This is a genomic window from Neobacillus terrae, assembly GCF_011393025.1.
GTDB classification, from domain to species: Bacteria; Bacillota; Bacilli; order Bacillales; family Cytobacillaceae; genus Neobacillus_A; species Neobacillus_A terrae.
In genome coordinates, this window is sequence record NZ_JAAOEO010000002.1 from 230,686 (window position 1) to 346,028 (window position 115,343).

General features: G+C 41.1%; 114 protein-coding genes, 1 pseudogene and 1 other annotated feature (2 of these 116 only partly in view). Of the genes and pseudogenes, 113 read left to right on the plus strand and 2 right to left on the minus strand.

What is annotated here, in order from left to right:
• The 24 genes and pseudogenes from spoIIGA to pyrE form a co-directional block, all read left to right on the plus strand.
• Positions 1 to 324 carry the 3' end of a sigma-E processing peptidase SpoIIGA gene (spoIIGA, locus tag G8761_RS03640; protein WP_166024192.1) on the plus strand. Its footprint begins 615 nt before the window's first position, so only the last 324 of its 939 coding nucleotides appear in the window; its start codon lies off the left edge, out of view; the stop codon is at positions 322 to 324.
• 127 nt (positions 325 to 451) lie between these two features.
• Entirely contained in the window at positions 452 to 1,171 is a 720-nt protein-coding gene (gene sigE, locus G8761_RS03645; RefSeq protein ID WP_027323306.1) for an RNA polymerase sporulation sigma factor SigE, read from the plus strand.
• Positions 1,172 to 1,694: 523 nt separating this feature from the next.
• Positions 1,695 to 2,474 (plus strand): RNA polymerase sporulation sigma factor SigG, encoded by a 780-nt coding sequence (gene sigG, locus G8761_RS03650; protein ID WP_166023764.1) that lies wholly within the window; start codon positions 1,695 to 1,697, stop codon positions 2,472 to 2,474.
• 93 nt (positions 2,475 to 2,567) lie between these two features.
• Positions 2,568 to 2,825 (plus strand): YlmC/YmxH family sporulation protein, encoded by a 258-nt coding sequence (locus G8761_RS03655; RefSeq protein WP_166023766.1) that lies wholly within the window; start codon positions 2,568 to 2,570, stop codon positions 2,823 to 2,825.
• Positions 2,826 to 2,890: 65 nt separating this feature from the next.
• Positions 2,891 to 3,718 (plus strand): peptidoglycan editing factor PgeF, encoded by an 828-nt coding sequence (gene pgeF / locus G8761_RS03660; RefSeq protein ID WP_166023768.1) that lies wholly within the window; start codon positions 2,891 to 2,893, stop codon positions 3,716 to 3,718.
• Positions 3,718 to 4,395: a YggS family pyridoxal phosphate-dependent enzyme gene (locus G8761_RS03665; protein WP_166023770.1), complete on the plus strand. Its 678-nt coding sequence runs from the start codon at positions 3,718 to 3,720 to the stop codon at positions 4,393 to 4,395. Before pgeF ends, G8761_RS03665 begins: the two co-directional genes overlap by 1 nt.
• A 12-nt stretch (positions 4,396 to 4,407) precedes the next feature.
• Complete coding sequence (locus tag G8761_RS03670; RefSeq protein WP_166023772.1) at positions 4,408 to 4,851, plus strand: cell division protein SepF; 444 nt, start codon at positions 4,408 to 4,410, stop codon at positions 4,849 to 4,851.
• Between the two features lie 6 nt (positions 4,852 to 4,857).
• On the plus strand, positions 4,858 to 5,121 hold the full coding sequence (locus G8761_RS03675) for a YggT family protein (protein WP_166023774.1): 264 nt from the start codon (positions 4,858 to 4,860) through the stop codon (positions 5,119 to 5,121).
• Positions 5,122 to 5,259: 138 nt separating this feature from the next.
• A complete protein-coding gene (locus G8761_RS03680; protein WP_166023776.1) occupies positions 5,260 to 6,033 on the plus strand; it encodes a YlmH family RNA-binding protein in 774 nt (257 codons plus the stop codon).
• Positions 6,034 to 6,121: 88 nt separating this feature from the next.
• Positions 6,122 to 6,637: a DivIVA domain-containing protein gene (locus tag G8761_RS03685; protein ID WP_027323314.1), complete on the plus strand. Its 516-nt coding sequence runs from the start codon at positions 6,122 to 6,124 to the stop codon at positions 6,635 to 6,637.
• Between the two features lie 47 nt (positions 6,638 to 6,684).
• Positions 6,685 to 6,921, plus strand: a binding site (T-box leader).
• 100 nt (positions 6,922 to 7,021) lie between these two features.
• The gene (ileS, locus tag G8761_RS03690) at positions 7,022 to 9,787 is read left to right on the plus strand and encodes an isoleucine--tRNA ligase (protein WP_166023778.1); all 2,766 of its coding nucleotides are present in this window, start codon (positions 7,022 to 7,024) and stop codon (positions 9,785 to 9,787) included.
• Positions 9,788 to 9,999: 212 nt separating this feature from the next.
• The gene (locus G8761_RS03695) at positions 10,000 to 10,302 is read left to right on the plus strand and encodes a hypothetical protein (RefSeq protein ID WP_166023780.1); all 303 of its coding nucleotides are present in this window, start codon (positions 10,000 to 10,002) and stop codon (positions 10,300 to 10,302) included.
• Between the two features lie 66 nt (positions 10,303 to 10,368).
• Positions 10,369 to 10,860: a signal peptidase II gene (gene lspA, locus G8761_RS03700; protein WP_166023782.1), complete on the plus strand. Its 492-nt coding sequence runs from the start codon at positions 10,369 to 10,371 to the stop codon at positions 10,858 to 10,860.
• Entirely contained in the window at positions 10,832 to 11,743 is a 912-nt protein-coding gene (locus tag G8761_RS03705) for an RluA family pseudouridine synthase (RefSeq protein ID WP_166023783.1), read from the plus strand. The genes lspA and G8761_RS03705 overlap by 29 nt, the downstream gene beginning before the upstream one ends.
• 144 nt (positions 11,744 to 11,887) lie before the next feature.
• Positions 11,888 to 12,433, plus strand: coding sequence for a bifunctional pyr operon transcriptional regulator/uracil phosphoribosyltransferase PyrR (pyrR, locus tag G8761_RS03710; RefSeq protein WP_166023785.1), 546 nt, complete (start codon positions 11,888 to 11,890; stop codon positions 12,431 to 12,433).
• Positions 12,434 to 12,660: 227 nt separating this feature from the next.
• Complete coding sequence (locus tag G8761_RS03715) at positions 12,661 to 13,947, plus strand: solute carrier family 23 protein (protein ID WP_166023788.1); 1,287 nt, start codon at positions 12,661 to 12,663, stop codon at positions 13,945 to 13,947.
• A 436-nt stretch (positions 13,948 to 14,383) separates the two neighbouring features.
• Positions 14,384 to 15,319, plus strand: a complete 936-nt coding sequence (locus G8761_RS03720) for an aspartate carbamoyltransferase catalytic subunit (protein WP_166023790.1) — start codon at positions 14,384 to 14,386, stop codon at positions 15,317 to 15,319.
• Positions 15,279 to 16,562, plus strand: coding sequence for a dihydroorotase (locus tag G8761_RS03725; protein ID WP_166023791.1), 1,284 nt, complete (start codon positions 15,279 to 15,281; stop codon positions 16,560 to 16,562). Before G8761_RS03720 ends, G8761_RS03725 begins: the two co-directional genes overlap by 41 nt.
• Positions 16,562 to 17,682 (plus strand): annotated as a pseudogene (locus tag G8761_RS03730) (carbamoyl phosphate synthase small subunit). The gene G8761_RS03725 and the pseudogene G8761_RS03730 overlap by 1 nt, the downstream one beginning before the upstream one ends.
• Positions 17,646 to 20,852 (plus strand): carbamoyl-phosphate synthase large subunit, encoded by a 3,207-nt coding sequence (gene carB / locus G8761_RS03735; RefSeq protein WP_166023796.1) that lies wholly within the window; start codon positions 17,646 to 17,648, stop codon positions 20,850 to 20,852. Before G8761_RS03730 ends, carB begins: the two are co-directional and overlap by 37 nt.
• Entirely contained in the window at positions 20,849 to 21,628 is a 780-nt protein-coding gene (locus tag G8761_RS03740) for a dihydroorotate dehydrogenase electron transfer subunit (protein ID WP_166023798.1), read from the plus strand. Before carB ends, G8761_RS03740 begins: the two co-directional genes overlap by 4 nt.
• A complete protein-coding gene (locus G8761_RS03745; RefSeq protein WP_166023800.1) occupies positions 21,625 to 22,566 on the plus strand; it encodes a dihydroorotate dehydrogenase in 942 nt (313 codons plus the stop codon). Before G8761_RS03740 ends, G8761_RS03745 begins: the two co-directional genes overlap by 4 nt.
• Complete coding sequence (gene pyrF, locus G8761_RS03750; protein WP_166023802.1) at positions 22,538 to 23,254, plus strand: orotidine-5'-phosphate decarboxylase; 717 nt, start codon at positions 22,538 to 22,540, stop codon at positions 23,252 to 23,254. Before G8761_RS03745 ends, pyrF begins: the two co-directional genes overlap by 29 nt.
• Positions 23,251 to 23,889: an orotate phosphoribosyltransferase gene (gene pyrE, locus G8761_RS03755; protein ID WP_166023804.1), complete on the plus strand. Its 639-nt coding sequence runs from the start codon at positions 23,251 to 23,253 to the stop codon at positions 23,887 to 23,889. The genes pyrF and pyrE overlap by 4 nt, the downstream gene beginning before the upstream one ends.
• 333 nt (positions 23,890 to 24,222) lie before the next feature.
• Here the strand turns inward: pyrE and G8761_RS03760 are convergent, their stop codons facing one another.
• Complete coding sequence (locus G8761_RS03760) at positions 24,223 to 25,947, minus strand: Rqc2 family fibronectin-binding protein (protein ID WP_166023806.1); 1,725 nt, start codon at positions 25,945 to 25,947, stop codon at positions 24,223 to 24,225.
• A gap of 206 nt (positions 25,948 to 26,153) precedes the next feature.
• On the opposite strand from G8761_RS03760, the gene G8761_RS03765 reads away from it, so the two are divergent.
• From G8761_RS03765 to spoVM, 17 genes are all read left to right on the plus strand, one after another.
• The gene (locus tag G8761_RS03765; protein WP_166023808.1) at positions 26,154 to 28,832 is read left to right on the plus strand and encodes a cation-translocating P-type ATPase; all 2,679 of its coding nucleotides are present in this window, start codon (positions 26,154 to 26,156) and stop codon (positions 28,830 to 28,832) included.
• A 143-nt stretch (positions 28,833 to 28,975) separates the two neighbouring features.
• Positions 28,976 to 29,851: a YicC/YloC family endoribonuclease gene (locus G8761_RS03770; RefSeq protein WP_166023810.1), complete on the plus strand. Its 876-nt coding sequence runs from the start codon at positions 28,976 to 28,978 to the stop codon at positions 29,849 to 29,851.
• Between the two features lie 57 nt (positions 29,852 to 29,908).
• A complete protein-coding gene (gene remA / locus G8761_RS03775; RefSeq protein ID WP_166023812.1) occupies positions 29,909 to 30,172 on the plus strand; it encodes an extracellular matrix/biofilm regulator RemA in 264 nt (87 codons plus the stop codon).
• A gap of 11 nt (positions 30,173 to 30,183) precedes the next feature.
• Positions 30,184 to 30,798 carry a guanylate kinase gene (gene gmk / locus G8761_RS03780; RefSeq protein WP_166023814.1) on the plus strand — a complete coding sequence of 205 codons (615 nt, stop codon included), beginning with the start codon at positions 30,184 to 30,186 and terminating at the stop codon, positions 30,796 to 30,798.
• A 2-nt stretch (positions 30,799 to 30,800) separates the two neighbouring features.
• The gene (rpoZ, locus tag G8761_RS03785) at positions 30,801 to 31,019 is read left to right on the plus strand and encodes a DNA-directed RNA polymerase subunit omega (protein WP_166023816.1); all 219 of its coding nucleotides are present in this window, start codon (positions 30,801 to 30,803) and stop codon (positions 31,017 to 31,019) included.
• Positions 31,020 to 31,177: 158 nt separating this feature from the next.
• A complete protein-coding gene (gene coaBC / locus G8761_RS03790) occupies positions 31,178 to 32,410 on the plus strand; it encodes a bifunctional phosphopantothenoylcysteine decarboxylase/phosphopantothenate--cysteine ligase CoaBC (RefSeq protein WP_166023817.1) in 1,233 nt (410 codons plus the stop codon).
• Entirely contained in the window at positions 32,385 to 34,796 is a 2,412-nt protein-coding gene (gene priA / locus G8761_RS03795; protein ID WP_166023819.1) for a primosomal protein N', read from the plus strand. Before coaBC ends, priA begins: the two co-directional genes overlap by 26 nt.
• Before the next feature lie 154 nt (positions 34,797 to 34,950).
• Positions 34,951 to 35,436 (plus strand): peptide deformylase, encoded by a 486-nt coding sequence (gene def / locus G8761_RS03800; RefSeq protein ID WP_166023821.1) that lies wholly within the window; start codon positions 34,951 to 34,953, stop codon positions 35,434 to 35,436.
• Positions 35,433 to 36,377, plus strand: coding sequence for a methionyl-tRNA formyltransferase (fmt, locus tag G8761_RS03805; protein WP_166023823.1), 945 nt, complete (start codon positions 35,433 to 35,435; stop codon positions 36,375 to 36,377). Before def ends, fmt begins: the two co-directional genes overlap by 4 nt.
• Before the next feature lies 1 nt (position 36,378).
• Positions 36,379 to 37,725 carry a 16S rRNA (cytosine(967)-C(5))-methyltransferase RsmB gene (gene rsmB / locus G8761_RS03810; RefSeq protein ID WP_166023825.1) on the plus strand — a complete coding sequence of 449 codons (1,347 nt, stop codon included), beginning with the start codon at positions 36,379 to 36,381 and terminating at the stop codon, positions 37,723 to 37,725.
• A gap of 33 nt (positions 37,726 to 37,758) precedes the next feature.
• Positions 37,759 to 38,820: a dual-specificity RNA methyltransferase RlmN gene (gene rlmN / locus G8761_RS03815; protein ID WP_166024194.1), complete on the plus strand. Its 1,062-nt coding sequence runs from the start codon at positions 37,759 to 37,761 to the stop codon at positions 38,818 to 38,820.
• Between the two features lie 4 nt (positions 38,821 to 38,824).
• Positions 38,825 to 39,577, plus strand: coding sequence for a Stp1/IreP family PP2C-type Ser/Thr phosphatase (locus G8761_RS03820; protein WP_166023827.1), 753 nt, complete (start codon positions 38,825 to 38,827; stop codon positions 39,575 to 39,577).
• On the plus strand, positions 39,578 to 41,524 hold the full coding sequence (gene pknB, locus G8761_RS03825) for a Stk1 family PASTA domain-containing Ser/Thr kinase (RefSeq protein WP_166023829.1): 1,947 nt from the start codon (positions 39,578 to 39,580) through the stop codon (positions 41,522 to 41,524).
• A gap of 63 nt (positions 41,525 to 41,587) precedes the next feature.
• A complete protein-coding gene (gene rsgA, locus G8761_RS03830; RefSeq protein ID WP_166023831.1) occupies positions 41,588 to 42,469 on the plus strand; it encodes a ribosome small subunit-dependent GTPase A in 882 nt (293 codons plus the stop codon).
• A 2-nt stretch (positions 42,470 to 42,471) separates the two neighbouring features.
• Positions 42,472 to 43,116 carry a ribulose-phosphate 3-epimerase gene (gene rpe, locus G8761_RS03835; RefSeq protein WP_166023833.1) on the plus strand — a complete coding sequence of 215 codons (645 nt, stop codon included), beginning with the start codon at positions 42,472 to 42,474 and terminating at the stop codon, positions 43,114 to 43,116.
• 80 nt (positions 43,117 to 43,196) lie between these two features.
• The gene (locus tag G8761_RS03840) at positions 43,197 to 43,835 is read left to right on the plus strand and encodes a thiamine diphosphokinase (protein WP_166023835.1); all 639 of its coding nucleotides are present in this window, start codon (positions 43,197 to 43,199) and stop codon (positions 43,833 to 43,835) included.
• A 111-nt stretch (positions 43,836 to 43,946) separates the two neighbouring features.
• Positions 43,947 to 44,030: a stage V sporulation protein SpoVM gene (gene spoVM, locus G8761_RS03845; RefSeq protein WP_066318409.1), complete on the plus strand. Its 84-nt coding sequence runs from the start codon at positions 43,947 to 43,949 to the stop codon at positions 44,028 to 44,030.
• 368 nt (positions 44,031 to 44,398) lie between these two features.
• Here the strand turns inward: spoVM and rpmB are convergent, their stop codons facing one another.
• Complete coding sequence (gene rpmB / locus G8761_RS03850) at positions 44,399 to 44,587, minus strand: 50S ribosomal protein L28 (RefSeq protein WP_027323346.1); 189 nt, start codon at positions 44,585 to 44,587, stop codon at positions 44,399 to 44,401.
• A gap of 299 nt (positions 44,588 to 44,886) precedes the next feature.
• Between rpmB and G8761_RS03855 the strand changes: the two genes are divergently transcribed.
• The 72 genes from G8761_RS03855 to pyrH all read left to right on the plus strand — a co-directional run.
• On the plus strand, positions 44,887 to 45,249 hold the full coding sequence (locus G8761_RS03855) for an Asp23/Gls24 family envelope stress response protein (protein WP_166023837.1): 363 nt from the start codon (positions 44,887 to 44,889) through the stop codon (positions 45,247 to 45,249).
• Positions 45,250 to 45,287: 38 nt separating this feature from the next.
• Positions 45,288 to 46,973 carry a DAK2 domain-containing protein gene (locus G8761_RS03860; RefSeq protein WP_166023839.1) on the plus strand — a complete coding sequence of 562 codons (1,686 nt, stop codon included), beginning with the start codon at positions 45,288 to 45,290 and terminating at the stop codon, positions 46,971 to 46,973.
• Positions 46,974 to 47,153: 180 nt separating this feature from the next.
• Positions 47,154 to 47,816 carry an L-serine ammonia-lyase, iron-sulfur-dependent subunit beta gene (gene sdaAB / locus G8761_RS03865; protein ID WP_166023841.1) on the plus strand — a complete coding sequence of 221 codons (663 nt, stop codon included), beginning with the start codon at positions 47,154 to 47,156 and terminating at the stop codon, positions 47,814 to 47,816.
• A 49-nt stretch (positions 47,817 to 47,865) separates the two neighbouring features.
• On the plus strand, positions 47,866 to 48,762 hold the full coding sequence (gene sdaAA, locus G8761_RS03870) for an L-serine ammonia-lyase, iron-sulfur-dependent, subunit alpha (protein ID WP_166023843.1): 897 nt from the start codon (positions 47,866 to 47,868) through the stop codon (positions 48,760 to 48,762).
• Positions 48,746 to 50,794, plus strand: a complete 2,049-nt coding sequence (recG, locus tag G8761_RS03875; protein ID WP_166023845.1) for an ATP-dependent DNA helicase RecG — start codon at positions 48,746 to 48,748, stop codon at positions 50,792 to 50,794. Before sdaAA ends, recG begins: the two co-directional genes overlap by 17 nt.
• A 437-nt stretch (positions 50,795 to 51,231) precedes the next feature.
• Entirely contained in the window at positions 51,232 to 51,798 is a 567-nt protein-coding gene (gene fapR, locus G8761_RS03880) for a transcription factor FapR (protein ID WP_166023848.1), read from the plus strand.
• A gap of 16 nt (positions 51,799 to 51,814) precedes the next feature.
• On the plus strand, positions 51,815 to 52,840 hold the full coding sequence (gene plsX, locus G8761_RS03885) for a phosphate acyltransferase PlsX (protein WP_166024196.1): 1,026 nt from the start codon (positions 51,815 to 51,817) through the stop codon (positions 52,838 to 52,840).
• Positions 52,841 to 52,857: 17 nt separating this feature from the next.
• Positions 52,858 to 53,805 carry an ACP S-malonyltransferase gene (gene fabD / locus G8761_RS03890; RefSeq protein ID WP_166023850.1) on the plus strand — a complete coding sequence of 316 codons (948 nt, stop codon included), beginning with the start codon at positions 52,858 to 52,860 and terminating at the stop codon, positions 53,803 to 53,805.
• A complete protein-coding gene (fabG, locus tag G8761_RS03895; protein WP_166023852.1) occupies positions 53,802 to 54,545 on the plus strand; it encodes a 3-oxoacyl-[acyl-carrier-protein] reductase in 744 nt (247 codons plus the stop codon). The genes fabD and fabG overlap by 4 nt, the downstream gene beginning before the upstream one ends.
• A 70-nt stretch (positions 54,546 to 54,615) precedes the next feature.
• The gene (gene acpP, locus G8761_RS03900) at positions 54,616 to 54,846 is read left to right on the plus strand and encodes an acyl carrier protein (protein WP_027323356.1); all 231 of its coding nucleotides are present in this window, start codon (positions 54,616 to 54,618) and stop codon (positions 54,844 to 54,846) included.
• Between the two features lie 447 nt (positions 54,847 to 55,293).
• Positions 55,294 to 56,040 carry a ribonuclease III gene (gene rnc / locus G8761_RS03905; protein ID WP_166024198.1) on the plus strand — a complete coding sequence of 249 codons (747 nt, stop codon included), beginning with the start codon at positions 55,294 to 55,296 and terminating at the stop codon, positions 56,038 to 56,040.
• A gap of 34 nt (positions 56,041 to 56,074) precedes the next feature.
• Positions 56,075 to 59,641, plus strand: a complete 3,567-nt coding sequence (gene smc, locus G8761_RS03910; protein ID WP_166023854.1) for a chromosome segregation protein SMC — start codon at positions 56,075 to 56,077, stop codon at positions 59,639 to 59,641.
• An 18-nt stretch (positions 59,642 to 59,659) separates the two neighbouring features.
• Entirely contained in the window at positions 59,660 to 60,643 is a 984-nt protein-coding gene (gene ftsY / locus G8761_RS03915) for a signal recognition particle-docking protein FtsY (RefSeq protein ID WP_166023856.1), read from the plus strand.
• A gap of 246 nt (positions 60,644 to 60,889) precedes the next feature.
• Positions 60,890 to 61,222 (plus strand): putative DNA-binding protein, encoded by a 333-nt coding sequence (locus tag G8761_RS03920; RefSeq protein ID WP_166023858.1) that lies wholly within the window; start codon positions 60,890 to 60,892, stop codon positions 61,220 to 61,222.
• A gap of 12 nt (positions 61,223 to 61,234) precedes the next feature.
• Positions 61,235 to 62,587 (plus strand): signal recognition particle protein, encoded by a 1,353-nt coding sequence (ffh, locus tag G8761_RS03925; protein ID WP_166023860.1) that lies wholly within the window; start codon positions 61,235 to 61,237, stop codon positions 62,585 to 62,587.
• A 336-nt stretch (positions 62,588 to 62,923) separates the two neighbouring features.
• Positions 62,924 to 63,196, plus strand: a complete 273-nt coding sequence (rpsP, locus tag G8761_RS03930; RefSeq protein WP_166023862.1) for a 30S ribosomal protein S16 — start codon at positions 62,924 to 62,926, stop codon at positions 63,194 to 63,196.
• Between the two features lie 11 nt (positions 63,197 to 63,207).
• Entirely contained in the window at positions 63,208 to 63,441 is a 234-nt protein-coding gene (locus G8761_RS03935; RefSeq protein ID WP_027323363.1) for a KH domain-containing protein, read from the plus strand.
• Between the two features lie 110 nt (positions 63,442 to 63,551).
• Entirely contained in the window at positions 63,552 to 63,938 is a 387-nt protein-coding gene (locus G8761_RS03940; protein ID WP_166023864.1) for a YlqD family protein, read from the plus strand.
• Positions 63,939 to 63,949: 11 nt separating this feature from the next.
• Positions 63,950 to 64,468 carry a ribosome maturation factor RimM gene (rimM, locus tag G8761_RS03945; RefSeq protein WP_166023866.1) on the plus strand — a complete coding sequence of 173 codons (519 nt, stop codon included), beginning with the start codon at positions 63,950 to 63,952 and terminating at the stop codon, positions 64,466 to 64,468.
• Positions 64,465 to 65,205 (plus strand): tRNA (guanosine(37)-N1)-methyltransferase TrmD, encoded by a 741-nt coding sequence (gene trmD, locus G8761_RS03950; protein WP_166023868.1) that lies wholly within the window; start codon positions 64,465 to 64,467, stop codon positions 65,203 to 65,205. Before rimM ends, trmD begins: the two co-directional genes overlap by 4 nt.
• A 134-nt stretch (positions 65,206 to 65,339) precedes the next feature.
• Complete coding sequence (gene rplS, locus G8761_RS03955; RefSeq protein WP_166023870.1) at positions 65,340 to 65,687, plus strand: 50S ribosomal protein L19; 348 nt, start codon at positions 65,340 to 65,342, stop codon at positions 65,685 to 65,687.
• Between the two features lie 191 nt (positions 65,688 to 65,878).
• The gene (lepB, locus tag G8761_RS03960) at positions 65,879 to 66,436 is read left to right on the plus strand and encodes a signal peptidase I (protein WP_166023872.1); all 558 of its coding nucleotides are present in this window, start codon (positions 65,879 to 65,881) and stop codon (positions 66,434 to 66,436) included.
• Between the two features lie 18 nt (positions 66,437 to 66,454).
• The gene (ylqF, locus tag G8761_RS03965) at positions 66,455 to 67,336 is read left to right on the plus strand and encodes a ribosome biogenesis GTPase YlqF (RefSeq protein ID WP_166023874.1); all 882 of its coding nucleotides are present in this window, start codon (positions 66,455 to 66,457) and stop codon (positions 67,334 to 67,336) included.
• A gap of 125 nt (positions 67,337 to 67,461) precedes the next feature.
• Positions 67,462 to 68,232 carry a ribonuclease HII gene (locus tag G8761_RS03970; protein ID WP_166023876.1) on the plus strand — a complete coding sequence of 257 codons (771 nt, stop codon included), beginning with the start codon at positions 67,462 to 67,464 and terminating at the stop codon, positions 68,230 to 68,232.
• Positions 68,233 to 68,249: 17 nt separating this feature from the next.
• The gene (locus tag G8761_RS03975) at positions 68,250 to 69,974 is read left to right on the plus strand and encodes a hypothetical protein (protein WP_166023878.1); all 1,725 of its coding nucleotides are present in this window, start codon (positions 68,250 to 68,252) and stop codon (positions 69,972 to 69,974) included.
• Positions 69,971 to 70,258 (plus strand): EscU/YscU/HrcU family type III secretion system export apparatus switch protein, encoded by a 288-nt coding sequence (locus G8761_RS03980; RefSeq protein WP_166023880.1) that lies wholly within the window; start codon positions 69,971 to 69,973, stop codon positions 70,256 to 70,258. Before G8761_RS03975 ends, G8761_RS03980 begins: the two co-directional genes overlap by 4 nt.
• Positions 70,259 to 71,052: 794 nt before the next feature.
• Positions 71,053 to 72,213, plus strand: coding sequence for an ADP-forming succinate--CoA ligase subunit beta (gene sucC, locus G8761_RS03985; protein ID WP_166023882.1), 1,161 nt, complete (start codon positions 71,053 to 71,055; stop codon positions 72,211 to 72,213).
• Between the two features lie 203 nt (positions 72,214 to 72,416).
• On the plus strand, positions 72,417 to 73,319 hold the full coding sequence (gene sucD, locus G8761_RS03990) for a succinate--CoA ligase subunit alpha (protein WP_166023884.1): 903 nt from the start codon (positions 72,417 to 72,419) through the stop codon (positions 73,317 to 73,319).
• 79 nt (positions 73,320 to 73,398) lie between these two features.
• The gene (gene dprA / locus G8761_RS03995) at positions 73,399 to 74,274 is read left to right on the plus strand and encodes a DNA-processing protein DprA (RefSeq protein ID WP_166023886.1); all 876 of its coding nucleotides are present in this window, start codon (positions 73,399 to 73,401) and stop codon (positions 74,272 to 74,274) included.
• A 500-nt stretch (positions 74,275 to 74,774) separates the two neighbouring features.
• The gene (topA, locus tag G8761_RS04000) at positions 74,775 to 76,850 is read left to right on the plus strand and encodes a type I DNA topoisomerase (RefSeq protein ID WP_166023888.1); all 2,076 of its coding nucleotides are present in this window, start codon (positions 74,775 to 74,777) and stop codon (positions 76,848 to 76,850) included.
• Between the two features lie 497 nt (positions 76,851 to 77,347).
• Positions 77,348 to 78,655 (plus strand): FADH(2)-oxidizing methylenetetrahydrofolate--tRNA-(uracil(54)-C(5))-methyltransferase TrmFO, encoded by a 1,308-nt coding sequence (gene trmFO / locus G8761_RS04005; protein ID WP_166023890.1) that lies wholly within the window; start codon positions 77,348 to 77,350, stop codon positions 78,653 to 78,655.
• 63 nt (positions 78,656 to 78,718) lie between these two features.
• A complete protein-coding gene (gene xerC / locus G8761_RS04010) occupies positions 78,719 to 79,618 on the plus strand; it encodes a tyrosine recombinase XerC (RefSeq protein WP_166023893.1) in 900 nt (299 codons plus the stop codon).
• A gap of 91 nt (positions 79,619 to 79,709) precedes the next feature.
• Positions 79,710 to 80,252, plus strand: a complete 543-nt coding sequence (gene hslV / locus G8761_RS04015) for an ATP-dependent protease subunit HslV (protein WP_166023895.1) — start codon at positions 79,710 to 79,712, stop codon at positions 80,250 to 80,252.
• 21 nt (positions 80,253 to 80,273) lie between these two features.
• Entirely contained in the window at positions 80,274 to 81,677 is a 1,404-nt protein-coding gene (gene hslU, locus G8761_RS04020; protein WP_166023897.1) for an HslU--HslV peptidase ATPase subunit, read from the plus strand.
• A gap of 197 nt (positions 81,678 to 81,874) precedes the next feature.
• Positions 81,875 to 82,654, plus strand: a complete 780-nt coding sequence (gene codY, locus G8761_RS04025) for a GTP-sensing pleiotropic transcriptional regulator CodY (RefSeq protein ID WP_166023899.1) — start codon at positions 81,875 to 81,877, stop codon at positions 82,652 to 82,654.
• A 455-nt stretch (positions 82,655 to 83,109) separates the two neighbouring features.
• Positions 83,110 to 83,502: a flagellar basal body rod protein FlgB gene (gene flgB, locus G8761_RS04030; protein ID WP_166023901.1), complete on the plus strand. Its 393-nt coding sequence runs from the start codon at positions 83,110 to 83,112 to the stop codon at positions 83,500 to 83,502.
• Between the two features lie 2 nt (positions 83,503 to 83,504).
• Entirely contained in the window at positions 83,505 to 83,963 is a 459-nt protein-coding gene (flgC, locus tag G8761_RS04035; protein WP_166023903.1) for a flagellar basal body rod protein FlgC, read from the plus strand.
• 13 nt (positions 83,964 to 83,976) lie between these two features.
• Positions 83,977 to 84,288 (plus strand): flagellar hook-basal body complex protein FliE, encoded by a 312-nt coding sequence (fliE, locus tag G8761_RS04040; RefSeq protein WP_166023905.1) that lies wholly within the window; start codon positions 83,977 to 83,979, stop codon positions 84,286 to 84,288.
• A 77-nt stretch (positions 84,289 to 84,365) separates the two neighbouring features.
• Entirely contained in the window at positions 84,366 to 85,967 is a 1,602-nt protein-coding gene (fliF, locus tag G8761_RS04045) for a flagellar basal-body MS-ring/collar protein FliF (RefSeq protein ID WP_166023907.1), read from the plus strand.
• Positions 85,968 to 85,986: 19 nt separating this feature from the next.
• Positions 85,987 to 87,000: a flagellar motor switch protein FliG gene (gene fliG, locus G8761_RS04050; protein ID WP_166023909.1), complete on the plus strand. Its 1,014-nt coding sequence runs from the start codon at positions 85,987 to 85,989 to the stop codon at positions 86,998 to 87,000.
• The gene (fliH, locus tag G8761_RS04055; RefSeq protein WP_166024200.1) at positions 86,984 to 87,754 is read left to right on the plus strand and encodes a flagellar assembly protein FliH; all 771 of its coding nucleotides are present in this window, start codon (positions 86,984 to 86,986) and stop codon (positions 87,752 to 87,754) included. Before fliG ends, fliH begins: the two co-directional genes overlap by 17 nt.
• Positions 87,751 to 89,088, plus strand: coding sequence for a flagellar protein export ATPase FliI (fliI, locus tag G8761_RS04060; protein WP_166023911.1), 1,338 nt, complete (start codon positions 87,751 to 87,753; stop codon positions 89,086 to 89,088). Before fliH ends, fliI begins: the two co-directional genes overlap by 4 nt.
• The gene (gene fliJ / locus G8761_RS04065; RefSeq protein ID WP_166023913.1) at positions 89,072 to 89,515 is read left to right on the plus strand and encodes a flagellar export protein FliJ; all 444 of its coding nucleotides are present in this window, start codon (positions 89,072 to 89,074) and stop codon (positions 89,513 to 89,515) included. Before fliI ends, fliJ begins: the two co-directional genes overlap by 17 nt.
• A gap of 8 nt (positions 89,516 to 89,523) precedes the next feature.
• On the plus strand, positions 89,524 to 90,135 hold the full coding sequence (locus G8761_RS04070; protein ID WP_166023915.1) for a MotE family protein: 612 nt from the start codon (positions 89,524 to 89,526) through the stop codon (positions 90,133 to 90,135).
• A gap of 42 nt (positions 90,136 to 90,177) precedes the next feature.
• Positions 90,178 to 91,422 (plus strand): flagellar hook-length control protein FliK, encoded by a 1,245-nt coding sequence (locus tag G8761_RS04075; protein ID WP_166023917.1) that lies wholly within the window; start codon positions 90,178 to 90,180, stop codon positions 91,420 to 91,422.
• A gap of 8 nt (positions 91,423 to 91,430) precedes the next feature.
• Entirely contained in the window at positions 91,431 to 92,060 is a 630-nt protein-coding gene (gene flgD / locus G8761_RS04080; RefSeq protein ID WP_166023919.1) for a flagellar hook assembly protein FlgD, read from the plus strand.
• A gap of 19 nt (positions 92,061 to 92,079) precedes the next feature.
• Entirely contained in the window at positions 92,080 to 92,469 is a 390-nt protein-coding gene (locus G8761_RS04085; RefSeq protein ID WP_166023921.1) for a TIGR02530 family flagellar biosynthesis protein, read from the plus strand.
• A gap of 75 nt (positions 92,470 to 92,544) precedes the next feature.
• Positions 92,545 to 93,720 (plus strand): flagellar hook protein FlgE, encoded by a 1,176-nt coding sequence (locus tag G8761_RS04090; RefSeq protein WP_166023923.1) that lies wholly within the window; start codon positions 92,545 to 92,547, stop codon positions 93,718 to 93,720.
• A 55-nt stretch (positions 93,721 to 93,775) separates the two neighbouring features.
• On the plus strand, positions 93,776 to 94,000 hold the full coding sequence (locus tag G8761_RS04095) for a flagellar FlbD family protein (RefSeq protein WP_166023925.1): 225 nt from the start codon (positions 93,776 to 93,778) through the stop codon (positions 93,998 to 94,000).
• Positions 93,987 to 94,415, plus strand: a complete 429-nt coding sequence (gene fliL / locus G8761_RS04100) for a flagellar basal body-associated protein FliL (protein ID WP_166023927.1) — start codon at positions 93,987 to 93,989, stop codon at positions 94,413 to 94,415. The genes G8761_RS04095 and fliL overlap by 14 nt, the downstream gene beginning before the upstream one ends.
• A gap of 42 nt (positions 94,416 to 94,457) precedes the next feature.
• Positions 94,458 to 95,456, plus strand: a complete 999-nt coding sequence (gene fliM / locus G8761_RS04105) for a flagellar motor switch protein FliM (RefSeq protein ID WP_166023929.1) — start codon at positions 94,458 to 94,460, stop codon at positions 95,454 to 95,456.
• Positions 95,446 to 96,678, plus strand: coding sequence for a flagellar motor switch phosphatase FliY (gene fliY, locus G8761_RS04110; protein WP_166023931.1), 1,233 nt, complete (start codon positions 95,446 to 95,448; stop codon positions 96,676 to 96,678). The genes fliM and fliY overlap by 11 nt, the downstream gene beginning before the upstream one ends.
• Before the next feature lie 30 nt (positions 96,679 to 96,708).
• Complete coding sequence (locus tag G8761_RS04115; protein ID WP_166023933.1) at positions 96,709 to 97,071, plus strand: response regulator; 363 nt, start codon at positions 96,709 to 96,711, stop codon at positions 97,069 to 97,071.
• A gap of 19 nt (positions 97,072 to 97,090) precedes the next feature.
• Positions 97,091 to 97,753 carry a flagellar biosynthetic protein FliO gene (locus G8761_RS04120; RefSeq protein ID WP_243449882.1) on the plus strand — a complete coding sequence of 221 codons (663 nt, stop codon included), beginning with the start codon at positions 97,091 to 97,093 and terminating at the stop codon, positions 97,751 to 97,753.
• The gene (fliP, locus tag G8761_RS04125) at positions 97,750 to 98,415 is read left to right on the plus strand and encodes a flagellar type III secretion system pore protein FliP (RefSeq protein ID WP_166023937.1); all 666 of its coding nucleotides are present in this window, start codon (positions 97,750 to 97,752) and stop codon (positions 98,413 to 98,415) included. Before G8761_RS04120 ends, fliP begins: the two co-directional genes overlap by 4 nt.
• 14 nt (positions 98,416 to 98,429) lie before the next feature.
• Entirely contained in the window at positions 98,430 to 98,699 is a 270-nt protein-coding gene (fliQ, locus tag G8761_RS04130; protein ID WP_027323402.1) for a flagellar biosynthesis protein FliQ, read from the plus strand.
• Between the two features lie 3 nt (positions 98,700 to 98,702).
• Positions 98,703 to 99,479 (plus strand): flagellar biosynthetic protein FliR, encoded by a 777-nt coding sequence (gene fliR / locus G8761_RS04135; RefSeq protein WP_166023939.1) that lies wholly within the window; start codon positions 98,703 to 98,705, stop codon positions 99,477 to 99,479.
• The gene (gene flhB, locus G8761_RS04140) at positions 99,480 to 100,568 is read left to right on the plus strand and encodes a flagellar biosynthesis protein FlhB (protein WP_166023941.1); all 1,089 of its coding nucleotides are present in this window, start codon (positions 99,480 to 99,482) and stop codon (positions 100,566 to 100,568) included.
• Positions 100,569 to 100,775: 207 nt separating this feature from the next.
• Positions 100,776 to 102,812: a flagellar biosynthesis protein FlhA gene (flhA, locus tag G8761_RS04145; protein WP_166023943.1), complete on the plus strand. Its 2,037-nt coding sequence runs from the start codon at positions 100,776 to 100,778 to the stop codon at positions 102,810 to 102,812.
• Positions 102,809 to 103,969 carry a flagellar biosynthesis GTPase FlhF gene (gene flhF / locus G8761_RS04150; RefSeq protein ID WP_166023945.1) on the plus strand — a complete coding sequence of 387 codons (1,161 nt, stop codon included), beginning with the start codon at positions 102,809 to 102,811 and terminating at the stop codon, positions 103,967 to 103,969. The genes flhA and flhF overlap by 4 nt, the downstream gene beginning before the upstream one ends.
• Positions 103,962 to 104,828 (plus strand): MinD/ParA family protein, encoded by an 867-nt coding sequence (locus G8761_RS04155; RefSeq protein ID WP_166023947.1) that lies wholly within the window; start codon positions 103,962 to 103,964, stop codon positions 104,826 to 104,828. The genes flhF and G8761_RS04155 overlap by 8 nt, the downstream gene beginning before the upstream one ends.
• 10 nt (positions 104,829 to 104,838) lie before the next feature.
• Positions 104,839 to 105,939 (plus strand): protein-glutamate methylesterase/protein-glutamine glutaminase, encoded by a 1,101-nt coding sequence (locus G8761_RS04160; RefSeq protein WP_166023949.1) that lies wholly within the window; start codon positions 104,839 to 104,841, stop codon positions 105,937 to 105,939.
• A 20-nt stretch (positions 105,940 to 105,959) separates the two neighbouring features.
• On the plus strand, positions 105,960 to 108,017 hold the full coding sequence (locus tag G8761_RS04165) for a chemotaxis protein CheA (RefSeq protein WP_166023951.1): 2,058 nt from the start codon (positions 105,960 to 105,962) through the stop codon (positions 108,015 to 108,017).
• A gap of 33 nt (positions 108,018 to 108,050) precedes the next feature.
• Entirely contained in the window at positions 108,051 to 108,521 is a 471-nt protein-coding gene (locus tag G8761_RS04170) for a chemotaxis protein CheW (protein WP_166023953.1), read from the plus strand.
• Between the two features lie 10 nt (positions 108,522 to 108,531).
• Entirely contained in the window at positions 108,532 to 109,170 is a 639-nt protein-coding gene (locus tag G8761_RS04175; protein ID WP_166023955.1) for a chemotaxis protein CheC, read from the plus strand.
• Complete coding sequence (locus G8761_RS04180) at positions 109,157 to 109,657, plus strand: chemotaxis protein CheD (protein WP_420800225.1); 501 nt, start codon at positions 109,157 to 109,159, stop codon at positions 109,655 to 109,657. Before G8761_RS04175 ends, G8761_RS04180 begins: the two co-directional genes overlap by 14 nt.
• A gap of 312 nt (positions 109,658 to 109,969) precedes the next feature.
• Complete coding sequence (locus tag G8761_RS04185) at positions 109,970 to 110,737, plus strand: FliA/WhiG family RNA polymerase sigma factor (RefSeq protein WP_166023960.1); 768 nt, start codon at positions 109,970 to 109,972, stop codon at positions 110,735 to 110,737.
• 368 nt (positions 110,738 to 111,105) lie between these two features.
• The gene (locus G8761_RS04190) at positions 111,106 to 111,423 is read left to right on the plus strand and encodes a hypothetical protein (protein ID WP_166023962.1); all 318 of its coding nucleotides are present in this window, start codon (positions 111,106 to 111,108) and stop codon (positions 111,421 to 111,423) included.
• 9 nt (positions 111,424 to 111,432) lie between these two features.
• The gene (locus G8761_RS04195; protein ID WP_166023964.1) at positions 111,433 to 112,065 is read left to right on the plus strand and encodes a hypothetical protein; all 633 of its coding nucleotides are present in this window, start codon (positions 111,433 to 111,435) and stop codon (positions 112,063 to 112,065) included.
• Positions 112,066 to 112,214: 149 nt separating this feature from the next.
• Positions 112,215 to 112,925: a 30S ribosomal protein S2 gene (gene rpsB, locus G8761_RS04200; protein ID WP_166023966.1), complete on the plus strand. Its 711-nt coding sequence runs from the start codon at positions 112,215 to 112,217 to the stop codon at positions 112,923 to 112,925.
• Between the two features lie 141 nt (positions 112,926 to 113,066).
• A complete protein-coding gene (tsf, locus tag G8761_RS04205; protein ID WP_166023968.1) occupies positions 113,067 to 113,951 on the plus strand; it encodes a translation elongation factor Ts in 885 nt (294 codons plus the stop codon).
• 775 nt (positions 113,952 to 114,726) lie between these two features.
• On the plus strand, positions 114,727 to 115,343 hold the 5' portion of the coding sequence (pyrH, locus tag G8761_RS04210; protein WP_166023970.1) for a UMP kinase. 109 nt of this gene lie beyond the right edge of the window; only the first 617 of its 726 coding nucleotides appear in the window; the start codon lies at positions 114,727 to 114,729; the stop codon falls past the right edge of the window.

A 115,343-nucleotide genomic window follows, 5' to 3' on the forward strand; every position in this document is an offset into this window, starting at 1 on the left:
CGCAACCAGCTTCCGAAAGAATTTATTCAATTGGCGGAAGAATCTGAGGAAATTATTATGGGTCAGACTGAAATTTCTGGAGAATGGCAAAACAGGCTGAGAATTATTCCATGTAAGGTCGTTGGCAAAGATCATCAGCTGGTAACAGCAATTAAACCAGATTTAATAATTGTTACAACTAAGGAAGAACAAATATTTTGCGAAAAGGGACTTATTTCATTCACTGCACAGCAGCTTTCCTCGGAGGATGCCTTTGAGTGCATTGTACATCCGAAAATGCTTACAGGGCACCGTCAGTCTGTAAATGAGCCTCAGGTGAGTTGAGTACCAAAGGATATATTTTTGTAAGTTTGAATACTGTCCAAATCCTGCGCCAATTGTACTTGGCGAACGGCAAGTTTTGCTAATAATACTATACTCAACTTTAAACAATTTAGAAGGAGGAACTTCCGTGAAAAAATGGAGACTTCGATTATCATATTATTGGTATAAAATTTTAATAAAGCTGGGACTTAAAACGGATGAGGTTTTTTATATTGGCGGAAGTGAGGCACTGCCGCCTCCCCTGAATAAGGATGAAGAAGAATTGCTGCTAAAAAAACTCCCTAATGGTGATAAAGCAGCCCGTTCCATCTTAATCGAAAGAAACCTCCGCCTTGTGGTATACATTGCAAGGAAATTTGAGAACACCGGGATTAACATAGAGGATCTGATTAGCATAGGCACCATTGGGTTAATAAAGGCTGTTAATACCTTCAACCCAGAAAAGAAAATTAAGCTTGCTACATATGCCTCAAGATGCATAGAAAATGAAATTCTCATGTACTTGAGAAGAAATAATAAAATTAGATCTGAAGTTTCCTTTGATGAACCTCTTAATATCGATTGGGACGGAAATGAATTATTGCTTTCAGATGTACTTGGCACTGATGAAGATATCATTACAAAGGACCTGGAGGCAAATGTAGACAGAAAACTGCTGACCAAAGCTCTTCATCAGCTGTCAGACCGCGAAAAACAAATTATGGAACTGCGGTTCGGCCTTTCAAATGGGGAAGAAAAAACACAAAAAGATGTTGCTGATATGCTCGGAATCTCCCAATCGTATATATCTAGACTGGAAAAAAGAATTATAAAAAGACTGAGGAAAGAATTTAATAAAATGGTTTAACAAAAGCAGACAGCTCCTAAAATGGGAGCTTTTTTTATTCTTGAGAAAATTAAATGGGCAGTATTGTAACCTCAAATGGTCTTAAAAGGCAAAAGGGGTAACGAAAGGAGCAGTATTGTAACCCCAAAATGGACCCAGTGGCAAAAAGGGTTAACAAAAGGGAGGGGATAGTGCCGTTAACATAAGTAACTCGAAAGGGTTGAAAAAAAGCGAGAGCGTGTCCGAATACAAGTCTCATTCGTACAAAGGGAATGAAAAAAAAGGGGCCGGAGATTTCGTCCGCAGAAGCAAATGGATTTTTTGCTGGTATCCATTTAACTTAACTGACTAATTCTCGCAAAAAACCTATATTAAAAAATCTTTTTTTTATTTCCAAAAAGAAAAATTTCCCCCAGAAATGCAAGGGAAATGGCAGCTTTTCTGATCCATTTCACTTCCTTCATGAAAAAACAGATGTGCATAATTTTCCTGCTCACGGAGATACTGTTTTTTGTACAGCAGCTCCTATGAGGAGGGAAAATGATTGACACGAAATAAAGTTGAAATATGCGGTGTGGATACATCAAAACTTCCTGTCTTAAAAAATGAAGAAATGAGACTGCTCTTCAAACAAATGCAAGATGGCGATATTACAGCGCGTGAAAAGCTTGTCAACGGGAACCTAAGGCTGGTATTAAGCGTCATCCAGAGATTTAACAATCGTGGCGAATTCGTTGATGACCTATTCCAGGTAGGCTGTATCGGTCTAATGAAATCTATCGATAACTTTGACCTAGGTCAAAACGTTAAATTTTCAACATATGCAGTGCCAATGATCATAGGAGAAATTCGGCGTTATCTGCGGGATAATAATCCTATACGTGTATCGAGATCGCTGCGTGACATTGCCTATAAAGCACTGCAGGTAAGAGAAAAATTGATGAGCGAAACATCCCGTGAACCAACTGCTGAAGAAATCGCCCGTGTACTGGAAGTGCCACATGAGGAAATCGTTTTTGCCCTCGACGCAATCCAGGATCCCGTCTCTCTATTTGAACCGATTTATAATGACGGGGGAGACCCGATTTATGTAATGGACCAGCTGAGTGATGAGAAGAACAAGGATATTCACTGGATTGAAGAGATCGCACTGAAAGAGGGAATGAGAAGGTTGAATGAAAGGGAAAAACTCATTCTCCGCAAAAGATTCTTTCAGGGAAAAACTCAAATGGAAGTTGCAGATGAAATAGGAATCTCCCAAGCTCAGGTCTCAAGGCTTGAAAAAGCAGCAATAAAACAAATGAATAAAAATATCCAGAGCTAAGCTGCCAATGGGCAGCTTTTTCATTGTTATCCAGAAATTTTTGGGCGAACCTATACATATATTTTTAAATAGCAGGAAAGAGGAGTGAGGAAGATGATAAAAATTTCAGAATTTCAAATAAAGGATGTTGTCAATGTGGCAAATGGAAAAAATCTTGGAAATATTGGGGATATAGAAATTAATCTTGATACTGGAAAAATTGAATCAGTGGTCATAAATAAAAACGGAAAAGTTTTGGGCTTATTTGGTAAAGAGGATGAAATTGTTATCCCATGGAGGAATATTTTAAAAATAGGTGAAGATGTAGTTCTTGTCAGATTTAATGGGAAAATTCCCGAATCTAATGAATGAACCTAGAAATAACACTTTTTTTGGCTCTTTATGTTAAACTATATAAAAAAAGCGCGAGGTAAGAAATGGAACCGTTTATTTTACAAAATGACTCCTTTTTTGTAATCAAAAACTGGATAGATCAATTTCCTGGGCTGACTGCAGGAATAACCACTAAGAATGGGGGAGTTAGCCGGGATCACTTCTCCAGTTTGAATTTTGGTTTTCATGTGGGGGATGAACAGAAATCGGTTTGCCAAAATAGGGACCGTTTAGCAGAATTGATCGATTTTCCTTTGGACAATTGGGTTGGAGCCGAACAAACTCATGAAGTATTTGTAAGAAAAATTTCTGCTTCAGACCGCGGGCAGGGAGCCCGTTCCTATGAGGACGCCTTTAAAAGTACGGATGGATTTTATACGTCAGAGCGGGGGATTTTGCTGACTCTTTGTTTTGCTGATTGTGTCCCCCTTTTTTTTATTGCCCCAAAAGCAGGGATGATTGGCTGTGCACATGCCGGCTGGAAAGGAACAGTCCATGGCATAGCCCGGAATATGGCAGAGGCCTGGGAGAAGGAAGGTATTAAGCCATCTGAAATCTATGCAGCAATTGGTCCATCTATTTGCGAAAAATGCTATATTGTGGATGACCGTGTTCTTACTTTTGTACAAAATACACTAGAATCTGTCGAAAAAAAGCCCTATAATCAAATAAAAGAGGGGCAGTATAGACTTGATTTACAGGAAACAAATAAATTGATTATGATGGCCGCTGGCATACCAGAACAGAATATCAGCGTTACCAGACTCTGCTCCAGCTGCGATCAGGATCATTTTTATTCCCATCGGCGTGATTCCGGCAAGACTGGAAGAATGGCTGCCTTTATCGGCTGGAAGGAGGAAGTTAAGCCATAATGGAAGTTGCAGTAAAGCTTAAGGACATTAAAAATAAACTCGAAGATGCCTGCCGCAGGGCAGGAAGAAATCCGGAAGATATAAAAATAATTGCGGTTACTAAATATGTCAGTACCGAAAGAGCCATTGAGGCTGTTGGGGCAGGTATTCTTGATTTAGGAGAAAACCGGGACGAAGGGCTATTAAAAAAGTGGGAAGTACTGAGGGACAAGCCTGTGTGGCATTTTATCGGGTCCCTTCAGACAAGGAAGGTCAAAAATATAATTGATAAGGTTCAATATATTCACTCACTTGACCGTTTGTCGCTTGCTGAAGAAATTAATAAAAGAGCTAAAAACCCCATCAAGTGCTTTGTGCAGGTTAATGTTTCCGGTGAAGAATCCAAACATGGAATGCAGCCGGAGGATGTTATTAATTTTATTGAGGAGCTGGCTCCTCTCAAAAATGTTGTCGTTGACGGGCTAATGACAATGGCCCCAAATACCGATAATGAAAATATACTGCGAAATTGTTTCAAAACACTAAAAAACCTTCAAAAAGATATACAAAAATGCCAGTTTACCCATGCTCCGTGCAGGGAACTTTCAATGGGGATGTCAAACGATTATTCCATTGCAGCTGAAGAAGGAGCAACAATGGTGAGGATCGGAACTGCATTAGTTGGAGAAGAAGATTAGGAGGTGCAATAAATGAGCATTAAATCAAAAATCAAAACATTTTTCTTTCTAGATGATGAATATGATTATACTGAAGAGGAATATGTTGAGGAAGTAGAGCCGGTAAAACCGCAAAGGCAGCAGCCGGTTGCAGCGAAAAGCCAGAATGTCGTCAGCCTTCAAAGTGTTCAAAAATCTTCCAAAGTAGTATTAGTAGAACCTAGGGTATATGCAGAGGCCCAGGATATTGCTGATCATTTAAAAAACCGCAGGGCTGTTGTTGTTAATTTGCAGCGTATTGAACATGACCAGGCAAAGCGTATTGTGGACTTTTTAAGCGGTACCGTTTATGCCATTGGCGGTGATATTCAACGAATAGGAAGCAGTATCTTCCTATGCACTCCGGACAATGTAGAAGTTTCAGGAGCAATTTCAGAAATCATGCAGGAGCATGATTTACGAGACACGAGGTGGTAGAAGTTAATGGCATTTGTATTTTATCTTCTGCAAAAGGTGCTTTACTATTATTCATGGATATTAATTATCTATATTTTAATGTCCTGGTTTCCAAATGCTCAAAACAGCTCAGTTGGCCGATTCTTAAGCAGAATCTGCGAACCGTATCTTGAGCCTTTCCGAAGATTCGTTCCGGCAATTGGTATGATTGATATTTCTCCTATTGTTGCGTTTATGGTACTGAATCTCGCTTCAAGCGGACTTAACAGATTAGCTATTTGGTTTGTCTAAGAACTGCCCTGAAACGGAGAGGCTGTTAATTTTTAAGATAATACGTTTGAAACATCAGCGCCCTTTAGCTGGTTTCCTTCAGGTTACTGTATACCAGGAACTAAAATCGGGCGCTTACTCTTTTAAAAGAGGTATGAAATGAATATATATCAGCATTTCAGGCCCGAGGAACGAGATTTCATTGACCAGGTGCTGCATTGGAAGGATTATGTTGATAATGCTTATGCACCAAGGCTGACTGATTTTCTTGATCCTAGGGAGCAGCATATTTTAAAGGTTATAATAGGTGAACATACCCCGGTAAAATGGGATTTTTTTGGCGGAGTTAAAGATGCTGAAAGAAAAAGAGCCATTATTTATCCAGAATATATGGAACCATCGGAAGAGGATTTTCAAATCAGCCTTTATGAAGTGGACTATCCTTCAAAGTTTGTTACCATCGAACATCCTCAGGTTCTTGGAAGTCTCATGTCACTTGGTCTTAAGAGAGGGAAATATGGTGACATTCTATTTGAAGGTGACAGGATTCAGTTTCTAGCTGTACGGGAGATAGGACCTTATATTACTTCACAGCTTGAAACCATAGGCAGGGCTTCCGTTACACTGAAGGAAATGGCATTCAGTGAAGCTATATCTGCTGGCGTATCTATAACAGAGCAATCCATTACTGTTTCTTCACTTCGCCTTGATACGGTTGTTTCTGGAATACATAATCTCTCCCGGCAAAAATCTCAGCTGTTGGTTCAGCAGGGACATGTAAAAGTGAACTGGACAAACATTGAAAATCCTTCCTTTGAGTGTGAAGAGGGCGACCTTATTTCCGTAAGGGGACATGGGCGGGTCAAAATCATATCACTGGAAGGTGTAACGAAAAAGGAAAAAATCAGAATAATCATTGGTAAGCAAAAATAATTTATCCTGTCCATGAAGGACTTTATGTGAAAGATGTCGAATATTTGCTTTAATACATAATGATTCTGATACATTTGGAGGTGGCGTCATGCCTTTAACACCGTTAGATATACACAATAAGGAATTTAACAAAGGATTCAGAGGTTATGATGAAGACGAAGTAAATGAATTTCTTGATCAGGTTATCAAGGACTATGAGTTGATCATTAGAGAGAAAAAAGAAATGGAAGAGCGTCTTAAAGATTTAAATGACCGTCTTGGACATTTCACAACCATTGAAGAAACCCTTAATAAATCAATTATTATAGCTCAGGAAGCAGGGGAAGAAGTAAAAAGAAATGCCCAAAAGGAAGCTAAGCTAATTATTAAGGAAGCAGAAAAAAATGCTGACAGGATTGTAAATGAATCACTTTCCAAAGCTAGAAGAATCGCATTGGAAATAGAGGACTTAAAGAAGCAATCCAAGGTTTTCCGTACACGTTTTAAAATGCTGATTGAAGCTCAGCTTGATATGCTTAACACAGATGACTGGGATCATCTGCTGGAATATGAGCTCGATGCTACTGAACTGAAAGCTACTGAGGAAGAAGATTCACTAGCTTGACGAAATGATAGCATTTCGCATATAATTTTCTAATAAAGTTGACAGGTCAAAAGACGGTGACAGGGACAGTACAGTTTTCAATTGCTTTTTTAGCGAACCGGGGATGGTGGGAGCCTGGTATAAGCAGAAAGCTGGAATATCACCCTTGAGTTCCTTGCTGAACGCCTTCACAGGTAATTAAGCAGAGGCGTTTTGTTCACGTTACGAATGTAAAAGAGGAAAATGTGCATAAGCGCATGATCTATCAGGGTGGTACCGCGGGAATAAACCTTCTCGTCCCTATTGGGATGAGAGGGTTTTTTTGTTTTCTGAAAAAATAGCGGGGCAATACCTTTTAACTTTTTGATGATTTGTCAATGATGATAGTGTCAGGAGGAAGAAAAAATGGATTATAAAGATACACTGCTCATGCCGCAGACTGAATTTCCGATGCGCGGCAATCTTCCAAAGAGAGAGCCTGAAATTCAGGAAAAATGGAAGGAAATGAATATTTATAATAAGGTGCAGGAGCGAACTAAAGAACGCCCGATGTTTATCCTTCATGATGGACCTCCGTATGCAAACGGCGATATCCATATGGGCCATGCACTAAATAAAATTTTAAAGGATTTTATTGTTCGCTTTAAATCAATGAGTGGCTATAACGCTCCTTATGTTCCAGGCTGGGATACTCATGGCCTCCCAATTGAACAGGCGCTTACAAATAAAGGGGTTAAACGCAAAGAAATGACAGTTGCTGAATTCCGTAAATTATGTGCGGAATATGCTCTTGAGCAAATTGACAACCAGAGAGTTCAATTTAAACGCCTGGGAGTCCGGGGTGACTGGGAAAATCCTTATATCACGTTAAATCCTTCATATGAAGCACAGCAAATTAAAGTATTCGGTGAAATGGCGAAAAAGGGATATATTTATAAAGGCCTTAAGCCTGTTTATTGGTCCCCATCAAGTGAATCTGCACTTGCTGAGGCTGAAATCGAATACAAAGATAAAAAATCACCATCCATTTATGTTGCTTTTAAAGTAAAAGATGGCAAAGGTGTGCTCGATACAGATACCAGCATTGTTATCTGGACAACAACACCATGGACAATTCCAGCAAACCTTGGTATTTCTGTACATCCGGAGCTAGAATATGTGGTTGTTTCAGCAAACGGAGGTAAATATCTAGTCGCAGAAGCGCTGCTTGAATCTGTTAAAAAAGAGTTTGGCTGGGAAGAAGCTGAAGTCGTTCAGAAAGTAAAAGGAAGCGAGCTTGAGAACATTTTGGCATCTCACCCGCTTTATGGCCGTGATTCCCTTGTTATGCTTGGGGAGCATGTAACTACTGATGCAGGTACAGGATGCGTCCATACCGCTCCAGGCCACGGGGAAGACGATTTCCATGTAGGTCAAAAATACGGTCTTGAAGTACTTTGTCCGGTTGATGACCGGGGTAAGATGACAAACGAAGCACCGGGATTTGAAGGACTGTTTTACGATGAAGCTAATAAGCCAATTGTTCAGGCACTTGAGGAAGCAGGAGCGCTTCTAAAGTTAACCTTTATCACACACTCATATCCGCATGACTGGAGAACCAAAAAACCGGTAATCTTCCGTGCAACTGCACAATGGTTTGCCTCCATCAAGGATTTCCGTAATGACCTTCTTGAGGCTGTTAAGGAAACTAAGTGGGTTCCAGCCTGGGGTGAGACTCGTTTGTTCAATATGGTACGGGACCGTGGTGACTGGTGTATTTCCCGTCAGCGTGCATGGGGTGTTCCAATTCCGGTATTCTATGCTGAAAACGGGGACCCAATCATTACTGATGAAACCATTAATCATATCTCTGATCTTTTTAGAGCGAACGGTTCAAATGTTTGGTTTGAAAGAGAAGCCAAAGATCTATTGCCTCAAGGATTTACACATCCTGGCAGCCCGAATGGACGTTTTACAAAGGAAACGGACATCATGGATGTCTGGTTTGACTCCGGTTCTTCTCATCAGTCTGTTTTGGAAGAAAGGGATGACCTGCAGCGTCCAGCAGACCTTTATCTTGAAGGCTCCGACCAGTACCGCGGCTGGTTTAACTCTTCCCTTTCAACTGGAGTGGCAGTTACAGGAAAAGCTCCTTATAAAGGCGTCCTGAGCCATGGCTTTGCTCTTGATGGTGAAGGAAGAAAGATGAGTAAATCAATTGGTAACGTTGTGGTACCGGCAAAAGTTATGAATCAGCTTGGTGCCGATATTCTTCGCCTTTGGGTAGCATCAGTAGATTATCAATCCGATGTTCGGGTATCTGATGCCATTCTTAAGCAAGTTGCTGAGGTTTACCGTAAAATTCGTAACACCTTCCGATTCTTGCTTGGAAACCTTTCTGATTTTAACCCTGAAACAGATACGGTAGAGTATGGAAGACTTCGAGAAGTAGATCAGTTTATGCTTGTAAAGCTGAACAAGCTAATTAAATATGTTCGTTCCGCTTATGAAAATTATGAGTTTGCAGGAATTTATCATGCAATCAATAATTTCTGTACTCTTGATTTAAGTGCATTCTATCTTGATTTTGCAAAAGATGTTTTATATATCGAATCAAAAGACAATTATGAACGTCGTTCTATCCAGACTGTTCTTTATGAATCTCTGCTTGCTCTTACAAAATTGTCTGCACCAATCCTTTCTCATACAGCGGATGAAGTATGGAGCTTCATTCCTTCTGGTAAAGAGGAAAGTGTACAGCTTACAGATATGCCTGAGTTTAAGCCATTGGAGAACGCTCTTGCACTCGAAAATAAATGGTCTGCATTCTTGAAGCTTCGTGATGATGTTCTAAAAGCTCTTGAAGAAGCCCGAAACGAAAAAGTGATCGGTAAATCTTTGACTGCAAAGGTTACATTGTATGTAAATGATAAGACTCGTGAATTACTGGATTCTATCCAGGAGAGCGTGAGCCAGCTCTTTATCGTTTCAGGTTTTGAAGTAGCCGGATCCTACGATGCTGCACCGGAAAATGCATTAAAGCTTGAAACTGCAGCTATTGTTGTAACCAAAGCGGAAGGCGAAACATGTGAAAGATGCTGGACTGTCTCAACAGAGGTAGGCAAGGCAGAAGAGTTTCCAACACTTTGCCCTCGATGCGCACAAGTAGTAAAAGAAAATTATACTGCATAACCAAAAAAACCCGTGCAAATTTTTGCATGGGTTTTTTTTTTACGGGCATTTTTCCAACTCCCGGCAAAAGGACTTTATCCATTAAAATGTTACTTATTAAAATGTTATTATTTCCACCTCCGACAATTGCTAGTGATGATGACAAATGTTTTAAAGGTTTGCTTTTAAGCCACAGGCAATAATAAGAAAAAATCTTATACGGAGGCAGGAATATGATAGCATCAACTGAAAAGCTGTATGTGGAACTCCGTAATACCGAAAAGGAATTGATAAACCGTTTAAGTAAAATGAAGGATAAAACATGGTTCACATCCATTTTGGAAGATGAACTTTTAGATGTTCAGAATGCAATGGGAAAAATCAAAAAGGGAACATTTGGTGAATGTGAATTTTCGGGCGAATTATTACCCGAGGACCTGCTTTCCATTGTTCCTATACTTAGGACTGAGAAAGACTGTGCTGTTATAAATTTCTTTTATAAAAAACCATATGAGGAATTGTTTTTTGACCGTTAGATTTACGATGAAGCCAGGTTGTGCTAAAATGCTAGGGAAGTCATCGCATAATGTGGAGGTTTTCCGGTGTTTTATTATTTGATTGCTGTTTTAATTATTTTATTAGACCAGGTTACAAAATGGCTGATTGTTGCAAAAATGCAATTTGGTGAAAGCATAACGGTAATAAAGGATTTTCTTTATATTACATCCCATCGCAATAGAGGTGCGGCATGGGGAATTTTGCAAGGGCAGATGTGGCTTTTTTATGCCATAACAGTTGTAGTAATTATTGGAATCATCTATTACATGCAAAAAGCAGCAAAAGGAAAGCCAATGCTGGGCATTTCACTTGCGTTAATGCTGGGCGGGGCGATTGGTAATTTTATTGATCGTGTCGTTCGAAAAGAAGTAGTTGATTTTATCCATACATTTATTTTCAGTTACAACTTTCCTGTTTTTAATGTTGCAGATTCGTCCCTTGTCATCGGTGTGGCATTATTGATGATTCAAATGCTGCGAGAAGAGAGAGAAACAAAGGAGAAATCATATGGAGAAAATGGAACACACGGTTCTTGAGGACCAAAAGGGAGACAGGATTGATAAAGCTGTTTCCTCAATAAATGAAGAATGGTCCAGGTCACAGGTCCAGCAATGGATTAAAGATGGATATGTTCTGGTTAACGGGCAGAAAGTTAAAACCAATTATAAATGCAGTGTTAATGATTCGATTGAAATTGTTATTCCAGATCCGGAGCCATTGGATGTAATCCCTGAAGAAATGGACCTGGATTACTATTATGAAGACAGTGATGTTCTGGTTGTAAATAAACCGCGCGGCATGGTGGTTCACCCGGCACCCGGACATTTACATGGGACACTGGTAAATGGGCTGATGGCTCATTGTAAGGATTTATCAGGAATTAATGGAGTCATGAGGCCTGGTATTGTTCACCGAATTGATAAAGATACTTCAGGTCTTTTAATGGTAGCCAAAAATGACATGGCTCATGAAAGTCTGGTTAATCAGCTCGTGGAAAAAACGGTTACAAGAAAATATAAAGCAATTGTACATGGTGTAATACCGCATGACTACGGAACGGTAGACGCTCCCCTTGGCAGAGATCCAAAAGACCGTCAGAGCATGACAGTTGTGGACCAGGGTAAGCATGCTGTTACTCATTTTCATGTGATAGAAAGGTTCAAGGACTTTACGTTTATTGAATGCCAGCTTGAGACAGGACGGACTCACCAGATCAGGGTGCATATGAAGTATATTGGATATCCTCTTGCGGGTGATCCAAAATATGGACCGAAAAAGACTCTTGATATAGATGGCCAGGCATTGCATGCGGGAGTTCTAGGGTTTGTACATCCAAGAACAAAAGAATACCTTGAGTTTGAGGCTCCTCTTCCAAAAGATTTTGAAGAGCTTCTGGGCTATTTAAGAATTAATAATTGACATGTCAAAGTTTGTAAGATAAGATAACTTTAGTTGAATAGTCCTTTAAATCAGTCCCGTGAGGCTGAGAAGGAAACGGAATGCAAGGGGCCGGTAAACTGGCCAAAACGTTACCTCTCGCCAAAACGGTGGGAGGTTTTTTTTATGGCCGAACAAAAAGCAGAAGTACTTGATGAACAAGCAATCCGCAGAGCATTAACCAGGATCGCACATCAAATAATTGAAAAGAATAAAGGAGTTCAGGACAGCATCCTTGTTGGCATTCGAACAAGAGGCATCTACCTGGCAAAACGCCTTGCCGATCGAATTGAGGAAATTGAAGGAACTCCAATTAACATTGGTGAATTGGATATCACGCTTTATCGTGATGACCTTACTAAAAAAACAGAAAACCAGGAACCACTTGTAAAAGGATCGGATATTCCTTTTGATATTACAGACAAAAAAGTGATCCTTGTAGATGATGTCCTTTACACTGGAAGAACCGTTAGAGCGGGTATGGATGCCTTAATGGATATTGGCCGTCCATCCTCTATCCAGCTTGCTGTACTGGTAGACCGCGGACACCGGGAGCTTCCAATCAGGGCAGATTATGTAGGAAAGAATATCCCTACCTCCAGTTCGGAAAAAATCGTAGTGGAGCTTTCGGAAATTGACAATGCTGATCAGGTCAGCATTTTTGAAAAATAAATAACCCTTTTAATGGCAGTCCTGTGAGGCTGACAAAGGGAGTCAGAATGGAGCTCAGATTTTTGAGCCATTTACCCTCTTTGTTTACTAATCAGGCAAAGAGGGTTTTTTTAGGCATTTTAAGGAAAGTTAAAGAGAAGCGGAAAAGACCGGCATTATTTACTACCACTAAAGCCGTTGGAATTCTTCTTGCAAAAATAAATATAATACAAGGGGAGAAAGAAATAATGAATAAACCTATCCTGAATGTAAAAGATGTTCCAAAACCCGCCCAATGGCTTACACTTAGTATTCAGCATCTGTTCGCAATGTTTGGGGCAACCATCCTTGTTCCTTACCTGGTCGGATTAAGCCCATCCATCGCATTAATCTCAAGCGGCCTTGGAACACTCGCTTTCTTGTTAATTACTCAATTTAAAGTACCTGCATATCTTGGCTCTTCCTTTGCCTTCATTGCTCCGGTAATTGCCGCAAAAGCGTCAGGCGGTCCGGGAGCAGCCATGATCGGTACCTTTATGGCAGGTCTTGTATACGGAATTGTTTCTTTAGTTATTAAAAAAGCAGGATACCGCTGGATTATGAATCTACTTCCTCCGGTAGTAGTTGGGCCTGTTATTGTTGTAATCGGACTTTCACTTTCTAGCACTGCTGTAGGCATGGCAATGAACAACCCTGCAGGGAAATACAGCCTGCTTCACTTCTCAGTTGGCCTTGTTGCACTGGCAGCAACTGTAATTTTCTCCATCTATGCTAAAGGAATGCTTAGCATGATTCCGATTCTCGGAGGAATTGTTGTAGGCTATATCTATGCACTTGCAGTTGGAGTGGTTGATTTAGCACCAGTTGGTAAAGCTCATTGGTTTGAAATGCCTGATTTTCTCTTCCCTTTTATTGACTATAAAGTAAAAGTAACCTGGAGTCTGGTTGGATTGATGGTGCCAGTAGCGATTGTGACGCTTTCTGAGCATATTGGCCACCAGCTCGTCTTAAGTAAGGTAGTAGGAAAAGATTATATTAAAGATCCTGGGCTGCACCGTTCTATCTTAGGAGATGGAACGGCGACAATGATTTCTGCGCTGATCGGGGGGCCTCCTAAAACCACTTATGGTGAAAATATTGGAGTGCTAGCCATCACTCGGGTTTACAGCGTGTACGTCCTTGCCGGCGCGGCAGTAATTGCAGTATTATTCGGCTTTATTGGAAAAATGACAGCATTAATCAGCACAATACCAACGCCTGTTATGGGCGGAGTATCCATCCTTCTGTTTGGAATCATCGCTTCCTCTGGCCTTCGTATGCTGGTAGACAGTAAAATTAATTTTGGTGATAAACGTAATCTTGTGATTGCTTCAGTAATCCTTGTTATCGGAATCGGCGGCGCGTTTATCAAGGTCGCGAACTTCCAAATCCAGGGTATGGCTCTAGCGGCGATTATCGGTGTAGTGTTAAACCTAGTACTTCCAGGCAGAGAGCCTGCAAAAGAAGATCTGTTTGAAGAACAAAAATCTGCATAAAGCGAAAGCGAACCTTTTAAATGAGTCCAGAGAGGCGAATAAGGGTGTAGCGTAACTGATGACAGGCACAAGAAGGAAAATAAAATCCTTGTTGGGCTTGCTTCAGCGCAAACACCCTGTCCTAAATGGCAGGGTGTTTTTTTGCTAATCAGAATTTATATCCATAAATTCTAAACGCATAAGAAAAACTTGGGCATCCGCCAAAAAGAACTTGGCGAATGCAAAGTTTTTCTAATATGAAGATTCTTTAAATCATGTTGCTGATTGCATGGGAATCTGCGACACTCCAGCGGAAAAACGGGCTGGAAAGACCCCCGCAGGAAGGAACGAGCGAGGAGGCTTGCCAGTTCGTCCGCGGAAAGGGAGCAGATTCACCTATTAAATAAAAGTAAAAACATAACAAAATTGTTTTAAAAATAATGAGGCGGTGGAATGGATGAAGCATTTATTGACTACTTCGGAATTAACTGCAGGTGAAATACTCGATATTCTTGGAGATGCACATGAGTTTGCCAAAGGAATGGAATGGAAACCGAAAAAGGATGTATTCACAGCTAATCTCTTTTTTGAACCAAGCACAAGGACAAAGACAAGTTTTGAGGTAGCAGAAAGGAAGCTTGGGCTGCAGGTCATCCCGTTTGAAGCAGAAAGATCCAGCATTCAAAAAGGTGAAACTCTTTATGATACGGTTAAAACCATGGAAAGCATTGGTATTAACACAGCTGTTATCCGACATCAGCAGGATTGTTATTTTAATGAACTGCTGGACGGGATCGGAATTCCAATAATCAATGCAGGCGATGGCTGCGGCCACCATCCTACTCAGTCTCTGCTCGATCTTATGACAATTCAGCAGGAATTCGGCTATTTTTCAGGATTGAAGGTTGCCATCATTGGTGATGTCCTGCACAGCCGGGTAGCACGTTCAAATGCTGAAGCTCTGACAAAGCTTGGTGCGGAGGTTTCTTTCTCAGGACCCCAAGAATGGTTTGACCAAAAAAATAAGTCCTTTTATATACCGATTGATGAAGCTGTCGCATCTTCGGATGTGGTGATGCTGCTTCGTATCCAGCATGAAAGACATGAGGAAAAAGGGGGCTTAACTGCATCCCAGTATCATGAACTCTTTGGTTTAACTGAACAGCGGGAAAAAACAATGAAATCTCACAGTATTATTATGCACCCAGCCCCTTTTAACAGGGATGTGGAGATAGCAGGAAGCCTTGTAGAGTCGAAGCGTTCCAGAATCTTTAAGCAAATGCAAAATGGAGTATTCGTTCGTATGGCAGTTTTAAAAAGATCGATTCAAAGTATAGGAGGGGGAAACAGCTATGAAAATGCTAATTCAAAATGCAACGTACTTCAATACTGAAAAAAAATTCCAAAAAGGTGATATCCTAATCGAGGATGGAATCATAACAGAAATTGGAGAGGAACTTTCTTATACAGATGCAAATGTCATTGATGGATCTAAATTCATAACAGCTCCAGGGCTAATTGACCTCCATGTTCACCTTAGAGAGCCTGGTGGCGAAAAAAAGGAGACAATAGAAACTGGAACATATGCAGCTGCCAGGGGAGGATTTACAACTCTCGCTGCCATGCCAAATACAAGGCCAGTACCTGATTCTAAAGAGCAGCTGGATTGGCTTCAGGGTCGTATTAAAGAAACTGCTCATGTCCGCGTTCTTCCTTATGCATCCATTACTGTCAGAGAGCTTGGCCAGGAGCTTACAGATTTTGAAGCACTGAAAAATTCAAGGCCTTTTGCTTTTACGGATGACGGTGTAGGCATTCAATCTGCTTCTATGATGCTTGAAGCAATGAAAAAGGCCGCTGCTGCGAGGATGGCAATTGTGGCGCACTGCGAGGAAAATACACTTATTAACAAAGGTTCGGTTCATGAAGGGATTTTTTCTGAAAAACATGGACTTAACGGCATACCTTCTGTATGTGAATCAGTACATATCGCCAGAGACGTATTGCTTGCCGAGGCAGCCGGCTGCCACTACCATGTCTGCCATATCAGTACAAAAGAATCAGTTAGGACAGTAAGAGACGCTAAGCGGGCTGGAATTAAAGTCACAGCCGAGGTAACACCTCATCACTTATTATTGAGTGAGAACGACATCCCTGGACTGGATCCGAATTACAAGATGAATCCTCCGTTAAGGGGAAAAGAAGACAGAAGGGCATTAATCGAAGGCCTCTTGGATGGCACGATTGATTTTATCGCTACTGATCATGCCCCTCATACAGAAGCAGAGAAAAGCGAAGGAATGCAGCTGGCTCCATTTGGCATTGTTGGTTTGGAAACAGCATTTCCGCTTTTATACACGAATCTGGTAGAAGAGAAGATCCTTAAGCTTGAAGAGTTGATTGATTTCCTAACAGCCAAGCCGGCAGAAGCCTTCTCACTGCCTTATGGAAAAATAGAAAAAGGGGCTATTGCGGATCTTGTACTTATCGATCTTGAGGAAGAAAAGAAAATCGATCCGGAAGAGTTTTTATCTAAAGGTAAAAATACACCATTTAAAGGCTGGAATTGCAAAGGCTGGCCAGTAATGACGATTGCCCAAGGGAAGATAGCTTGGCAGAAAGGGAGCGGACAATAATGAATAAACAGCTGATATTGGAGAATGGCACCATTTTTGTCGGAGAGGGCTTCGGCAGCCAGGAAAAAACAATTGGAGAGGTTGTTTTCAATACAGGAATGACTGGTTATCAGGAAATCCTGTCTGACCCTTCCTATTGCGGGCAAATTGTTACATTTACATATCCTCTCATAGGAAATTACGGAATTAACCGGGATGACTTTGAATCTATTAATCCTGCGGTAAAGGGATTTGTCGTTAAAGAAGCAGCAGAACTTCCTTCTAATTGGAGAAGCGAATTTACATTAGATGAATATTTACGATTTAAAAAGATTCCGGGAATAAGTGGAATTGATACAAGGAAACTGACTAGGATTATCAGGGAATATGGCACATTAAAAGGAGCGATTTGTGATATATCGGAGGATGCGCAGCAGGTTCTTTCACAGCTTCATTCATCTGTGCTTCCAATTGACCAGGTTAGCCAGGTTTCAACCATGAATCCTTATCCCAGCCCTGGCCGGGGAAAAAGAGTTGTACTTGTGGATTTCGGAATGAAGCATGGGATTCTAAGAGAGCTAAATCGCCGGGACTGTGATGTGGTGGTGGTTCCTTATAGTACAAGTGCTGAAGAAATCCTCCATTTACGCCCGGATGGAATTATGCTTTCAAACGGGCCTGGGGATCCAAAGGATGTTCCGGAAGCGATTGAAATGATTAAAGGTATATTGGGTAAGGTTCCTCTTTTCGGAATCTGCCTTGGACATCAGCTTTTTGCCCTTGCCTGCGGAGCGGATACAAGTAAAATGAAGTTTGGCCATCGCGGCTCAAACCATCCAGTTAAAAATCTTCGAACAGGAAAAATTGCCATAACCGCTCAAAACCACGGTTATGCGGTTGAAAGGGAATCTATAGGCTCTACGGAACTTGAGATTACTCATATAGCTCTGAATGACGATTCTGTTGAAGGACTTCAGCACAAGGAGTTCCCTGCCTTTACAGTGCAGTACCATCCTGAAGCATCACCAGGACCAGAGGACGCAAACGGTTTATTTGACCAGTTTATGAATTTAATAGATTCCAAGAAAGAGGAGGCTGCTGGCTATGCCAAAACGTACTGATATTAAAACCATTCTTGTGATTGGGTCGGGCCCAATCGTCATCGGTCAGGCAGCTGAATTCGATTACGCCGGAACACAGGCTTGTCTGGCATTAAAAGAAGAAGGATACCGGGTTATTCTTGTAAACTCCAATCCCGCTACTATTATGACGGACACCGAAATAGCCGATAAGGTTTATATTGAGCCACTAACACTTGAATTTGTGAGTAGGATTATCCGAAAGGAACGTCCTGATGCGCTCCTTGCAACTCTCGGTGGACAGACAGGTTTAAATATGGCTGTTGAACTACATGAGTCTGGTGTTCTTGATGAGTGCGAAGTAGAAATCCTTGGCACAAAGCTGACAGCCATTAAAAAAGCAGAAGACAGGGAATTGTTCCGTAATTTGATGAACGAACTCAACGAGCCGGTGCCGGACAGCGAAATCGTGCACCATATGGAGGAAGCGGAGCGTTTTGTTGAAAGAGCAGGATATCCGGTAATAGTAAGGCCTGCCTATACTCTTGGCGGAACAGGCGGAGGAATTTGCCGGGATCATGATGAACTGGTGGAAATCATTACCAGCGGCCTCAAAAACAGCCCGGTGAACCAGTGTCTGCTTGAAAAAAGCATCGCTGGCTTTAAGGAAATCGAATATGAAGTCATGCGTGACAGTAATGATAATGCCATCGTGGTTTGTAACATGGAAAATATTGATCCGGTTGGAGTGCATACAGGTGATTCAATTGTAGTTGCTCCGAGCCAGACTCTAAGCGACCGTGAATATCAGCTTTTAAGAAATGTCTCCCTTAAAATTATCCGCAGCCTTAAGATAGAAGGCGGCTGTAACGTACAGCTGGCACTAGATCCAGACAGCTTTGAATATTTTATCATCGAAGTTAACCCGAGGGTTAGCAGGTCCTCTGCTCTTGCTTCAAAAGCAACGGGATATCCGATTGCCAAGCTTGCTGCAAAAATAGCTGTAGGGCTTACACTTGATGAAATGCTAAATCCTGTTACAGGCAAAACCTACGCAAGCTTTGAACCTGCACTTGATTATATCGTAACCAAAATTCCTAGATGGCCTTTTGATAAATTTGAATCAGGTAACCGTTCTCTCGGGACTCAAATGAAAGCAACCGGAGAAGTAATGGCCATCGGCAGAACCTTTGAAGAGTCCCTGCTAAAAGCTATTCGTTCTCTTGAAGCCGGAGTAAGTCACTTTGAATTAAAGGACGGACAGGAAATAGATGCTGATCTGCTAGAAAAACGAATCAGAAAAGCAGGCGATGAAAGATTATTCTATATCGCGGAAGCGCTGAAACGTGGAATTACGATTGAAACGATCCACAATTGGAGCAAAATCGACCTCTTTTTCCTTAAAAAGATGGAAGGGATCATTCTCCTTGAGCAAAAGACTGAAAAGAACAAGTTTGAGGTTGAATCTGCACACAAAGCCAAGCAATCAGGATTCTCGGACAAGAAGCTTGCCGAGCTTTGGAATACTTCTGAAGAAGTGATTTATTCCTGGAGAAAAGAAAAGGGAATCCTTCCAGTCTATAAAATGGTAGATACTTGTGCGGCGGAGTTTGAATCCGAAACTCCATATTTCTTTGGGACATATGAAGAAGAGAACGAATCGGTAAGAACCGACAGAAAAAGTGTGATTGTGCTCGGATCTGGCCCTATCCGAATCGGGCAGGGAATTGAATTTGATTATGCAACCGTCCATTCTGTAAAAGCGATTAAAGAAGCCGGGTATGAATCAATCATCATCAATAATAATCCTGAAACGGTTTCAACCGATTTCAGCATTTCTGATAAATTATACTTCGAGCCTCTTACCGCGGAAGATGTTATGCATATTGTTGACCTTGAAAAGCCAGAAGGAGTTGTGGTCCAATTTGGCGGGCAAACAGCCATAAACCTTGCTGGGAAATTAGCGGAACATGGAGTGAAAATCCTGGGAACCAGCCTGGAAGACCTAGATCGGGCTGAGGACAGAAATAAGTTTGAGCACGCACTTGAAGAACTGAAAATTCCAATGCCTCCGGGCAGAACTGCCATGTCTGTTGAGGAAGCAGTTATTGTAGCGGAAGAAATCGGTTATCCAGTTCTAGTACGACCTTCGTATGTTCTGGGAGGGCGTGCAATGGAGATTATCTACCGCCAGGAAGAACTTCTTTATTACATGAAAAATGCTGTAAAAGTAAATCCGGAGCATCCTGTATTAATTGACCGTTACCTGACAGGTAAAGAAATTGAAGTAGATGCCATTTGTGATGGGAAGGATGTTCTTATTCCTGGAATCATGGAGCATATAGAGCGCGCCGGAGTCCATTCCGGAGATTCCATCGCCGTCTATCCGCCACAAACACTTTCTCCTGAAATTAAGGCAAAGCTTGCGGAATATACCAAGAAACTTGCAAAAGGACTAAACATTATCGGACTTCTGAATATCCAGTATGTACTGTGTAAAAACGAAGTGTATGTTCTTGAGGTAAATCCCCGCTCAAGCCGTACTGTTCCATTTCTCAGCAAAATTACAGAGGTGCCGATGGCTAAAATAGCAACAAAAGTGATTTTAGGAGAGTCTTTGGCAGAACAGGGATTTAGCACTGGGCTGCTTCCTGAAAAAGAAGGAGTTTATGTAAAAGTTCCCGTCTTCTCATTTGCCAAACTCAGAAGCGTTGATATAACTCTCGGACCCGAGATGAAATCTACAGGAGAAGTAATGGGCAAGGATTTAACTCTTGAAAAAGCACTTTATAAAGGCTTGATTGCATCAGGAATGAAAATCCAGAAATTTGGAACGGTCCTTTTAACAGTCGCTGATAAAGATAAAGGTGAAGCTCTAAAATTAGCGAAAAGATTTGCTGAAAACGGGTACCGCCTCATGGCGACAGAAGGAACTGCCAGGACGCTTGAAGAAGCAGGCCTCCCAGTAACAGTGGTAGGAAAAATCGGGTATGAGGGTAAGACTTTGCTTGATGTGATCCATAAAGGAGAAACACAGTTTATTATCAATACTCTTACTAAGGGTAAACAGCCTGAACGCGATGGATTCAGAATTCGCAGGGAGGCTGTGGAAAATGGTATTCCCTGCCTTACATCACTTGATACAGCAGATGCAATTTTAAAAGTAATTGAGTCAATGAACTTTTCAACAGAAGCGATGGGCACGGATAAAAAGGAGGCAATTTTCGCATGATCCGCAAAGAATTATGTGAAGTTATCCGCCAAACAGAAATAGCTGATTCCATTTTTGAAATGACTGTAAAAGGAGAAATGGTGAAGGATATCCGGACTCCTGGCCAGTTTGTGCATGTAAAGGCGGCTGGAGGTTATGATCCCCTTCTTCGCAGACCGATCAGTATTTCTTCGATTGACAGATCTAAAAATGAGCTAACGATGATTTATCGTAAAGAGGGCCGGGGAACGGGCCTTCTTTCTGAAAAAAAGACAGGAGAAGCCATTGATATACTGGGACCGCTCGGCAATGGGTTTCCCCTGGATGAAGCAAAAACGGGAGAAACGGCCCTTTTAGTAGGGGGAGGAATAGGAGTGCCTCCGCTATACGAACTATCCCGTCAGCTAAAGGCTAAAGGCGTTAAAGTAATTCATGTACTTGGCTTTCAAACAAAAGATAGTATTTTTTATGATTCAAAGTTTGAAAGTTTGGGAGAGACCTATATTGCAACCGCAGATGGAAGTTATGGAGCTATGGGATTTGTAACGGATGTGATTCGGGAGCTGAAGCTGCAGTTTGATGTTGTATATGCTTGCGGCCCAACTCCGATGCTCCGTGCGATTGAACAGAATTATCAGGATAAAAAAGTATTTTTATCACTGGAGGAGCGGATGGGATGTGGAATAGGCGCCTGCTTTGCATGTGTATGCCACACAACTGACGATCCGAAAGGTTTCTCTTATAAAAAGGTTTGCAGTGACGGTCCTGTATTCCGTGCGGGGGAGGTTGTAATATGAATAGGCTTAATATTAATTTGCCTGGATTGGATTTAAAGAACCCCATAATGCCAGCCTCAGGATGCTTTGGATTTGGGCGGGAGTACAGCCAATTTTACAATCTAGATGTGCTTGGGGCTATCATGATCAAGGCGGCGACACTTGAGCCGCGTTTTGGAAATCCAACTCCAAGAGTTGCGGAAACGTCAGCGGGCATGCTTAATGCCATTGGGCTGCAAAACCCTGGCGCACATAAGATTTTAACCGAGGAATTACCGTGGCTTGATCAGTATGATGTTCCGGTTATCGCTAATATAGCCGGTTCACAGGAAGATGATTATGTGGAGACGGCAAGGATTATCTCACAGGCAGCGAACGTTCATGCCCTTGAACTAAATATTTCATGTCCCAATGTGAAAACAGGGGGGATTGCTTTTGGTACGATTCCGGATGTGGCAAAGCAGCTGACCAGAAAAGTAAAAGAGGTATCCGCTGTTCCAGTCTACGTGAAACTGTCACCAAACGTTTCCAATATTATTGAGATGGCCAAGTCTGTTGAGGATGGGGGAGCGGATGGGCTGACAATGATCAATACACTAATTGGCATGCGGCTGGACCTCAAAACGGGAAAACCCATTTTGGCCAATAGTACCGGAGGTTTATCTGGACCAGCGATAAAGCCGGTTGCACTTCGAATGATTTACGAGGTAAGCCAGAAAACGAAGCTCCCCATAATCGGAATGGGTGGGATTCAATCCGCAGAGGACGTTGTTGAATTTTTCTACGCAGGAGCAAGTGCTGTTGCAGTCGGTACGGCAAACTTTGTTGACCCATTTGTATGTCCAACTATTATTGAGAAACTACCTTCACTGCTGGATAAGCTTGGTATAGAACATATTTCCGAATGTACAGGAAGGAGCTGGAAGAGGAATGAACAGCCCGTTAATCATCGCGCTTGATTTTTCTAACTGGACGGAAGTAGAGGGTTTCCTTGGGATGCTTGGGAAAGAGAAGCTTTTTTTAAAGGTTGGAATGGAGCTTTTTTACCAAGAAGGCCCTTCTATTATTCAGAAATTAAAGGAACAGCAACATCAGGTTTTTCTTGATTTAAAGCTTCACGACATACCAAATACTGTTAAAAATGCGATGAAGGGTCTGGCAAGACTAGAATGCGATCTTGTCAATTTGCATGCTGCAGGAGGACGGGAAATGATGGAGGCTGCTCTGGAAGGACTAGATGCAGGGACACCAGCGGGTAATGAACGTCCACAGTGTATCGCTGTTACCCAACTGACAAGCACCTCTGAAGCACAGATGCAGGAGGAACAGCTAGTTTCTGCTTCACTTGAGAAATCAGTTCTTCATTATGCATCGCTTGCAAGCCAGGCTGGCATGGATGGTGTGGTGTGTTCTGCTTGGGAAGCTAAAGAAATAAGACATCAGCTTGGAGACTCTTTTTTAACTGTAACACCTGGAATACGTCTTGCTTCCGATGAAGTACAGGATCAAAAACGAATTGCTACACCTCAATTTGCAAGAGAATCAGGAGTTTCTGCCATTGTAGTCGGACGCTCAATTACAAAAGCATTGGACCCATTAAGCAGCTATCTTAATTGGCTGGAAGAATGGAAAGGGGTAAGGAAATGAAGAGAATAATTGCTGAAAAACTTCTAGAAATTAATGCGGTGGCATTAAAGCCAAATGATCCATTTACTTGGACATCTGGTCTCCGGTCCCCCATCTATTGTGACAACAGGCTTACTCTGTCCTATCCTGATGTAAGGAGAGAGATTGCCAATGGGTTAAAGAGCTTGATTGATGAGCACTTTCCGGGAGCTGAGATTATAGCCGGAACGGCAACTGCCGGGATTCCACATGCAGCATGGGTAAGCGAAATAATGAATCTTCCTATGTGTTATGTTCGTTCTGCACCAAAAGGACATGGGAAAGGAAATCAGATTGAGGGGAAAGCAGCAGCTGGACAGAAGGTTGTTGTGGTTGAGGATTTAATATCAACAGGCGGTAGTGTTATCACTTCTGTCCAGGCATTAAGGGAATGCGGATGTGAGGTTCTGGGAGTCGTTTCCATTTTTACATACGGACTCAAAAAAGGAAGAGTGCTGTTAGAGAGTGAGAAAATAGAAAGCCACTCATTGACAAACTTCGAAACTCTTGTTGAGTTAGCAATTGAAAAAGGGTATGTGAGCGGGGATGACCAGGGAAGTCTGCTTGAATGGGCAAAGGATCCTGGCAGCTGGAGCAATCAATTTGCCGTTAAATAAGAAAAGCCCATTCAGCGAAGCAACTACCTGAGTAAACTTCCTGTAACGGCTTCTCTGAATAGACGACATGCAGCTTTGCGACGAGCTGAACATAAGCTTCTTTGAAAAAGCTATGGCGCAGGAGCACCAGTGGATGTTGACTTATCGTAGGGAGAAGCGGGATGGACACTAGGTACCAAGTTTCACCTACGGTCATACTAGATGCAAGATATTCAAAGACGCTTTTCAAGGTTGAAAACTCGCTGGGCGCTAGAGCTAGACAATTTAAAAGGTAAAACTTTATAGTTTTTTATTCATAAAAGATAAAGCCAAGCTTATGCCTGGCTTTATCTTTTAAAAATCGGGCTTATTCTTTAATCGAAGAACCGTTTCTTCGTCAGGTGTGACGAAAAGTGTTTGCTGGTTATCATAAATGACAAAACCAGGCTTAGCTCCGTTTGGTTTCTTAACATATCGGACCTTTGTAAAATCTACAGGTACAGAGCTGGAGGAGCGGGCTTTACTAAAGTAGGCCGCCAGCCTGGCTGCTTCCTCAATAGTACGTTCTGATGGCTCCTTGCTGCGGATTACAACATGGGATCCTGGTATATCCTTTGTATGAAGCCATATTTCATCTCTTGCAGCGAGCTTGTTTGTCAGATAATCATTTTGTTTATTGTTTTTTCCGACAATAATGTCTGTGCCGTCATGGGAGTAATAATGATCAAGAACAGGTTTAGCGTTAGCTGAAGCCTTTTTGCCATTTCTTTTTTGCCGCATGCGGATGTAACCGCCCTCAACCAGTTCTTCCCTGATTTCCTCTATATCTTTAGGAGAAGCTGACTGTACCTGCTGAAAAAGGCTGTCAAAATAAACGGCTTCATCATGGGCTTTTTGAATTTGTTCCTCAACAATCCGCATAGCTGTTTTAGCCTTTTGATATCTTGAAAAATATTTCTGGGCATTTTCTGAAGGAGTTTTCAACGGATTAAGAGGGATGGTGATAGTGCTCCCTGATTCATCATAATAATTTACAACCTCAATTTCCTTCATGCCTTTTTTGGCAGCATATAAATTGGCAGTCAGCAATTCGCCAAATCTTTGATATTCATCGGCTCTTTCAGCCTCTTCTAGCGTTCTTTTCAGCTTTTCAATTTTTTTCTCGTTTTTTTCCTTCTCGTTTACAATAAACCGTTCCAAATCAGAAAATTGCTGTTTTACACGATCACGCTCAGCTTTCCCAAAATAAAAACGGTCCAGCAACTCACTTAAGCTTCGGAAAGTCCGGCTTTCACCTTTTAAATGTTTTAGTGGGAAGAGGTAAAAGGCTTCTTTTCCAAAATAAGAGGTAATGGCGGGTTCTATTTTTCCGCTTTCAATCTCTTTTATCATCTTAATAAAGGTTGGCGGAAGAGTAGTCCGGTTTGACAACCCGCTATTGAAAAGCACCTCTTTCGCAAATAGAGGAGAGACACCTGAAAATTGTTCCACAAGCTGGCGATCGAGTCTGCCGCTGTTAAAGTCAAGTGTCTTTAAAACATCCTGTTCCTCCGCAGTGAAAGGATTGTGCTTATTCTGTTCAGGAGGCGCAATATATACCTGGCCAGGAAGAATTGCCCGGTGGGTATTAACCGCAAACGATACATGCTTAATACTGTCGAGAATTACATTTCGGTTCTTATCAACAAGAATGATATTGCTGTGCCGTCCCATAATCTCTACTATTAGCTGTTTATAGCTAATATCTCCAAGCTCATTTCTGCCTTTTACTTCAAAAATTAAGATTCTTTCCGTTTCCACCTGGTATAAATCCTCAATGATATACCCTTCAAGGTGCTTACGAAGGAGCATGCAGAACATTGGCGGTTCGCTCGGATTTTCATGGGATTCAGATGTGAGCTGGGCACGTGCATAGCTCGGGTGAGCAGATAAAAGCAGTTTATGATTTTTTCCGTTAGCTCTAATGGTTAAAAGAACTTCATTTTTATAAGGCTGATAAATTTTGTTGATCCTTCCGCCTTTTAGCTTCTGTGATAATTCATCAGCCATCGCTTTTGTAAATAATCCATCAAATGACATAAATAACATCCTTTTCTTTTACAGCTTTCACTATCCTTTTAGTATACCCCGTGTAATTAAGGCTGTCTCTTATTCCCTCTTAACTTTTGCGTTTCCTGACCCAAACCGATGTTTTTACTTTCCCTATATTAGCATTTTTTGGGACGAGGCCGAATATGCTTACTTAAGAGAATGTGTACTTTTTAAGGGGGAAGTGAAATGGCCGGATGAAGTTCTATGAAATGGACGTAAAACAAACGGAAAAAACACTGAATACGGACTTTTCGTCTGGATTATCAACGGAAGAGGCAAAAAATCGAATAAAGGAGCATGGATATAACGAACTGGCAGAAGGTGAAAAACAATCCGCCTTGCTATTATTTTTCAGCCAATTTAAGGACTTTATGGTCCTGGTTTTGCTGGCGGCTACTCTTATCTCTGGGCTGCTCGGTGAGTATATCGATGCTATTGCCATTATTGCTATTGTACTAATCAACGGTTTCCTGGGTTTTTTCCAGGAAAGAAGAGCTGAACGGTCACTGCAGGCCTTAAAGGAATTGTCTGCTCCACAGGTTAGCATTATGCGAGATGGAAAATGGATGAAGATTCCATCTAAAGAGATTGCAATCGGGGATGTTCTGAAGTTTACAAGCGGGGACAGAATCGGTGCAGATGTAAGGCTCATAGACGTTAGGAGCCTGGAGATTGAGGAATCTGCTTTAACAGGGGAATCAGTTCCAGTTGCTAAACATATTGAACCATTAAAAAATGATAACCCTGGAATTGGTGATATGGAAAATATCGCTTTTATGGGAACCATGGTTACCCGAGGAAGCGGCATAGGAACAGTTATAGCTACTGGAATGCAGACAGCTATGGGACAGATTGCCGACCTTCTGCAAAATGCTGAAACAGCGACAACACCACTTCAGCACAGGCTCGAACAGCTCGGGAAAATTTTAATAACGGCAGCACTTCTTTTGACGGTGCTTGTTGTATCAATTGGTGTCATGCAGGGCAACGATTTGTATACGATGTTCCTCGCCGGTGTGTCTCTAGCTGTGGCTGCCATTCCAGAGGGACTGCCAGCCATTGTTACTGTAGCTTTATCATTGGGTGTTCAGAAAATGATACGGAAAAATGCTATCGTCAGAAAACTGCCGGCCGTCGAAACACTAGGATGTGCATCAGTGATTTGTTCTGATAAAACAGGAACCATGACGCAAAATAAAATGACCGTTACCCATCTTTGGAGCGGAGGACGGCTCTGGAGTGTGGATGGGGTCGGGTATGAGCCAAAAGGCCAGTTTTACAGAAATGGAAAGCCTGTTTCTGTAAAAGACGAAAAGGCACTTCAGCAAATGCTTATTTTCGGCATGCTTTGCAATCATTCTGATTTGATCCGTAATGAGGATGAAATTACTCTTGACGGAGATCCGACAGAAGGAGCACTTCTTGTCAGTGCCATGAAAGCTGGCTATGAAAAAAATAGTCTTTTGAAAGAATTTGAGATTCTTAAGGAATTCCCTTTTGATTCAGCCAGGAAAATGATGAGTATTCTGGTTAAGGACAAGGAAGGCCGTCAATTTATCGTCACTAAGGGAGCTCCCGATGTTCTGGTGGGAATAAGCCAGTCTGTTCTGTGGGACGGTAAAACGCAGTTTATAGAAGGGCAGACAAAGGTTAAGGTCCAGGAGGCTATTGATGGACTTGCCTCAAACGCTCTAAGAAATATAGCCATTGCTTTTAAACCTGTACCAGCTAATACCTTGATTCTTAGTGAACAGGAAGCAGAAAGAGACTTAACCTTTATAGGGATACAAGGAATGATTGATCCACCGAGACCAGAGGTGAAAAAGGCAGTAAGTGAATGCCGTGAAGCCGGAATAAAGACGGTTATGATCACCGGGGATCATGTAATAACAGCAAAAGCAATTGCGGGTCAGCTGGGAATTTTAACACGCAAAAGCAAAATTGTCGATGGCAATGCGCTTTCGGGAATGTCTGTAGAGGAACTCGAGGACGTTGTTGATGATGTTTCTGTTTTTGCAAGGGTTTCTCCTGAACATAAGCTGAAAATTGTCAAAGCCTTACAAAACAGAGGGCATATTGTTGCCATGACCGGCGACGGCGTAAATGATGCTCCGGCTATTAAAGCGGCGGACATTGGTGTTGCCATGGGCATTACAGGCACCGATGTTGCAAAAGAAGCTTCAGCACTTGTACTTCTTGATGATAATTTTGCAACCATTAAAGAAGCTATTGTTGAAGGACGGAATATCTACGAAAATATCCGCAAATTTATCCGTTACCTGCTCGCCTCCAATGTGGGTGAAATATTGGTTATGCTGTTCGCGATGATCCTTGCATTGCCGCTTCCGCTCGTTCCGATTCAGATTCTATGGGTTAATCTTGTCACAGATGGTCTGCCGGCTATGGCTCTCGGCCTTGACCGTCCTGAAGAAAATGTCATGAAGAGAAAGCCGCGAAGCCCTAAAGAAGGTGTTTTTGCCAGGGGCCTGGGATGGAAAGTTGTCTCCAGAGGATTTTTAATCGGTTTAGTAACCCTGCTGGCTTTTATTATTGTTTACAAAAACCAGCCAGATCGCCTTCAATATGCCCAGACGGTGGCATTTGCGGCACTAGTAATGGCACAGCTTATACATGTGTTTGATTGCCGAAGCGAAAAATCGGTCTTATCACGGAATCCTTTCGGTAACCCATATCTTGTATGGTCAGTCATTTCCTCCCTTGCCTTAATGCTTGTCGTAATTTATTATCCTCCATTGCAGCCGATTTTTCATACCCTTCCAATTGCCGGAAGAGATTGGCTGCTGATTATAGGATTGTCAGCTATTCCTACTTTTTTACTGGCAGGTTCATTTTTGGTGAGAAAAACAAAATAAAGTATGATATAATCCAAAAGGTAATAGAGAAGTACTCTATTACCTTTTGTTGTTTACAAGAAGATCGTAAGCATCGGCTCTGCTGTTGTATTATCGCCTCAGCATTTGCCGATTTTCCTAATAGATTGGATGGTGTCAAATGGATGGCCTTTAGTATGACTGGCTTCGGCAGAAGCAAAATTGAAGCAGGCTCTTTTTCGGTAAATGCAGAAATTAAAACAGTTAATCACCGTTTTTGCGAGTTCCATATCCGGATGCCCCGCCAGCTTCTAAGTATCGAAGAAAAAATCAAGAAAAAACTTGGCGCCTTTATCAGGAGGGGAAGAGTAGAAGTTTTTATTACTCTTGAAGGTGAAGGAACTGTCTGCCGCAAAGTTCAAGCCGATTGGAATTTGATAGAGGAATATTATCAATTTATCCAGCAGGCACGTGAAAAGTTTGCAATTGAAGGATCCATTACCATTCAGGAACTCATCAGCAGGGAAGAATTTGTACATATTGAAGAATCAGAAGGTTCTAATGAAGATCTTGAAATTGCTGTCCTTTCTGCTGTAGAGGAAGCGGCCTCGCAGCTGGCCTTAATGAGGCAGACTGAAGGAGAGGAGTTATTAAAGGATATAACAGCTCACCTAGCGCAGATTGATTCTTATGTATCAGGACTGCGTAAATATGCTCCAGAGGTTGTTCAGCAATATAGGGAACGAATAACCAAGAGAATGCAGGACTTCCTGAATGGGCAAATAGACGAGGCCAGAATTCTGACAGAAGTGGCCGTTTTCTCCGAAAAGGCCGATATTAACGAGGAATTAACCCGCCTGGGAAGCCACATTCAGCAATTTTTAAAAATATTAAAAGAAAAAGAGCCCATTGGGCGAAAGCTTGATTTTTTGGTGCAGGAAATGAATCGGGAAACAAATACGATTGGTTCTAAAGCGACGGATTCTTCCATAGCAAGGGATGTAGTGGAAATCAAGAGTTTACTTGAAAAAATCAAAGAGCAGATTCAGAATATAGAATAATGTGTTTAGAAAGAATGGTATACGGCAAAAATAAATTATTGATGATGGGGGAACATCATGTCTATTAAGCTAATCAATATCGGTTTTGGTAATATTGTTTCTGCCAACCGAATTATATCGATAGTCAGCCCTGAATCAGCGCCGATTAAAAGAATTATTCAGGATGCCCGTGACCGCGGCTCATTAATTGATGCCACATATGGCCGACGGACCCGTGCTGTTATTGTAATGGACAGCGACCATGTGATTCTTTCTGCGGTACAGCCGGAAACGGTTGCACACAGGCTGGCAGACCGGTCTGATATTATTGATGAAGGGTAGGATTTTTTAAAATGACAGATAAAGGACTGCTAATCGTACTTTCTGGCCCCTCCGGTGTTGGTAAAGGAACGGTTAGAAAAGAGATTTTTTCCCAGCCTAATACGGCTTTTGAATATTCTGTTTCAGCGACAACAAGAACTCCTCGAGAGGGAGAAGTTCATGGAGTTGATTATTTCTTTAAAACAAGAGATGAGTTTGAAGAAATGATCCGAAAGGAAGCGCTCCTTGAACATGCTGAATTTGTAGGTAATTACTATGGAACTCCTGTCGATTATGTTAGAGAGACACTTGATAGAGGAAAGGACGTTTTCTTGGAGATCGAGGTAAAAGGAGCACGCCAGGTCCGTGAAAAATTCCCGGAAGGATTATTTATATTCTTGATGCCTCCAAGCCTGACCGAACTTAAAAACAGGATTGTCACAAGGGGAACTGAAACAGAGGATTTAATTAATAATCGTATGCTATCCGCACGGGAAGAGATTGAGATGATCGACCTGTATGACTATGTTGTGGTTAATGACCAGGTAGAGCTTGCTGTTGAAAGAGTTAAGGCAATTGTGACAGCGGAACATTGCCGCAGAGAACGCGTGGCATATAAATATAAAAGATTATTGGAGGCTGAATAAGTATGTTATATCCATCTATTGACTCATTGCTAGAAATAATTGATTCTAAATATTCCCTTGTATCCGTGGCAGCAAAGCGTGCACGGGTTATGCAGCAAAGTGGCGGCTACAGAATGAACAAGTATGTTTCCCACAAATATGTAGGTAAAGCATTAGAAGAAATTTATTCGGGTGAACTTACTTACCGAACTGCGAAAAAGCCTGAGACTGCTGAAGAGTAATCATAGGAAACAAAAAGTATAATTGTATTGAGGTCTGGCGCGAATATGTGTCAGACCTTTTATACTGTCAGAGTGTTTGTTCAAAAAAGATGAAAATTTGCCGTAATTGCATCATAATGAAGAAAAGATAACTGGATTAAGCATTCGGGGGTAATGAAATGATCAATGGAAAAAAAATATTACTCTGTGTTACCGGAGGTATTGCAGTTTATAAAGCTGCAGCGTTAACCAGCAAACTTACTCAAGCTGGCGCAGTGGTGAAAGTGATTTTAAGTGAATCAGCAGCCAAATTTGTTTCGCCATTAACCTTTCAGGCGCTATCCAAAAATGAAGTCTATACAGATACATTTGATGAAAAGAACCCAAAAGTAATTGCTCATATAGATTTAGCCGATTGGGCAGACCTTATTTTGGTTGCTCCCGCAACAGCTAATACCATTGCAAAAATAGCAAATGGACTTGCTGATAATATGATTACCACCACACTTCTTGCTGCCACAGCTCCAGTGTGGATTGCACCTGCGATGAACGTTCATATGTATGATCACCCTGCAGTCAAGAAAAATATAGAAACATTATATAATTATGGCTACCGTTTTATTGAGCCGGGTGAAGGATATTTGGCCTGTGGTTATGTGGGAAAAGGGCGGCTTGAGGAGCCTGAAAAAATTGTGAGTCTTGCAGAGACATTTTTTCAAAATCGCACAGGCGTGCTGGCAGGAAAAACAGTCATTGTAACGGCTGGGCCAACCAGAGAAAAAATTGATCCTGTCAGGTTTATTTCGAACCATTCAACAGGGAAAATGGGCTATGCAATAGCGGAGGAAGCTTTTAAAGCAGGTGCACGTGTCATTCTTGTTTCTGGTCCAGTTAGCATTGATGCACCACCAGGTGTGGAGCTTGTTAAGGTCGAAAGTGCCAAAGAAATGCACAAAGAAGTCTTTTCTCATTTTGAAGATTCGGATGCAGTAATCAAAACAGCAGCTGTAGCTGATTACCGTCCAAAAATACAATATGAATATAAGGTCAAAAAACAGGACGGAGATGCCCTTATTGAACTTGAGCGGACAAAGGATATACTTTTTGAGCTTGGCCAGAAAAAAACGAAACAGATTTTAGTAGGTTTTGCAGCTGAAACGGACCATATCGATGAATATGCAAAAAGAAAATTAGAGAAAAAAAATGCAGATATGATTGTTGCTAACAATGTTAGCCAGGAGGGTGCCGGTTTCGGTACTGAAACTAATATAGTAACAATTTATAAAAAGGACGGGTTTTCAGAAAGCCTGCCTTTGATGTCTAAACAAAAAGTGGCAGAGAAAATTATTAATGAGGTTTCTCTCCTAATAAAGGATATGAGTGAATATGAAGATCGCGAGTGTAATTGTTGATGTTCCTGCAAAGCAGACCGACCGATCATTTGACTACCTAATTCCTGCTAAATGGGAGAATATTATTCAGCCGGGTATAAGGGTAATAGTCCCGTTTGGCCCACGAAAAATTCAGGGTTTCGTAAAGGAAATTAAATCACAGTCCGATTTTGAGAAGCTTAAGGAAATAAGTGAACCAATGGATTTATATCCAGCCTTGAACCCAGAATTAATGAATCTGGGTGAATGGCTAGCCGATCATACTCTCAGTTTTAAAATATCAGCCTATCAGGCAATGCTTCCAGCTGCATTGAAAGCGAAGTATGTGAAAAAAATCAGGCTGGTTCCCGGAAAGGGGATCGAGGTGCTTCCTGAAGATATTCAGCAGCTATTTCACGAAACCTCAGAGCTGGATTGGGATCAGTCAGTTCAGCAGGGTTTTATCTCAGCTTTGCAAAAGGAAGCATCTAAAGGGCATGTTGAAGTTATTTATCAAGTAAAAGAAAGAGTTAAAAAGAAGAGTCTTCTCTTTGTTTATCCGGCTGTAAAAGCTGAAAAGCTGAAGGATGAAATCGGCAGTTTGCCTGCTCGTGCTTCAAAGCAAAAAGAAGTATTAGAGCATTTTCTACAGAATTCAAAGCCAGTTGAATTAAGGAAGCTAATTTCTGCACATCAGTTCTCAGCTTCTTCCATAAGGGGCCTTGTATCAAGGGGATTACTCGCTGAAAAGGAAATGGAAGTATACAGAGATCCCTATGAAAACAGAACTTTTGAACGAACAAATCCTTTTGTTTTAACAGAAGAACAGCAGAACGCAATTTTACCAATACTTGAGGCTAATCAAGCTGAAAAGCATGAAGTATTTTTGCTTTACGGGGTAACAGGAAGCGGAAAAACGGAGATTTACCTCCAATCCATTCAGGATGTAATGGAAAAAGGCAAGGAAGCTATCATGCTGGTCCCGGAAATTGCATTGACCCCTCTTATGGTTAACCGTTTTAAAGGGCGGTTTGGAGATCAGGTGGCTGTGCTTCACAGCGGTTTATCCGCTGGAGAAAAATATGATGAATGGAGAAAAATTCAGCGAAAAGAAGTAAAGGTGGTAGTTGGAGCCCGCTCGGCCGTTTTTGCCCCTTTTGAAAATCTCGGACTTATAATTATTGATGAAGAACATGAGACAAGCTATAAGCAAGAGGAAATGCCCCGTTATCATGCGAGAGATGTGGCCATTGAGAGAGCCAGAAACTATCAATGCCCGGTTATTCTTGGCAGCGCCACTCCTTCCCTCGAATCTTTTGCCCGCGCTCAAAAAGGTGTCTATCATTTATTAAATCTGCCAAACCGAATGAACCAGCAGTCCCTCCCTTCCGTGGAGATCATCGATATGCGAGAAGAACTCCGTCAAGGCAACCGTTCCATGTTTTCTAAGGTTTTACTGGAGAAATTAAGGGACCGGGTGGAAAAAGGTCAGCAAACTGTTTTGTTTCTTAATAAAAGGGGGCATTCCTCCTTTGTGATGTGCAGAGATTGCGGTTATGTCCTTAATTGCCCTCATTGTGATATTTCACTTACGTATCATAGGGCAACACAAAGAATGAAGTGCCATTATTGCGGATTTGAGGACCATGTACCATTAAACTGCCCGGACTGTTTAAGTGAGCATATCCGTTTTTTTGGCACAGGCACACAGAAGGTAGAGGATGAACTGGGTAAAATTATGCCTGAGGCAAAAGTGATAAGGATGGATGTGGATACCACTTCCCGAAAAGGTTCACATGAAAGACTGTTAAGGGACTTCCAGGATGGCAAAGCTGAAATTTTGCTTGGCACCCAAATGATCGCTAAGGGGCTTGATTTTCCGAATGTTACACTAGTTGGTGTCCTTACAGCTGATACAATGCTGCACCTTCCCGATTTCAGGTCATCTGAAAAAACATTTCAGCTGCTTACCCAGGTAAGCGGGAGGGCCGGCCGCCACACTCTGCCAGGAGAAGTAGTGATCCAGACTTATTCCCCTGAGCATTACAGTGTAGAACTTGCAGGCCAGCAGGATTTCGATTTATTTTACAAGCAGGAAATGATGGTCAGAAAGCTTCATAAGTATCCGCCCTTCTATTACATTGCTCTAGTAACAGTTAGCCATGAAAATTTGATGGCTGCTGTTTCTACAACTGAAAAAATAACGAACTATATTCGCAATCATGTATCTGAGGATGCCGTTGTCCTGGGGCCAGTGGCTTCTCCAATCCCAAGGATCAATGATAGATATAGATATCAATGTTTGATAAAATACAAGCGGGAACCGGAATTAGGTACAACACTTAAATACGTTCTCGACCGTTTTCAGACTGAAAGCAATGGCGGACTTCAGGTGTCAGTAGATGTAAATCCATATATTTTAATGTAATCTTAAGAGTCTGAAAAACCGGCTGTTTTGGCATCGGGATTTTGGGAGAAAATAAAAAGAAATGCTTTTAAAGCTGTTTTTTATACAATACAACCACTTAACAGCGAAAGCGGAAAGCTTAATAAATATAGAATTGATTAACGGAGGAACAGTTTTGGCAATTCGTAAAATAGTAACTTATCCAGCAGATATTTTAGAACAGCAATGCAAGCCTGTTACAGCTTTTGATAAGAAATTAGGCAGGCTGCTAAATGATATGTATGATACTATGATTGAATTTGATGGGGTAGGAATTGCCGCACCTCAGATTGGTATAGATCAGCAAATTGCAATTGTGGATATTGATGATGAGTCAGGAACCATTGAAATGATTAATCCGGTAATTCTCGAGACATCCGGCGAACAAACTGGGCCGGAAGGATGCTTGAGTTTCCCAGGATTATTTGGTGAAGTAACACGGCCTTATAAGGTGAAAATTGAGGCTTATGATAGAAAGGGACATAAATATACGCTTGAAGCAGAAGAATTTCTTGCCAGAGCGATCCAGCATGAAATAGATCATCTGTCAGGTGTGCTCTTCACTGAGAAAGTGGAAAAATATTTAACTGAGGAAGAGTTGGAAGGGTTGGAACAAGAATGACAAAAATCGTTTTTATGGGAACGCCTGATTTTTCAGTTCCGGTATTAAGGCAAATCCTTGAGGATGGATATGAGGTTGTTGGAGTAGTGACGCAGCCAGATCGTCCGGTAGGCAGAAAAAGAGTTTTAACACCCCCGCCTGTAAAGGCAGAGGCGCTTAAACATAACATCCCTGTACTCCAGCCGGAAAAGATCCGTATTAAGGAAGAAGTTGAAAAAGTACTTGCCCTTCAGCCAGACTTGGTTGTAACTGCTGCTTTTGGACAAATTCTGCCAAAGGAATTGCTTGAAGCGCCGAAGTATGGCTGCATCAATGTGCATGCTTCATTGCTTCCCGAATTAAGGGGAGGAGCTCCTATCCACTATGCCCTTATTCAGGGAAAGGAAAAGACAGGGATTACCATCATGTATATGGCTGAAAAGCTTGATGCAGGTGATATTTTAACTCAGGTAGAAGTTCCGATTACTGAAGATGATAATGTAGGAACCCTGCACGAAAAATTAAGCGCAGCTGGAGCCCAGCTTTTATCAGAAACCCTTCCTAAGCTTCTCGAAAATAAACTAGAGCCAATCACCCAAAATGAGGCGGAGGCGACTTTTGCCTATAATATTAAAAGAGAACAGGAAAAAATAGACTGGTCCAAATCTGGTGAAGATATTTATAACCAAATAAGAGGAATGAATCCATGGCCTGTTGCCTATACGTTAATGGACCAATTGGTTCTGAAAATATGGAAAGCCGAGAAGCTTCCATCCAAAGAAAGCCAGCAGCCTGGTACAATAACAGATATTCAGCCTAACGGACTTGTTGTCCAAACAGGTAATTCTACTGCTATAAAAATTACCGAGCTTCAGCCTTCTGGAAAAACGAAAATGTCATCAGAACAGTTTTTGAAAGGTTCAGGTGCTAAACTAACAACAGGAATTAAGCTGGGAGATTAAAATGGCCAAAACAAAAAACGTCCGTCAAACAGCATTGGAAATACTCGATGCAATTGAAAAAAATCAGTCCTATAGCAATCTGCTCCTAAACAATGCCATTGAAAAGAATCAACTGCCCTCAAAAGATATAGGGCTATTGACTGAATTGATTTACGGCACTCTTCAGAGAAAGATGACCCTGGATTTCTATTTAAAGCCTTTTGTGAAGAATAGTAAAAAAACGGAACGCTGGGTAATGAATTTATTAAGGCTAACACTTTACCAAATGGTTTATCTGGATAGAATACCTGACAGAGCTGCCATTCATGAAGCTGTTGAAATTGCAAAAAAACAGGGTCATAAAGGAATTGCCGGTATGGTTAATGGGGTAATGAGAAGTATTCAGCGTGAGGGTTTGCCGTCAATGGATACGATTTCTGATCCATTGGATAGACTGAGTATTGAAACCAGCCATCCAATTTGGCTTGTGAAACGGTGGGATAAGCAGTTCGGCTTTGAAAAAACAAAAGAAATGTGTGAACAAAATCTCATTGCCCCAATGCAGACTGCAAGGGTAAATCTTACCAGAATTTCAAGAGATGAGTGCCTGGAAACTCTCAAAGAAGAAGGCTTTGAAGTGGAAAAGAGTCCTGTCATACCTGAGGCAATCAGAGTGCTTAAAGGTAACATTGCTTCTTCAAGAGCGTTCAAATGGGGTATGCTTACCATTCAGGATGAAAGCTCGATGCTGGTTGCATATGCACTGGGTGTAACCGAAAATGAACATATTCTTGATGCTTGTGCAGCCCCTGGTGGAAAAAGCACTCATTTGGCCGAAAAAATGGATAATACTGGAGAGGTCGTTTCCCTGGACCTCCATCTTCACAAAGTAAAGCTTATCCGTGACAATGCTCAAAGGCTTGGTCTTGGTAATATTAGAGCAATTACAATGGACAGCAGGACAGCTGGTGAGCGTTTCGAGAAAGAAATGTTCGACCGAATCCTTCTTGATGCCCCATGTTCGGGGTTGGGCGTTATGAGAAGAAAGCCAGATATCAAGTATGTGAAGCAGGAAAAGGACTTGACCCAATTGTCCTCCATTCAAAAAGATCTTCTGGGAACAATGGCACCACTTGTGAAAAAAGGTGGATATTTAGTATATAGTACATGTACAGTAGATGAAGTAGAAAACCAGAATGTCGTGGAGTCGTTTCTGGCTGAACACCCCGACTTTGAGGGGGACTCCAGCTTTAAAGAACGGATGCCCGAGGCCGTACAGCCGCTGATCAATGGTTTTGACTTGCAAATTTTACCGCAGCATATAGGTTCAGACGGATTTTATATAGCATGCCTAAGAAAGAAGGTGTAGCAGTTGGAACAAATTACTGCAACTGATACAAATATGGAATTAGAAAATAAAAAGCCCTCAATATACTCTTTAGAGCTTCATGATTTAAAGGAATGGCTTACCGCAAATGGAGAAAAAGCTTTCCGTGCCGAGCAGATTTTTGATTGGCTGTACAAGAAGAGAATTACTGATTTTGAAGATATGAGTAATTTAGGGAAATCTTTAAGGGATAAGCTGACAGCTCATTTTCAGATAACCACTCTAAATACAGTAATTCGACAGCAGTCAGCTGATGGCACAATAAAGTTTTTATTTGAGCTTCATGATGGGTACTCGATCGAGACAGTTTTAATGAGGCATGATTATGGAAACTCCGTATGTGTGACAACACAGGTAGGCTGCCGGATCGGATGTACCTTCTGTGCTTCCACACTGGGCGGCTTGAAGCGCCATCTGGAAGCTGGTGAAATTGTTGCTCAGGTAGTTAAAGTGCAGCAGGCTCTTGACGAAACAAATGAGCGAGTCAGCTCAGTGGTTATAATGGGGATAGGAGAACCATTTGATAATTATGATAATATGCTTTCTTTCCTGAAAATTATTAATGATGACAAGGCTTTAAATATTGGAGCACGTCATATTACGGTTTCAACAAGCGGGATTGTTCCAAAAATCTATAAATTTGCCGATGAAAATACACAAATCAATTTTGCTATCTCACTTCATGCTCCAAATACCGAGATTCGTTCAAGATTAATGCCGATTAACCGAGCTTATAAACTTGATGACTTAATGAAGGCTGTGAGGTATTATATCGATAAGACAGGCAGAAGGATCAGCTTTGAATATGGCCTTTTCGGCGGGGTTAATGACCAGGCAGAACATGCTGAAGAGCTCGCCGATTTATTAAAAGGGATCAAATGCCATGTCAATTTAATTCCTGTTAACTACGTTCCTGAAAGAGATTATGTCCGGACACCAAGAGAGCAAATTTTCGCCTTCGAGAAAACGCTGAAAAATCGGGGGATCAATGTCACCATTCGCCGTGAACATGGCAGTGATATTGACGCAGCATGCGGACAGCTTCGTGCAAAGGAGCGTAAAGAGGAGACGAGGTGAAACAATGAAAGCTGTTTATATGACAGATCAAGGCATGGTACGCCTGAATAATGAAGACTCCGGTGGCGTTTTCATAAATTCTGACGGATACCGCCTGGCCATTGTAGCAGATGGAATGGGCGGTCACCGTGCTGGTGATGTAGCCAGCACCATGACAGTTGGCCATTTAAAAACTGAATGGGAAAAAAACTCCGGTATGAAAACGGCAGGAGAAGTAGAAAACTGGTTAAAAAATGAAATCCTAAAGGTAAATCTTTTATTGTTTGAACATGCCCTAAATAATATAGAGTGCGAGGGCATGGGAACCACTATTGTAGCTGCTGTTTGTATGGACGGATTTGCCACAGTTGCGCATATTGGAGACAGCCGCGTCTATCTGTTAAATGAATCAGGGTTTAAACAAATAACAGAGGATCATTCCTTAGTAAATGAATTGGTAAGGTCTGGTCAAATAACAAAAGAGGATGCGGAACATCATCCACATAAAAATGTAGTGCTTCGCGCTTTGGGAACTGAACGGGAAGTAGACGTCGACATAAGGACAGTCATGTTTGAAGATGGAGATAAGCTTTTACTATGCTCGGATGGACTTTCCGACAGAGTAAAAGAGTCAGAAATGCGGGATATCCTGACAAATGAAGAATCGTTAGAGGAAAAGGCATCTACCCTTGTGTCCCTCGCAAATGAGTATGGCGGAAAAGATAATATTACCTTAGTGATTGTTGAGTTTTGGGAAGGCACCGAGGGTGATAGTTAAATGCTTATAGGTAAAAGAATAAGCGGCCGTTACAAAATCCTGGATATGGTTGGCGGAGGAGGCATGGCAAATGTCTATCTCGCGCATGACATGATCCTTGATCGTGACGTCGCCGTTAAAATTCTGAGACTTGATTTTGCGAATGACGAAGAATTTATCCGCCGTTTTCACCGTGAAGCACAATCAGCTACAAGTCTCGTACACCCAAATATTGTGAATATATATGATGTCGGTGAAGAAAACGATATTTACTATATTGTAATGGAATATGTAGAGGGGCAAACCTTAAAACAATACATACAAAAAAACTCACCTTTAGATGTGGTTAAAGCCCTTAGTATAATGAAGCAGCTTACTTCAGCCATATCACATGCCCATCACAACAATATTGTTCACAGGGATATTAAGCCCCACAATATTCTCGTTGACAATAAAGGTAACGTAAAAATTACCGATTTTGGAATTGCTATGGCTCTTAGTGCAACAAGTATTACCCAAACCAACTCGGTTATGGGATCGGTCCATTATTTGTCCCCTGAACAGGCTCGGGGGGGAATGGCCAATAAAAAGTCAGACATCTATTCCCTTGGAATTGTTATGTTTGAATTGTTAACAGGAAGGCTTCCTTTTTCTGGTGAGTCTGCAGTTTCAATTGCTCTTAAACATTTACAATCTGAAACTCCTTCTGTTAGAAGATGGAATCCCAATATTCCTCAAAGCGTTGAGAATATTGTTCTAAAGGCAACTGCAAAGGATCCATTTCATCGCTATAACAGTGTAGATGAAATGGAAGAAGATCTGCAGACCTCATTATATCCCAACCGGATAAATGAACCAAAATTTTCAATTCCGGAGGACGATGAGGCAACAAAAGCTATACCTGTCATAACCAATGACCGTCCTTTTCAAAATTTGGATCACACGCTTGTTCATTCAAATGATAAAAAGAACACTGAACAGGAACCAGTCAAAAAGAAGAGGAAAAAATGGCCTCTTGTTCTCGTATCCATTTTTATTATTTTAGTGTTACTTGCTGTTGGGACTGTAACTGTTTTTCCTAAATGGTTTGCGCCAAAAGATATAACTGTGCCGGATGTCAGCGGTATGGAGCTGGACAAGGCAGTTGAAAAGCTTGCAGCCGAGGGTTTTATGATCGGAAAAACAAAAAAGATGTCCGACGACCAAATACCAGAAGGGCAAATAATTAAAACAGACCCTAATGGCGGTGATACTGCCAAGGAGGGTTCCAAAATTACTCTTTACGAAAGTATAGGTAAAGAAAAGCTGGAAATGGATGATTTTAAAAACCGGGATATTGAAGAGGTACAGGCTCTTCTCAAAGATAAAAACTTTAAAGACGTTAAGCAAAATGAGGTTTATGATGAAAGTGAACCAGGCACCATTCTTAGCCAGGATCCTGAAGCCGGAATAAAAGTTGTGCCGGAGGATACTGTTGTAACATTTGAGGTAAGTAAAGGGCCTAGAAAAATAGTTCTAAAAGATTTATCAGCCTATAACTCACAAACACTTAAGGACTATGCTGATTCAACTGGCCTTGTGATCGATATGTCACAGAAGGCTTTCAGTGATAAAATACCGGAAGATATGGTTATCTCACAGGATCCGCGGGCAGGAACAGAATTGGAAAAAGGCGATACGATTAAGGTGGTTCTGTCAAAAGGGCAGCAAGAAATCCCTCCTAGGCCAGTAACAAAAGATGTAACAATAAATTATGAACCAACGATACCTGGCCAGCCGCAGCAAGTTAAGATTTTTATAGAGGACATGGAGCACGAAAGCATGACTGTACCCGTTGAGACATTTACTATTACTAAAAATGAGCAGCGAACTTTAAGGTTTATGGTTCAATATGGGAAACAAGCAGGGTATCAAATTATAAGAGATAATGAAGTCATTGATCAGGGTACGGTAGATTATCCGAAATAATGTCAGGTATCTTTTTGGCCGATGGCAGGCATTTAAAAGAAAATTATGGCAGGGAGCGTTAGTATGCCTGAAGGAAAAATTGTTAAAGCTCTAAGCGGTTTCTATTATGTTGCTAGTGAAGACAGATTAATTCAGTGCAGGGGAAGAGGCGTATTCCGAAAAAACAAAATCAATCCCCTTGTAGGAGATTATGTGGTATTTCAGGCAGAGAATGATAAGGAAGGCTACATAATGGAGGTCAAAGAACGTAAGAATGAACTCCTAAGACCTCCAATTGCAAATGTCGATCAGGCTTTTCTTGTTTTTTCTGCAGTCGAGCCTGATTTTAGCACTACACTGCTCGACCGATTTTTAGTTCTTGTAGAGTACAATCATATTGTGCCGATTATCTGCATCAGCAAGATGGATTTGGCAAACGAGGAACAAAGAGCCGGAATTGAGCATTATGCTGAAGAATACAGGTCCGCAGGTTATGAAGTGATTCTTACTTCATCAGAAACAGAGGCAGGCGTTGAGAAATTACTGCCGCATATTGAAAATAAAATCTCAGTATTTGCAGGGCAGTCTGGGGTCGGAAAGTCCTCTCTTTTAAATTCATTAAGGCCCGATTTGAAATTGAAAACAAGCGGGATTTCCTCTCATTTGGGACGAGGTAAGCACACTACACGCCATGTAGAATTAATTGAGGTAGCAAATGGCCATGTTGCAGATACTCCAGGATTTAGCTCACTTGAATTTTTGGAAATCGATCCGGAACAATTAACTGCCTGTTTCCCTGAGTTTCAAGAAGCAAGCGAAAATTGCAAGTTCAGGGGATGCCTTCATGTTAAGGAGCCAAAATGTGCCGTAAAGGCTGGAGTTGAAAACGGTGAAATACCGGGATACCGATATGAACATTATTTGGATTTTTTACTGGAAATAAAAGATAGAAAGCCGAGGTATTAACAATGGTAAAAATTGCGCCATCCATTTTGTCTGCTGATTTCTCCAAATTGGGAGAGGAAATTAAAGACGTAGAAAGGGGCGGGGCAGATTATATCCATGTTGATGTTATGGATGGACATTTTGTTCCCAACATTACAATAGGCCCTTTAATTGTTGAAGCAATCAGGCCCGTTACCCAGCTTCCGCTGGATGTTCATTTAATGATCGAAAATCCGGATGAGTATATTGAAGCGTTTGCGAAAGCAGGAGCTGATTATCTGACAGTGCATGTTGAAGCATGCCGTCATCTCCATCGTACTATTCATTATATAAAGTCCCTAGGTGTAAAAGCCGGAGTTGTTTTAAATCCGTCTACTCCCGTAGACCTGATAAAGCATATTATCGAAGATATCGATATGGTTCTGCTGATGTCGGTTAATCCGGGATTTGGAGGCCAAAAATTTATCACTGGAGTTCTATCAAAAATCCAGGAGGTAAAGAAAATGGCAGATGAACGTGGACTTGATTTGGAAATTGAGGTTGACGGAGGAGTTAATCCTGAAACTGCTAAACTTTGCATAGAGGCTGGAGCCAATGTCCTTGTGGCAGGATCTGCCGTTTTTAATCAGGAGGATAGAGGCACAGCTATTACTGCCCTTAGAGGATAATAATAAACACATATTAAAAAGCCAGCTGTCGCTGGCTTTTTAATATGTGGGAGCAATTTTAACGGAAGGATGAATAAGGGATGAACATTAATATATTAGCAGGAGGACCGGAAGATCTCCTTCCTAATCTTACAGTTGAAGAGGGAATATGGGTCGGAGTAGACAGGGGGGTGTTCACTCTTCTTAAAAAAGGGATTATTCCTGATCATGCTTTCGGGGATTTTGATTCTGTATCAGACGCTGAACTGAAGGAAATTGAGCAAAAGGTACCCTCATTGAAAAAATTCAAGCCAGAAAAGGACGAAACAGATATGGAACTGGCCCTTAATTGGGCATTGGACCAAAACCCAGATTCTATAAAGATATTTGGATTTAGCGGAGGAAGGCTGGATCACTTATTGGCTAATATTCAGCTGCTTGTAAAACCTCTTTTAAACAATCAGAGCCATAAGGTGTCTTTAATTGATAATAGGAATGAAATTTTTTTAAAGAGCCCAGGTAGCTATATAATCGAAAAACGCCCTGACAAAAAATATATATCCTTTATCCCTGTTACACTTCAGGCTGCCGGAATTACATTAGAAGGCTTCAAATACCCACTAAACAATTGTCATATTTCACTCGGATCGACACTATGTATAAGTAATGAACTTATTGATGATTATGGTACTTTTTCATTTTCTGAAGGCATATTAATAGTGGTAAGAAGCCGGGATTAAAGATGCTTCTGCAAATTAAGTACTTATTTTGCTTCATTGAATAGGATGATAAGGGAACACAAAAGAAGGCTTACAGAAGACAGACGTGTGAGATTGGTGAGGAGGGACAATATGAAGTTTTATACGATTAAACTGCCGAGGTTTTTAGGCGGACTTGTCCGCGCTATGATTGGTGTCTTTAAGAAAAATGAATAAAAACATGGAAATCTTTGGTTGCGTATTAACAAGACAACCTTTCTAAACCGCTTAAGCACCTTCTGCCGAGGGTGCTTTTATTTTTTTGCAGATATGGAAGAATAACAGAAAGTTATAGCTGATATTTAAGGTATGTCTAAATTTTTCTTTATACTCTTTTTAAAACGATTTTGTAAAGGAAGGGAATCTGCGACACTCCTGCGGAAAAACGGGCTGGCAAGACCCCGCAGAGAGGTACGAGCGAGGAGGCTTGCCAGTTCGTCCGAGGAAAGGGAGCGGATTCCCTAGATTTTTATAAACGAATAAGTTCCTCTATTAAAGTGAAAAAAGAAAAAGACACCCTAGGAAGGATGTCTGTGTGCTCGTTATTAAACGCGTTCTACTTTACCAGATCTTAACGCTCTTGCAGAAACCCAAACACGCTTTGGCTTTCCGTCAACAAGAATGCGTACTTTTTGTAAGTTAGCACCCCAAGTGCGCTTGTTAGCGTTCATAGCGTGAGAACGTGAATTACCAGTTGTAGTCTTCTTACCTGTGATTACACATTTACGTGGCATATCTATTTCCCTCCTTAATTGCAAAAAGCTATCATGCACAATAAAAATATCAGATGTTTCCATCCGTTTCATGAAAAAAGCTGGCGGACCAGATTTTTCGTCGTAAAGATACTTTAATAATTTATCATACAACTTGTGTGAATGCAATAGTTGTGAAGCAAGCTTTCAAGAAAAAAACCTTGACATTCATTTTCTTTTCAGGCTCTATAGTAAGCAGGGCAAGTCTGGCTTTCAAAATCCTGTGGACTATAGTAAAATTAGCTTAGCCAAGGAGCAATTTTCCAAAGGGGGAACAATCAATGTCCATCGAATTAAAAACGAAATACGGACAAATAGATATTTCGAATGAAGTTATTGCAACAATTGCGGGCGGAGCAGCAATAGATTGTTATGGAATTATCGGTATGGCCTCCAAAAACCAAATTAAAGATGGCCTTACAGATATACTGCGCAGGGAAAACTTTACCCGCGGCGTAATTGTCCGTCAGGAAGACCAGGAAGTACATATTGATATGTATATTATTGTAAGCTATGGAACTAAAATTTCCGAGGTTGCCCACAACGTACAATCAAAGGTTAAATATACACTTGATAAAACTGTTGGACTGGCCGTTGACTCGGTAAATATTTACGTGCAGGGAGTTCGTGTAACGAACCCGTAGGTCGTTTTCCAGCGAGCTTTAGTGAGGAGGAAAGTTTTGTGTCAATTACAGCATTAGACGGAAAACGTTTTGCAGAAATGGTGATTCAAGGTGCTAACCACCTATCTGCAAATGCAAAAATGGTAGATGCATTAAACGTTTTTCCAGTTCCCGATGGTGATACCGGAACGAATATGAATTTATCCATGACTTCCGGTGCAAAGGAAGTAAAAAACAATGTACAAGAACATATAGGCAAGGTCGGAACGGCTCTTTCAAAAGGCTTGCTTATGGGGGCTCGCGGAAATTCGGGTGTTATCCTTTCCCAATTGTTCCGCGGCTTTTCAAAGGCAATTGAAAACAAGTCTGTTATTTCTGGCAAGGAATTTGCTGCGGCATTAAACTCAGGAGTTGAAACGGCTTATAAAGCTGTTATGAAGCCTGTGGAAGGAACTATTTTGACAGTGGCTAAGGATTCTGCAAAAAAAGGAGTACAATCCTCTCAAAATACAGATGACATCATTGTAATCATGGAAGATGTTCTGAAAGAAGCGAAGGCCTCATTGAAACGAACTCCTGATTTGCTTCCTGTTTTAAAGGAAGTTGGAGTGGTAGATAGTGGCGGCCAGGGCCTTGTATTTGTATATGAAGGTTTTCTTGCTGAATTAAAAGGAGAAAAGCTGCCAGATTCTCCAGCAGCCATTCCTTCTATGAATGATCTTGTCAGTGCAGAACATCATAAGAGCGTACAAAGCCATATCAACACTGAAGATATTGAATTTGGCTATTGCACAGAAATGATGATTAAATTTGAAGCCGATAAACTTGCCAACAATCCTTTCAAAGAGGAAAAATTCCGCCAGGATCTCAGCCAGTACGGCGACTCGCTTCTTGTGATTGCGGATGAAGAATTGGTTAAGGTTCATATTCACTCCGAACAGCCGGGTACAGTTCTAAGCTATGGCCAGCTTTATGGAAGCCTTATCAATATTAAAGTGGATAATATGCGCCAGCAGCATACCAATATTGTGGGTGAAACTCATACACCGCTGGTTTCAGAAACACCTAAACAACAGAAAAAAGAAAAGCTTGAATTCGGGATTGTTACTGTTTCAATGGGAGCAGGAATCGCAGATCTATTTAGGAGCATTGGAGCACACGCCGTGATTGAAGGCGGTCAAACCATGAACCCAAGCACAGAGGATATTGTAAAGGCAATTAAAGAGGTTAATGCCAAGAAAGTATTCATACTCCCGAATAATAAAAATATTATCATGGCTGCCGAGCAGGCTGCAGAAGTATCTGAAGAGGAAGTATCTGTTATTCCATCCAAGACTGTTCCGCAGGGGCTTTCTGCCTTGCTTGCATTTAATCCTGGAACAGATATGAAAACCAATGAATCTTCAATGAATGAAGCTCTTCAGCATGTGAAAACAGGACAAATTACATTTGCAGTCCGTGATACAAGCATTGATGGTCTTGAAATACAAAAAGATGATTTTATGGGAATCGCGGAAAGTAAAATTATCGTAAAGGACAGGGATAAATTAAAAGCAGCAGAAGCTTTGCTCTCAGAACTTATTGATAATGATTCCGAGATATTAACCATCCTTTATGGTGAAGATGTAACAGAAGATGAAGTAAGTGCGCTTCAACAATTTGTTGAGGAAAACTTTGAGGATGTTGAGGTTGAAATCCACAATGGCCAGCAGCCGCTTTATTCCTTTATCTTTGCTGTTGAATAAATAATTGAACCCAATTTTTATTACTAGACCTATACCTAAATGAAAGATAAAATAGAAGGGATGTACCCTTCTATTTTTTATGCTTAAAACTAAAGGACCTTGTTAAGGTTTTATATATAACTTAATTTATAAAACCGCTTTCATTTCGAAGCAAGTTTTTTAAAAAAGGGGAAATGTACGATGAAATATAAAAGCGTATTTGATATAATTGGCCCGGTTATGATAGGTCCATCAAGTTCTCATACTGCAGGCGCAGCGCGAATTGGGAGACTTGCCCGAACATTATATGGACGGGAGCCGAAATGGGCTAATATTTCACTTTATGGTTCGTTTGCTAAAACTTATAAAGGCCATGGTACGGACGTAGCAATCGTAGGTGGAATACTTGACTTTGACACTTATGATGAAAGGATCATTCAGGCGATTGATATTGCAAACGAGCATGGTATGAAAATAAGGTTTATCGAGGAAGACGCCCTCACAGACCATCCCAATACAGCAAGAATTCAAATTGGCGATGATAAAGGTGAGCTTGAGCTTGTCGGAATTTCGATTGGCGGAGGAAAAGTAGAGATTACTGAATTAAATGGTTTTGAGTTAAAATTATCAGGGCATCACCCGGCTATTCTGGTTGTCCATAATGACCGTTTTGGTGCTATCGCATCTGTTTCTAATATTCTTGCTAAATATGAAATTAATATCGGGCATATGGATGTTTCCCGTAAGGAAATAGGAAAAATGGCATTAATGACTATTGAAGTAGATCATAATATTGGAGATCATATCCTACATGAAATAGAACAGCTGCCAATAGTTTTGAAAGTCACTAAAATCGTAGATTAAACATAGATGTATCCTTAGGGATATTGTATTTTTAAAAGGGGGCGGACAAATGTTTCGCAATGTTGCCGAACTAGTAGAACTGGCAATCAGCCAGAATAAAAAAATATCCGAGCTTATGATTGAGCAGGAAATGAATGTAACAGGACGCACTAAAGAAGAAATCTTCTCACAGATGGACCATAATCTTAAAATTATGGAAGAAGCAGTAGAACGGGGGCTTAAAGGGGTAAAATCCCATTCAGGTCTGACGGGCGGTGACGCGGTTCTTCTTCAGCAATATATAGAAAAAGGTAATTTTTTATCAGGTGAAACCATTCTTGACGCCGTCAGCAAAGCGGTCGCGACCAATGAAGTGAATGCAGCGATGGGTACCATTTGTGCTACGCCAACTGCTGGTTCTGCAGGAGTAGTGCCAGGAACATTATTTGCTGTTCAAAAGAAATTAAACCCAACACGTGAACAAATGGTTTCATTCTTATTTACGGCAGGGGCTTTCGGCTTTGTTGTTGCCAATAATGCTTCTATTTCAGGCGCGGCAGGAGGCTGCCAGGCTGAAGTAGGGTCCGCTTCTGGTATGGCTGCTGCTGCTATTGTTGAGATGGCAGGCGGAACACCTGAACAATGTGCGGATGCTATGGCGATAACGTTAAAAAATATGCTTGGACTTGTTTGTGATCCAGTAGCTGGCCTTGTAGAGGTTCCATGTGTGAAGCGAAACGCAATGGGTGCCGCTAATGCAATGGTCGCTGCAGATATGGCGCTTGCAGGTATCACAAGCCGTATTCCTTGTGATGAGGTTATTGATGCTATGTTTAAAATAGGACAGTCCATGCCGACCGCACTTAAAGAAACAGCACAGGGAGGGTTGGCGGCTACTCCGACAGGCCGTGAATTGGAGGCCAAGATTTTCGGAATACCGCTCAATAGACGTGAATCCAAATCTTAATCAGCCGGTAACGGTTATCAAGGGAATTGGGGAGGAAACAGCTGAATCACTTGCGGAAATGAACATTTTAACAGTATATGACCTATTGGAGCATTTTCCATATAGGTACGAAGATTACCGCCTGCGTGATTTGGCAGAAGTAAAGCATGATGAAAAGGTGACGGTTGAAGGGAAGGTTCACAGTGAGCCTTCTCTCGTCTATTATGGAAGAAAAAAATCAAGGCTGACTCTCCGCCTTCTTGTTGACCGATACTTAATTCAGGTTGTGTTTTTTAACCAACCATACTTAAAAAATAAAATTTCGATTAATGACAGCATAACTGTAACTGGGAAGTGGGATCAGCATCGGCAGCTTATTACAGCGAATGAGATGCATATTGGAAGCTATACAAACAGTAGTGATTTTGAACCTGTTTATGCGTTAAAAGGGAAATTAACGATGAAGGGAATGCGTAAATATATTAAGTTAGCATTCCAGCAATTTGGTACTTTGGCGGAAGAAACTCTGCCAGTATCCATTTTAAAAAAATACAAGCTGCTAACCCGGAGAGACGCCCTTCGTGCTATCCATCTCCCGGATAATAGTGAAGATTTAAAACAGGCAAGGCGCAGGTTTGTATACGAAGAATTTTTATCATTTCAGTTGAAAATGCAGGCATTGAGAAAGTTTGAAAGAGAACATTCTCCCGGTATTGAAATGAATTATGATTTTGAAAGGCTAAAAGAGTTTATTGACAGCCTTCCTTTTCCTCTTACAGATGCACAAAAAAGAGTAGTAAATGAAATACTAACAGATATGAAATCCCCCTTTAGGATGAACAGGCTGCTTCAAGGAGATGTTGGTTCCGGAAAAACGGTCGTAGCAGCTATCTGCCTATTTGCCGGTGTAACTGCTGGTTACCAAGGCGCACTGATGGTTCCAACTGAGATTCTAGCTGAACAGCATGCATCGTCCCTTAAGGCTATGCTTAGTCCCTTTGGATTACGGTGTGAGCTCCTCACGTCTTCAGTAAAAGGCAAGGCGCGAAGAGAATTGCTGCAGGAATTGTCGGAAGGAAATATTCATATTTTGATAGGAACTCATGCTTTAATTCAAGATGAGGTTACCTTCAAAAAGCTTGGTTTTGTTATAACAGATGAACAGCATCGCTTCGGTGTTGAGCAAAGGAGAGTCCTCCGTGAAAAAGGAGAAAATCCAGACGTTCTATTTATGACAGCAACCCCTATCCCAAGGACTTTGGCCATTACCGTTTTTGGAGAAATGGATGTTTCCATCATTGATGAAATGCCAGCTGGAAGAAAAGGCATTGAGACTTACTGGGCAAAGCAGGAAATGTTGGACCGAGTGCTTGCTTTTGTTGAAAAAGAACTTCGTAAAGGGCATCAGGCTTATGTCATTTGCCCGCTCATTGAGGAGTCTGAAAAACTGGATGTCCAGAATGCAATTGATGTACACGCCACACTTACACATTATTTTCAAAATCGTTACAAGATCGGTTTAATGCATGGCCGATTGAGTTCGGACGAAAAGGACACAGTTATGAAGGCCTTCAGCGCCAATGAAGTCCAGGTGCTGGTATCGACAACAGTTGTAGAAGTAGGGGTAAACGTACCGAATGCGACAATGATGGTTATTTATGATGCAGAAAGATTCGGCCTTTCCCAGCTTCACCAGCTTCGCGGGCGTGTAGGACGGGGCAGCGATCAATCTTATTGCATACTTCTCGCTGATCCAAAAACAGAAGTCGGAAAAGAACGAATGAAAATCATGACAGAGACTAATGATGGATTTGTTCTTAGCGAAAAGGACCTGGAGCTAAGAGGGCCTGGTGACTTTTTTGGCAAAAAGCAAAGCGGAATCCCAGAGTTTAAAGTGGCCGACATGGTCCATGACTATAGGGCGCTGGAAACTGCCAGGGAAGATGCGGCCAAGCTCATTCAGTCTAGGATGTTTTGGGAAGCGCCCGAGTTTGAACAGCTTCGAAGGGAACTGAAACAAACGGGTGTACTAGATGGAGAAAAGCTTGATTAAATAAAGGTTGTCCAATTTGCTGGACAACCTTTATTCTTTATACCTCAATAAGTATATAGGCTTCATGATTCCTTACTTTTTGGAGATTATTCGAATCTTTGGTTTTAATCGTACTTCTAATACCCGAGCTAATACATATACCAAACCTTGTGAAGGTTATTCCCTGCAGTCCGGTTATGCTCAACTGAAGAGTTGGAATGACCTGCTGGGCCAGGGGATGTCTGTAAGTGTGTGGTTATGCCCATGTACAAACTTGCAACTTAAAAACTTAATCCCAAAACCTGGTTTCCTTTTGGAATTTTCGGGATATATGTTTTGTGAGCCAGCGGCATACTAATTACACGGCTTTGATAAAAAGAACTAATTCTTGCAATCTGCTTTTCTAAATTTTATACTACTATTAGTACCTAGTCATAAGAGCGCGGACGGTGTAATAGATGAAGCGAAATAAAAAAGAACGGCAGCAGTTATTGGCCTCCACTATAAAAGATAACCCTTTTATTACGGACGAAGAGCTGGCAGAAAAGTTTACTGTGAGTGTTCAAACTATCCGTCTTGACCGCCTGGAGCTCTCCATTCCTGAGCTGCGGGAACGGATTAAAACAGTGGCTGAAAAACGATTTGAGGATGAGGTGCGTTCTCTTCCTCTCGAAGAAGTAATTGGAGAAATTATTGATATTGAATTAGATAAGAATGCGATATCGATTTTCGATGTAAAAGAAGAACATGTTTTTAAAAGAAATAAGATTGCCAGGGGCCATCATGTATTTGCCCAGGCAAACTCTCTAGCCGTTGCAGTTATCAACGATGAATTGGCTTTGACGGCAAAAGCAAATATACAATTTAAACGCCAGGTCATGCAAAATGAGCGGGTAGTTGCCAAAGCAAGAGTGGCAAAAATTGATGATGAAAGCGGCCGGACTTTCGTGGAAGTAAACAGCTTTGTTAATACCGAGCTTGTTTTTTCGGGTGAATTTGAAATGTACCGCTCAAACCATAGTTAAAGGATGCGAAATGAAAATGAAACTAGCCATTGATGCAATGGGCGGCGATCATGCTCCTAAAGAGATTGTGCTGGGGGCATTAAAAGCTGTTCAGGCTTTTTCAGACATACATATTACCCTTGTAGGGGACGAAAATAAAATTAAAGAACATATGAATGGGCATGAACGCATTTCCATTCTGCATACAGACGAGGTCATTCTGGGAACGGACGAGCCTGTGAGAGCTGTTCGGCGGAAAAAGAATGCTTCTATGGTGCTGGCATCCAAGCTGGTTGCAGATGGCGAGGCAGATGCATGTATATCTGCCGGAAATACTGGCGCGCTAATGGCTTCAGGCCTTTTTGTGATAGGCAGGATTGAAGGAATTGACCGTCCCGCCTTATCACCAACAATGCCTACAATAGGCGGAGAAGGATTTCTTATGCTGGACGTAGGAGCTAATGTTGACGCGAAGCCGGAGCATCTGCTTCAATTTGCAATTATGGGATCGATTTACAGTCAGAAGGTAAGAGGAATCTCTAAACCACGTGTCGGGCTCCTGAATATAGGCACCGAAGAGAAAAAGGGAAACGACCTGACTAAGGAAACTTTTGTACTTCTGAAAAATGCGGATATCAATTTTATCGGAAATGTGGAGGCAAGAGATCTTCTTGAAGGGGCTGCTGATGTCGTAGTTACGGATGGTTTTACAGGCAACATGGTCCTAAAAACACTTGAAGGTACGGCTATGTCTGTTTTCAAAATGCTTAAAACGGCTTTAACAAGCAGCCTAAAAACCAAGCTTGCTGCTGCAGTTTTAAAGCCTGATCTTAAAGAGCTTAAAAACACAATGGATTATTCAGAGCATGGAGGAGCTGCGCTTTTCGGTTTAAAGGCTCCAGTTATAAAAGCACATGGTTCATCCAATGCCCAGGCGTTGTTTAGTGCTGTAAGACAAACAAGGGAAATGGTCGGCAGCAATGTAACTGGACTAATTAAATCAACTATTGAACAGATGGAGGCTTCTCAAAATACTGTGGAAGCCGGCAAAAAATCGGAATAAAAAAAGGAGTGTTTTTCATGGGGAAAATAGCTTTTCTTTTTCCAGGACAGGGTTCACAGACTGTTGGTATGGGAAAAAGCCTTGCCGATCAAAATACAAAGGTAACAGAAGCATTTAACCAGGCGGATGAGAAATTAGGATTTTCGCTTAGCAGGCTCATTTTTGAAGGGCCTCAGGAGGAATTGACGCTGACTGTTAATGCTCAGCCAGCACTGCTTACAACGAGTATCGCTATTCTTAATTATTTCCAGGAATCAGGAATTAAAGCCGATTATGTTGCCGGCCACAGTTTGGGTGAATATACTGCCCTTGTTGCTGCTGGTTCACTTTCTTTTCAGGAAGCGGTTTATACTGTCCGTAAAAGGGGCGAACTAATGGAGAAAGCTGTGCCTAATGGCGAAGGTACCATGGCGGCTGTTCTGGGAATGGACAAGAATCTCCTTACAGAGGTTACACAGGCTGTTACGGATGAAGGAAATCCTGTACAGTTGGCGAATTTAAACTGCCCGGGTCAAATTGTTATTTCAGGCTCCAGACGAGGAGTCGAGCTTGCAGGAGAGAAAGCAAAAGAAGCAGGCGCTAAAAGAGTTATACCTCTTGAAGTGAGCGGTCCTTTCCATTCAAGCCTGATGAAGCCTGCTGCTGAGGAACTATCCTCCGTTCTGGACAATATAAATGTCAAAAATGCTATTATTCCTGTTATTGCCAATGTAACGGCAGAGCCAATGACAGATTCTGCTGATATTAAAGAAAAATTAATTGAACAGCTCTATTCACCAGTTTTATGGGAAGATACTGTCCGTAAAATGATTGCTTTGGGTGTTGATACCTTTATTGAAATTGGTCCAGGAAAGGTACTTTCTGGCCTAGTGAAAAAAGTTGACCGTTCTGCAAAAACTTATTCCGTGTCTGATGCGGAAACCGGAAAAGCGGTCATGGAAGCCTTGAAGGAGGAAACTCGATGAAATTAGATGGAAAATCTGTACTTGTTACCGGAGCTTCCCGTGGAATTGGCAGAGAGATTGCTCTTGAATTTGCCAGAGAGGGCGCCAATGTTGCTGTGAATTTTTCAGGAAGTGAAGCAAAAGCTAACGAAACAGTGGATGAAATAAAAGCAATGGGAAGAGACGCATTTTCCGTTCAATGTGATGTTTCCAATGCTGAATCCGTTGCATCAATGGTGAAAGAAACGATTGACCGCTTTGGCAAGCTTGACGTGTTAGTGAATAATGCAGGGATTACAAAGGATAACCTTATAATGAGGATGAAGGAAGAAGAATGGGATGATGTTATTAATATCAACCTAAAAGGAGTATTCCTTTGTACGAAAGCGGTAACGCGGCAAATGATGAAGCAGCGCAGCGGAAGAATTGTTAATATTGCTTCCATTGTTGGTGTGAGCGGGAATCCTGGACAAGCTAACTATGTTGCAGCAAAAGCAGGGGTTATTGGACTTACGAAAACAACTGCGAAGGAACTGTCATCCCGAAACATTACAGTTAATGCTGTAGCTCCTGGGTTCATAACTACCGATATGACCGAAAAACTCACTGAAGAAGTAAAATCCGAAATGCTGAAGCAGATCCCTCTAGCGAGATTTGGTGAGCCGAAGGATATTGCAAAAGTGGCAGTTTTCCTTGCTTCTGACGATAGTTCTTACATGACTGGCCAGACACTTCACGTTGATGGCGGAATGGTAATGTAATATTTCTTTAATATTACTTTTATTTTTTTGATGTTATACTCTATAATAGCTTGAGGGGAGGTGAACAAGCATGGCAGATGTATTAGAACGTGTAACAAAAATCATCGTAGACCGTCTTGGTGTAGATGAATCTCAAGTTACCCTTGAGGCTTCTTTCAAAGAGGACCTGGGTGCAGATTCCCTCGATGTAGTTGAATTAGTAATGGAACTGGAAGATGAGTTCGATATGGAAATTTCTGACGATGATGCTGAAAAGATCGGCACAGTTGGCGATGCTGTTAATTACATAAATAACAAGTAATAATCGTTGGGTTTCTACTCAAAGCTCCGTTTTCAAACGGAGCTTTCTTCTGTATTATAGAGGAAATGGGTGTTTGCTAAAGGCTCTTTTCAAAGAGATTGTTGTAATTTGAAGAAACTGTAAGCAAAATAGGCGAAACCCCGCAGGTCGTAGGACCTAGGAGGCGTGCTCCTGCGCCACAGAATATTCGAAGTAGCGACCTTCAGCTCGTCGCAAAGCTGCAGGTAGCCGGATAGGATGCTTATCACGAAGTTATCTACAGGCTACAGCTTGATTGCCAGCGGAAAGCGAGTCTATTTTTGTATTTATAAACAACAAAGTTTACGAAAAGAGCCTTACTATAAAAGTAATATGAATTTCGACTTAAGACGAAATTCGCTTACACCTTTAAAATATGGGGAATCCTATTTCAATAACGGAAAACGAATTGCAGCCGTTAAATATTTCATGCGCAATTACGGAAAGGATATCGAAATGAATATGAATCGCGCAAAAGATACTCAATTTAAAGAATTTCAAAAAAGCATGAACATCTTTTTTGAAAATGAAAATTTATTAAAACAAGCATTTACGCATTCATCATATGTGAATGAGCATCGGAGAAAGCCTTTTGAAGATAATGAAAGGCTGGAGTTTTTAGGCGATGCCGTTTTGGAACTGACTGTGTCACAATTTCTTTTTAAAAAATATCCAATGATGAGCGAGGGTGAATTAACAAAACTGAGGGCCGCTATCGTTTGTGAGCCTTCCCTTGTGGAATTTGCTAATGAACTTTCATTTGGCAATTTGATCTTGCTTGGAAAAGGAGAAGAAATGACAGGCGGAAGAACAAGACCTGCCCTCCTTGCAGATGTTTTCGAAGCGTTCATTGGCGCGCTTTATTTAGACAAAGGAATTGAACACGTTATTGATTTTCTTGATAAAGTTGTTTTCCCGAAAATCAATGCAGGTGCTTTTTCTCATGTGATGGATTTTAAAAGCCAGCTGCAGGAGCTGGTTCAAAGGGATAGTATTGGAGCACTGGAATATCGTGTTCTTCAGGAAAAAGGGCCAGCCCATAACCGTGAATTCGTTTCCCGTGTTTCACTCAATGGGGACGAGCTTGGTACAGGTATGGGGAGATCAAAAAAAGAGGCAGAGCAGCATGCTGCCCAAATGGCTCTCGATAAGCTAAAGACAAAGATGGAAAAGTAAGTATGATAACCAGCCCGCCTAAGGAGGAAATTGCATGTATTTAAAAAGGTTGGATGTCATTGGTTTTAAATCTTTCGCTGAGCGGATTGAAATAGATTTTGTGAAGGGCGTAACGGCCGTTGTCGGACCAAACGGCAGTGGGAAAAGCAATGTTATTGATGCGATTCGATGGGTTCTGGGAGAACAATCAGCCAAGTCGCTGCGCGGTTCAAAAATGGAGGACATCATTTTTGCCGGCAGCGATTCACGCCGCCCATTAAACTTTGCTGAAGTTACCTTGACACTCGACAACGAAGAACACGGCCTTTCTATTGACTACAACGAGGTAAGTGTGACAAGAAGAGTTTACCGTTCCGGAGAAAGTGATTTTTTAATAAATAAACAGTCTTGCCGGCTAAAGGATATTATCGATTTATTTATGGATTCTGGGCTTGGCCGGGAAGCCTTTTCAATTATAAGCCAAGGAAAAGTAGAGGAAATCCTGAATAGCAAGCCAGAAGACCGCCGGACTATTTTTGAAGAAGCGGCCGGGGTTCTAAAATATAAAAACCGTAAGAAAAAAGCTGAATCCAAGCTTACAGAGACCCAGGAAAATCTTAACAGGGTAAATGATATTCTCTATGAGCTTGAAAGCCAGGTTGAACCTTTAAAAATACAGGCTTCCATTGCCAAGGACTTTTTAGAGAAAAAAGAGGAACTTGAAAAGATTGAAGTAGCTCTTACTGTCTACGAGATAGAAGATCTCCATCAAAAATGGGAAAACACTTCAAATCAGCTCGAACAGCACAAAAATGATGAACTAAAGCTTTCTTCAGATTTACAAAGCAAAGAAGCTGCAATTGAAGAAACGAGAGACAAGGTTACAGCTCTGGATGAATCTATCAGCGACCTGCAAAACGTTCTGCTTTATGCGAGTGAAGAACTTGAAAAGCTAGAAGGCAGAAAGGAAGTTTTGAAGGAACGTAAGAAAAATGCTGTTCACAACAGAGCTCAGCTTGAAAAAAATATTGTTGACCTTTCTGAAAGAATTGAAGCATTAAAGTCTCAAAAAGAGATCCAGGAAGCTGCAGTAAAAACTCTTAGTGAACAAACGGAGATGCTGCAGGCCGGTTTAAGGGAGAAACAGCAGCAGCTTCAATTATATAGCGAGAATATTGAAGAAAAAATCGATTCGTTAAAAAGTGAATATATTGAGCTCTTAAATGACCAGGCCGGTGCTAAAAACGAGTTAAAGTATATTGGTCAGCAGCTTGACCAGCAGGGCCGTAAAAGCTCAAGGCTTGATGAAGAAAACCAGAGATACCTTGAGGACAGGATATTGGCCGGGGCAAAGAAGGCGAAGATTCAGGCCTCCATTAAAGATATTCAGGTTCAGCTCGAAGAACAGGTCACCTTTTTCCGAGAGGCTCAGCGGAAGCTGGAGAATGCACGAAGCCAATATGATAAACAGGAAAAAACGCTTTATCAGGCATATCAATTTCTTCAGCAGGCTAAATCCAGGAAAGATATGCTCGAGGATATGGAGGAAGATTTCGCGGGATTTTTCCAGGGAGTTAAGGAAGTCCTTAAAGCCCGGGGAACTCGTCTTCAGGGTATTGAAGGGGCTGTTGCAGAGTTAATTCAAGTGCCTAAACAATTTGAAACTGCCATTGAAACAGCATTGGGCGGTGCACTTCAGCATGTGGTGACGGATAACGAGGAGAACGCTAGGAGCGCTATCCAATTTTTAAAGAAAAATAATTATGGCCGCGCAACCTTTCTGCCATTGAGTGTCATTAAGGGAAGGCCACTTTCATCTGTCCAGCTTGCATCCATTCAGGGGCACCCATCCTTTGTGGGTACAGCTGTAAGCTTATTAGATTTTGATGCTAAATATTCTGAGGTCATTCAAAACCTGCTTGGAAATGTGGTTGTAACAAAGGATTTGAAGGGTGCAAATGAATTAGCAAAAGCTCTCCAATACAGAACCAGAATGGTTACCCTTGAAGGGGACATCGTTAATCCGGGCGGCTCTATGACAGGCGGGGCTGCGAAACAGAAATCTTCATCCCTGCTTAGCCGTAAAGCGGAGTTGGATGATCTGAAAGAAAAATTGGCCAGTATGGAAGTCAAAACGGCCCAGCTTGAAAATCTAGTAAAATCCCTGAAGGAAGATTCCCAAAATCAGCAAGTAAATTTAGAGGATTTGAGAAAAAAAGGTGAAGAGTTACGGTTTAGAGAACAAGAGTTAAAAGGGGATCTCAGAGAGGCCGAGCTTGAGGAAAAAAATATAAATGAGCGTCTATCTATCTATGACCTCGAAAAGAGCCAGTATACTGAAGAAAAGTCATCTTTAACATTCCGTAAACAGGAATTGGAGAACCAGCTGGAGGAATTCACCGTCAAGATTGCCCAAATGGACGAATTGATTGTGCAGCTAACCCAACAAAAGACAAGCGACCTAAGCTCCAGGGAAACTCTATTAAATGATATCAGCGAGCTTAAAGTAGAATTTGCTGCGACAAACGAGCAATTTTCTCATGCAAAAGAACGTTTCGCCAGCATTACTGCTGATTTGGATGAAAGTGAAAAAAGGCATGCCTTATATACAGAGGACCTTCACTTACTTTCTTCGGAAATGAATCAGAGCTCTTCAGGAGAGGAACATCTGGAGGCGGCGGCAGCAAAGAAACAGAAGGACAAGGAAGAAACGATTAAGCTTATTTCCTTAAGAAGGGATGAGCGTTTAAAGCTTCAAAATACTCTTGAGGATGCAGAGCTTGAAGCAAAGGAACTCAAACGCCTGCATAAAGGAATGGTAGTGGTTTTGAAGGATGAGGAAGTAAAGCTTAACCGTCTTGATGTCGAGCTTGAAAACCGCCTTGCTCATCTAAGGGAAGAATATTTACTTACATTTGAAGGGGCAAAAGAGCAGTATCCTCTTTTGATGCCTGCAGATGAAGCGAAAAAGAAAGTAAAGTTGATTAAGCTTGCTATTGAGGAACTAGGAAGTGTCAACCTGGGTGCGATTGAAGAGTATGACCGTGTTTCCGAACGCTATGAATTTTTACTCGAACAAAAAACGGACCTGCAGGAAGCAAAAGATACCCTTACTCAGGTTATAGATGAAATGGATATTGAAATGAAAAGACGGTTTGAGGAAACCTTTTATAGCATTCGAAGTCATTTTGAACCTGTTTTCCAGGCGCTGTTTGGCGGAGGAAGAGCAGATTTAAGACTGACAGATCCTGAGGACCTCTTAAATACCGGAGTGGAAATCGTTGCTCAGCCTCCAGGGAAGAAGCTTCAAAATCTTGGACTGCTTTCTGGTGGGGAACGTGCACTGACTGCCATTGCGTTGCTATTCTCTATTTTAAAGGTTCGTCCAGTGCCTTTCTGTATTCTCGATGAAGTGGAAGCAGCCTTGGATGAAGCAAATGTTCATCGTTTTAGTCAATATTTAAAACGATACAGCACTGAAACGCAATTTATTGTTATAACCCATCGCAAAGGAACGATGGAAGAAGCCGATGTTTTATATGGAGTAACCATGCAGGAATCCGGTGTTTCCAAGCTAGTCTCAGTTAGGCTGGAAGAAACAAGGGAACTGGTTGAAACTTAATGGTAAGGAAGTGGGAAAATGAGCTTTTTTAAAAAATTAAAGGAAAAAATAACACAACAAACTGATAACGTGACCGAAAAGTTTAAGGAAGGCCTGACAAAGACCCGGACTAACTTTTCTGGTAAAATGAATGATCTTGTAGCACGGTACAGAAAAGTGGACGAGGACTTTTTTGAAGAGCTGGAGGAAATCCTTATTCAGGCTGATGTTGGCTTTGATACCGTTATGAAGCTGATTGACGAACTGAAAATGGAGGTAAAGCGCAAAAACATCCAGGATCCACAGGAGGTACAAAGCGTTATTTCCGAAAAGCTGGTCGATATCTACAATGGCGGCAAGGAGCAGTCTTGCAGTCTGAATATCCAGGAAAATGGCCTTACTGTAATTCTTTTTGTCGGAGTTAATGGTGTTGGTAAGACAACAACAATCGGAAAACTGGGCCATAAATTTAAGAGCGAGGGAAAAACTGTTCTAATGGCAGCCGGAGATACTTTCCGTGCGGGAGCTATCGAACAGCTTGAAGTATGGGGAGACAGAGTAGGTGTGGAGGTTATTAAACAGGCAGAAGGCTCCGATCCTGCTGCGGTTATGTTTGACGCTATCCAGGCTGCAAAGTCACGCAAGGCGGATATTTTATTGTGTGACACAGCTGGACGCCTTCAAAACAAAGTTAACCTAATGAAGGAACTTGAAAAGGTAAAGCGTGTCATCGAACGTGAAATACCCGGTGCTCCTCATGAGGTCCTCCTGGTCCTTGATGCAACCACAGGCCAGAATGCACTTATCCAGGCTAAAACATTCAAGGAAACGACTGATGTAACGGGAATCGTTCTATCGAAATTGGATGGGACAGCTAAAGGCGGAATTGTACTCGCCATTCGCAATGATTTGCAAATTCCTGTAAAACTGGTTGGCCTTGGTGAAAAAATGGATGATCTGCAGGAATTCGATGCTGAAAAATATGTTTACGGACTCTTTGCAGACCAGGTGGAATCAGTATAAATCTATTCTAATTATATGGCCTCTTTTCTAAGTAATCGTTGCTTTTATAAATAACAAAGTTTATGAAAAGAGCCATTAATAAACATAAACCTGCAAGCTTTGAAAACGGGGCTTGCGCTTTTTCTTAATGAAAATCATCAGTAAAAATTAACACAACCTATTGTAAAGAAAGTTTTCTTGACAGGGAAAAAACCTGTGTGTAAACTAGCAATGCAAAGGCATTTCACTTAACACGGAGGGATAGGCATGCTTGAAAAAACAACGCGAATGAATTTTCTCTATGACTTTTATCAGTCGTTGTTAACTCCAAAGCAGCAAAGCTATATGTCTCTCTATTATCTTGATGATTATTCTCTCGGGGAAATTGCTGAAGAGTATGATGTCAGCCGCCAGGCGGTCTATGACAATATTAAGCGGACAGAAGCCATGCTTGAGGAATATGAAAAAAAGCTATTGCTGCTTGAGAAATTTCAGGAGCGCAGCAGTATTATTGTAAAAGTGAAAGAATTGCTAAAAGAAGATTCACCTTCAAAGCAGGCGCTGCTTGAGGCAGTTGCTGAGCTTGAGAAATTAGATTAGGGAGGCGGCAGCATGGCATTTGAAGGGTTGGCTGACCGACTGCAAAATACGATACAGAAAATCCGCGGAAAAGGAAAAGTAAATGAAGCGGATGTTAAAGAAATGATGAGGGAAGTCCGCCTTGCTTTGCTTGAAGCGGACGTTAACTTCAAGGTTGTAAAGGACTTTGTCAAAAAGGTCAGTGAACGTTCCGTTGGCCAGGAGGTATTGAAAAGCCTGACACCAGGACAGCAGGTAATCAAAATCGTTAATGAAGAATTAACGGAGCTGATGGGCGGGGAGCAAAGCAAAATAGCTGTTTCAAACCGTCCGCCTACCGTTATCATGATGGTCGGCCTTCAGGGTGCAGGTAAAACAACTACCTCAGGGAAACTTGCTAATCTGCTTCGCAAAAAATACAACCGTAAACCATTGCTTGCAGCAGCCGATATATACCGGCCGGCTGCGATTAAACAGCTTGAAACACTTGGAAAACAGCTGAGTATGCCTGTTTTTTCACTGGGAGATCAGGTTAGCCCGGTAGAAATTGCCCGCCAGGCAATTGCCAAGGCAAAAGAAGATCATAATGATTATGTTCTGATTGATACCGCCGGACGTCTTCATGTCGATGAAGCTTTAATGGATGAACTGAAGGACATTAAAGAACTGACAAAGCCTGATGAAATTTTCCTTGTAGTTGATGCGATGACAGGTCAGGATGCTGTGAATGTTGCGCAAAGCTTCAATGAACAGCTTGGACTGACCGGTGTAGTTCTGACAAAGCTTGACGGCGATACCCGTGGAGGAGCAGCACTGTCAATCCGTGCAGTTACCCAAACACCGATTAAGTTTGTCGGTATGGGTGAAAAAATGGATGCGATTGAGCCTTTCCATCCAGAGAGGATGGCCTCTCGTATTCTTGGTATGGGTGACGTGCTTACGCTAATTGAAAAAGCCCAGGCAAATGTTGACGAGGAAAAGGCAAAAGAACTTGAGCAAAAAATGCGAACTGCGTCCTTTACTCTTGATGACTTTTTGGAACAATTGGGGCAGGTCCGGAATTTAGGACCGCTTGACGAATTGCTGAAAATGATGCCGGGTGCTAATAAGATTAAAGGCTTGAACAACCTGCAAATTGATGAAAAGCAGATTGCCCATGTAGAGGCTATTATTCAATCGATGACTACCTCAGAAAAAGCTCAGCCAGAAACCATAAACTCCAGCCGTAAAAGGCGGATTGCAAAAGGGAGCGGACGTACTGTTCCTGAAGTTAACCGATTGCTCAAGCAATTTGAAGAGATGAAGAAAATGATGAAACAAATGGCTGGGATGCAGCAAAAGGGTAAGAAAAAAGGTGGCTTTAAACTACCTTTTAAACCGTTTTAATCTAGTATCAGTATGATATGCTCCTGCGGCACAGCAAATTCGAGGATGTAGTGTTCACCTCGTCGCATGCCAGCAAGGATGATTTTTCAGTGATGTAGGCATGCAGCAAAAGGGTAAGAAAAAGGGTGGCTTTAAACTACCTTTTAAACCGTTTTAATCTAGAACTGCTGCTGTGCGGCGCAGTGAGTTGAAGGAAGTTCTGTTCATTGAGTCGCGGCCAGCAGGAATCAGTTTATCAATAAAAAAAGGTATGTAAAGAAAAAACCCTTTACAAGCTTTTATCTTTCTGGTATTATTCTATCTTGTGTGAAACATATTCGGAGGTGCTTATTTAAAATGGCAGTAAAAATTCGTTTAAAACGTATGGGAGCAAATAAATCTCCTTTCTATCGTATTGTTGTAGCAGACTCTCGTTCTCCTCGTGACGGACGTTATATTGAAGTAGTTGGAACATACAATCCAGTTGCTCAGCCTGCAGCGCTTGATATTAATGAAGAGCTTGCTCTTAAATGGCTTCAAGATGGTGCTAAGCCATCTGATACAGTTCGTAACCTGTTCTCTACTCAAGGCATCATGGAAAAATTCCATAATGCTAAACTTGGCAAGTAAATTTTGCTGAAATGAAGCAGTTAATTGAAACGATTGTTAAGCCCCTTGTTGATTTTCCGGAGGATGTCCGTGTGAATGTCACGGAAGAGGATCAACGCGTAACCTATCAGCTTTCTGTCAACAAGAGTGACATGGGTAAGGTAATTGGAAAGCAGGGGCGCGTTGCAAAGGCGATTCGTACAGTAGTCTATGCAGCAGCTGGTTCATCACAACAGAAAAAGATCTTTTTAGAGATTGGCGAATAAGAAGGAGAGGCAGATGGTTGCCGCTTCTGAAAAAGGGAGGGCTAACACCCTCTCTTTTTGCTAATCTTTTATATAGAAAATCCGTATAAAAAAATTCTGGAGGAGTGGGAATGAAAATACTGCAGACCGTTGTCGTGAAACAAATCCTGACAGAAAAAAGCCGGCAAAACTTGCTTGAGCAATATCATTCCCGTATACTGCAGCTAAAAAAAGAGATTGAGCAGCTCCGTTTTGAATGGAAGAAACTCGAAAAATCGAAAAAGTTTCAACCGGAGAGCATAAAAAAACATTTTGAAAAGGAAATGAATCTCAGACAAGAAAAAGAAAGGCTTCTTGAGTTTCAAATCAGCCAATTACATATGCTACCTTTAGAAAGTGAATTGAAAGAAAAGGAAGTACAAGCCCTTGTCGAAGTAAATATTGGGGATGCCTGGGATACAATTGAGTCAGGGAAGACCATTATAATTAGGGATGGCATTGTTGAAGATATACGCTAGAGGTGAAAATAATGGAAAAATGGTTTAATGTAGGAAAAATCGTTAATACTCATGGAATTAGAGGCGAAGTAAGGGTAATTTCAAAAACAGACTTTCCTGAAAAACGTTACAAATTGGGAAATACGCTTTATCTGTTTATGCCTAAATCCTCAGCTCCAATCGAGCTGACCGTCAAAAGCCACCGCCCACATAAGAATTTTGACCTTTTAACCTTTGAGGGCTATGAAAACATTGGGCTCGTAGAAAAATTTAGAGAAGGAATCCTAAAGGTTCCTGATTCACAGCTGGGTGAGCTTGAGGAGAATGAGTATTATTTTCATGAAATTATCGGCTGTACCGTTACAACTGTTTCCGGTGAAGAATTAGGGAAGGTTGCTGAAATCCTTACACCTGGAGCAAACGATGTTTGGGTAATTAAAGGCAAAGGCGGAAAAGAAATTCTTATTCCATATATTGAGGATGTCGTTCTCAAGGTAGACGTTAAAGAAAAACAAATTACAGTCGAACCCTTAGAAGGGCTTTTGTCATGAAAATTGACGTCCTGACACTTTTTCCCGAGATGTTTGGCGGGGTATTTGGACATTCGATTCTCAAAAAAGCGGAAGAAAAGAACGCGGTTGAATATAATGTGGTTAATTTTCGTGACTATGCCGATAACAAGCACAATACAGTGGATGATTATCCATATGGCGGCGGTGCAGGGATGGTTTTAAAACCGCAGCCCATCTTTGACGCTGTTGCTTCTTTGACTGAGGCCTCCAGTGAATCTGGAACACGAATTATCCTTATGTGTCCCCAGGGGGAACGATTTAACCAGCAAAAAGCGGAAGAACTGGCAAAAGAAGATCATCTTTTATTTGTTTGCGGCCATTATGAGGGCTATGATGAAAGAATTCGGGAACACCTAATTACTGATGAAATTTCTATCGGTGATTATGTATTAACCGGAGGAGAGCTTGGGGCAATGGTGGTCATAGACAGTGTGGTGCGCCTCCTGCCCAAAGTGTTGGGAAATGAAGAATCTCACATGAAAGATTCTTTCAGTACTGGAATGCTTGAACATCCGCATTATACCCGTCCCGCTGATTTCCGCGGAATGAAGGTTCCGGACGTTCTATTATCTGGAAACCATAAATTAATAGAAGAATGGCGCGTTAAAGAGTCTCTCCGCAGAACCCTGCTAAGGCGTCCTGACCTTTTTGAAAAAATGGTATTAACACCTGAGCAGACTAAATGGCTGGAAGAAATCAAAAAAGATTACGAGTAGTTATTGCATGGCCATTCTGTTTATGGTAAGATACATCTTGTGACTTATGCTGCTAGTCAGATATGGGTCTTAAAACGATGTTCCGCTGCAAAGGCTAGAAGTGCAAGAGCGTCTGTTGGGAGGAGTTGAAAACGATGCAACAATTAATCCAAGAAATCACAAAAGAACAGCTTCGCACTGATCTTCCTGCTTTCCGTCCTGGTGATACTGTACGTGTTCACGTAAAAGTTATCGAGGGTACTCGTGAGCGTATTCAGTTGTTTGAAGGTGTTGTGATCAAGCGTCGTGGTGGTGGAATCAGCGAAACTTTCACAGTTCGTAAGGTTTCTTACGGTGTTGGCGTTGAGCGTACATTCCCTGTACACACACCAAAAATCGCTAAGCTTGAAGTTATTCGCCATGGTAAAGTACGCCGTGCGAAACTTTACTACTTGCGTAACCTTCGTGGTAAAAAAGCTCGTATTAAAGAAATCCGCCGATAATAACAAAAGCATTTTATGCTTTGAGGAAAAAGAGCTTGCTCTGCAGGCTCTTTTTTCGTATCTTTGAAGACTTTTTGTGAATGATTTATTAAAGTTTAATTAAAAAATACGTCTCCCCGTGTTTAATATGCTTCAGTTATGTAAAATAAAGTGAAGAAAATATTTTTTTACTGGAATGGTGGGAAACACGAATGACTAAAAAGAAAAATGAAGTTTGGGAATGGACGAAAGCTCTAGTAATTGCGGTTGTGCTTGCGGCAGTAATCAGGTACTTTTTATTCGCTCCGATTGTGGTAGATGGGCTTTCCATGATGCCTACATTGCATGACCAGGACAGAATGATCGTTAATAAATTAAGCTATAAAGTTGGAGAGCCGAAACGTTTTGATATCATCGTTTTCCATGCTCCTGAACATAAAGATTACATAAAGAGGGTCATTGGCCTTCCTGGGGACAAGATTGAGTACAAGAATGATACTTTATATGTAAATGGGAAAGCTTATAAAGAGCCTTATTTGGATGAATATAAGAAAAAGGTTGTTGACGGTCCTCTTACAGACCCTTTTACTTTGAAAGAAAAGATCGGCCGCGATACAGTACCTGAAGGTGAATTATTTGTAATGGGAGATAATCGCCGATTTAGTAAGGACAGCAGGCATATTGGAACGGTTCCGATGAGCAAAGTGCTTGGTAAAACCAGCGTCATTTACTGGCCTTTATCAGATGCACGAATTGAAAAAGTGAAATAGATTTTAGGAGGTGGCGCTTTGACGATCCAATGGTTTCCGGGCCATATGGCCAAGGCTCGCAGAGAGGTCACGGAAAAACTTAAGCTAGTCGATATTGTCTTTGAACTAGTGGATGCTAGGATTCCCTATTCATCGAGAAATCCAATGATTGATGAAATAATCCAGCGAAAGCCAAGGCTGGTTTTATTGAATAAAGCGGATATGGCTGACAGAGAAATTACAAAAGAGTGGATCTCGTTCTTTTCTGAAAAAGGAATCAGAGCTATTGCCATCAATGCTCAGGCAGGCGTTGGGATGAGGGATATTGTCCAGGCCTCCCATGATATCTTAAAGGAAAAATTTGATAAGCTAAAAGCTAAAGGGGTTAATCCCAGAGCAATCAGGGCTATGATTGTCGGAATTCCAAATTCAGGCAAATCTACACTTATTAACAGACTTGCAAAAAAGAACATTGCGAGAACAGGGAACATGCCAGGTGTAACGAAGGCCCAGCAATGGATTAAAGTAGGTAAGGAACTGGAATTGCTGGATACACCGGGAATTCTGTGGCCGAAATTTGAGGATCAGGAAATTGGCCGAAAGCTGGCGGTTACAGGGGCTATCAAGGATGCATTATTGAATTTGCAGGACCTTACCCTATATGCCCTTAGGTTCCTTGAAGAACATTATCCAGAGAGATTAAAGGAACGCTACCAATTTGAAACTGTTCCAGAGGATCCAGTAGAACTTTTTGATCACATTGGCAAACTTAGAGGAAGCTTAATGGGCGGCGGCCTGGTTGACTATGATAAAACAGCGGAGCTTGTCATAAGAGAGATTAGATCAGAAAAATTTGGACCTCTATCATTTGAAAGACCGTCGGACTTTATCAAAAATGAAGAAGAAAACTCAAAAGAATAGAAAATAGCTCCCCTTATGGGGGGCTTTCATTTTTTTCCAGGACCAATCAAGGGTTTCAAAGTGTTAAACTTATCTAGGAAATAATCCGATACATACTATAGAAAAACAAACAGCAGGTGAAAGAGTTGGAAGTAAAATCAATAGCCCAGGTTGAAAGAATATTGGCTGAACTTAAGAGTGAAAAGGACCCATTTATTCTAAAATTAGAAGCGGATGAACGTAAGGGAGTCCAAAAACTTCTGGATAAATGGAAAAAGGATCTGAAACGAAAAAAACTTCTTGAAGAAAAATTTTATGAAATGAATTCCTTTGAGAGGAAATACCGCAAACAGGGATTCAAACTAATTGCGGGGATGGATGAAGCTGGACGCGGGCCGCTTGCGGGTCCAGTTTGTGCAGCAGCGGTTATTTTACCAGAAGATTTTTATTTGCCCGGTATTGATGATTCGAAAAAACTCTCCTCTAGGAAAAGGGAGGAATACGATGTGATTATCCGCCGTGAAGCAGTGGCTGTTAGTGTAATGATGATTCACACGGAGGAAATCGATCAAATCAATATTTATGAAGCTACTAAAAAAGCGATGATGTCAGCAGCGGCAACCTTGCAGCCCTGCCCTGACTTTTTGTTAATTGATGCAATGAAAATTGAGACGCCTTTTTCATCCGAATCCATTATTAAGGGGGATGCAAAAAGTATTTCAATCGCAGCTGCCTCCATAGTAGCCAAAACAGCCAGAGACCGCTTTATGCAGGATTTGGCCCAAAAGTACCCCGAGTATGGTTTTGAACAAAATATGGGCTATGGAACAAGGGAACATATTGCCGCTATTGAGGCGTATGGCATTACCCCGTATCACCGAAAAAGCTTCGCCCCTATAAAAGATTTTTTCCAGTAAAACTAGGAGTGAGTTCAGTGGATTTATCCCGTATTTTTCATACTACCATTCAAAAGAGCGTGAATTTACAAGGGAAGGCGTCTTTGCAACCCGGACAGATTGTATTTGGGAAAATTAATAGGCTTTTTCCCAACCAAACTGCAGAAGTGCAAATTGGAAACCAAAAATGGATAGCTAAGCTGGAAATTCCGCTTTCTGCAGGTGAAAAATACTGGTTTCAGGTTCAGACTGGAGAAGGGAAGTTAAACCTTAAAGTCCTCTATGAAGGAAACGGCATAGGCAGTGGAGATGCAAAATCGCTTGAGGGTGTGCTAATACAGCTTGGACTGCCGGCATCAAAGGAAAATCTTGAGATAATTGGTTACATGGTAAAAGAACAAATCCCTGTAACAAAGGAATTTGTGGCAGCTGCATCCGAATGGCTTAAAAATTTAGATGACGGCAGTAATGGATTGGAAACAATTAAAATGGCGGCCCTTAAGAATATCCCGGCCTCTGGAGAGATTTTATCGTCTCTGCATATGCTGAAGGAGGAAAAGCCGCTTCATCTCCTCATAAGCGAAACCCTTGCTTCTCTTGACTCATCAGCAGGAAAAGACTCCGCAGAGCAGCTGGAAAAGGTCTTAAAAAGCTTTATTTCTCCTTCAACAGTCGAAAAAGCGAGGGATGGACTGCCTATACTGATGCGAGAATGGCTAAATTCCGGTAAATTGGATTCCGCCTCACTTCAGGTGTTGCAGGAGACAGGATTTGTCCCTGATAAAATCCCCCTAAATAAAATGTCATTATTGGATAATCATCTTCTTTTGGGGAAATTTGAAAGTGGGGAAACAGCAGAATTATTAGACCCTAAGACATTGCCTGGAGAAATAAAAAACCTTTTAAATTCACTGCTTGGAACAGACGATGATAGTAGTGAAAGTAATAAAGAAGTTATACATAACCGTACCGTGCAGGTGCTAAAAATGCTTGGTGCAGATAGCAATACAGTTTCCGGAGCTGAAAGGAAATTGGCCGATCTTATTCAGCAGATCTCAGAAAACGGAAACGAAGAACTTGAACAAGGATTAGCGGAACTTCTATTGAAGAACAATGTGCCGGATTGGGGCAAAGGGAAAGAAGCAGCTCATCATTTAAAGCAGCTTTTGGCCCTTTTGGGTTATGGATATGAGAAGGATTTAGCGTCGCTAGGCAGCAGGCAGGAGCCCAAAATGGAAAGCGACGCCCTTAAACCATTACTGATCCAATACTTAAACGATCATAAGGGCACAGGGCAGGATGAAGCTGCTCAGCACCTTCTCCAGAGAATAACTGGCATGCAGCTGTTATCAAGTGATAACAGTCCTATGGTCCAGTATTTAACCCAGATTCCCATCCAATTTTGGAATAGAACCACAGATCTTACCATTCAATGGAGCGGCAGAAAACAGGATGACGGCAAAATTGATCCTAATTACTGCAGGGTCTTGTTTTATCTGGATTTGGAGAAGCTTGGGAATACAACTATTGATATGCAGGTACAAAACCGGGTTATGAGAATAGCGGTTTCATCGGAAAATAAAGCAATTAAAGAAGCTGCCGCGCCGTTTATCAAACCGCTCAAAAATAAATTAAAGGTGATGGAATACCACCTGTCGGCTATTTCATTTGATTACGGAGATGAACAGGTGAAGGAAAAGCAAAAAGGTATTCTATCCAGTTATAAAAGCGAATCTTACGGAGGGGTGGATTTCCGTATATGAAAAATAAAAGGGAAACAAGAAGGAAAGAAGCGGTAGCCTTGGGATATAACCAAAACGCGGAAGATGCCCCCGGTGTTTTGGCGAAAGGCAAAGGTATAATAGCAGAAAATATTATCGACAGAGCCAGGGAAAACCAGGTTCCCATTCAGGAAGATCCGAGTTTAATTGATTTATTAAGCAAACTTAATATAAACGAGAGTATACCGGAAGAATTGTACCAGGCTGTAGCAGAGGTTTTCGCGTTTATTTATAAAACAGACAAAGAAGCAGGAAAAGGGCAGTAAGGTCCTTCCTGCTTTTATTTTTATGGATAAGAGAGTGTAAAGTTTTACCTTTTGGCTCTTTTCTAAGAGATTGTTGCAAGTTGAAGAAACTGTGAACAAAAATAGGCGAGACTCCTCGAAAATGTATTCCCATTTCCTTCGTGCGTGGGCGGATTCCATGATGCAAATTCAATGTCCTGCGGGAAAAGCAAGCCAGGCGAGACCCCGCAGGTCGTTAGCGACCGAGGAGGCTCGCGGATTGCCCGCGGAAAGCGAGTCTATTTTTGCTTTTATATACAACAAAGTTTACGAAAAGAGCCTACCTTTTAAATTACAATGTTGATTTAAACTCGAACTGTATTCAGTAAATCTCCTCGGCACATATGCGCATTTCCTTCGCATGGTGTTTATTCGAGGATGCTAGTTCAATGTCCTGTGGAACAAAGAGCCAGACGGGACCCTACAGTGAGGTACGAACAAGGAGGTTCGGTTGTTCATCCTGGAAGGGCGGGTATTTTTGGAGATATGAACAATCGAGTTTAAATTGTTTTACAAAAATAATATTTTTCCAAAAAAATAATAAATTTACGGTCCAGTCCATGCTGGGCCTGCACCTACTAATATCAGAATCTTAAGGGAAGTTTAATATTTTAGGCATAAAGGTAGACAAGGCATTTATCATTATATAAAATGAAAGCGCAGTCTATTTTTATTTGATAAATAGTGTAATTAAAAATGGATAGGCGCACTGCTCCTGTTTGCTATTTTTAAAGTTTAGCAGGATGCAATTGCTTATCTTTATAGGAGGATGGGAAATGAATATCCATGAGTATCAAGGGAAAGAAATCCTCAGAAAATATGGGGTTTCTGTTCCAAACGGCAAAGTGGCATTCACGGTAGAAGAAGCAGTGGAAGCTGCAAAGGAGCTGGGTACGCAAGTATGTGTAGTTAAGGCTCAAATCCATGCTGGCGGTCGGGGAAAAGCCGGCGGTGTTAAGGTAGCGAAAAACCTTGACGAAGTACGTACATATGCAAATGAAATTTTAGGAAAAACCCTTGTAACACACCAGACAGGACCTGAAGGCAAAGAAGTAAAGCGCCTGCTGATCGAAGAAGGCTGCGATATTAAAAAAGAATATTATGTTGGCCTAGTATTAGACCGTGCAACTTCACGTGTCGTTCTAATGGCTTCTGAGGAAGGCGGAACTGAAATTGAAGAAGTGGCCGCTAATACTCCAGAGAAAATCTTTAAAGAAGAGATTGACCCTGTAATCGGTCTTCAGCCTTTCCAGGCACGCCGTATTGCGTTTAATATCAATATCCCTAAGGAATTAGTCAACCAGGCTGTAAAGTTCATGATGGGCCTTTACGCAGCTTATATCGAAAAGGACTGTTCCATTGCTGAGATTAACCCTCTTGTAGTAACAGGAGATGGAAAAGTAATGGCACTGGATGCAAAGTTAAACTTTGATTCCAATGCTCTTTACCGTCAAAAAGACGTACTTGAGTACCGCGATCTTGAAGAGGAAGATCCAAAAGAAATCGAAGCTTCCAAATATGACCTAAGCTATATTGCTTTGGATGGAAATATCGGCTGTATGGTTAACGGAGCCGGCCTAGCAATGGCTACTATGGACATCGTTAAGCATTACGGCGGAGATCCCGCCAACTTCCTGGATGTTGGGGGCGGCGCAACAGCTGAAAAGGTTACTGAAGCATTTAAAATTATCCTTTCTGATCCAAATGTAAAAGGTATTTTTGTCAATATCTTCGGCGGAATCATGAAGTGTGATGTTATTGCTGATGGTGTAGTTGAAGCAGCTAAACAAGTCGGACTTGATATTCCTCTTGTGGTTCGTTTGGAAGGTACAAATGTTGACTTGGGTAAGAAAATCCTTTCTGAGTCTGGACTTAACATTATTGCTGCTGAATCCATGGCTGACGGTGCACAAAAAATCGTTACATTAGTGAAGTAGGATCATTAGAAAAGTTTTAGCGCCCATTCAGCGAAGCAACTACTTGAGGGGCTTCGTGATTATTTCTGCCTGGAATAGCCATCCTGCTGCTTTGCGACGAGCTGAACATATGGTGCATCGAATAAGCTTTGGAGTAGGAGCACAAAAAGGATGGACAATAAGCGCTGGGCGCTGAAGCTGGAAAATTAGAAAGGGGAATTAACGTGAGCGTTTTTATAAATAAAGATACAAAGGTTATTGTTCAAGGTATCACTGGCGGAACAGCCCGTTTTCATACAAAACAAATGCTTGAGTACGGCACCCAGGTTGTAGGAGGAACTTCCCCTGGTAAAGCAGGAACTGAAGTAGAAGGCATTCCAGTTTTCAACACAGTTAAAGATGCAGTGGATGCAACAGGTGCAAATGCTTCAGTTATCTATGTTCCTGCTCCATTTGCTGCAGATGCTATTATTGAAGCTGTTGATGCTGATTTGGATCTTGCAATCTGTATTACTGAACATATTCCAGTTTTGGATATGGTTAAAGTAAAACGCTATATGGAAGGTAAGAAAACTCGTCTTGTAGGACCTAACTGTCCTGGCGTTATTACTGCCGATGAGTGCAAAATTGGAATCATGCCTGGCTATATCCATACAAAAGGACATGTTGGCGTAGTTTCCCGATCTGGAACTTTGACTTACGAGGCTGTACACCAGCTTACACAGGCTGGAATCGGCCAGACTACAGCGGTTGGTATCGGTGGAGACCCTGTTAACGGAACAAACTTTATCGATGTTCTAAAGGCCTTCAATGAAGACCCTGAAACTTATGCGGTTATCATGATTGGTGAAATCGGAGGAACTGCAGAAGAGGAAGCGGCACAATGGGTAAAAGCCAATATGACTAAACCAGTTGTAGGCTTCATCGGCGGACGTACTGCACCTCCTGGAAAACGTATGGGCCACGCAGGCGCCATTATTTCCGGTGGTAAAGGAACAGCAGATGAAAAGATCCGTGTCATGAACGAATGCGGAATTAAAGTAGCTGACACTCCTTCCGTAATGGGTGAAACGCTGATTGAAGTTCTAAAGGAGCAAGGTCTTTACGAAAAGTGTAAAACTCACTAAAAACAAGCTTAAGTAAACAGGCTTAGCCCTCTTTTTTAGGAGGGCTATTGCCTGTTTTAGTATATTAAGGAGGATGAAAATGGAGGAATTTAAAAGGCGTCTTATCCATTTGCTACATTGGCCCGGCACTACTTGGAATTCAGTTGATCGATTATTGAAAAAGGATCCGAAGCTTTTAACTGTTAAATATGATCTGCCTCAGGAATATTATTCTTCCCAGTCGACAAACCACTCCATCAGCCAGCAGCTCCAAAAATCTTTTTCCTCTGAAATCTTACATGAACAAATCCGCCAATATAAAACCAACCAAATCCACATCATAACTGTCTTTGATAAAGAATATCCCCCAATGTTAAGAGAAATATTTCAGCCGCCATGGGCTTTATTTGCCAAAGGGGATTTGTCCCTTCTAACCTTAGAACCGAAGCTAGCGGTTGTAGGTTCACGCCAGGCGACACAATATGGTAAAAATGCTATACGCTTAATGTTTCCGGGTCTGATCAAGAGAAATGTTTTAATTGTAAGCGGTTTGGCAAAAGGAATTGATACTCTTGCCCATGAATGCACCATACAAAATGACGGGAAAACAATTGCTGTAATTGCCGGGGGATTTTATCATATTTATCCACGTGAAAATATGAATCTAGCATTAGATATGATGAAGAACCAGCTGATTGTTTCTGAATATCCGCCTGATACCAAACCCATGCGCTGGCATTTTCCTGCGCGAAATAGGATTATAAGCGGGATGTCGAAAGGAACATTAATAATAGAAGCAAAACGCAAAAGTGGTTCTCTTATCACCGCAAACTATGCCGTTAATGAAGGAAGAGATGTCTTTTCTCTCCCTGGGAGTATCTTTAACCCTTTTTCCTGCGGTACCAATGACCTTATTCAGCAGGGGGCCAAACTGGTAGCATCAGCAGAAGATATCCTAGAGGAAATCATTTTTTAATAAAGGATATGTTGATAGCCTATTTTGATTTGGCACATTGCGATTGGAGTGCCTGCAACGGAGATTAAAAGGTATATTTAACATTTTAAAAATTCAGAGGTAACAAATCTAAATGGGCTTAAAAGTGCTAATTTTTATAGATTATTTATTAAATTTAAGCGACTTTAATAGAAAAAGGTTGAAATTATCTCCAAACTGTTATACATTTTGCAACAGATATCTGAAATGATTTTGTGCTTATCTCTTCCCCTGACAGGAAGGAAGATTTGACAGAAACAATTACTTTCATTAATAATATGAATATTTCCATTGAAATTAGATTATGGTTATTTAACTGATATTACTTCACAAAGAACTGGACAGCAGGTTTTCATATAACAATGCTTCATTTTTCCTTATATACAGGCTAATTGCTGAATTGAGAAAAATGAATAAAAAGAAGCCGGGAATACGGCTAGGGACATACTAAACGATAGATCCCTTATAAGGAGATTGATTGGATGACAGATTTTCTAGTGATCGTGGAATCACCTGCAAAGGCGAAAACGATCGAACGGTATCTTGGAAAAAAATATAAAGTAAAAGCATCCATGGGCCACGTCCGGGATTTACCAAGAAGCCAAATGGGTGTCGACACAGAGAATGAATACGAACCTAAATATATTACGATCCGGGGAAAAGGCCCAGTTTTAAAAGAATTAAAAACAGCGGCAAAGAAAGCTAAAAAAATCTATCTCGCAGCTGACCCCGACCGCGAAGGGGAAGCAATCGCATGGCATCTGGCCCATAGCCTTGATGTTGATATTACTTCTGATTGCCGGGTTGTTTTTAACGAAATTACCAAAGACGCTATTAAGGAGTCCTTTAAACATCCACGCCCGATTAATATGGATCTGGTAGATGCACAGCAGGCACGAAGAATTCTTGACCGCCTTGTAGGATACAATATCAGTCCGCTTTTATGGAAAAAAGTAAAAAAGGGACTGAGTGCAGGACGTGTGCAGTCTGTTGCTGTAAGGCTTATAATTGATCGGGAAAAAGAAATAAAGGACTTTGAACCTGAAGAGTACTGGACCATCAAGGGAAGCTTTATTAAGGGAAAAGAACCGTTTGAAGCTTCATTCTATGGGATAAGCGGGAAAAAAACCGCACTTTCCTCAGAACAGGATGTAAAGGATGCTTTGTCAAAAATCGACGGTAACCAATTTAAAGTGATCTCTGTATCGAAGAAGGAACGTAAAAAAAACCCTTCTCCACCGTTTATAACCTCATCTCTACAGCAGGAAGCAGCAAGGAAGCTGAACTTCCGTGCAAGGAAGACGATGATGCTTGCTCAGCAATTATATGAGGGTATCGATCTTGGGAAAGAAGGAACAGTTGGTTTAATAACTTATATGCGTACCGATTCCACAAGGCTATCCGAGATTGCACAAAATGAAGCTGCGGGCTACATTAAGAGTGTATATGGCGAATCATACTTAAAAGAAGAACAGCGTAAGGAAAAGAAGCAAACAAATGCGCAGGATGCTCATGAAGCGATACGGCCAACCAGCACCTTCCGAGATCCGAATAGTTTAAAAGAATTTCTTTCAAGGGATCAGCTTCGATTATACAAATTAATCTGGGAGCGTTTTCTTGCAAGCCAGATGGCACCTGCGGTGATCGATACGATGAGCGTTGATTTACAAAACGGTTCAGTAATTTTCCGTGCTAATGGATCAAAAATTAAATTCCCTGGTTTTACCAAGCTATACGTGGAAGGTTCGGATGATCAAGTTGAAGAAAGCGATAAAATGCTTCCTGAATTAAATGAAGGGGATGAAGTGATTAACAAGGATCTTGATTCAAAACAGCACTTCACTCAGCCGCCTCCACGCTATACAGAAGCAAGGCTGGTTAAAACGCTTGAAGAACTGGGAATTGGCCGTCCATCCACTTATGCACCAACGCTGGATACTATTCAAAAAAGGGGTTATGTTGCCCTTGATAATAAACGCTTTATTCCAACAGAGCTTGGTGAAATTGTTCATGAATTGACTCTTGAGTTTTTCCCTGATATTCTTGATGTCGAGTTTACTGCCAAGATGGAACAGGATCTTGATGATGTTGAAGCGGGTAAAGTGGAATGGGTAAAAATTATCGACCATTTCTATCAGGATTTTGAAAAACACCTTAGAGTGGCCGAAAAAGAAATGCAGGAAGTCGAAATAAAGGATGAACCTGCTGGAGAAGACTGCGAACAATGCGGTAGCCCGATGGTATTTAAAATGGGCCGTTTTGGTAAGTTCATGGCCTGCAGCAATTTCCCGGATTGCCGGAATACAAAGGCGATTGTAAAAGAGATTGGTGTGACTTGCCCAAAATGTAAAGAGGGGCATATTATTGAAAGAAAGAGCAAGAAAAAGCGTATCTTTTACGGCTGTGACCGTTTCCCTGAATGTGATTTTCTTTCCTGGGACAAACCGCTTCCAAGAAGCTGTCCTAAATGTGAAGGACTCCTTGTTGAAAAGAAATTGAAAAAAGGCGTCCAGGTCCAATGTACGGAATGTGATTACAAAGAAGAGCAGCAAAGTTAAGGGGTGAGCTCAAAGCTCACTCTTTTCATGTTTCTTGTAATGTGGGGAACTTAGCCATCCATTAAATGATAGGCAGTTGCCCCTAAACAAGGCGCCTCAGCTTTTCTTGTTGTCTAGCTTCAGCGCCTAGGGGCTCGAGGTCATAAGCCATTCCGTCGTGAAGGTTAAAGAACAACCTTCTCTCCGGCCTGTCTTATGCTTGTCGCCCCTAAACAAGGCGCCTCAGCTTTTCTTGTTGTCTAGCTTCAGCGCCTAGGGGCTCGAGGTCATAAGCCATTCCGTCGTGAAGGTTAAAGAACAACCTTCTCTCCGGCCTGTCTTATGCTTGTCGCCCCAAACAAGGCGCCTCAGCTTATCTTGTAGGCATGAAACTTTTTTCTTTTATAAACGTATTGTAAAATGCAGAATGGATGAAAATGAGGAATAAATACTATTGGCAATAAAATTTATGAGTTGATTTTACATAAATCCATTAGGCGATACCAGGAGGAAAAGAAATGAATGAACAGGTAGTTAATGTAATTGGTGCGGGACTTGCGGGCAGTGAAGCAGCGTGGCAAATAGCAAAAAGGGGAATTAAGGTTAGACTTTATGAGATGCGCCCAGTAAAACAAACTCCAGCCCACCATACTGATAAGTTTGCGGAGCTTGTTTGCAGTAACTCTCTTAGAGCTAATACTCTTACAAATGCAGTAGGAGTTTTAAAGGAAGAAATGAGACAGCTTGATTCGGTTATTATTTCATCTGCGGATGCTTGTTCAGTACCAGCTGGCGGTGCACTTGCGGTAGACCGCCACGAATTCGCCGCAAGAGTAACTGAAATGGTGAAAAATCATGAAAATGTGACAGTAATGAATGAAGAAGTTACTGAGATCCCCGAAGGTCCGACTGTAATTGCAACAGGTCCTTTAACAAGCCCGGCACTTTCAGAAAAGTTAAAGCAGCTAACCGGTGAGGATTATTTATACTTTTATGATGCGGCAGCTCCAATTCTTGAAAAAGAAAGCATCGATATGGACAAAGTCTATTTAAAATCCCGGTATGATAAAGGGGAAGCGGCCTATCTAAATTGTCCAATGACAGAAGAAGAATTTAACCGTTTCTATGAAGCGCTTATTAGTGCAGAAACTGTTCCCGTAAAAGAATTTGAGAAAGAAATATATTTTGAAGGATGTATGCCAATTGAAGTGATGGCTTCAAGAGGAAAGAAAACGATGCTCTTTGGGCCATTAAAGCCAGTGGGCCTAGAGGATCCGCGTACAGGAAAACGCCCTTTTGCTGTTATTCAGCTTCGCCAGGATGACGCAGCGGGCACACTGTTTAATATTGTTGGTTTTCAGACACACTTAAAGTGGGGAGCTCAAAAAGAGGTTATTCAGCTGATCCCTGGCCTTGAAAATGCAGAGATCATCCGTTACGGAGTTATGCATCGAAATACATTTATTGCTTCGCCAAAGGTGCTCAAGGCAACTTACCAATTCCGAAACCGGGAAGATTTATTTTTCGCTGGACAGATGACAGGCGTTGAAGGATATGTAGAATCAGCAGCAAGCGGATTAATAGCCGGAATTAATGCAGCTCGTTTGGTAAAAGGAGAAGAAACACTTGAATTCCCGCATGAGACAGCAATTGGCAGCATGGCTAGATATATTACTAATGCTAATCCTAAGAACTTTCAGCCTATGAACGCCAACTTTGGGCTATTTCCTGAGCTTCCAGTTAAAATAAAAGGTAAGCAAGAGCGGAATTTACAGCATGCAAACAGAGCATTAGAAACAATTCAGAACTTTGTGAAAGTTTTGTAAAATTTATTGCAAGGGCTAAAAAAGTGTGTTAAGCTTTATTAGCCCTTGTGAGCTGAGAAAGGCTTGATAAATGTGAACGTTTCTTTAAAGTTATTTCTCGAATATTTACAAATTGAAAAAAATTACTCACAATATACAATTGAACATTATCAGCACGACATTAGTAATTTTATTATGTTCATGTCTGAACAAGCTATTACTAACTTTAATAATGTCCAATATTCTGATGCACGTCTCTATCTAACCGTACTTTACGAGCGAAAGCTTGCAAGGAAAACCGTTGCCCGAAAAATTTCGAGTCTGCGGAGTTTTTATAAGTTTATGGTAAGGGAAAAGGAAACGGATGAAAATCCTTTTAAACTTGTGAATATCCCAAAAGCTGAGAAAAGACTTCCTGAGTTTTTCTATGAAGATGAACTTCAGCTGCTTTTTCAAAGCTGTGAAGCAGAGACACCCTTAGGCCAAAGGAACAAAGCCCTTCTCGAGCTATTATACGCTACAGGTATTCGTGTGAGTGAATGCTGCCAGATTCGCTTGCGGGATTTGGATTTTTATCTATCAACAGTACTTGTTCATGGAAAGGGAAATAAGGAAAGATATGTTCCCTTTGGCAGCTTTGCAGAAGACTCCCTCGAACGATACATAAACGATGGAAGACGAAAGCTCTTAAATGGCAAAGAGGCTAATGATACACTGTTCCTTAACCATAGAGGAGGTCCTCTTACTGATAGAGGCATCAGGAAGATATTGAATTCAATTATTGATCATTCAGCATTAAATGGGAAAATACATCCTCATATGCTTCGGCATACCTTTGCGACGCATTTGCTGAATAATGGGGCCGATTTAAGAAGCGTTCAGGAATTGCTTGGTCATGCATTCCTTTCATCAACCCAAATTTATACCCATGTGACAAATGAACATTTGAGAAAAACCTATATGTCCCATCATCCCAGGGCTTAAAAAGAGTACCGGGGAGATTTATTAGAGTATAGACGGTTCTTCCGGCAAAGAGCGTCGGAGTATACACTTCCTGAAAGGGGAATAATTTCATATGTCAGAATTTCACGCAACCACTATATTTGCCGTACATCACAATGGTGAATGTGCAATGTCTGGTGACGGCCAGGTTACTTTTGGGAATGCAGTAGTGATGAAACACACAGCAAGAAAAGTAAGAAAGATATTTAATGGAAGAGTGTTAGCTGGATTTGCTGGGTCTGTGGCAGATGCCTTTACTTTATTTGAGATGTTCGAAGGTAAATTACTGGAGTATAATGGCAACTTGCAGAGAGCATCAGTAGAACTGGCTAAAGAGTGGAGAAGTGACAAAGTGCTTCGCAAACTTGAGGCAATGCTGATTGTTATGGATCGGGAAAATTTGCTGCTGGTTTCAGGAACAGGTGAAGTAATCGAGCCAGACGATGGAATATTGGCCATTGGATCAGGCGGCAATTATGCATTATCAGCTGGACGTTCTTTAAAACGTTATGCAGGGGAACATATGACTGCAAAAGAAATTGCAAAGGCTTCACTTGAGGTAGCTGCGGAAATATGCGTATACACCAACACCAATATTATTGTAGAAGAGCTCTAATCGGGAAGGAGAAATATTTTTATGGTAAAAACATCTAATTTGACTCCCCGCCAGATTGTTGAGAGGCTTGATCAATATATAATCGGGCAAAAGGATGCAAAAAAAGCAGTAGCTGTCGCCTTGAGAAATCGTTACCGCCGTGGATTGTTAAATGAAAAATTGAGAGACGAAATCATCCCGAAGAATATCCTGATGATTGGGCCAACAGGTGTAGGAAAAACCGAAATAGCAAGAAGAATGGCTAAATTGGTAGGGGCTCCTTTTATTAAGATTGAAGCAACCAAATTTACAGAAGTCGGCTATGTAGGCAGAGATGTTGAATCCATGGTTCGTGACCTCGTTGAAACATCTGTAAGGCTTGTAAAAGAGGAGAAAATGTTAAGCGTTAAGGAAAGAGCAGAAGAAAACGCTAACCGGCGCCTAGTTGAGCTTCTCGTTCCAACAGCTAAGAAAACTGCTAATTACAAAAATCCTCTTGAAATGCTTTTTGGCGGAGGCCAGCAGGCTGAGCAGGAAACATCAAAGCAAGAGGACTTTGCCGATTATGAAAAACAAAAAGCAGTAAAAGAAAAACTGGCACTTGGGCAGCTGGAGGACGAACTTGTTACTGTTGACGTAGAAGAGCAGGCACCCTCAATGTTTGATATGCTCCAGGGTTCCGGCATGGAACAAATGGGAATGAATATGCAGGATGTATTAGGAAACTTAATGCCTAAAAAGCATAAAAAAAGAAAACTGACAGTCAGAGAAGCTCGGAAAGTTTTAACCAATGAAGAGGCTCAAAAGCTGATTGATATGGATGAAGTAACACAGGAAGCTGTTTTCCGCGCCGAGCAGGCAGGTATTATCTTTATTGATGAAATTGATAAAATTGCCAGCAAAAACTCCGGTGGTTCGTCTGCTGATGTATCGCGTGAAGGAGTACAGCGAGATATCCTGCCTGTTGTAGAAGGGTCCACAGTGGTTACAAAATATGGTTCAGTTAAAACAGATCATGTTCTCTTTATAGCTGCGGGTGCCTTTCATATGGCTAAACCATCAGACCTTATACCGGAACTGCAAGGACGTTTCCCGATCCGGGTGGAACTTACTAAATTAACAGTCGATGACTTCTTCAGGATTTTGGTTGAGCCTGATAATGCTATGATTAAACAATATCAAGCATTATTGGAAACAGAAGGTATACAAATTGAATTTTCTGACGATGCTATTCGTAAGATCGCTGAAGTGGCATTCGAAGTGAACCAGAATACAGATAATATTGGTGCAAGACGTCTTCATACTATCATGGAGAAGCTACTGGAAGATCTTTCTTTTGAAGCACCTGATATTAGTATGGATAAAGTATCAATCACTCCGCAATATGTAGAAGAAAAGCTAGGAAACATTTCCCGAAATAAGGATTTGAGTCAATTTATCCTTTAAAATTGGCGGTTTATAGCCATCTTGAGAGGGTATTAGTGAAAAGAATCCGTGGCCAGGTAAAAGTGGCATTTTGGTGAAAAAAAAGGAAATCGAACATAAGTGTAAAGTAAAAATGATGGTCGGTTTTCTAAAGAAAGACCGTATTTAATAAATATAAAAACAATTATAATGTTTACAGTTTTTAGGAGGAAGAATTAATGGATTTATTAACAAAAACTAGAAAGATTAATGCATTGCTGCAAAAGGCAGCTGGCAAACCAGTAAACTTCAAAGAAATGTCTGAAACTCTTAGTGAGGTTATTGAATCGAATGTATTTGTAGTAAGCCGTCGCGGTAAGCTATTGGGCTTTGCCATAAACCAGCAAATCGAAAATGAGCGAATGAAAAAAATGCTTGAGGACCGTCAATTCCCAGAAGAGTATACAAACAGCCTTTTCCATATTCAGGAGACTTCTTCAAACCTTGATATCGAGAGCCAATATACAGCATTTCCAATTGAAAATAAGGAATTGTTTCAAGACGGCCTGACAACTATTGTTCCGATTATTGGCGGCGGAGAAAGATTAGGCACTCTAATTCTTGCGCGTCTTCAAGAAAAGTTCCATGATGACGACCTTATTCTTGGCGAATATGGTGCTACAGTAGTTGGTATGGAGATCTTACGTGAAAAAGCGGAAGAAATTGAAGTTGAAGCAAGAAGCAAAGCAGTTGTGCAAATGGCAATTAGTTCTCTTTCTTACAGTGAACTCGAAGCAATTGAACATATCTTTGAAGAACTTGATGGACATGAAGGTCTCTTAGTAGCATCTAAAATTGCTGATCGTGTTGGAATTACCCGCTCAGTTATCGTTAACGCTCTAAGAAAGCTAGAAAGCGCAGGCGTAATCGAATCCCGTTCCTTAGGAATGAAAGGTACTTATATCAAGGTATTAAATGACAAATTCCTTGTTGAACTAGACAAACTAAGAACTAGCTGATTATAAGAAAAGCGAAAGCACCGTTTAGCGACGTATGGCTATTTGAAGAAATGCTATATATGAACAAAAGCCTCTATCTGGAACTTAGGTTTCTAGATAGAGGCTTTTTGTTATTGTGAAAAAGCAAGTAACTATGGATTGGGAAAATTCTAAAATGGGTCTTTTGGCCCAATTCGTAACAAAAGAAATATATTAATATTGTGAAGGGATGTAATTCGACAAAAAATGTGGTCTGGCCAGTAAATTGTCAAATTTTACAAATATAATGGAAGAACAAGGGAAACGGTTGACAATTTAAAGGCAAAAACGACAAAATGAGCCATTTGTACGATACTTTTAATCCGAATAGTTATAGACAGAGTATTTCAGAATCATTACAATTAATAAGAGATTCTTATAAATCGATTAAATACTCCATATTGCTCCATAATTTTACATAGTAAGAGGTGTTATAATTGGACTTGTTTTCCAATATGTCCACAATAGAACGTGCACTTAATTATTCATCTTTAAAACAAAAGGTAATATCCAAAAATATTGCAAATGTGGATACACCTAATTACAAGGCAGAGGACGTTAGCTTTAAATCTATTTTAAATAACGAACTTGATAATAGCTTTAAAACTTACCGGACCGACAGCCGCCATTTTGACTTCTCGGATAGTTCCTCTAATAGTGGGGAGATAATTACTAAAAAAAATGTTCAATACAATTCAAACGGCAATAGTGTAGATATGGATAAAGAAATGTCGGATCTAGCGACAAACCAGATTTATTACAATGCGTTAATTGAAAGGTTAAACGGGAAATTTTCAACATTGCAAAATGTGATTAGAGGAGGGAAATAAAAATGTCTATTTTTCAAAGCATGAATAATACAGCTTCCGCTTTAACCGCTCAACGGCTTAGAATGGACGTTATTTCCTCCAATATGGCAAATGCAGACTCTACCCGGGGGAAATATGTAAATGGCAAATGGGAGCCCTATCGAAGAAAGACTGTAGAATTTCAGCCAGAGGGAACAAATTTTTCTTCTTTTCTGAATTCGGCTATGAGTAGTGGGAGTGCTTCTGGAGCAGGTGGAGTAAAGGTTTCCAAAATTGAGGAAGATACAAAAACGCCTTTTAAGCTTGTTTACGATCCGGAACATCCGGATGCTAATGCAGATGGCTATGTACAGCTGCCAAATGTAGACCCTCTTCGTGAAATGGTTGATTTAATTAGTGCCACTCGCTCTTATGAAGCGAATGTAACTGTATTTAATGCTTCTAAAAGTATGATGATGAAAGCTTTGGAATTAGGAAAATAAGGGAGAACTTTAAATGAATAATGTTACTTTTCCTTCTGTAAAGCAAGTTTTTACAGCGGGCACAAACCAAATACAAAACCCATCCAGTACATCATTCGAGCCTCAAAAAAGTTTTGCGTCCGTATTAAAAGAATCTATTAATAAAGTAAATGAAACTCAGCTGCAGTCGGATATTTTAACAGATAAGCTGGCAAGGGGAGAAAACGTGGACCTGCATCAAGTAATGATCGCTGGACAAAAGGCTAGTATCACAATGCAGGCTGCACTCGAGATTAGGAATAAAGTTATTGAAGCTTACCAGGAAACTATGAGAATGCAAGTGTAAAAGGCTAGAGATAAAAAGAAAAAAGAAAGCGGTTATTGACTGCCAGATATTCCAGACCTAATAACCGGGGGATTAAAATGAACGATTCAATAAAAATATATATCGAAAAATTGAAAAATTATTGGACGAGCAGATCCAAGAGGCAAAAAACGCTAACAATTGGGGCGTTTTTATTCCTGATTTTAGTTATTGCGGTTGCGTCTTACTTTGCTACGAGAACTACCATGGTTCCTCTTTACAGCAATCTTTCGCCTTCCGAAACAGGGACAATTAAACAAAGCCTGGATCAAAAAGGTATAACCTCGCAAATTGCGGATAGCGGGACAACCATAATGGTTCCTGAGAAATCAGCTGATACTCTTAAAGTTCAGCTGGCAGCTGAGGGATTACCGAAGTCAGGCAGTATAGATTACTCTTTTTTTAGCCAGAATGCCGGCCTGGGTACAACGGATAAGGAATTCAGTGTGATCAAGCTTGATGCCATGCAAACTGAGCTTGCAAATTTGATTAAAGGAATTGAGGGTGTGCAGGATGCGAAGGTGATGATCAACCTTCCGGAAAAAGGTATTTTTGTCAGTGATGATAAAGAGGCTGCATCTGCATCAATCGTTTTGAACACGAAACCAGGATATCAGTTCAGGGACGAACAGATTAGGTCTCTTTACCAGCTGGTTTCAAAGAGCGTTCCTAATCTTCCTACAGATAATATCGTCATTATGAATCAATACTTTGAGTATTTTGACTTAAATAAAGAAAATAATTCTAATCCTGGAAGTTCATTCACAGCACAGGCTGAAATTAAGAAGCAGGTAGAACGTGACATTCAACGACAGGTTCAAAGCATGCTGGGAACTTTAATGGGCCAGGACAAAGTAGTTGTATCAGTAACTGCTGATATGGACTTTACCCAGGAAAACAGAGAAGAAAACCTGGTTGAACCTGTTGATAAAGAAAATATGAAGGGAATTGCTATCAGCGCCCAAAAAATCACTGAAACTTATACTGGAAAAGGTGCCAATGCAGTCGGAGGAACACCTGCAGCTGAAAACCCAGCTGATACACAGGGCTCCACATACGCACAGGGAAGCACTAATGGTGACGGTGATTATGAAAAAGTCGATGACAAAGTAAATTATGAAGTAAACAGGATTAAAAAGCAGATTTCCGAAAGCCCTTATAAAATCAGGGATCTTGGAATCCAGGTAATGGTTGAGCCGCCAAAACCAAACGATCCTAATTCTCTTCCACAGGCTAGAGTTGACGACATTTCAAAAATGCTGGGTAGTATTGTACGTACCTCCATTGATAAAAAAGAAGGCACTGATTTAACGGATGCAGCTATTCAAAATAAAATCCTTGTTTCGGTTCAGCCCTTCAATGGCAAGATTAAATTTAGCGAAGAAGCTCAGCAAACGATTCCTTGGTGGGTATACGCCGCTGGCGGTGTACTGCTTCTCATCATCGTCTTGCTGCTGATATTATTCCTGCGCTCACGGAAAAAACGTCAGGAGGAGGAAGAAATGCTTCCATATACAGAGCCTGAACCAGTTTATATTCCAGATGTGAACAACGAACATGATACAGAGGCAACAGTAAGAAGAAAGCAGCTAGAAAAGATGGCGAAAGAAAAACCAGAAGAATTTGCAAAGCTGCTAAGAACCTGGATTGCAGAAGACTAGAGAAATGAGGTGTTGAAAAATGGCAAAAAATCAAAAAGAACTTAACGGGAAACAAAAAGCAGCCATTCTTCTCATTTCCCTGGGTCCTGATGTTTCTGCATCAGTGTATAAACACCTGAATGAAGAAGAAATTGAAAAATTAACACTTGAAATATCAGGTGTAAAAAAGGTGGAAAACAGTTCAAAAGAAGAGGTTTTGGAAGAATTCCATAATATAGCTCTAGCTCAGGATTATATATCTCAGGGAGGGATTGGCTATGCCAAAACGGTCCTTGAAAAAGCTTTAGGAACAGAACAGGCCTCCGTTATTATCAATAGGCTGACTTCCTCCCTGCAGGTGCGTCCTTTTGATTTTGCGAGAAAGGCTGATCCGGCTCAAATACTAAATTTCATTCAAAACGAACATCCGCAAACGATTGCACTAATATTGTCATACCTTGACCCAGCCCAGGCAGGACAGATTTTATCTGAGCTCCAACAGGATATGCAGGCTGATGTTGCTAGAAGGATCGCTATGATGGATAGTACTTCTCCAGAGATTATTAATGAAGTTGAACAAATCCTGGAAAGAAAGCTTTCAGCAACTGTAACCCAGGATTACACCCAAACTGGAGGAATTGAAGCTGTTGTAGATGTACTGAACGGAGTTGACCGTGCCACAGAACGTACAATCCTTGATGCTCTGGAGATACAGGATCCTGAACTCGCAGAAGAAATTAAGAAAAGAATGTTTGTATTCGAAGACATTGTTACTCTTGATAATCGTGCAATACAGCGTGTCATTCGTGATTGTGAAAATGAAGACCTTATGCTTTCACTTAAGGTATCAAGTGATGAGGTTAAAGAAATTGTATTCCGCAATATGTCTTCTCGTATGGTAGAAACCTTTAAGGATGAAATGGAATACATGGGGCCTGTCCGATTACGCGATGTAGAAGAGGCTCAAACAAGAATCGTTTCCATCATTCGCCGTCTGGAAGATGCAGGAGAAATCGTCATTGCCCGCGGCGGAGGGGATGATATTATTGTCTAGATTAATTAAATCCCAGTGGGCTGCGCCAAAAACGGAAAAAAGAATAATTGGTATAAAAACGGTGCAAAGCAACAATCCAGGTTCCGAGGAATCACCTTATGCCTTCGAAGAGCAAGGGGAAAGTATTATTGGAAGCGCCCATATGCAGTCAGACATGATTATGCAGGAAGCTGCTGTCCATGCTCAGGCTGTCCGTGAGCAAATTGCTGCGGAAAAAGAAGAATGGGAACGCCAGCGGCATAACCTTGAAGAAGCCGCACAAATAAAAGGGTATGAGCAGGGCCTTGTGGAAGGCAGAAACCAGGGCTACCAGGAGTACAGCGAAACAATTAATTTTGCAAAAGAGATTGTAGAAGATTCTAAATTAGAGTATAGAAAAAATGTAGAGAAGGCTGAAAGAACCATTTTAGAACTTGGAATGAAGGTAGCTGGACGCATTCTTGGTACCAGAATTAGTGAACAAGAGGAAGATTTTCTTCTCATCGTTAAACGGGCATTGAAGGAAGCAAGAGAATACCGGGAGGTTCAGGTTCATGTGAATCCATCTCGCTATAATTTCCTTTTATCACAGAAGGATGAGTTAATTGCACTGTTTCCAAGAGAAGTAGATTTTTATATTTATCCTGATGAGGACCTTTCAGAAGAAGCATGTCTTATCGAGTCGGCAAATGGACGAATAGATGCAAGTGTGGACAGCCAGCTGGATGAAATAAAAAACAAACTAATTGATTTGCTGGAGAGTGGAACAGAATGAAAGCTGCATCCCTTCTCGAACATATAAACGAACTGGATACGTTTCGAAGATATGGAAGAGTGAAAAGGGTCGTCGGACTAATGATAGAATCACAGGGCCCTGAAAGTTCAATTGGAGATGTTTGCTATATTCATGTTGGCGGAAGACAAAAACGGAAAATCATGGCGGAAGTAGTCGGCTTTAGGGAAGAAAACATTATTCTTATGCCATATACCGCTGTTCAGGATATATCAGCTGGCAGTCTGGTGGAGGCTTCTTCAAAACCTCTTGAGGTGAAAGTTGGAGCAGCACTTATTGGAAGCGTTATTGACTCTCTTGGTTATCCGCTCGATGGTTCTCTCCTTCCAAAAGGTCTGACTTCGGTACCAACAGAACAGTCACCACCCAATCCCATGAATCGGCCTCCTATTCGGGAATCGATTGAGGTGGGAGTAAGGATGATTGATGGTCTTCTTACCGTCGGAAACGGACAAAGGGTTGGAATCTTTGCGGGAAGCGGAGTAGGAAAAAGCACGCTGCTTGGAATGATTGCAAGAAATACAAAAGCGGATTTAAATGTAATTGCTTTAATTGGTGAACGGGGAAGGGAAGTAAGGGAGTTCATCGAGCGGGATCTCGGCGAAGAAGGATTAAAAAGATCCATAGTTGTCGTTGCCACCTCGGACCAGCCAGCGCTTATGAGAATAAAAGGAGCATTTACTGCAACAGCAATTGCCGAATACTTCCGAGATAAAGGTCTTAATGTCATGCTGATGATGGACTCTGTAACAAGGGTTGCCATGGCTCAGCGGGAAGTCGGTCTTGCAGTCGGAGAACCTCCGACAACCAAAGGATACACTCCTTCAGTTTTTGCCGTACTTCCTAAACTTCTGGAGAGGACAGGAACAAATCAATCTGGTTCTATTACAGGTTTTTATACTGTCTTGGTAGACGGCGACGATATGAATGAACCAGTTGCTGATACGGTACGTGGAATTTTGGATGGTCATTTTGTCCTTGATCGGGATCTGGCAAATAAAGGGCAGTATCCTGCAGTAAATGTGTTAAAAAGTATCAGCCGGATTATGAATCAAATTGTAACCTCTGAACAGGCCAGAGCAGCAGAAAAGCTGCGCGATCTGTTAAGCACATATATCAATTCGGAGGATTTAATTAATATTGGTGCTTATAAAAAGGGTTCATCAGCTGAAATCGATGAAGCTGTGAGACTTTATCCTCATATCCTTTCTTTTTTAAAGCAATCTACAAGTGAAAAGGTTTCTATGCAAGAAAGCATTTATCAGTTATTTGATTTAGTAGGGAATGGTGATTTTGCTGATGGTCTATCAATATAGATTTGATAAAATCCTTCATATAAAAGTAAAAGAAAAGGACGAAGCGCTCTCCTTCTATAATGAGTCGGTACGAAAGTTTGAGGAAGCAGCAGAAAAACTGTATTCCCTTTTAAAAAAGAAAGAGGATATGCAGTCCCATCAATCTTCAAGGCTGGAAAAAGGACTGAACGTACAGGAAATCAGGTATCATCAGCAGTTCATTGTAAACCTCGAAAAGACAATTGAGCATTATCAAACAATGGTGTTAAATGCACGCGGCAGAATGAACTTTTATCATGAGAAGCTACTGGAAAATAATGTGGAAGTAAAAAAATATCAAAAAATGAAAGAAAAAGATCATCAGCATTACCTTAAAGATATGATTGCCTTTGAGGGAAAACAAATGGATGATATCTCGATTCAGCAATTTATGAACCGGGGAAATTAGGTGGAAAAATGGAAAAAAACTCTGAAGAAAAAGAACGCTCAAGATATAGTCCTTTTCAATGGTTTATATATATTGTTCTTATTCCTTTACTCTTTACGATAACAGTTGCACTGGTGGTCATGACATTTTCAGGTATCAACGTGTTTGAGGCAGCCAAGGAATATGGGAACAAAATCCCCGTAGTGGGCAGCTTATTCGCAGCTGATAAAAAAGAAAATAACCAGCAATTGGAAAAAAACATAATTGATTTAGAAAGCCAAATCAAGGACCGTGAAGCAAAAATCCAGCAGTTAAAAACACAGTTGGATCAAAAGGACAAAAGCATCCAAATGGGCGAGCTTGAAAAAAGCAAGCTGCAGCAGGAAGTTAATAACTTAGTAGCTATTCAGGAAGAAAACAAACGGGCATTTAAAGATATTGTAAGAACCTATGAAACTATGCCAGTAAAAAAATCAGCACCTATTATTTCTAAAATGCCTGAAACAGAAGCGCTAAAGATTTTATCCAATATTAAGCCCGAAACACTTGCTGGAATAATGGAGAACATGGATCCAGCTCAAGCTGCTAAATTTACAGGCATGCTGACCACCCAGGATCAAACAGACAGCCAGAATCAATAAACACATCAAGCGCTTATGCTTTTCTTGAAAGGAGGTGAAAATATGCAAATTGGTGGACTTGGATATGTAAAAAGTATGGCAACTTCCCAAAATGCTCAAGGAACAAAAGGAAAAGAAAGCTTTATGAGTGTTCTTAACGGGCTTCAGACTCAGCCGAAAGAAGAACAAAAGAAGGACAGTAATTCTTTATCAGCCCTAGACATAACAAACCTTTTGTCTTTCCTTGGAACGGTGAATATCCAGGATATTGAGGGAGGGTCTAAAATCAAGGATCAGCTTATGAGTAATTCTGATACAGATATGCTCCAGATCATAAAACAATATCTTGGAATCAGTGATGAAAAATGGAACAGTCTTTTAGAATCCCTTTCCAGAGGAATTGGCAGCTCCTTACCGCAGGAAAAGAAAGATGAGAAGAATCCTCAGGATTTATTAGCAGCTATGCTTGCTGGCCTTTTATCATTGCCTCAGGACAAGCTAATGAAATTACCTGCAGACGATTTAAAAGGTTTTTTAAAGGCAGCTAAGCTATCCGACCTTATGGCTGCGAACAAGGACTCGGCAAAGTCCTTAGACAGTCTTGGAAGTCTCCTTGAAAAAGTAAAGGAAACACTAAGTAATTTGGCTGCAAATCAAAAGCCAGCAAACAGAAATGAATTTTTACAAAATGTATTTACCCGGTTAGTTAGCGACTTAAACCAAAAAACTGAGGAAAAAGATAAAAAAGTTTTTCCATCGCAGGAAATTAAAACAGACTCGCACGATTTTAAACTAAATATCAGCGGGGAAACGATAAATTCACAAAGCACAGGAAAATCTATACAGCCTCTTCTTATGCTTCAAAGCAATGGGAGACCTATTAATACCAATGAATTAATTAGACAGTTTGAATCTATTCTCTCCAAGGCGCAATTGAGTGGTACAGGAGGAGAGCAAAAATTATTGGTTAATCTTCATCCTGACAACCTTGGTTCATTAAGAATTGAGTTAATTCAAAGAGACGGTACGATTACAGCGAAAATATTAACTTCAACTGGAGCAGCTAAAGATGCACTGGAGTCTCACATGAATGGATTAAAGCAGGCTTTTGCAGCTCAAAACATTCAAGTGGAAAGACTGGAAATATCCCAGCAGCTAAGCCAGCCTGATCGCTTCCTGGGGAGAGAGCAGCAGGGGCAGCCACAGGGGCAGAGACAGAATACGCAGGAAAATAATAAAAAGAGCGAAGAAGATGATGGAGACTTTAATTTTTCGCTTGAAGAAGCTCTTGTAAATATGGAAGTTTAGGTGAGAACATGGCAAATACAATTGATTCATCTTTATTATTAAATACAGTCCAGAATACAGCCAAAAAAGCAACCAGTACACTTGGGAAAGATGATTTTCTAAAAATTCTAATGACTCAGCTGCAGAATCAGGACCCGCTTAACCCAATGCAGGATAAAGATTTTGTTGCCCAGATGGCCACGTTCTCTACATTAGAGCAGATAACAAATATGGGGAAATCAATTGACCAATTTGTTTCTGCAGAACAGCAGAACAAGCTGATTCAATACAGCCAATTTGTTGGCAGGGATGTAACTTGGCATAAGGCACAGGATGATGGGCAAACGGGACAGTCAAATGTTCAGCAGGGCGAAGGTAAAGTAGTTTCTGTTCAGTTTAAGGACGATAATGTTCTCTTTACATTAGAGGATGGAACAACCCTGGAACCAGCTAATATTTCACAGGTTAATGAAACCTCTCTTGACAGCCAGATGCTTCAATCATCTATGCTCATTGGAAAAACGGTATATTATACAAATGACCAGAAGGAAGAGAAGACAGCAACTGTAAAGTCTGTATCGTTTAAGGATGGGAAAACTCAATATCTTTTAAGTGATGAGGCAAAAATTAATGCGGCGCAAATAACAAAAATAGAATAAAGATTGGAGAATGATAGAAATGGATAAACCTATTTTTCATTCCATCGTTCCCAAAACACCGTTACCTAAGGCATTAAAGCCAAGCATAAACCAGACTCAGGCAAAAAATCCTTTTTCTATGCATCTTCAGAATGCTATTGATGCAAGTTCGGGCTTATCAATCAGCAAGCATGCCCAGGATCGTTTGAAAGAGCGGAATATTAGGATAAGCGAGGAAAAATGGGGCCAGATTGAACAAAAGGTTTTAACGGCAAAAAAGATGGGGGTTAATGAATCCCTAGTACTTTTAAAGGATGCAGCCCTAATCGTAAGCGCAAAAAATAATAGGGTAATTACAGCGATGAACAGACAGGAAGCTGCGTCGCAAATATTTACCAATATTAATGGAACGATTTTAATAGATTCATAAAATGGCTGGACCTTGAAAAGGAAGCCAAGAGCTGCCGACTGACAGACGCAGCTGCAAATATAAGGAGGAAAAACAATGCTTCGTTCAATGTACTCAGGAATCAGTGGAATGAAAAACTTCCAGACAAAGCTAGATGTAATCGGCAATAATATTGCTAATGTCAACACCTTCGGATTTAAAAAAGGCCGTGTAACCTTTAAGGATACAATGAACCAGACAATTTCAGGCGCCAGTGCTGCCCAAAACAACCGCGGCGGAAAAAACCCAATGCAGGTTGGACTTGGTTCCACTTTTGCTACCATTGATACTGTCGACACTCAAGCTGCACTGCAAACTACAGGAAGAGCACTTGACGTTGCGATTTCCGGTGATGGCTATTTTGTAACTAAGCAAGGTAATCAGTTATCTTATACCCGCGCAGGAAACTTTTATCTTGATAACTCAGGAAACCTCGTAAATGGTGATGGTTTAAAGGTACAGGCATATAAAGTAGATCCTGTTACCGGGCAGCCTACTAATCAACTGGGGGATATTGCGGTAAATGTGAATGCAGTATTGCCACCTGTTGTAACTAAAAATATTAAAATGGCTGATAATTTATCGGCAGATGCAATTGTTGGAACGGTATACAATCAGCAAATTAAGACTATTGACGCTCAAGGACAGGAACAGAAAATGGAGATTTCTTTCACAAAATCTGCTTCCGGATGGGATGTTACCATTCCGGGCGCTCCAACAAATCCAACTTCTTTAAGCTTTGGTGCAGATAAAAGCTGCACAACAGGAGCATTGACGTATACTCCAGCTGGAAGTGCACCTATTACTGTCGATTTTTCCGGACTAAAACAAGAAGCAGGTCCTACAACTGCACTCGTCAATCCCGACGGAAACCTACAGGGCAGCCTTGAGAGCTTTAACATTGGCTCATCCGGGGCAATTAACGGGGTATACTCTAATGGCCTTGTAAAGACTCTGGGAATATTAGCAATTGCTAAATTTAGCAATGCTTCAGGTTTAACTAAGACAGGAAGCAATTCCTTCCAGGAATCTATTAACTCTGGAACGGCAAACATTGGTACACCAGGGGATGGCAGAGGTTCCATTGCTGCCGGATCGCTGGAAATGTCAAACGTTGATCTTTCCGAGGAATTTACCGAAATGATCACTGCACAGCGTGGCTTCCAGGCGAATACCAAGATTATTACAACTTCAGATGAAATCCTTCAGGAACTTGTTAATTTGAAACGATAATTTATAGGAGGATGGGGGAAGAAAAAACTTCTTTTTCTTCCCTTAAAAACTAAACGTGATAAAAGTAACCAGATTAAATGGAAAAGAATTTACACTAAACGCACTCTATATCGAAACTGTTGAATCCTTCCCTGATACTACTATTACACTACTAAATGGACATAAGTACGTTGTGAGGGAATCGGAGCAGATAACAGTGGAGAAAATAAAGGGATTCTATCAATCTGTAAGTCTTCTGGGTCAACCGCAGTTGGAGGAAATTGAAAATGATGAAAAATAAATTGTTCATGATTATGACGATTATGCTTGCTGCCATTTTACTGGTAGGTGGGGTAGCCGTGACTGTTATATACAAGATGAATAATAAAGCAGAAGCAAAGGGTCCTACTATTGATGAGGTGCTGGAGGACTCAGTTGATATTCCGCAGCTCACAACTAACCTGGCAAGTGACGATTATATCCGGATTTCTTTTAAAATTCAAACAGACAGCACAGATGCAAAGGACGAAGTGCAAAAACGAGATTTCCAAGTGAAAAATATCATTATCCAAGAGCTCTCTGAAAAGCAGGCAAAGGATCTGCAGGGCAAAGAAGGCAAATTACAGCTTGAAAATGCTTTGAAACACCGGATTAATCAATTAATGCAGAATGGAAAGGTAGTTAAGGTATATATCACAGACTCTCTTCTTCAATAATCAGGGAAAACTAAATTAATGCAGATATGGAGGTGAGACTGTATGGCAGGAGAAGTTTTATCGCAAAGTGAAATTGATGCCCTGCTCTCTGCTTTATCTACTGGAGAGATGGATGCTGACGAACTTAAGAAAGAACAGACTGAGAAAAAAGTAAGAGTTTATGATTTTAAAAGAGCTCTTAGATTCTCAAAAGACCAAATACGAAGCCTGACTCGGATACATGATAATTTTGCAAGGCTGTTAACTACATATTTCTCTGCACAGCTGCGGACATATGTACAAATTTCGGTGGCATCCGCAGACCAAATTCCTTATGAAGAATTTATCAGGTCCATTCCAAAAATGACTATTCTTAATGTCTATGAGGTTTTTCCTCTGGAGGGCAGGATTTTAATGGAGGTAAATCCCAATATTGCTTATGCCATGCTTGACAGGCTTTTGGGAGGCAGAGGGGCAAGCGTTAATAAGGTAGATAACCTGACTGAGATTGAGACGAAAATCATGTCTAATATGTTTGAACGTGCATTTGAAGGTCTTAGGGAGGCCTGGAGCAGTTTAGCTGATATTGATCCTGTACTGTCAGAGTTTGAGGTTAACCCGCAGTTTTTGCAAATGGTATCCCCAAACGAAACAGTAGTCGTCATCTCGCTCAACACAGTTATCGGAGAAACAAGCGGAATGATAAATATTTGCATACCGCATGTTGTCCTTGAACCAATAATACCAAAGCTCTCCGTCCATTATTGGATGCAGTCTGAGAAGAAGGAAAGAGAACCACGGGAAATAGCTGTTTTAGAGAAAAATATCCAGAATGCGGACGTATCCGTCAGCGTGGAAATGGGAAATGCCGATATTACGGTTCAGGATTTTCTCATGCTGGATGTGGATGATGTGATTGAACTGGATCAATTAATAACAACACCGCTTCTGATAAAAGTTGGCGAGATTCCTAAGTTTTATGGCCAGCCAGGAAAAGTGAATAAAAAAATGGCTATCCAAGTGCTTGATACATTGAAAGGAGGAGATGGCGATGATGAGTGATGATATGCTTTCTCAGGACGAAATAGATGCGCTTCTGCGCGCAACAGATGAAGATGATACTTTTGATGCAGAAGAGCCAAAAGAAGAAGAAGAGTATCTTTCTCCGATTGAAATAGATGCCCTTGGTGAAATAGGCAATATCTCATTTGGCAGCTCAGCAACCGCGTTGTCCACATTATTGAACCAAAAAGTAGAAATAACCACTCCTACTGTAACAGCTGTGCAAAAAGAAAGGCTGGCAGACGAATTCCCACATCCATATGTAGGTATTGAGGTCAGCTATACGGAAGGATTTTCAGGCAGAAATATTTTAATTGTAAAGCAAAGTGATGCGGCTATAATTGTTGACCTGATGCTTGGCGGTGATGGTAAAAATCCTGCAGATTATATGGGGGAAATCCAGCTGAGTGCTGTCCAGGAAGCCATGAATCAAATGATGGGCTCAGCAGCAACCTCGATGTCAACCATCTTTAATAAAAGAGTTGATATATCCCCTCCGACGCTCAGCATACTTGATATAAAACAGGGGGAAGGTACCGAGAGGATTTCAGGAATAGAAATGCTGGTGAAAATTTCTTTCCGTCTGAAGGTTGGTGACCTAATTGATTCAACCATCATGCAGATTGTTCCGCTTGATTTTGCAAAAAAGCTGGTATTTGATTTGATGAACCCGGGCCAAGCAGAAGCTGATCCGCATATACAGACAAGTGCTGGCACTCAGCAGCAAAATAATTCGCCACAGGCAGCCATATCTGCTCACCATTCTGAATCCAATGGTTCTAGCACAGGCATTAATCAAGAGAGTAATAACTATCAAAATATTAATCAACAAACAGTACCTTATCAGCAGGAGCAGCATAGTCCTCAGCATATAGGTGCGAATTTTAGTGGCGGCCAGCAGCCAGCTGTCCAGCCGGCGGTGTTTTCTAATTTTGAACCAATGAGACATCAGGAGCCAGAACAGAAGAATTTGAATATGCTTCTTGATATTCCTCTCCAGGTAACAGTAGAACTTGGAAGGACCAAGCGTACTGTTAAAGAAATTCTTGAGCTTTCTCCTGGTTCCATCATCGAACTGGACAAACTTGCAGGTGAGCCTGTTGATATTTTAGTAAACAACCGTTTAATTGCCAAAGGAGAAGTTGTGGTAATCGATGAAAACTTTGGCGTACGAGTGACTGATATTATCAGCCAAAGTGACAGAATAAAGAAATTACGCTAAATAATAATGTACCCGGAGGTAAATGAATAAATGGCTAACAAGATTTTAATCGTAGACGATGCGGCATTTATGAGAATGATGATAAAGGATATTTTAACGAAGAATGGCTTTGAAGTTGTGGGCGAGGCAGCCGATGGCTCTCAGGCGATTGAGAAATACAAGGAGACACACCCTGACCTTGTAACAATGGATATTACTATGCCAGAAATGGATGGAATTACTGCATTAAAAGAAATTAAGAAGTTAAATCCAAGCGCTAAAGTGATTATGTGTTCAGCTATGGGCCAACAGGCAATGGTTATTGATGCGATACAGGCAGGAGCAAGAGACTTTATTGTAAAGCCCTTCCAGGCTGACCGTGTTATAGAAGCGATTTCCAAAGCGCTGGTCTAATGAAATGAGGGTGCACGCCTTGGTTAATTTGGAAAAAGGCATAAAAATATTGTTACTGGTTTTTATTGCTCTGCTTGGCTCCCAGCATACTGCCTTTGCAGAGCAAATGAATAATAGTGTTAAAGATTGCATTAAACACCCCGAAAAATGCAAGGATACAGTGGCACCAGTGAAAAATGGCGGGGAACAGAAGGCGAAAGCCCAGGAGGTAGGAGTTACTTTTTGGGATTTTGTTAGAATGATTTTTGCAACAGCCTTTGTCGTTGCCCTGCTCTATTTTCTTTTAAGGTTTATTAATAAGAAAAGCCGGGTGTACAAACACTCTCAGCTGGTTGAAAACCTGGGTGGAACCAGTCTTGGCGCGAACCGTTCGGTTCAAATTATCAAAATTGCGAACCAGCTGTTTATAGTCGGTGTGGGCGAAAGCATTCAGCTGTTAAAGGAAATTGAGGACGAAAATGAGCGAAACCAAATTATCGATGATTATAACAGCAGGATGGACCAGCTTATCCAGCCAAGCGATATTGTGACAAAGATCATTGAAAGAACCAGAAAACTTCAGTCATCAAACGGAAATGGAGAGTCTTTCTCCGCCGTTCTAAAAACTCAGCTGGACGATATTACCAAGGGAAGAAAGAAAATTTTCGATAAGCTGGAGAAGAAGGAGTCAGACACGCAATGAATCAGTTCGTGGATTTTTTTAATACCAGTTCACCTGAGAATGTTTCTACATCCGTTAAACTTCTCCTGCTATTGACGGTGCTTTCATTGGCTCCCAGCATTTTAATATTAATGACATGTTTTACACGGATCGTCATTGTTCTTTCCTTTGTCAGAACGGCGCTCGCTACACAGCAAATGCCGCCTAATCAGGTTATTGTCGGATTGTCATTGTTTTTAACTTTTTTTATAATGGCTCCCACTTTTCACGAGGTGAACGACAAAGCCCTTACACCATTATTTGATAACAAAATCACTTTAAACCAGGCTTACGACAGGGCCGCAATGCCTTTCAAAGACTTTATGAGTGATCATACAAGGCAGAAAGACCTTTCATTGTTTCTCGAATATTCGAAAGCGAAACAGCCAGAATCGGTAAAGGATATACCGCTCACTGCACTAGTTCCTGCATTTGCAATTAGTGAAATAAAAACAGCATTCCAGATTGGTTTTATGATTTTTATTCCATTCCTTGTAATAGATATGGTGGTTGCGAGTGTCCTAATGTCGATGGGAATGATGATGCTGCCGCCAGTTATGATCTCACTTCCTTTTAAAATATTATTATTCGTTCTGGTCGACGGCTGGTATTTAGTGGTCAAATCCTTACTACAAAGCTTTTAAGCAGGTGAACAGAAATGAGTCCGGAAACAGTAATATCAATAGCTGAACGTGGAATTTATACCGTTCTGATGGTATGCGGCCCGCTTATGTTAATAGCGCTTGTGGTAGGCCTGATTATCAGTATTTTTCAAGCAACAACCCAAATACAAGAGCAAACACTTGCCTTTGTTCCAAAAATTATTGCTGTCATGCTGGGAATAGTATTTTTTGGGCCCTGGATGCTGAGCCATATGCTCTCATATGCGAGTGAAATATTTTCTAATTTAACTAGGTTTGTAGGCTAATCAATGAATGAACTATATCCAAATTTGCCAGCATTTTTACTTATTTTTGTTCGTGTAACATCTTTTTTTCTAATGATGCCGCTCTTTTCGTATCGGACTATACCGGCAGCACATAAGATAGGGATGGGTTTTTTTCTAGCATGGATTATTTTTTATACCATCCACCCACCTGTGTTGGAAGTGAATTTGGTTTATTACCTCCTGATTATCAAAGAAGCAATGGTTGGCTTATTAATTGGGTTTATGGCCTATATGATTATGTCAGCCATTCAAATTGCCGGAGGCCTCATTGACTTTCAAATGGGATTTGCCATTGCAAATGTTATTGACCCGCAAACTGGGGCACAAAGCCCTTTGATGGGCCAATATTTATATACTTTTGGACTTCTTCTGTTACTAACAGTAAATGGACATCACCTTTTGATTGACGGCATTTATCACAGCTATCGGTTTATTCCGATTGATAAACCATGGCTGCCTCTGGGTGATGCAAATCTTGCCGAATATGTTGTTAAATCTTTTAGCACCACATTTATGACAGCCTTTCAAATGTCTATACCGGTTGTTGGCAGCTTGTTTCTTGTTGACATTGCTCTTGGGATTGTTGCAAGAACCGTACCGCAGCTCAACATTTTCGTTGTGGGAATGCCAGTTAAAACAATCGTTGGCTTTTTAGTTGTTATCGCTGTAATGGGAGCTATGATTGCTGCCGTATCCAATATGTTTCAATCTATGCTGGTTTCGATGAGGAGCCTCATGGAACTGCTTGGGGGTTCTTAAATGAACTTGTTAAAGCTGAATTTGCAACTTTTTGCAGGTGAAAAAACAGAAAAAGCCACCCCTAAAAAAAGGCAGGAGGCCAGAAAAAAGGGACAGGCAGCAAAGAGCCAGGATATAAACACTGCAGCGGTTTTATTATCGGTTTTTCTATATATGCTCTTTGCAGGAAATAGTTTAAAAAAAGGAATATTTGATTTGTTTAGCCATTCTTTTCAGCAAGATAGTTTGCTAATGGATTTGACGGAAAATAATGTACAGGTCCTTCTGGTTGCGACCCTAAAAGCGATGGCTTTGTATCTTGGACCAATCTTGCTTGTTGCGCTTTTAGCAGGTGTTGCTGCTAATTATGCTCAGGTTGGGATTATTTTTTCATCAGAAGCGATTCAGCCAAAGTTTGAAAAAATCAATCCTATTAGCGGTTTTAAAAGAATCTTTTCACTTCGAGCAATTATTGAATTAATTAAATCGATTCTAAAAATAGGATTTGTTGGGGCTGTTACTTTTTCTGTTTTATGGACGAAAATGGATCAGATACTGGCACTTTCTCAGAAACCAGTTGGGGCTGCTTTCGCTCTTATTGGGGGACTGACGGTGGACATGGGATTATATGCCTCTGGAGCGCTGCTGTTTTTGGCTCTATTGGATTTTCTCTATCAAAAATATGATTACGAAAAAAATATCCGAATGTCCAAGCAGGATATTAAGGATGAATATAAAAGTGCCGAGGGTGATCCGCTAATCAAATCAAAAATAAAACAAAGGCAAAGAGAAATGGCGATGAGGAGAATGATGCAGGAAATCCCTAAGGCAGATGTTGTCATCACGAATCCTACCCACTTTGCCATTGTCATTCAATATGATGAAGCTAATAGGGATGCACCCGTTGTCGTAGCAAAGGGCGTCGATTTTGTTGCTCAAAAGATTAAAATGATCGCTAAAGAACATGATGTGACTATGGTAGAAAACCGGCCCCTCGCAAGAGCACTTTACAGCCAGACCGAAATAGGGGATTCCATACCGGAAGAGTTCTTCAAGGCAGTTGCAGAAATTCTGGCTTATGTATATAGAATTAAAAATAAAGTTGAATAAAAAGCCCGAGACGCCCGTTTAGCGCGGCACCAAGTATCACTCAGCGGTCATATTTCTGCAGGATGCTGAAAGAAGCTTTTCAATGATGAAAACTTACTGGACGCCGAGGCTTGATTCAATTAAGCAAGAAAATGAATTTATACTAATCTAGGTAGAAAAATTGATTTCGCCATGTTCAAATAGTGGGGAATTAAGGAGAGAAATACTATGTCAGGCAGAGACTTATCAGTATTGTTAAGTGTGATCTTAATAATTGCTATGTTGATCATCCCATTTCCAACTTGGATCCTTAGCATACTGATTATTTTAAATATATCCCTGGCTCTGCTCGTTTTGCTTATTTCGATGAACATGACAGAACCGCTCCAATTTTCCGTTTTCCCTTCATTACTCTTATTGCTGACGTTGTTTCGTCTTGCACTAAATGTGTCGACAACCCGTGCCATCCTGACTCACGGTGACGCGGGGGATGTAGTTGAAACCTTCGGAACATTCGTAGTTGGCGGAAACGTTGTTGTTGGACTTGTCCTATTTCTTATATTAATCATCATACAGTTTATTGTTATCACAAAGGGTGCGGAACGTGTTTCTGAAGTTGCAGCACGTTTTACTCTGGATGCCATGCCAGGAAAGCAGATGAGTATCGATGCTGATCTGAATGCAGGTATGATATCGGAACAGCAGGCAAGAGAGCGCCGTGAAAAAGTATCAAGAGAAGCAGATTTTTACGGAGCAATGGATGGTGCGAGTAAATTCGTAAAAGGAGATGCGATAGCGGCCATTATTATAGTGCTGATCAACTTAATTGTCGGCATGATTATCGGGATACTCCAGCAGGGGATGTCTGCAGCAGATGCGGCACAGCATTTCTCTCTGATGTCCGTTGGTGACGGTATTGTCAGCCAGGTGCCAGCACTTTTGATTTCGACTGCCACTGGTATTGTCGTTACCCGTGCTGCTTCGGATGGTAATTTGGGTAAAGACATTACATCTCAGCTCCTCGCATACCCTTACATGCTTTATATTGCAGGAGCAACCATTTTCTGTCTTGGCCTTTTTACACCGATTAATGACTTTCTTACCATTCCGGTTGCCGGTTTGCTTGCAGTTGGAGGCTATATGTTCTCTCGAGCACCCAAAACAGATACGGTACAGCTCCAGGAAATGGAAGAGGAAATCGAGACTGACGAAATGAAGAGCCCTGAAAGCGTAGTTAATCTACTGAATGTCGATCCAATCGAATTTGAGTTTGGATATGGGCTAATTCCTTTGGCGGATGCGAACCAGGGCGGAGACTTGCTAGACAGGATTGTCATGATTCGCCGGCAGCTCGCTATTGAATTGGGATTGGTCATTCCAGTTGTTCGGATTCGCGATAATATTCAGCTGCAGCCAAATGAGTATCGATTAAAGATTAAGGGAAATGAAATGGCAAGAGGCGAGCTTTTGCTAGACCACTATCTCGCGATGAGCCCTGGGATAGAAGATGATTCAATAGAAGGTATAGATACAATTGAGCCTTCCTTTGGTCTTCCTGCTAAATGGATACCTGAAGAAATGAAGGAACAGGCAGAAATTTTCGGTTACACAGTGGTGGATCCGCCTTCGGTTGTCTCGACGCATATTACAGAGACGATTAAAACATATGCAAGTGATCTGCTTGGAAGACAGGAAACAAAACAGCTGATCGATCATCTGAAAGAATCGTATCCAATTCTTGTAGAAGAGGTCACTCCAAATCCGTTATCTGTAGGTGAGGTCCAAAAGGTTCTGGCAAAACTTCTAAGAGAAAATGTTTCCATTCGGAACCTGCCTGTTATTTTTGAAACACTGGCCGACTTCGGAAAGGTAACATCTGATACAGATATACTTGCGGAATATGTCCGGCAGTCGCTTGCCAGGCAGATAACCAATCAATATTCCATTCAGGGGGACACATTAAGAGTAATAACCCTTTCAGGAAAAATAGAAAAAGCTATTGCCGATGCAATCCAGCAAACAGAACATGGCAACTATTTATCATTAGATCCTTCACTTTCGCAGGCCATTTTGGAATCAATTGCTTCGCAGGCAGAACAGCTTTCGCTAATGGAACAGACACCCATTGTTCTTTGTTCGCCGGCGGTAAGAATGTACGTTAGACAAATGACAGAAAGATATTTTCCAAAAATGCCTATACTGTCCTACAATGAATTGGAAGCAAATGTGGAGGTACAAAGCGTTGGGGTGGTGAACATCGATTGAAGGTAAATAAATTTATGGCTCCCTCGATGCCCGAAGCAATGAAGCTTGTAAGGGCCGAACTAGGAAATGATGCCGTTATCCTAAATTCCAGAGTAGTCGAAAGCGGAGGTTTTTTAGGCTTTTTTCGAAAGAAAAACTTTGAAGTGATAGCTGCTGTTGACCCTGCCCCTAAGCAGAAATCTAAACCATTAATAAAAGAAAAGACAAAACCAGTCCATGAGACGTTAAAAAAAGCAGGAAACAAAGAAGAGGAGTTAGTAACCCATTCTAAATCAGATTCCGATCTGATTAAAGAAATCAATGGCCTTAAGGATATGATAAGAAAAGAATTGGGCAATCCAGACAGGCTTAGGCCAGTTTACCCTGAACCCATTAATCATATCCAGCAACTAATGGAAGAACAGGAAGTAGCCAGAGACCTTCAGGAACATTTTATTTCTGCTTTATTGGAAAGATGGTACCGAAATGGACAAGAAGGCCATGAAAAGAAGGTAACATTCTGGTTTCGTGAAGAGCTCGATGAATATCTGCGAAATTGCCAGTTTGGCGGCATTTCCTTTACTAAAAAATTCGTTAATGTAGTTGGTCCTACCGGTGTAGGAAAAACAACAACATTAGCGAAGATGGCAGCAGATTGTGTCATTAAATATAAAAAGAAGGTAGCCTTTATCACAACAGATACCTATAGAATCGCAGCCATCGACCAGCTAAAAACATATGCTAAAATCCTGGATGTTCCTATTGAGGTATGTTACAACATGGATGATTTTCAGGAAGCCTCCAGAAAGTTTGAAAGCTTTGATGTTATTTTGGTTGATACAGCTGGCCGTAATTTCAGGAATCCGCAATATGTAAAGGATTTGCAGAAAATTATCGATTTTGACCAGGAAATGGAAACTTTTCTCGTACTGTCTCTTGCTGCAAAACAGAAGGACATGGAGGAAATATATAAACAGTTTTCTGCTATCAAGATTAATAGCTTAGTTTTTACCAAAGCAGATGAAACTTCTATTTATGGTTCTATGATCAATATGATGCATGCAAATAAGGTGGGGGTCTCCTATATAACAAATGGACAAAATGTGCCAGATGATATGATAGCAGCCAGCCCGGAACCCATTATTAATCTTTTGCTAGGGGTCGAACGCCATGAATGACCAGGCAGAAAGCTTGCGTTTGAAACTGACAAAAATGGCAGAGGGCTCGGGAACAAAAGCAATTGCAGTGGTTAGCGGAAAGGGAGGGGTAGGGAAATCCAATTTTTCGCTAAATTTTTCCTTATCCCTAGTTAAAAGCGGGTCTTCCGTTCTCCTGCTAGATATGGATATTGGAATGGGGAATATTGACATATTAATGGGGAGATCATCAGGTAAAACGATTGTTGATTTTCTCCAGGGGTCATCGTCCTTAAAAGATGTTGTCCTGACTGGTTTCGGCGGTATTGACTATATTGCCGGAGGATCTGGGCTTTCACAGCTTGTGAGGATGGAGGAAGACCAGGTAAATTTCCTTATCCAAGAACTTGAGGCTCTGCTTGGGAAATACGAATACGTGATATTTGATATGGGTGCAGGCATAAATGAGGAGTCGTTAAGGTTCCTGCTATCAGCAGATGAAATTTTTGTTGTTACTACCCCGGAGCCAACATCAATTATGGATGCATACGCGACAATGAAATTTTTATACCTGGCAAATCCAGAACTTCCTTTTTTCCTAATCGCGAACAAGTCTCCTTCCCCAAGAGAAGGCGAGGAAACATTAAAAAGATTAAGTAATGTTCTTAAAAAGTTTTTAAGCATTGAACCAATCAAGCTAGGGATAATACCGGAGGACCGTTCTATTCAGCAGGCGGTCAGCAGACAGATTCCTTTTCTTGAATTAAATCCTAAATCGTCAGCTTCAAAAGCACTGACTGATTTGGCAGAACGTTATAAACAAAACAAATTGAAGGATACCCAACAGGTTACCTCTCTCCCTTTTGTTTCAAAGTTAAAGAAGTTTCTCTTTGAAAGGTAGGAGCATAAGCATGCAAAAAATCAGGACTCTCATCGTAGATGATTCAGCATTCATGCGTAAGCTGATAAAGGATATTCTCTCCGCTTCGCCAAGAATAGAAATTCTCGGAACAGCACGAAATGGGGAGGAAGCACTTAAAAAGATTGAAGAAGGACGTCCTGATGTGGTCACGATGGATGTGGAAATGCCAGTTTTAAACGGCATGGATGCATTGAAAATAATCATGAACGAAGCCCCGGTCCCGGTTGTAATGCTGTCAAGCACTACGAAAGAGGGAGCGGAGAATACCTTAAAGGCTATACAGTATGGTGCTGCGGATTTTGTAGCCAAGCCTTCCGGTTCTATATCTCTTGATTTAGAAAAGATTGGCCAGGAGCTGATTCAAAAGGTCTTATCCGCAAGTAAAGTAAATATAAAAAATTTAACCAGACCACAAACTATTACAAAAAAAGCACACCAGCAAACTAAGGGTTATAGTAAAATAGACCCAGATAAAGAAATTTTAATAGAAGAACAAACAGCCTCGGACTGGGAGATATCTTCTAAGAAATTAGTTTGTATAGGTACTTCAACCGGCGGTCCAAGGGCTTTGCAAAATGTTCTTACCAAATTACCGGCGGGAATTAAAGCTCCCATTTTAATTGTCCAGCATATGCCGCCAGGCTTTACAAAGTCACTGGCCGACAGACTCAACTCAATATGCCATATCACTGTCAAGGAAGCCGAGGATGGTGAAGCCTTGAAGGAAGGAATTGCCTATATTGCACCAGGAGGTTCCCATTTAAAAGTCAGCTCGGGAACAAAAGGTCCAGTTATTAAGCTTGACCTCTCAGCTCCTGAAAATGGCCATAGGCCTTCAGTGGATATCATGTTTGAATCAGCTGCGGACCTTAGTGGTTTTTCGAAAATCACTGTGATTATGACAGGAATGGGTGCTGATGGAACAAATGGGTTAATTGCAATGAAAAAAAAGGGACCAGTAATGGCAATTGCAGAATCGGAAGAAACATCAGTTGTTTTTGGGATGCCAAAAGCAGCAATAGCGACAAAGCTTGTAGATGAAGTCCAAAACTTAGACTGTATCGCAAATACTATTATGAAATATATTTAAAGGCTAAGGGGTGAAGTTATATGGAAATGAGCCAATATTTAGAAGTCTTTATTGAAGAAAGCAAAGAACATCTTCAATCCTGCAATGAACACTTGCTGGAGCTAGAAAAAAATCCGGGGAACCTGACGATTGTGAATGAAATTTTTCGTTCCGCGCATACCCTTAAAGGAATGTCAGCAACAATGGGATATGAGGATCTTGCCAAGCTGACCCACCAAATGGAAAATGTTTTGGATGGCATTCGGCAGTCAAAGATTCCTGTTACGCCAGCTTTATTGGATGTTGTTTTTCTGGCAGTGGATGATTTGGAAGCTATGGTCGAGTCTATATCTGAAGGCGGAGATGGAAAGCGTGACGTAACCGAAGCGGTTAGGAAATTAACTTTGATTGAAAAAGGTGAAAGCCCCGATGAAGCGGCTGCAAAGGAAGAAATTGCATCAGCTGCCGTGGCCGAAGTCCCTTTAAAGAATACATATGACGAGTTTGAGATTACGGTTATTCAGCAATCAATGGAGCATGGATTTTATCCTTATGAAGTAGGTGTTACTCTACGTGAGGATTGTTTACTTAAGGCGGCCCGTGTTTATATGGTGTTTGAAGCAGCTGAAAAGCTGGGTGAAGTGATAAAGGCAAACCCTCCTGTAGAACAGCTTGAGGAGGAACAATTTGATACTTCTTTTACCATAACCCTTGTTTCTAAGGAAGATAGAAGTTTAATAGAAAAGGCAATCATGAATGTTTCAGAGGTAGTAAAGGCAGAAGCTTTGAAAATTTCATCAGATGCCCTTCGCACACCAAAAGAACAAGAGCCTAAGCAGCCAGCTAATAATGACATAAGAGAAAAAGTTCAGACACTGGATGCTCCTGCCTCTGAAATTGAGGAACAGAGTGATAACAAGGAAACAAATCGGGTTAAACAAGGAAATTCGGCTAATAAAACGATTCGTGTAAATATTGAACGGCTTGATATATTAATGAACCTTTTCGAAGAACTGGTAATTGATCGCGGAAGGCTAGAACAGATTTCCCGGGAATTAGACAATCCTGCTTTGAATGAAACAGTTGAAAGGATGTCACGTATTTCGGGGGATCTGCAGAACATCATCCTCAATATGAGAATGGTACCTGTAGAAACCGTATTTAATCGTTTCCCTCGTATGGTACGCCAGCTTGCTAAGGATCTTAATAAAAAAATCGATCTTGAAATTATAGGAGCAGAGACAGAGCTCGATAGGACCGTAATTGATGAGATTGGAGATCCACTTGTACATTTACTTAGAAATGCCCTTGATCATGGGGTTGAAACGCCTGATATCCGTAAAGCAAACGGAAAAGCTGAAACGGGGACAATACGCCTAAAAGCCTTCCATAGCGGCAACCATGTCTTTATTGAAATAGAAGACAACGGGGCAGGAATCAGCCGGGATAAAGTCCTCAATAAAGCTATCAAAAATGGAATTATTAATGATAATGCAGCCAGTGCCCTGACAGATAAGCAGGTTTATGAATTGATTTTTGCTTCAGGATTTTCGACAGCTGATAAAATCTCGGATATTTCCGGGCGCGGAGTCGGTCTGGATGTTGTGAAAAATACGATCGAATCTCTTGGAGGCTCTGTAACAATAGACTCGGAGCTGGGGAAAGGTTCAATTTTTTCAATTCAGCTGCCATTAACACTATCCATTATTTCGGTAATGCTGGTTGAAATTCAGGAAGAAAAATATGCTGTGCCTCTTTCTTCCATTATTGAAACAGCTATCGTAAGAATAGACGAGATTTTAAATGCACATAATCAAAAGGTTATTGATTTCCGTGGCAAGGTAGTGCCTCTGCTTTTCTTGAAGGATCTTTTTGAAGTACCTTCTGTAAAAGAGAATGATGCTTTTTATTCCGTGGTTATTGTTCGAAAAGGTGATAAAATGGCCGGTCTTGTAGTTGATTCCTTCATTGGACAGCAGGAAGTGGTTTTAAAATCCCTTGGCAATTACCTGTCAGGTGCTTTTGCTATCTCCGGGGCTACTATTCTAGGAGACGGAGAGGTAGCGCTTATTGTTGATTGCAATGCATTAATTAAATAGGGAAGCCAATCGAAAAAACAGGGGTGAACCATTGTGGCAGAAGCAATAGCTTCAGAATTAAAGATTATTGTTTTTCAATTAAAGGAAAAAGAGTATGCCATACCTGTCAGCCAGGTCCGTTCCATTGAAAAAATTCAGCATATTACGAGAATTCCTGGAACTGCAGCTTTTATAAAAGGGGTTATTAACCTTCGCGGTCTTGTTACTCCCATTATTGATTTAAGAAAGAGATTTAACCTGGACGAAGAGGAATACTCCGACAGTACAAGAGTAATTATCGCGACTCTTGGAGAAATTGAAGTCGGCCTGATCGTTGATTCAGCAAATGATGTCCTTGATATTGCCTTTGATTCAATTGAACCTGCGCCGGAAATTGTGGGTGGGATTGATACTCCTTTTATAAACGGTGTTGTTAAAATCGAGAAAAGATTATTAATCTTGCTTGATTTAGCTAAAGTCCTTAATGAAAATTTGAAAGGACCGCTTAACTCGATAGAGGCGTAAAGGTTCATATATGGCATTTTTTCAGTTTTCATCGCTTCATCTTGACATCTTAAAGGAGATTGGAAACATAGGAGCAGGAAATGCTGCTACATCCCTTTCGAAGCTTTTAAATAAAAGAATTGATATGAAGGTTCCTGATGTCAAAATTGTTTCTTTTGATGAAATAGTAGAATTGGCCGGAGGGGCAGACTCTGTTGCTGCCGGGGTTTTTCTAAGAATAGAAGGTGAGGCGCCGGGGAATATGTTCTTTATCCTTCCTCTCCCTCAGGCAGAGAACTTCATCAGGCAAATGATAGGAGAGGAGGAGTTTTCCTTTTCCAACCCTATTCCAAATGAGATGGCGTTTTCCGCACTTCAGGAGCTGGGAAATATTCTGGCAGGCTCCTATCTGTCTGCATTATCTGATTTCACTGATCTCGCACTTTACCCCTCGGTTCCAGCTCTTAGTATTGATATGGCAGGTGCCATTATTGGCTCAGGACTTATGGAGCATTCACAGGCAGGTGACTATGCGATTGTCATCGATACTTCCTTTAATGAGGATATGGGTGACACCTTAAAGGAAGTGAGAGGGCACTTCTTTTTATTACCTTTTCCGGATTCATTCAAGACCATTTTTAAAACTCTCGGAGTTAATGAAGATGAATAGCATCGAAGTAATCAAAGTTGGAATTGCTGACATGAGAATGGTTAAATCGCCAAATACAATTCGCACATCCGGACTCGGCTCCTGTGTAGGCGTGGTCATCTATGATCTTTTAAAAGGGATAGCAGGCCTTGCTCACATCATGCTCCCAAACTCGGGGCTTGCCAAGGAAAATGAATTTAATCATGCGAAGTATGCTGATACCGCTATAAAACAGCTTGTCCGCCTGCTTTTGGCTGAGGGAGCGCGACCTCACTCTCTTTCCTCAAAGCTTGCAGGAGGTGCGCAAATGTTTCAATTCACATCTGGAAGCGACATGATGAGAATCGGTCCAAGAAATGTTGAAGCAGTCAAAAAAGAATTAGAAGTTCTTCATATTCCCCTCCTTGGGGAGGATGTTGGCGGGAATAGCGGACGGACCATTGAATTTGATCCTGGTACGGGTATGCTTCATATTCGAACGGTAAACAAAGGAACGCATGAAATCTAATAGAGACTTATGGCTGTATGAAAGCTCATGGTTGATTTTTACTAGATTAATAGGAGCACTAGGAGAGAGACTCAAGCGGGAAAAGCAGGATAAGGGAGCCCCGGAGCGAATACCGCCGAGGAGGCAAAAGATAACGTCAGTGGCCTGTTCAGCCCTGACAAGCGCTGGAGTGTCTTGAGCTTTAAACATAGGTATACTTCAAAAAGAAGGCAAGGGCTAAAACCGGTAAAAAGGGCCTGTTTATATAACTGGAAAAGGTTTGGTACAATGGCTGTACCTGCCATATCGCCCGTAGGGAATAGGAGGAGTAAAATGGTACATATTTCTGCATCAGAAGAAAAAGCATACTGGGATAAGTGGAATAGCACACGTGATGCGGACGCAGGAAACTTTCTCGTAAAAAAATATTTGCCTCTCGTCTCTTACCATGTCCAGCGGATATCTACAGGCTTGCCAAAAAATGTTTCCAGGGAGGACTTAAATAGCCTGGGTTTAATGGGGCTATACGACGCACTGGAAAAATTCGATTCTTCACGGGATTTAAAATTTGATACTTATTCATCTTTTAGAATCCGCGGTGCGATTATTGATGGGTTAAGAAAAGAAGATTGGCTGCCGAGGACGACCAGAGACAAAGCTAAAAAGATAGAGGCCGCTATTGAAAGGCTTGAACAGCGCCATCTTGGAAAAGTGTCTGCTTCGGCCATTGCCAAGGAGCTTGGGATGGATGAGGATGAGGTTTATTCCACTATGGCTGAGCATTTCTTTGCCAATATATTATCAATAGATGAACAGCCTTCTGACCAGGATGATAAAGAAGGGGCTTCCTTTCTTCTGAAGGACGATAAAACAGAACTTCCTGAGGACAAGCTTCTTAAAGAGGAAATGTATAAAAATTTAGCAAACCATATTGAAAGTTTAAGTGAAAAAGAGCAATTAATTATCAGTTTATTCTATAATGAAGAGCTGACTTTTACAGAAATTGGACATGTCATGAATTTATCCACATCTCGAATCTCACAAATTCATTCGAAAGCTCTTTTTAAATTAAGGGAATCACTTGGTAAAATAATATTCTAGCAGATTCGGCTCGGTAGTTCATTAAGATAATAGAACAGCGGGTCTTTCCTTTTCTTAAAAATTACGTTCTTAACTTTTAAAGCACCGGCGCCAGAAATGGAGTGCTTGCGCTTTTCTAATGGTTAAGAACGTATAAAGTTTTACCTTTTAAATTGTCTAGCTCCAGCGCCCAGCGCCTAGTGTCCATCCCGCTTCTCCCTACGATAAGTCAGGGCACATGTGCTCCTGCGCCATAGCGTATTCGAGGATGTCGATGTTCAGCTCGTCGCAAAGCTGCTTGATGTTAATTCAGAGAAGCATTTCACGGTGTTATTCAGGTAGTCGCTTCGCTGAACGGGCGCTTGCGCTTTTCTAAGGGAAGTGAGTGAATGAGCCTTAAGGCTGTTGAAATGCAGATTGCACTGCCAAGGACTCATGAAGCCGGAAAGCTTCAGGAGCAGCTTCAGCAAAGAGGACAAGTTTCAAATCATCATGCTGCTGCGGAACTCGGAAAGGAAGCGGAGAAAAGCAGGAGCACTGTTATGAAACAGGAACAGAAAGAACGGGTCCAATTAAACTCTGGAAACAGCAGCTCCGACCAGCAAAACGGAAAGCAGAAAAGCAAAAAGCAGCAAAATTCGTCTCTAGATGAAAGCGGGAAGGAAAAGCACCCGTATAAGGGAACCATCATTGATTATAGCGGATAGAGGGGTAAAATGAGTACTTTTCTTTTAGTGGTCAGCTTTTTATTAAATGCTTTAACCATTTATGCAATCATTGTTTTGTATACAAGGCAAAACAGGCTGGCTGATCTTGATAAAAAGCAGGAAAGAATAATAAAGGATATGGAAGACCTGATTTCTTCGTATCTATTTGAAATGAAAGAAGAAAATGAGAAATTTCTTCACAGGTTTGAAAATATAAATGGCGAGGCACCAGAAAATTCTGCGACATCTAAAAAAACAGCAGCCCAGGCACCTCCTCTTGTGAAAAACCTGCCAGAGAAGGAAAGCGAATCTCCAATCAAAATGACTGGGCCTTCAACATCCCGCTTGCTTGCGGCAAAGGCATACCAAACCAATCGTATTCCTTTAGAGAAACCGGAGGCTGAAGAACCATTTGAAAGCTTCTATTCAGAGGAAACCAATAAAACTGTTAGCAAAGAAAGTTTATCTGGAGAAAAAGACAGAGAAGAATTAATTAAAGTGCCTCCAAAAGAGGAAACACTTGCAGAACAGATTATAAATCTTCAAAAACAGGGCAAAAGTATGGAGCAAATTGCCCGTCAGCTTAAGCGGGGCAAGACAGAAATTGAGCTTATCCTTAAATTTCAACAAAATAAACAGTAATAACTTGATTGTGTAACCGACATGTGCTATATTATGTCATGGTGTTAATACACACGCTTATGGATTTAAACAGATGGTGCTGTCTAGAACAGTTTCTGTTTGAAAATGAAATGGGCGGAGGAAACTAAAAACCATTAGGAGGAACCACAATGTCAGTCATTTCAATGAAGCAATTGCTTGAAGCTGGTGTACACTTCGGTCACCAGACTCGCCGTTGGAACCCAAAGATGAAGAAATATATCTTCACTGAGCGTAACGGCATCTATATTATCGACCTTCAAAAAACAGTTAAGAAGGTTGAAGAAGCTTATAACTGGGTAAAGGAACTTGCTGCTAACGGCGGTACTGTCCTTTTTGTTGGAACTAAAAAACAAGCTCAGGACTCTGTTAAAGAAGAAGCAGGACGTTCTGGCATGTATTATGTTAACCAACGCTGGTTAGGCGGAACTTTAACAAACTTTGAAACAATCCAAAAGCGTATTGGCCGCTTGAAAGATATCGAAAGAATGGCTGAAGACGGTACATTCGACGTACTTCCTAAAAAAGAAGTTGTTCAATTAAGAAAACAACAAGAACGTCTTGAAAAATTCCTAGGCGGAATTAAAGACATGAAGACTCTTCCAGATGCTCTTTTCATTATCGACCCACGCAAAGAGCGTATTGCTGTTGCGGAAGCTAAGAAATTGAACATCCCTATCGTAGGTATCGTTGATACTAACTGCGATCCTGATGAAATCGATGTTGTTATTCCAGCAAACGATGATGCAATCCGTGCTGTTAAGCTATTAACAGGCAAAATGGCGGATGCTATCCTTGAAGCTAAGCAAGGCGAAGAAACAGCTGTCGCTTCTGCAGAGTAATAGTTAGGACATAAAAAGGTGATAAGAGGGAGACCCTTTATCACCTTTTTTTAAAGTAAATGCAGAGTAAACTTGTTTTTATGCTTAACAGTGGCTGTTAAGGCTACAATAGTACATAGTAAATAAAGGAGGAAATATATTATGGCAATTACTGCACAAATGGTAAAAGAATTGCGCGAAAAAACCGGCGCAGGTATGATGGATTGTAAAAAAGCTTTAACAGAAACTGATGGTGATATGGAAAAAGCAATCGACTTCCTTCGTGAAAAAGGTATTGCTTCAGCTGCTAAAAAAGCTGGCCGTATCGCTGCAGAAGGTCTAACTTCTGTTATGGCTGAAGGAAATGAAGCTGTTATTCTTGAAGTAAACTCTGAAACTGACTTTGTTGCAAAAAACACAGCGTTCCAAGACCTTGTAAAAGAATTGGCAGCACACCTTCTTGCTAAAAAGCCTGCAAATGTAGAAGAAGCTTTAACTCAAACTATGGATAACGGTTCAACTGTTAACGACTATATCAATGCTTCTATCGCTAAAATTGGTGAAAAGCTTACTCTTCGTCGTTTTGTAATCGTATCAAAAACTGATAACGATGCTTTTGGCGCTTATATTCACATGGGCGGACGCATCTCTGTATTGTCTGTTCTTGAAGGAACAACTGATTCAGATGCAGCGAAAGATGTATCTATGCACATTGCTGCTTTAAAACCTAAGTATGTTTCACGTGACCAAGTTTCACAGGAAGAAGTGGAGCATGAACGCGAAGTACTTACTCAACAGGCTCTTAACGAAGGCAAGCCAGAAAAGATCGTAGCTAAAATGGTAGAAGGCCGTCTTGGCAAATACTTTGAAGATGTATGTGTCCTTGACCAAACATTTGTTAAGAACCCAGATCAAAAAGTTGGCCAGTTTGTAGAATCAAAAGGTGCTACAATCCGCGAATTTATCCGTTATGAAGTAGGCGAAGGTATTGAAAAGCGTGAAGACAACTTTGCTGAAGAAGTAATGAACCAAGTAAACAAAAAATAATTTTTCCTGGCATATTCATTCCATCAGGAATATGCAAAATAGACTTATTGTATAGGGGACACTTTGTGTTCCCTATTTTTAAAGAAATGTGAAAGCACCCGTTCAACGAAGCGACTACCTGAATAACACCGTGAAATGCTTCTCTGAATTGACATCAAGCAGCTTTGCGACGAGCTGAACATCGACATCCTCGAATACGCTATGGCGCAGGAGCACATGTGCCCTGACTTATCGTAGGGAGGAGTGGGATGAACACTAGCTGCACCAAGTATCACCTGCGGTCATACTTGATGCAAGATATTCAAAGAAGCTTTTCAAGGTTGAAAACTCGCTGGGGGCTGGAACTGGACAATTAAAGAAAACTCGGTGATTGCCGAGCCTATAGGCGAAGGCAGAGCCGTAGTTGCACTTATCATGCTAAAAACGGCACATCCTCGAAAAAGCTATGCTTTTTCTTCGTGCGAGGCAAAGCTGACGAAGCTTTCCTTGTCCTGTGCCTTACGCCTTACTAGGACATCCTCGGAAAAGCTAGTGCTTTTCCTTCGTGCGAAGATTTTGCTGACGAAGCCTTCCTTGTCCTGTCCGTCGTGCATTTAGAATTTTTATATAAAAATTCTGATTAGCGATAGAAATGCGGAAGCCTCCCGTTTAGGGAAGCAATTACCTGAATAACATCGTTAAAAGTTCGAAATTCGGAGGTGCTCTCCGTAAAACAGCTAAGAATCCTGGGATGTTCAGGGTCTCAAAAATACAAAAAATACATATGGAGGTTCCTATGAGCAATCCTAAATACAAACGCGTAGTATTAAAATTAAGTGGTGAAGCTTTAGCCGGTGAAACTAGTTTTGGCATTCATCCTTCTGTTATTAAATCTATTGCCGCTCAGGTGAAAGAAATTGCAGAACTTGGAGTTGAAGTTGCAGTAGTAGTTGGCGGCGGAAATATCTGGCGTGGGAAAATCGGCAGCGAAATGGGTATGGACAGAGCAACAGCAGATTATATGGGCATGCTTGCAACTGTTATGAACTCACTGGCTCTTCAGGACTCCCTTGAGCAGTACGGTGTGGAATCACGTGTACAAACCTCTATTGAAATGCGCCAGGTTGCAGAACCTTATATTAGACGCCGGGCAATCAGACACCTGGAGAAAAAACGCGTAGTTATTTTTGCAGCAGGTACAGGAAATCCTTACTTCTCTACAGATACAACTGCAGCATTAAGAGCAGCAGAAATTGAAGCAGAAGTAATCCTGATGGCTAAAAATAATGTTGATGGAGTTTATTCAGCAGATCCTCGTCTTGATAAAACTGCAACAAAATATGATGAACTTACGTATCTTGATGTAATTAAAGAAGGATTGGCTGTAATGGACTCAACCGCTTCTTCTTTATG

Coding starts and splice junctions, on each gene's coding strand:
- rsmB (WP_166023825.1), top strand. CDS start 36,379: ATGGCCAAAACAAAAAACGTCCGTCAAACAGCATTGGAAATACTCGAT.
- pyrR (WP_166023785.1), top strand. CDS start 11,888: ATGGCCGAACAAAAAGCAGAAGTACTTGATGAACAAGCAATCCGCAGA.
- topA (WP_166023888.1), top strand. CDS start 74,775: ATGACAGATTTTCTAGTGATCGTGGAATCACCTGCAAAGGCGAAAACG.
- G8761_RS03765 (WP_166023808.1), top strand. CDS start 26,154: ATGAAGTTCTATGAAATGGACGTAAAACAAACGGAAAAAACACTGAAT.
- acpP (WP_027323356.1), top strand. CDS start 54,616: ATGGCAGATGTATTAGAACGTGTAACAAAAATCATCGTAGACCGTCTT.
- G8761_RS03770 (WP_166023810.1), top strand. CDS start 28,976: ATGGCCTTTAGTATGACTGGCTTCGGCAGAAGCAAAATTGAAGCAGGC.
- rnc (WP_166024198.1), top strand. CDS start 55,294: ATGCGCAATTACGGAAAGGATATCGAAATGAATATGAATCGCGCAAAA.
- G8761_RS03760 (WP_166023806.1), bottom strand. CDS start 25,947: ATGTCATTTGATGGATTATTTACAAAAGCGATGGCTGATGAATTATCA.
- flgD (WP_166023919.1), top strand. CDS start 91,431: ATGGCAAATACAATTGATTCATCTTTATTATTAAATACAGTCCAGAAT.
- G8761_RS03745 (WP_166023800.1), top strand. CDS start 21,625: ATGAATAGGCTTAATATTAATTTGCCTGGATTGGATTTAAAGAACCCC.
- fliL (WP_166023927.1), top strand. CDS start 93,987: ATGATGAAAAATAAATTGTTCATGATTATGACGATTATGCTTGCTGCC.
- G8761_RS03855 (WP_166023837.1), top strand. CDS start 44,887: ATGTCCATCGAATTAAAAACGAAATACGGACAAATAGATATTTCGAAT.
- G8761_RS03675 (WP_166023774.1), top strand. CDS start 4,858: ATGGCATTTGTATTTTATCTTCTGCAAAAGGTGCTTTACTATTATTCA.
- G8761_RS03820 (WP_166023827.1), top strand. CDS start 38,825: ATGAAAGCTGTTTATATGACAGATCAAGGCATGGTACGCCTGAATAAT.
- flgC (WP_166023903.1), top strand. CDS start 83,505: ATGTCTATTTTTCAAAGCATGAATAATACAGCTTCCGCTTTAACCGCT.
- G8761_RS04090 (WP_166023923.1), top strand. CDS start 92,545: ATGCTTCGTTCAATGTACTCAGGAATCAGTGGAATGAAAAACTTCCAG.
- fliR (WP_166023939.1), top strand. CDS start 98,703: ATGAATGAACTATATCCAAATTTGCCAGCATTTTTACTTATTTTTGTT.
- plsX (WP_166024196.1), top strand. CDS start 51,815: ATGAAACTAGCCATTGATGCAATGGGCGGCGATCATGCTCCTAAAGAG.
- fliP (WP_166023937.1), top strand. CDS start 97,750: ATGAATCAGTTCGTGGATTTTTTTAATACCAGTTCACCTGAGAATGTT.
- fabG (WP_166023852.1), top strand. CDS start 53,802: ATGAAATTAGATGGAAAATCTGTACTTGTTACCGGAGCTTCCCGTGGA.
- G8761_RS03920 (WP_166023858.1), top strand. CDS start 60,890: ATGCTTGAAAAAACAACGCGAATGAATTTTCTCTATGACTTTTATCAG.
- fliY (WP_166023931.1), top strand. CDS start 95,446: ATGATGAGTGATGATATGCTTTCTCAGGACGAAATAGATGCGCTTCTG.
- spoVM (WP_066318409.1), top strand. CDS start 43,947: ATGAAGTTTTATACGATTAAACTGCCGAGGTTTTTAGGCGGACTTGTC.
- G8761_RS04075 (WP_166023917.1), top strand. CDS start 90,178: ATGCAAATTGGTGGACTTGGATATGTAAAAAGTATGGCAACTTCCCAA.
- rpsP (WP_166023862.1), top strand. CDS start 62,924: ATGGCAGTAAAAATTCGTTTAAAACGTATGGGAGCAAATAAATCTCCT.
- ileS (WP_166023778.1), top strand. CDS start 7,022: ATGGATTATAAAGATACACTGCTCATGCCGCAGACTGAATTTCCGATG.
- codY (WP_166023899.1), top strand. CDS start 81,875: ATGGATTTATTAACAAAAACTAGAAAGATTAATGCATTGCTGCAAAAG.
- sdaAB (WP_166023841.1), top strand. CDS start 47,154: ATGAAATATAAAAGCGTATTTGATATAATTGGCCCGGTTATGATAGGT.
- fliI (WP_166023911.1), top strand. CDS start 87,751: ATGAAAGCTGCATCCCTTCTCGAACATATAAACGAACTGGATACGTTT.
- G8761_RS04070 (WP_166023915.1), top strand. CDS start 89,524: ATGGAAAAAAACTCTGAAGAAAAAGAACGCTCAAGATATAGTCCTTTT.
- G8761_RS03685 (WP_027323314.1), top strand. CDS start 6,122: ATGCCTTTAACACCGTTAGATATACACAATAAGGAATTTAACAAAGGA.
- fliM (WP_166023929.1), top strand. CDS start 94,458: ATGGCAGGAGAAGTTTTATCGCAAAGTGAAATTGATGCCCTGCTCTCT.
- rsgA (WP_166023831.1), top strand. CDS start 41,588: ATGCCTGAAGGAAAAATTGTTAAAGCTCTAAGCGGTTTCTATTATGTT.
- rpmB (WP_027323346.1), bottom strand. CDS start 44,587: ATGCCACGTAAATGTGTAATCACAGGTAAGAAGACTACAACTGGTAAT.
- fliJ (WP_166023913.1), top strand. CDS start 89,072: ATGGTCTATCAATATAGATTTGATAAAATCCTTCATATAAAAGTAAAA.
- G8761_RS04085 (WP_166023921.1), top strand. CDS start 92,080: ATGGATAAACCTATTTTTCATTCCATCGTTCCCAAAACACCGTTACCT.
- fliE (WP_166023905.1), top strand. CDS start 83,977: ATGAATAATGTTACTTTTCCTTCTGTAAAGCAAGTTTTTACAGCGGGC.
- pyrF (WP_166023802.1), top strand. CDS start 22,538: ATGAACAGCCCGTTAATCATCGCGCTTGATTTTTCTAACTGGACGGAA.
- G8761_RS04195 (WP_166023964.1), top strand. CDS start 111,433: ATGAGTACTTTTCTTTTAGTGGTCAGCTTTTTATTAAATGCTTTAACC.
- pknB (WP_166023829.1), top strand. CDS start 39,578: ATGCTTATAGGTAAAAGAATAAGCGGCCGTTACAAAATCCTGGATATG.
- fabD (WP_166023850.1), top strand. CDS start 52,858: ATGGGGAAAATAGCTTTTCTTTTTCCAGGACAGGGTTCACAGACTGTT.
- G8761_RS03840 (WP_166023835.1), top strand. CDS start 43,197: ATGAACATTAATATATTAGCAGGAGGACCGGAAGATCTCCTTCCTAAT.
- G8761_RS04155 (WP_166023947.1), top strand. CDS start 103,962: ATGAATGACCAGGCAGAAAGCTTGCGTTTGAAACTGACAAAAATGGCA.
- G8761_RS03715 (WP_166023788.1), top strand. CDS start 12,661: ATGAATAAACCTATCCTGAATGTAAAAGATGTTCCAAAACCCGCCCAA.
- rimM (WP_166023866.1), top strand. CDS start 63,950: ATGGAAAAATGGTTTAATGTAGGAAAAATCGTTAATACTCATGGAATT.
- dprA (WP_166023886.1), top strand. CDS start 73,399: ATGGAGGAATTTAAAAGGCGTCTTATCCATTTGCTACATTGGCCCGGC.
- G8761_RS03935 (WP_027323363.1), top strand. CDS start 63,208: ATGAAGCAGTTAATTGAAACGATTGTTAAGCCCCTTGTTGATTTTCCG.
- fmt (WP_166023823.1), top strand. CDS start 35,433: ATGACAAAAATCGTTTTTATGGGAACGCCTGATTTTTCAGTTCCGGTA.
- G8761_RS04185 (WP_166023960.1), top strand. CDS start 109,970: ATGGTACATATTTCTGCATCAGAAGAAAAAGCATACTGGGATAAGTGG.
- G8761_RS03940 (WP_166023864.1), top strand. CDS start 63,552: ATGAAAATACTGCAGACCGTTGTCGTGAAACAAATCCTGACAGAAAAA.
- G8761_RS03980 (WP_166023880.1), top strand. CDS start 69,971: ATGAAAAATAAAAGGGAAACAAGAAGGAAAGAAGCGGTAGCCTTGGGA.
- ftsY (WP_166023856.1), top strand. CDS start 59,660: ATGAGCTTTTTTAAAAAATTAAAGGAAAAAATAACACAACAAACTGAT.
- G8761_RS03655 (WP_166023766.1), top strand. CDS start 2,568: ATGATAAAAATTTCAGAATTTCAAATAAAGGATGTTGTCAATGTGGCA.
- ffh (WP_166023860.1), top strand. CDS start 61,235: ATGGCATTTGAAGGGTTGGCTGACCGACTGCAAAATACGATACAGAAA.
- flhA (WP_166023943.1), top strand. CDS start 100,776: ATGTCAGGCAGAGACTTATCAGTATTGTTAAGTGTGATCTTAATAATT.
- G8761_RS04160 (WP_166023949.1), top strand. CDS start 104,839: ATGCAAAAAATCAGGACTCTCATCGTAGATGATTCAGCATTCATGCGT.
- remA (WP_166023812.1), top strand. CDS start 29,909: ATGTCTATTAAGCTAATCAATATCGGTTTTGGTAATATTGTTTCTGCC.
- rpe (WP_166023833.1), top strand. CDS start 42,472: ATGGTAAAAATTGCGCCATCCATTTTGTCTGCTGATTTCTCCAAATTG.
- fliH (WP_166024200.1), top strand. CDS start 86,984: ATGATATTATTGTCTAGATTAATTAAATCCCAGTGGGCTGCGCCAAAA.
- sdaAA (WP_166023843.1), top strand. CDS start 47,866: ATGTTTCGCAATGTTGCCGAACTAGTAGAACTGGCAATCAGCCAGAAT.
- G8761_RS03705 (WP_166023783.1), top strand. CDS start 10,832: ATGGAGAAAATGGAACACACGGTTCTTGAGGACCAAAAGGGAGACAGG.
- tsf (WP_166023968.1), top strand. CDS start 113,067: ATGGCAATTACTGCACAAATGGTAAAAGAATTGCGCGAAAAAACCGGC.
- fliF (WP_166023907.1), top strand. CDS start 84,366: ATGAACGATTCAATAAAAATATATATCGAAAAATTGAAAAATTATTGG.
- rpoZ (WP_166023816.1), top strand. CDS start 30,801: ATGTTATATCCATCTATTGACTCATTGCTAGAAATAATTGATTCTAAA.
- flhB (WP_166023941.1), top strand. CDS start 99,480: ATGAACTTGTTAAAGCTGAATTTGCAACTTTTTGCAGGTGAAAAAACA.
- priA (WP_166023819.1), top strand. CDS start 32,385: ATGAAGATCGCGAGTGTAATTGTTGATGTTCCTGCAAAGCAGACCGAC.
- sucC (WP_166023882.1), top strand. CDS start 71,053: ATGAATATCCATGAGTATCAAGGGAAAGAAATCCTCAGAAAATATGGG.
- G8761_RS04180 (WP_420800225.1), top strand. CDS start 109,157: ATGAAGATGAATAGCATCGAAGTAATCAAAGTTGGAATTGCTGACATG.
- G8761_RS04175 (WP_166023955.1), top strand. CDS start 108,532: ATGGCATTTTTTCAGTTTTCATCGCTTCATCTTGACATCTTAAAGGAG.
- pgeF (WP_166023768.1), top strand. CDS start 2,891: ATGGAACCGTTTATTTTACAAAATGACTCCTTTTTTGTAATCAAAAAC.
- gmk (WP_166023814.1), top strand. CDS start 30,184: ATGACAGATAAAGGACTGCTAATCGTACTTTCTGGCCCCTCCGGTGTT.
- G8761_RS03740 (WP_166023798.1), top strand. CDS start 20,849: ATGATCCGCAAAGAATTATGTGAAGTTATCCGCCAAACAGAAATAGCT.
- G8761_RS03695 (WP_166023780.1), top strand. CDS start 10,000: ATGATAGCATCAACTGAAAAGCTGTATGTGGAACTCCGTAATACCGAA.
- G8761_RS03665 (WP_166023770.1), top strand. CDS start 3,718: ATGGAAGTTGCAGTAAAGCTTAAGGACATTAAAAATAAACTCGAAGAT.
- coaBC (WP_166023817.1), top strand. CDS start 31,178: ATGATCAATGGAAAAAAAATATTACTCTGTGTTACCGGAGGTATTGCA.
- trmD (WP_166023868.1), top strand. CDS start 64,465: ATGAAAATTGACGTCCTGACACTTTTTCCCGAGATGTTTGGCGGGGTA.
- fapR (WP_166023848.1), top strand. CDS start 51,232: ATGAAGCGAAATAAAAAAGAACGGCAGCAGTTATTGGCCTCCACTATA.
- G8761_RS03725 (WP_166023791.1), top strand. CDS start 15,279: ATGAAAATGCTAATTCAAAATGCAACGTACTTCAATACTGAAAAAAAA.
- hslV (WP_166023895.1), top strand. CDS start 79,710: ATGTCAGAATTTCACGCAACCACTATATTTGCCGTACATCACAATGGT.
- hslU (WP_166023897.1), top strand. CDS start 80,274: ATGGTAAAAACATCTAATTTGACTCCCCGCCAGATTGTTGAGAGGCTT.
- fliQ (WP_027323402.1), top strand. CDS start 98,430: ATGAGTCCGGAAACAGTAATATCAATAGCTGAACGTGGAATTTATACC.
- rlmN (WP_166024194.1), top strand. CDS start 37,759: ATGGAATTAGAAAATAAAAAGCCCTCAATATACTCTTTAGAGCTTCAT.
- G8761_RS03720 (WP_166023790.1), top strand. CDS start 14,384: ATGAAGCATTTATTGACTACTTCGGAATTAACTGCAGGTGAAATACTC.
- rplS (WP_166023870.1), top strand. CDS start 65,340: ATGCAACAATTAATCCAAGAAATCACAAAAGAACAGCTTCGCACTGAT.
- fliG (WP_166023909.1), top strand. CDS start 85,987: ATGGCAAAAAATCAAAAAGAACTTAACGGGAAACAAAAAGCAGCCATT.
- carB (WP_166023796.1), top strand. CDS start 17,646: ATGCCAAAACGTACTGATATTAAAACCATTCTTGTGATTGGGTCGGGC.
- G8761_RS04165 (WP_166023951.1), top strand. CDS start 105,960: ATGGAAATGAGCCAATATTTAGAAGTCTTTATTGAAGAAAGCAAAGAA.
- G8761_RS03680 (WP_166023776.1), top strand. CDS start 5,260: ATGAATATATATCAGCATTTCAGGCCCGAGGAACGAGATTTCATTGAC.
- pyrE (WP_166023804.1), top strand. CDS start 23,251: ATGAAGAGAATAATTGCTGAAAAACTTCTAGAAATTAATGCGGTGGCA.
- G8761_RS04115 (WP_166023933.1), top strand. CDS start 96,709: ATGGCTAACAAGATTTTAATCGTAGACGATGCGGCATTTATGAGAATG.
- smc (WP_166023854.1), top strand. CDS start 56,075: ATGTATTTAAAAAGGTTGGATGTCATTGGTTTTAAATCTTTCGCTGAG.
- G8761_RS04190 (WP_166023962.1), top strand. CDS start 111,106: ATGAGCCTTAAGGCTGTTGAAATGCAGATTGCACTGCCAAGGACTCAT.
- lepB (WP_166023872.1), top strand. CDS start 65,879: ATGACTAAAAAGAAAAATGAAGTTTGGGAATGGACGAAAGCTCTAGTA.
- trmFO (WP_166023890.1), top strand. CDS start 77,348: ATGAATGAACAGGTAGTTAATGTAATTGGTGCGGGACTTGCGGGCAGT.
- G8761_RS03670 (WP_166023772.1), top strand. CDS start 4,408: ATGAGCATTAAATCAAAAATCAAAACATTTTTCTTTCTAGATGATGAA.
- rpsB (WP_166023966.1), top strand. CDS start 112,215: ATGTCAGTCATTTCAATGAAGCAATTGCTTGAAGCTGGTGTACACTTC.